This window comes from Picosynechococcus sp. NKBG042902 (genome assembly GCF_963864045.1).
Taxonomy (GTDB): Bacteria; Cyanobacteriota; Cyanobacteriia; order Cyanobacteriales; family MRBY01; genus MRBY01.
On record NZ_CAWLTV010000066.1, the window covers coordinates 1 to 107,018 of the forward strand.

Annotated in this window: 99 protein-coding genes, 2 tRNA genes, 1 pseudogene and 1 other annotated feature; of the genes and pseudogenes, 51 read left to right on the forward strand and 51 right to left on the reverse strand. The window is 49.7% G+C overall.

All coding sequences use genetic code 11. The features are described 5' to 3' along the window. Positions 1-129: 129 nt before the first annotated feature. From AACR41_RS06525 to rplL, 9 genes are all read left to right on the forward strand, one after another. Positions 130-1,956: an iron uptake porin gene (locus AACR41_RS06525; protein ID WP_030007217.1), complete on the forward strand. Its 1,827-nt coding sequence runs from the start codon at positions 130-132 to the stop codon at positions 1,954-1,956. A gap of 186 nt (positions 1,957-2,142) precedes the next feature. Beyond that, positions 2,143-2,505 carry a 50S ribosomal protein L19 gene (gene rplS / locus AACR41_RS06530; RefSeq protein ID WP_012306659.1) on the forward strand — a complete coding sequence of 121 codons (363 nt, stop codon included), beginning with the start codon at positions 2,143-2,145 and terminating at the stop codon, positions 2,503-2,505. 95 nt (positions 2,506-2,600) lie between these two features. Beyond that, positions 2,601-2,673 (forward strand) — tRNA-Trp (locus tag AACR41_RS06535). A 61-nt stretch (positions 2,674-2,734) separates the two neighbouring features. Further along, entirely contained in the window at positions 2,735-2,962 is a 228-nt protein-coding gene (gene secE, locus AACR41_RS06540) for a preprotein translocase subunit SecE (protein ID WP_030007218.1), read from the forward strand. A gap of 18 nt (positions 2,963-2,980) precedes the next feature. Next, on the forward strand, positions 2,981-3,583 hold the full coding sequence (gene nusG / locus AACR41_RS06545; protein ID WP_012306657.1) for a transcription termination/antitermination protein NusG: 603 nt from the start codon (positions 2,981-2,983) through the stop codon (positions 3,581-3,583). 2 nt (positions 3,584-3,585) lie between these two features. Continuing rightward, positions 3,586-4,011 (forward strand): 50S ribosomal protein L11, encoded by a 426-nt coding sequence (rplK, locus tag AACR41_RS06550; RefSeq protein ID WP_012306656.1) that lies wholly within the window; start codon positions 3,586-3,588, stop codon positions 4,009-4,011. A 91-nt stretch (positions 4,012-4,102) separates the two neighbouring features. Next, positions 4,103-4,819, forward strand: a complete 717-nt coding sequence (rplA, locus tag AACR41_RS06555) for a 50S ribosomal protein L1 (RefSeq protein ID WP_030007219.1) — start codon at positions 4,103-4,105, stop codon at positions 4,817-4,819. Between the two features lie 22 nt (positions 4,820-4,841). Next, positions 4,842-4,994, forward strand: a sequence feature (ribosomal protein L10 leader region). Between the two features lie 39 nt (positions 4,995-5,033). Further along, positions 5,034-5,561 (forward strand): 50S ribosomal protein L10, encoded by a 528-nt coding sequence (gene rplJ / locus AACR41_RS06560; protein WP_012306654.1) that lies wholly within the window; start codon positions 5,034-5,036, stop codon positions 5,559-5,561. Positions 5,562-5,648: 87 nt separating this feature from the next. Continuing rightward, positions 5,649-6,035: a 50S ribosomal protein L7/L12 gene (rplL, locus tag AACR41_RS06565; RefSeq protein WP_030007220.1), complete on the forward strand. Its 387-nt coding sequence runs from the start codon at positions 5,649-5,651 to the stop codon at positions 6,033-6,035. A 207-nt stretch (positions 6,036-6,242) separates the two neighbouring features. Here rplL and gatA read toward each other — a convergent pair whose 3' ends face one another. Next, positions 6,243-7,700: an Asp-tRNA(Asn)/Glu-tRNA(Gln) amidotransferase subunit GatA gene (gene gatA, locus AACR41_RS06570; protein ID WP_030007221.1), complete on the reverse strand. Its 1,458-nt coding sequence runs from the start codon at positions 7,698-7,700 to the stop codon at positions 6,243-6,245. Positions 7,701-7,948: 248 nt separating this feature from the next. Here gatA and acpP point away from each other — a divergent pair, with 248 nt between their 5' ends. The 3 genes from acpP (at position 7,949) to tkt (ending at position 11,776) form a co-directional block, all read left to right on the forward strand. Then, entirely contained in the window at positions 7,949-8,194 is a 246-nt protein-coding gene (gene acpP, locus AACR41_RS06575) for an acyl carrier protein (RefSeq protein ID WP_012306651.1), read from the forward strand. 149 nt (positions 8,195-8,343) lie between these two features. Beyond that, positions 8,344-9,600 carry a beta-ketoacyl-ACP synthase II gene (fabF, locus tag AACR41_RS06580; protein ID WP_030007222.1) on the forward strand — a complete coding sequence of 419 codons (1,257 nt, stop codon included), beginning with the start codon at positions 8,344-8,346 and terminating at the stop codon, positions 9,598-9,600. 169 nt (positions 9,601-9,769) lie between these two features. Next, positions 9,770-11,776 carry a transketolase gene (gene tkt, locus AACR41_RS06585; RefSeq protein ID WP_030007223.1) on the forward strand — a complete coding sequence of 669 codons (2,007 nt, stop codon included), beginning with the start codon at positions 9,770-9,772 and terminating at the stop codon, positions 11,774-11,776. A 93-nt stretch (positions 11,777-11,869) separates the two neighbouring features. Here tkt and AACR41_RS06590 read toward each other — a convergent pair whose 3' ends face one another. Further along, positions 11,870-12,961, reverse strand: coding sequence for an LptF/LptG family permease (locus tag AACR41_RS06590; RefSeq protein WP_229364885.1), 1,092 nt, complete (start codon positions 12,959-12,961; stop codon positions 11,870-11,872). Between the two features lie 256 nt (positions 12,962-13,217). On the opposite strand from AACR41_RS06590, the gene AACR41_RS06595 reads away from it, so the two are divergent. After that, entirely contained in the window at positions 13,218-14,693 is a 1,476-nt protein-coding gene (locus AACR41_RS06595; RefSeq protein ID WP_030007225.1) for a DUF3370 domain-containing protein, read from the forward strand. A 40-nt stretch (positions 14,694-14,733) separates the two neighbouring features. Here AACR41_RS06595 and AACR41_RS06600 read toward each other — a convergent pair whose 3' ends face one another. After that, positions 14,734-15,318, reverse strand: a complete 585-nt coding sequence (locus tag AACR41_RS06600) for a low-complexity tail membrane protein (RefSeq protein WP_012306646.1) — start codon at positions 15,316-15,318, stop codon at positions 14,734-14,736. 358 nt (positions 15,319-15,676) lie between these two features. On the opposite strand from AACR41_RS06600, the gene AACR41_RS06605 reads away from it, so the two are divergent. The 6 genes from AACR41_RS06605 (at position 15,677) to AACR41_RS06630 (ending at position 24,274) form a co-directional block, all read left to right on the forward strand. Beyond that, the gene (locus AACR41_RS06605; protein WP_030007226.1) at positions 15,677-19,669 is read left to right on the forward strand and encodes a magnesium chelatase subunit H; all 3,993 of its coding nucleotides are present in this window, start codon (positions 15,677-15,679) and stop codon (positions 19,667-19,669) included. 94 nt (positions 19,670-19,763) lie between these two features. Beyond that, entirely contained in the window at positions 19,764-20,084 is a 321-nt protein-coding gene (locus AACR41_RS06610) for a hypothetical protein (RefSeq protein ID WP_152550999.1), read from the forward strand. Further along, on the forward strand, positions 20,048-22,030 hold the full coding sequence (locus AACR41_RS06615; protein WP_030007227.1) for an argonaute PAZ domain-containing protein: 1,983 nt from the start codon (positions 20,048-20,050) through the stop codon (positions 22,028-22,030). Before AACR41_RS06610 ends, AACR41_RS06615 begins: the two co-directional genes overlap by 37 nt. Positions 22,031-22,161: 131 nt before the next feature. Beyond that, positions 22,162-22,485, forward strand: a complete 324-nt coding sequence (locus tag AACR41_RS06620; protein ID WP_030007228.1) for a nucleotidyltransferase domain-containing protein — start codon at positions 22,162-22,164, stop codon at positions 22,483-22,485. Further along, entirely contained in the window at positions 22,482-22,865 is a 384-nt protein-coding gene (locus tag AACR41_RS06625; protein WP_030007229.1) for a HEPN domain-containing protein, read from the forward strand. Before AACR41_RS06620 ends, AACR41_RS06625 begins: the two co-directional genes overlap by 4 nt. Before the next feature lie 110 nt (positions 22,866-22,975). Continuing rightward, positions 22,976-24,274: an FHA domain-containing protein gene (locus tag AACR41_RS06630; RefSeq protein ID WP_045442042.1), complete on the forward strand. Its 1,299-nt coding sequence runs from the start codon at positions 22,976-22,978 to the stop codon at positions 24,272-24,274. A gap of 12 nt (positions 24,275-24,286) precedes the next feature. On the opposite strand, the gene AACR41_RS06635 is transcribed toward AACR41_RS06630, so the two are convergent. After that, complete coding sequence (locus AACR41_RS06635; RefSeq protein ID WP_045442045.1) at positions 24,287-24,922, reverse strand: GerMN domain-containing protein; 636 nt, start codon at positions 24,920-24,922, stop codon at positions 24,287-24,289. Between the two features lie 22 nt (positions 24,923-24,944). Beyond that, positions 24,945-28,085 (reverse strand): efflux RND transporter permease subunit, encoded by a 3,141-nt coding sequence (locus AACR41_RS06640; protein ID WP_030007232.1) that lies wholly within the window; start codon positions 28,083-28,085, stop codon positions 24,945-24,947. 181 nt (positions 28,086-28,266) lie between these two features. On the opposite strand from AACR41_RS06640, the gene AACR41_RS06645 reads away from it, so the two are divergent. The 3 genes from AACR41_RS06645 to plsY all read left to right on the forward strand — a co-directional run bounded on the left by AACR41_RS06645 (position 28,267) and on the right by plsY (position 30,543). Continuing rightward, entirely contained in the window at positions 28,267-28,671 is a 405-nt protein-coding gene (locus AACR41_RS06645; RefSeq protein ID WP_030007233.1) for a DUF3119 family protein, read from the forward strand. A gap of 62 nt (positions 28,672-28,733) precedes the next feature. Continuing rightward, positions 28,734-29,858, forward strand: coding sequence for a DUF3086 domain-containing protein (locus AACR41_RS06650; protein WP_030007234.1), 1,125 nt, complete (start codon positions 28,734-28,736; stop codon positions 29,856-29,858). A gap of 37 nt (positions 29,859-29,895) precedes the next feature. Continuing rightward, positions 29,896-30,543: a glycerol-3-phosphate 1-O-acyltransferase PlsY gene (gene plsY / locus AACR41_RS06655; protein ID WP_030007235.1), complete on the forward strand. Its 648-nt coding sequence runs from the start codon at positions 29,896-29,898 to the stop codon at positions 30,541-30,543. A gap of 360 nt (positions 30,544-30,903) precedes the next feature. Here plsY and psaJ read toward each other — a convergent pair whose 3' ends face one another. Next, positions 30,904-31,017 carry a photosystem I reaction center subunit IX gene (gene psaJ / locus AACR41_RS06660; protein WP_012306636.1) on the reverse strand — a complete coding sequence of 38 codons (114 nt, stop codon included), beginning with the start codon at positions 31,015-31,017 and terminating at the stop codon, positions 30,904-30,906. 43 nt (positions 31,018-31,060) lie between these two features. After that, positions 31,061-31,570: a photosystem I reaction center subunit III gene (locus AACR41_RS06665; RefSeq protein WP_030007236.1), complete on the reverse strand. Its 510-nt coding sequence runs from the start codon at positions 31,568-31,570 to the stop codon at positions 31,061-31,063. A 155-nt stretch (positions 31,571-31,725) separates the two neighbouring features. Here AACR41_RS06665 and tsaD point away from each other — a divergent pair, with 155 nt between their 5' ends. Next, positions 31,726-32,793: a tRNA (adenosine(37)-N6)-threonylcarbamoyltransferase complex transferase subunit TsaD gene (gene tsaD, locus AACR41_RS06670; protein WP_030007237.1), complete on the forward strand. Its 1,068-nt coding sequence runs from the start codon at positions 31,726-31,728 to the stop codon at positions 32,791-32,793. Positions 32,794-32,897: 104 nt separating this feature from the next. On the opposite strand, the gene purU is transcribed toward tsaD, so the two are convergent. Further along, positions 32,898-33,746 carry a formyltetrahydrofolate deformylase gene (gene purU / locus AACR41_RS06675; RefSeq protein WP_030007238.1) on the reverse strand — a complete coding sequence of 283 codons (849 nt, stop codon included), beginning with the start codon at positions 33,744-33,746 and terminating at the stop codon, positions 32,898-32,900. A gap of 92 nt (positions 33,747-33,838) precedes the next feature. On the opposite strand from purU, the gene AACR41_RS06680 reads away from it, so the two are divergent. Then, the gene (locus AACR41_RS06680; RefSeq protein WP_030007239.1) at positions 33,839-35,284 is read left to right on the forward strand and encodes a RecQ family ATP-dependent DNA helicase; all 1,446 of its coding nucleotides are present in this window, start codon (positions 33,839-33,841) and stop codon (positions 35,282-35,284) included. Positions 35,285-35,333: 49 nt separating this feature from the next. Then, positions 35,334-36,014, forward strand: coding sequence for a potassium channel family protein (locus AACR41_RS06685; RefSeq protein ID WP_030007240.1), 681 nt, complete (start codon positions 35,334-35,336; stop codon positions 36,012-36,014). Here AACR41_RS06685 and AACR41_RS06690 read toward each other — a convergent pair. Then, positions 36,011-37,609, reverse strand: a complete 1,599-nt coding sequence (locus tag AACR41_RS06690; protein WP_223209930.1) for a cation:proton antiporter — start codon at positions 37,607-37,609, stop codon at positions 36,011-36,013. The genes AACR41_RS06685 and AACR41_RS06690 overlap by 4 nt on opposite strands. A gap of 141 nt (positions 37,610-37,750) precedes the next feature. On the opposite strand from AACR41_RS06690, the gene AACR41_RS06695 reads away from it, so the two are divergent. Continuing rightward, positions 37,751-38,896 (forward strand): beta-ketoacyl-ACP synthase, encoded by a 1,146-nt coding sequence (locus tag AACR41_RS06695; RefSeq protein ID WP_315862032.1) that lies wholly within the window; start codon positions 37,751-37,753, stop codon positions 38,894-38,896. A 276-nt stretch (positions 38,897-39,172) separates the two neighbouring features. Beyond that, entirely contained in the window at positions 39,173-39,835 is a 663-nt protein-coding gene (locus AACR41_RS06700) for a hypothetical protein (protein ID WP_052349669.1), read from the forward strand. 45 nt (positions 39,836-39,880) lie between these two features. Here the strand turns inward: AACR41_RS06700 and AACR41_RS06705 are convergent, their stop codons facing one another. The 16 genes from AACR41_RS06705 to AACR41_RS06780 all read right to left on the reverse strand — a co-directional run bounded on the left by AACR41_RS06705 (position 39,881) and on the right by AACR41_RS06780 (position 58,606). Continuing rightward, positions 39,881-40,741: a restriction endonuclease gene (locus AACR41_RS06705; protein WP_030007244.1), complete on the reverse strand. Its 861-nt coding sequence runs from the start codon at positions 40,739-40,741 to the stop codon at positions 39,881-39,883. Positions 40,742-40,831: 90 nt separating this feature from the next. Further along, positions 40,832-44,548 (reverse strand): magnesium chelatase subunit H, encoded by a 3,717-nt coding sequence (gene bchH / locus AACR41_RS06710; RefSeq protein WP_030007245.1) that lies wholly within the window; start codon positions 44,546-44,548, stop codon positions 40,832-40,834. Positions 44,549-44,607: 59 nt separating this feature from the next. Beyond that, on the reverse strand, positions 44,608-46,047 hold the full coding sequence (locus AACR41_RS06715; RefSeq protein ID WP_030007246.1) for an isochorismate synthase: 1,440 nt from the start codon (positions 46,045-46,047) through the stop codon (positions 44,608-44,610). A 388-nt stretch (positions 46,048-46,435) separates the two neighbouring features. After that, entirely contained in the window at positions 46,436-47,527 is a 1,092-nt protein-coding gene (locus tag AACR41_RS06720) for a Get3/ArsA fold putative tail anchor-mediating ATPase NosAFP (protein WP_030007247.1), read from the reverse strand. Positions 47,528-47,623: 96 nt separating this feature from the next. After that, positions 47,624-47,989, reverse strand: a complete 366-nt coding sequence (locus AACR41_RS06725; RefSeq protein WP_030007248.1) for an Hpt domain-containing protein — start codon at positions 47,987-47,989, stop codon at positions 47,624-47,626. A gap of 5 nt (positions 47,990-47,994) precedes the next feature. Next, positions 47,995-51,837 (reverse strand): response regulator, encoded by a 3,843-nt coding sequence (locus AACR41_RS06730; RefSeq protein WP_052349670.1) that lies wholly within the window; start codon positions 51,835-51,837, stop codon positions 47,995-47,997. A gap of 223 nt (positions 51,838-52,060) precedes the next feature. After that, the gene (locus AACR41_RS06735) at positions 52,061-52,564 is read right to left on the reverse strand and encodes an SH3 domain-containing protein (RefSeq protein ID WP_030007250.1); all 504 of its coding nucleotides are present in this window, start codon (positions 52,562-52,564) and stop codon (positions 52,061-52,063) included. Between the two features lie 82 nt (positions 52,565-52,646). Next, complete coding sequence (locus AACR41_RS06740; protein ID WP_030007251.1) at positions 52,647-54,143, reverse strand: AAA family ATPase; 1,497 nt, start codon at positions 54,141-54,143, stop codon at positions 52,647-52,649. 103 nt (positions 54,144-54,246) lie between these two features. Further along, positions 54,247-54,747, reverse strand: coding sequence for a YceD family protein (locus tag AACR41_RS06745; protein WP_030007252.1), 501 nt, complete (start codon positions 54,745-54,747; stop codon positions 54,247-54,249). 112 nt (positions 54,748-54,859) lie between these two features. Further along, the gene (locus AACR41_RS06750; protein ID WP_030007253.1) at positions 54,860-55,351 is read right to left on the reverse strand and encodes a Jag family protein; all 492 of its coding nucleotides are present in this window, start codon (positions 55,349-55,351) and stop codon (positions 54,860-54,862) included. A 6-nt stretch (positions 55,352-55,357) separates the two neighbouring features. Continuing rightward, positions 55,358-56,524: a membrane protein insertase YidC gene (gene yidC, locus AACR41_RS06755; protein ID WP_012306618.1), complete on the reverse strand. Its 1,167-nt coding sequence runs from the start codon at positions 56,522-56,524 to the stop codon at positions 55,358-55,360. Between the two features lie 179 nt (positions 56,525-56,703). Further along, positions 56,704-57,096 (reverse strand): PH domain-containing protein, encoded by a 393-nt coding sequence (locus AACR41_RS06760; protein ID WP_030007254.1) that lies wholly within the window; start codon positions 57,094-57,096, stop codon positions 56,704-56,706. Further along, complete coding sequence (rnpA, locus tag AACR41_RS06765; protein WP_012306616.1) at positions 57,086-57,436, reverse strand: ribonuclease P protein component; 351 nt, start codon at positions 57,434-57,436, stop codon at positions 57,086-57,088. Before rnpA ends, AACR41_RS06760 begins: the two co-directional genes overlap by 11 nt. Before the next feature lie 63 nt (positions 57,437-57,499). Beyond that, positions 57,500-57,637, reverse strand: coding sequence for a 50S ribosomal protein L34 (gene rpmH / locus AACR41_RS06770; protein WP_012306615.1), 138 nt, complete (start codon positions 57,635-57,637; stop codon positions 57,500-57,502). 184 nt (positions 57,638-57,821) lie between these two features. After that, on the reverse strand, positions 57,822-58,124 hold the full coding sequence (locus AACR41_RS06775) for a DUF2808 domain-containing protein (RefSeq protein ID WP_223209926.1): 303 nt from the start codon (positions 58,122-58,124) through the stop codon (positions 57,822-57,824). A gap of 218 nt (positions 58,125-58,342) precedes the next feature. Beyond that, positions 58,343-58,606 carry a hypothetical protein gene (locus tag AACR41_RS06780; protein ID WP_223209927.1) on the reverse strand — a complete coding sequence of 88 codons (264 nt, stop codon included), beginning with the start codon at positions 58,604-58,606 and terminating at the stop codon, positions 58,343-58,345. A gap of 284 nt (positions 58,607-58,890) precedes the next feature. On the opposite strand from AACR41_RS06780, the gene AACR41_RS06785 reads away from it, so the two are divergent. The 4 genes from AACR41_RS06785 (at position 58,891) to AACR41_RS06800 (ending at position 62,276) form a co-directional block, all read left to right on the forward strand. Continuing rightward, positions 58,891-60,036, forward strand: a complete 1,146-nt coding sequence (locus AACR41_RS06785; protein WP_030007255.1) for a Re/Si-specific NAD(P)(+) transhydrogenase subunit alpha — start codon at positions 58,891-58,893, stop codon at positions 60,034-60,036. 67 nt (positions 60,037-60,103) lie between these two features. Next, positions 60,104-60,394, forward strand: coding sequence for an NAD(P) transhydrogenase subunit alpha (locus tag AACR41_RS06790; RefSeq protein WP_012306612.1), 291 nt, complete (start codon positions 60,104-60,106; stop codon positions 60,392-60,394). Between the two features lie 3 nt (positions 60,395-60,397). After that, positions 60,398-61,798 (forward strand): NAD(P)(+) transhydrogenase (Re/Si-specific) subunit beta, encoded by a 1,401-nt coding sequence (locus tag AACR41_RS06795; RefSeq protein WP_030007256.1) that lies wholly within the window; start codon positions 60,398-60,400, stop codon positions 61,796-61,798. A gap of 337 nt (positions 61,799-62,135) precedes the next feature. Further along, a complete protein-coding gene (locus AACR41_RS06800; RefSeq protein ID WP_168191139.1) occupies positions 62,136-62,276 on the forward strand; it encodes a hypothetical protein in 141 nt (46 codons plus the stop codon). Positions 62,277-62,450: 174 nt separating this feature from the next. On the opposite strand, the gene AACR41_RS06805 is transcribed toward AACR41_RS06800, so the two are convergent. Next, positions 62,451-62,810, reverse strand: coding sequence for a YkgJ family cysteine cluster protein (locus AACR41_RS06805; RefSeq protein ID WP_012306609.1), 360 nt, complete (start codon positions 62,808-62,810; stop codon positions 62,451-62,453). Between the two features lie 149 nt (positions 62,811-62,959). Here AACR41_RS06805 and psb30 point away from each other — a divergent pair, with 149 nt between their 5' ends. Beyond that, positions 62,960-63,091 (forward strand): photosystem II reaction center protein Ycf12/Psb30, encoded by a 132-nt coding sequence (gene psb30 / locus AACR41_RS06810; RefSeq protein WP_012306608.1) that lies wholly within the window; start codon positions 62,960-62,962, stop codon positions 63,089-63,091. Positions 63,092-63,161: 70 nt separating this feature from the next. Here the strand turns inward: psb30 and recJ are convergent, their stop codons facing one another. Both recJ and rpaB read right to left on the reverse strand, forming a co-directional pair. Next, complete coding sequence (gene recJ / locus AACR41_RS06815; RefSeq protein WP_030007257.1) at positions 63,162-65,162, reverse strand: single-stranded-DNA-specific exonuclease RecJ; 2,001 nt, start codon at positions 65,160-65,162, stop codon at positions 63,162-63,164. A 163-nt stretch (positions 65,163-65,325) separates the two neighbouring features. Continuing rightward, complete coding sequence (gene rpaB, locus AACR41_RS06820) at positions 65,326-66,054, reverse strand: response regulator transcription factor RpaB (RefSeq protein ID WP_012306606.1); 729 nt, start codon at positions 66,052-66,054, stop codon at positions 65,326-65,328. Positions 66,055-66,275: 221 nt separating this feature from the next. On the opposite strand from rpaB, the pseudogene radA reads away from it, so the two are divergent. Continuing rightward, positions 66,276-67,691, forward strand: a pseudogene (radA, locus tag AACR41_RS06825) (DNA repair protein RadA); the annotation flags it as partial. Between the two features lie 193 nt (positions 67,692-67,884). On the opposite strand, the gene AACR41_RS06830 reads toward radA, so the two are convergent. Continuing rightward, the gene (locus AACR41_RS06830; RefSeq protein WP_030007259.1) at positions 67,885-68,862 is read right to left on the reverse strand and encodes a cysteine synthase A; all 978 of its coding nucleotides are present in this window, start codon (positions 68,860-68,862) and stop codon (positions 67,885-67,887) included. A gap of 237 nt (positions 68,863-69,099) precedes the next feature. Here AACR41_RS06830 and btpA point away from each other — a divergent pair, with 237 nt between their 5' ends. After that, entirely contained in the window at positions 69,100-69,933 is an 834-nt protein-coding gene (gene btpA / locus AACR41_RS06835; protein ID WP_012306602.1) for a photosystem I biogenesis protein BtpA, read from the forward strand. 119 nt (positions 69,934-70,052) lie between these two features. On the opposite strand, the gene AACR41_RS06840 is transcribed toward btpA, so the two are convergent. After that, complete coding sequence (locus AACR41_RS06840) at positions 70,053-71,015, reverse strand: CAP domain-containing protein (RefSeq protein WP_084150015.1); 963 nt, start codon at positions 71,013-71,015, stop codon at positions 70,053-70,055. Positions 71,016-71,047: 32 nt separating this feature from the next. Next, the gene (locus AACR41_RS06845; RefSeq protein WP_030007261.1) at positions 71,048-71,521 is read right to left on the reverse strand and encodes a low molecular weight protein-tyrosine-phosphatase; all 474 of its coding nucleotides are present in this window, start codon (positions 71,519-71,521) and stop codon (positions 71,048-71,050) included. A gap of 141 nt (positions 71,522-71,662) precedes the next feature. Here AACR41_RS06845 and AACR41_RS06850 point away from each other — a divergent pair, with 141 nt between their 5' ends. Then, entirely contained in the window at positions 71,663-73,036 is a 1,374-nt protein-coding gene (locus AACR41_RS06850; protein WP_030007262.1) for an SGNH/GDSL hydrolase family protein, read from the forward strand. Here the strand turns inward: AACR41_RS06850 and AACR41_RS06855 are convergent. Then, a complete protein-coding gene (locus AACR41_RS06855) occupies positions 73,033-74,022 on the reverse strand; it encodes an NAD-dependent epimerase/dehydratase family protein (protein WP_030007263.1) in 990 nt (329 codons plus the stop codon). The two genes, AACR41_RS06850 and AACR41_RS06855, sit on opposite strands and share 4 nt — an antisense overlap. Before the next feature lie 141 nt (positions 74,023-74,163). On the opposite strand from AACR41_RS06855, the gene AACR41_RS06860 reads away from it, so the two are divergent. Both AACR41_RS06860 and AACR41_RS06865 read left to right on the forward strand, forming a co-directional pair. Next, positions 74,164-74,628: a glutathione peroxidase gene (locus AACR41_RS06860; protein WP_012306597.1), complete on the forward strand. Its 465-nt coding sequence runs from the start codon at positions 74,164-74,166 to the stop codon at positions 74,626-74,628. A 195-nt stretch (positions 74,629-74,823) separates the two neighbouring features. Continuing rightward, positions 74,824-75,834, forward strand: a complete 1,011-nt coding sequence (locus tag AACR41_RS06865; RefSeq protein ID WP_045442053.1) for a M42 family metallopeptidase — start codon at positions 74,824-74,826, stop codon at positions 75,832-75,834. On the opposite strand, the gene AACR41_RS06870 is transcribed toward AACR41_RS06865, so the two are convergent. Beyond that, positions 75,831-76,394 (reverse strand): Uma2 family endonuclease, encoded by a 564-nt coding sequence (locus AACR41_RS06870; protein ID WP_030007265.1) that lies wholly within the window; start codon positions 76,392-76,394, stop codon positions 75,831-75,833. The genes AACR41_RS06865 and AACR41_RS06870 overlap by 4 nt on opposite strands. Before the next feature lie 225 nt (positions 76,395-76,619). On the opposite strand from AACR41_RS06870, the gene AACR41_RS06875 reads away from it, so the two are divergent. Continuing rightward, positions 76,620-77,171 (forward strand): DUF4334 domain-containing protein, encoded by a 552-nt coding sequence (locus tag AACR41_RS06875; RefSeq protein WP_030007266.1) that lies wholly within the window; start codon positions 76,620-76,622, stop codon positions 77,169-77,171. A gap of 23 nt (positions 77,172-77,194) precedes the next feature. Here the strand turns inward: AACR41_RS06875 and AACR41_RS06880 are convergent, their stop codons facing one another. Then, positions 77,195-78,781 (reverse strand): glucose-6-phosphate isomerase, encoded by a 1,587-nt coding sequence (locus tag AACR41_RS06880; RefSeq protein WP_030007267.1) that lies wholly within the window; start codon positions 78,779-78,781, stop codon positions 77,195-77,197. A 119-nt stretch (positions 78,782-78,900) separates the two neighbouring features. On the opposite strand from AACR41_RS06880, the gene AACR41_RS06885 reads away from it, so the two are divergent. Beyond that, entirely contained in the window at positions 78,901-80,514 is a 1,614-nt protein-coding gene (locus tag AACR41_RS06885) for a S8 family serine peptidase (protein ID WP_030007268.1), read from the forward strand. Between the two features lie 88 nt (positions 80,515-80,602). On the opposite strand, the gene AACR41_RS16535 is transcribed toward AACR41_RS06885, so the two are convergent. The 3 genes from AACR41_RS16535 to AACR41_RS06895 form a co-directional block, all read right to left on the reverse strand. Further along, on the reverse strand, positions 80,603-80,869 hold the full coding sequence (locus AACR41_RS16535; protein ID WP_030007269.1) for a type II toxin-antitoxin system RelE/ParE family toxin: 267 nt from the start codon (positions 80,867-80,869) through the stop codon (positions 80,603-80,605). Between the two features lie 15 nt (positions 80,870-80,884). Then, positions 80,885-81,103 carry a TA system antitoxin ParD family protein gene (locus AACR41_RS06890; RefSeq protein ID WP_030007270.1) on the reverse strand — a complete coding sequence of 73 codons (219 nt, stop codon included), beginning with the start codon at positions 81,101-81,103 and terminating at the stop codon, positions 80,885-80,887. Between the two features lie 168 nt (positions 81,104-81,271). Further along, positions 81,272-81,673 (reverse strand): GFA family protein, encoded by a 402-nt coding sequence (locus AACR41_RS06895; RefSeq protein WP_071925400.1) that lies wholly within the window; start codon positions 81,671-81,673, stop codon positions 81,272-81,274. 258 nt (positions 81,674-81,931) lie between these two features. Between AACR41_RS06895 and AACR41_RS06900 the strand changes: the two genes are divergently transcribed. Beyond that, positions 81,932-83,344, forward strand: coding sequence for a hypothetical protein (locus tag AACR41_RS06900; RefSeq protein WP_030007271.1), 1,413 nt, complete (start codon positions 81,932-81,934; stop codon positions 83,342-83,344). Here AACR41_RS06900 and AACR41_RS06905 read toward each other — a convergent pair. After that, a complete protein-coding gene (locus AACR41_RS06905) occupies positions 83,341-84,264 on the reverse strand; it encodes an RluA family pseudouridine synthase (protein WP_030007272.1) in 924 nt (307 codons plus the stop codon). The genes AACR41_RS06900 and AACR41_RS06905 overlap by 4 nt on opposite strands. Before the next feature lie 191 nt (positions 84,265-84,455). Between AACR41_RS06905 and AACR41_RS06910 the strand changes: the two genes are divergently transcribed. The 3 genes from AACR41_RS06910 to AACR41_RS06920 all read left to right on the forward strand — a co-directional run bounded on the left by AACR41_RS06910 (position 84,456) and on the right by AACR41_RS06920 (position 86,693). Beyond that, positions 84,456-84,551 carry a photosystem II reaction center protein T gene (locus tag AACR41_RS06910; protein ID WP_012306584.1) on the forward strand — a complete coding sequence of 32 codons (96 nt, stop codon included), beginning with the start codon at positions 84,456-84,458 and terminating at the stop codon, positions 84,549-84,551. 182 nt (positions 84,552-84,733) lie between these two features. Next, positions 84,734-85,279 (forward strand): transcriptional regulator NrdR, encoded by a 546-nt coding sequence (nrdR, locus tag AACR41_RS06915; RefSeq protein ID WP_012306583.1) that lies wholly within the window; start codon positions 84,734-84,736, stop codon positions 85,277-85,279. 433 nt (positions 85,280-85,712) lie between these two features. Continuing rightward, a complete protein-coding gene (locus AACR41_RS06920) occupies positions 85,713-86,693 on the forward strand; it encodes a 30S ribosomal protein S1 (protein WP_012306582.1) in 981 nt (326 codons plus the stop codon). A 141-nt stretch (positions 86,694-86,834) separates the two neighbouring features. On the opposite strand, the gene pgeF is transcribed toward AACR41_RS06920, so the two are convergent. Then, complete coding sequence (gene pgeF / locus AACR41_RS06925; protein ID WP_030007273.1) at positions 86,835-87,623, reverse strand: peptidoglycan editing factor PgeF; 789 nt, start codon at positions 87,621-87,623, stop codon at positions 86,835-86,837. 173 nt (positions 87,624-87,796) lie between these two features. On the opposite strand from pgeF, the gene pyrH reads away from it, so the two are divergent. From pyrH to AACR41_RS06940, 3 genes are all read left to right on the forward strand, one after another. Beyond that, positions 87,797-88,519, forward strand: coding sequence for a UMP kinase (gene pyrH / locus AACR41_RS06930; protein WP_012306580.1), 723 nt, complete (start codon positions 87,797-87,799; stop codon positions 88,517-88,519). Beyond that, the gene (frr, locus tag AACR41_RS06935; RefSeq protein ID WP_012306579.1) at positions 88,506-89,054 is read left to right on the forward strand and encodes a ribosome recycling factor; all 549 of its coding nucleotides are present in this window, start codon (positions 88,506-88,508) and stop codon (positions 89,052-89,054) included. The genes pyrH and frr overlap by 14 nt, the downstream gene beginning before the upstream one ends. Before the next feature lie 74 nt (positions 89,055-89,128). Then, complete coding sequence (locus AACR41_RS06940) at positions 89,129-89,401, forward strand: DUF6439 family protein (RefSeq protein WP_012306578.1); 273 nt, start codon at positions 89,129-89,131, stop codon at positions 89,399-89,401. On the opposite strand, the gene AACR41_RS06945 is transcribed toward AACR41_RS06940, so the two are convergent. Together AACR41_RS06945 and AACR41_RS06950 are read right to left on the reverse strand one after the other, a co-directional pair. After that, positions 89,398-91,926, reverse strand: coding sequence for a mannose-1-phosphate guanyltransferase (locus tag AACR41_RS06945; protein WP_012306577.1), 2,529 nt, complete (start codon positions 91,924-91,926; stop codon positions 89,398-89,400). The genes AACR41_RS06940 and AACR41_RS06945 overlap by 4 nt on opposite strands. Positions 91,927-92,178: 252 nt before the next feature. Then, positions 92,179-92,255 (reverse strand) — tRNA-Met (locus AACR41_RS06950). A 201-nt stretch (positions 92,256-92,456) separates the two neighbouring features. Here AACR41_RS06950 and AACR41_RS06955 point away from each other — a divergent pair. The 3 genes from AACR41_RS06955 (at position 92,457) to ruvX (ending at position 95,026) form a co-directional block, all read left to right on the forward strand. Beyond that, positions 92,457-93,311 (forward strand): hypothetical protein, encoded by an 855-nt coding sequence (locus AACR41_RS06955; protein ID WP_052349671.1) that lies wholly within the window; start codon positions 92,457-92,459, stop codon positions 93,309-93,311. An 83-nt stretch (positions 93,312-93,394) separates the two neighbouring features. Next, positions 93,395-94,582, forward strand: a complete 1,188-nt coding sequence (locus AACR41_RS06960; RefSeq protein WP_012306575.1) for a GNAT family N-acetyltransferase — start codon at positions 93,395-93,397, stop codon at positions 94,580-94,582. A gap of 9 nt (positions 94,583-94,591) precedes the next feature. Beyond that, positions 94,592-95,026, forward strand: a complete 435-nt coding sequence (gene ruvX / locus AACR41_RS06965; RefSeq protein WP_030007276.1) for a Holliday junction resolvase RuvX — start codon at positions 94,592-94,594, stop codon at positions 95,024-95,026. A 130-nt stretch (positions 95,027-95,156) separates the two neighbouring features. Here ruvX and AACR41_RS06970 read toward each other — a convergent pair whose 3' ends face one another. Both AACR41_RS06970 and AACR41_RS06975 read right to left on the reverse strand, forming a co-directional pair. Continuing rightward, positions 95,157-95,597, reverse strand: coding sequence for a hypothetical protein (locus tag AACR41_RS06970; protein WP_012306573.1), 441 nt, complete (start codon positions 95,595-95,597; stop codon positions 95,157-95,159). Positions 95,598-95,806: 209 nt separating this feature from the next. Beyond that, a complete protein-coding gene (locus AACR41_RS06975) occupies positions 95,807-96,586 on the reverse strand; it encodes an SPFH domain-containing protein (RefSeq protein ID WP_030007277.1) in 780 nt (259 codons plus the stop codon). Positions 96,587-96,732: 146 nt separating this feature from the next. On the opposite strand from AACR41_RS06975, the gene AACR41_RS06980 reads away from it, so the two are divergent. Beyond that, positions 96,733-96,954 (forward strand): pilin, encoded by a 222-nt coding sequence (locus tag AACR41_RS06980; protein ID WP_256378154.1) that lies wholly within the window; start codon positions 96,733-96,735, stop codon positions 96,952-96,954. A 53-nt stretch (positions 96,955-97,007) separates the two neighbouring features. Here AACR41_RS06980 and AACR41_RS06985 read toward each other — a convergent pair whose 3' ends face one another. The 4 genes from AACR41_RS06985 to AACR41_RS07000 all read right to left on the reverse strand — a co-directional run bounded on the left by AACR41_RS06985 (position 97,008) and on the right by AACR41_RS07000 (position 100,743). Further along, positions 97,008-97,676 (reverse strand): hypothetical protein, encoded by a 669-nt coding sequence (locus AACR41_RS06985; protein WP_030007279.1) that lies wholly within the window; start codon positions 97,674-97,676, stop codon positions 97,008-97,010. Positions 97,677-97,822: 146 nt separating this feature from the next. Beyond that, complete coding sequence (gene hflX / locus AACR41_RS06990; RefSeq protein WP_030007280.1) at positions 97,823-99,508, reverse strand: GTPase HflX; 1,686 nt, start codon at positions 99,506-99,508, stop codon at positions 97,823-97,825. A 57-nt stretch (positions 99,509-99,565) separates the two neighbouring features. Further along, on the reverse strand, positions 99,566-100,033 hold the full coding sequence (locus AACR41_RS06995; RefSeq protein WP_030007281.1) for a surface-adhesin E family protein: 468 nt from the start codon (positions 100,031-100,033) through the stop codon (positions 99,566-99,568). Between the two features lie 134 nt (positions 100,034-100,167). Further along, positions 100,168-100,743: a TerD family protein gene (locus AACR41_RS07000; protein ID WP_012306570.1), complete on the reverse strand. Its 576-nt coding sequence runs from the start codon at positions 100,741-100,743 to the stop codon at positions 100,168-100,170. A gap of 18 nt (positions 100,744-100,761) precedes the next feature. Here AACR41_RS07000 and lpxD point away from each other — a divergent pair, with 18 nt between their 5' ends. Further along, entirely contained in the window at positions 100,762-101,787 is a 1,026-nt protein-coding gene (gene lpxD / locus AACR41_RS07005) for a UDP-3-O-(3-hydroxymyristoyl)glucosamine N-acyltransferase (protein WP_030007282.1), read from the forward strand. On the opposite strand, the gene dusB is transcribed toward lpxD, so the two are convergent. From dusB to AACR41_RS07025, 4 genes are all read right to left on the reverse strand, one after another. After that, entirely contained in the window at positions 101,784-102,884 is a 1,101-nt protein-coding gene (gene dusB / locus AACR41_RS07010; protein WP_339367630.1) for a tRNA dihydrouridine synthase DusB, read from the reverse strand. The two genes, lpxD and dusB, sit on opposite strands and share 4 nt — an antisense overlap. Then, complete coding sequence (locus tag AACR41_RS07015) at positions 102,868-104,625, reverse strand: EAL domain-containing response regulator (protein ID WP_045442060.1); 1,758 nt, start codon at positions 104,623-104,625, stop codon at positions 102,868-102,870. The genes dusB and AACR41_RS07015 overlap by 17 nt, the downstream gene beginning before the upstream one ends. Before the next feature lie 33 nt (positions 104,626-104,658). After that, a complete protein-coding gene (locus tag AACR41_RS07020) occupies positions 104,659-105,666 on the reverse strand; it encodes a PhoH family protein (protein WP_012306566.1) in 1,008 nt (335 codons plus the stop codon). Positions 105,667-105,797: 131 nt separating this feature from the next. After that, positions 105,798-106,517, reverse strand: coding sequence for a response regulator transcription factor (locus AACR41_RS07025; RefSeq protein WP_030007285.1), 720 nt, complete (start codon positions 106,515-106,517; stop codon positions 105,798-105,800). Between the last annotated feature and the right edge of the window lie 501 nt (positions 106,518-107,018).

The window sequence follows — 107,018 nt, forward strand, 5'->3', positions numbered from 1 at the left end:
CCCATTTCTGGTGCTATACTGCTAAGCGGCGTTTTGAAAATGATTTGCAGTAATAAAGCATGCTTATCAATAACATAAATGCCCAAGCTCAAAGTCAAAAAATATCTCAGGTGTGAGGTTCAATCGAATATGTCTAAAACAGTGAGAACTTTTCTCAGTGGCGCTTCCGTTGCCCTAGGTGCAACCGTAGCTTTTTCTGGCACTGCCCAAGCCAACACTGAACTTCTCGATCAAATCAACAGCTATAGCCAAGACGACATCGCTCAGGTTAATAGCGTTTTCCAACTCAGCGATGTTTCTCCTTCTGACTGGGCCTTTGACGCACTGCGCAACCTAGTCGAAAACTACAACTGTATCGTTGGTTATCCCGATGGCACTTTCCGTGGTAGCCGTCCCCTCAGCCGTTATGAATTTGCTGCTGGTCTAAATGCTTGTTTACAGCAAATCGAGCGGATGATCCAAAGTGGTACTGGCGAAGTCACCGCTGAAGATTTGGCTGCTCTCCGTCGTCTCGTAAACGAATTTGAGGCAGAACTTGCGACCCTCGGTGCTCGCGTTGATGACCTCGAAGGCCGCGTTGAATTCCTCGAAGACAACCAATTCTCCACTACCACTAAACTCGGTGGAGAAGTAATCTTCAACCTCGGCGGTGCTTTTGGTGAAGAGAAAGCTTCGCCTTTAGCACTTGATTCTATTGAATTTCCTGGTGGAGACTTCAATCCTGAGACTGTTACCTTTGAAGAGTTATTTGATGTAGCTGATTATCAAGATATTTCTTCTGAAGAGAGAGAGCTTCTCAAAGAATTTTTCGTAGGTCTTGGCATCGACGAAGATGATCTAGGGTTTTCCTTTGGTCTTGGAGACGACGGAGACTTACAAGATTTCTTCACTGGACTTGCTGATAATGATGATATTGATGATGAATTCACTTTCAGCAATCGTGTTCGTCTAAACCTTGACACTAGCTTTACTGGCCGCGATCGCCTCCGCACTCGCCTTGAAGCTGGTAATATCACTGCCTTTGATGATGCCACTGGTGTAGATTCTGCTCGCCTTGGCTTTGACACTGACAACGGCAATGATGTCGAAATCGGTAAATTGTTCTACCGCTTCCCCGTTGGTGATAACGTCACAGCTTATGTTGGTGCAGTCGGCATGGGCATCGACGATATCTTTGACGCGACTAGCCCCTACTTTGAGAGCAGTGGTTCCGGCGCACTATCCCGTTTTGGTCGCTTTAACCCCATCTACCGTGGCCCCGATGGCGCTGGTGCTGGTTTCAACTTTGACCTCGGCGAAAAATTCACTTTCTCTGCAGCTTACCTAGCAGATGATGGCGATGTGAACAATCCTGCTGAAAAGAATGGTCTTTTTAACGGCAACTACACCGCAGGTGCTCAGCTTGACTTCAAACCGGCTGATGACATTATGTTCTCCGCCTTCTATGCCAACCGCTACCAAAAAGCGGGCGATGTTAACTTGAGCGGTAGCACTGGCAGCGTCATTGCTAACGACCCCACCTTTAACTCCCTGGCTGTTTCTTCTAACAACTTTGGTTTACAAGGTAGCTGGCTAATTGGTGACAAATTCAACCTTGGCGGTTGGGTTGGTTACACTACCGCAGACATCGAAGATCCTAATGTCACTGGTAACTTTGATGTTTGGAACTGGGCTGTCAACGCAGCTTTACTTGATGTCGGTGGCGAAGGTAATGTCCTTGGTTTGATCTTCGGTCAAACACCTAAGCTCACTAGCGGGAACATTGACTTCGGTCAAATTGAAGTGAACTACAACGATGACAGCGACAGCAGCTATCTCGCTGAACTTCAGTACCGTTACAAGCTCAACGACAACATCACCATTACTCCTGGTGCTTATGTCGTATTCAACCCCAACCAAAATGACGATAATGACACCGTTGTCGTGGGTTCTGTACGTACTACCTTTAGCTTCTAAGACTGAAAGAAACCAAGTCTAATTCCTCACACATATTGCTTCTGAGAGCAAAAAATTAGTATTGAAAGTGGGTCAATTTTGGCTCACTTTTTTCTTTGAAGCTAGCAAGTTTTAGAAATTAGGTTTTACTTTGACTTTAAGTTGTATTGTACATATACTGATAAATTGTGAGTTTTTTGAAAAACCATGAACGCTGAAGCAATCATTCGCTCCATCGAAGCGGAACAGCTCAAGGATGATCTCCCGACCATCCACGTGGGCGACACCGTTCGAGTCGGAGTCAAAATCAAGGAAGGTACCAAAGAACGGGTTCAGCCCTACGAAGGTACCGTTATTGCCATGCGCAATGGTGGGATTAACGAAACCATCACTGTGCGTAAAATCTTCCAAGGGATTGGTGTTGAACGGGTCTTCCTGTTGCACTCTCCCCTCGTTGATAACATCAAAGTTATCCGTCGTGGTAAAGTCCGCCGGGCTAAACTGTATTACTTGCGCGATCGCGTTGGTAAGGCAACTCGGATCAAGCAACGTTTCGATCGCCCGATCTAGGCTTTTTGTAATCCATTTGATTCGCTCAAAATGTTTTGCACAAAGCCTGCCACCTGTGCTAAGATTGCTAAGGCTTGTTAAGAGCAAGTACCCAAGCGTCCTTAGTTCAGTTGGTAGAACGCAGGTCTCCAAAACCTGATGTCGGGGGTTCGAGTCCTCCAGGGCGCGTTTCAATTTACATTAAACTTTAGTTGAAGTATTGCAGTGGCTCTGGGAGGAGTTTCTGATTGTGGCCAAAACAAAGAAGACCGTCGAGACTGAAGCCAATAAGCCCGAAGGTTTCGATGTTACGAAATACGCCAATGAAACAAAAGAAGAACTAGCTAAGGTTGTTTGGCCCTCTCGCCAGCAGCTCATTAGTGAATCTGCCGCTGTCATTTTGATGGTGATTCTTGTTGCGACTGTTGTCTACGTCGTGGACAATCTCTTCATTTTCGTTTCAGGTGCTGTATTTTAAAAGACTCTTTAACTTTCTATGGAACATTCAGAAGAATACACAGGAACGCAAGCTGGACCCAAACCGCGTTGGTATGCCGTCCAAGTTGCATCTGGGTGCGAACAAAGAGTCAAAGCAAACCTTGAACAACGGATTCATACTCTCGATGTGGCGGATCGGATCTTTCAGGTTCAGATTCCCCAAACCCCAACCGTCAAAATCCGTAAGGATGGCAGTCGGCAACATGGAGAAGAAAAAGTTTTTCCTGGTTATGTCTTGATTCAGATGACCCTAGATGATGAAGCTTGGCAGGTTATCAAAAATACGCCCCATGTGATTAATTTTGTTGGGGCTGAACAAAAGCGTAGCTACGGTCGGGGACGGGGCCATGTTAAACCCGTGCCTCTCAGTAAGTCTGAAGTAGAGCGCATCTTTAAACAAGCTCAGGTTGTTGAACCGACTGTCAAAGTCGATATGGCCATTGGCGACAAAATTCTTGTGCTTTCTGGTCCTTTTAAGGATTTTGAAGGCGAGATCATTGAAGTCAGCCCTGAGCGCAGCAAACTGAAAGCTCTATTGTCGATCTTTGGTCGAGATACGCCAGTAGAACTTGAATTTACTCAAGTGGAAAAACAGAGCTAGCGATGGCAAAAAAAGTTGTTACGGTAATTAAATTAGCCTTGCCTGCGGGTAAGGCCAACCCTGCACCTCCTGTTGGGCCAGCCCTGGGTCAGCATGGGGTCAACATCATGGCCTTCTGTAAGGAGTACAACGCAAAGACTTCTGACCAGGCAGGCATGATTATTCCGGTAGAAATTTCGGTATATGAAGACCGGAGTTTCACCTTTATCCTGAAAACGCCCCCCGCTTCTGTCTTGATTCGTAAGGCAGCCGGGGTTGAGAAAGGTTCTGCCCAGCCTAATAAGCAGAAGGCGGGTTCTATCTCCCGGGCACAACTCCAGGAAATCGCCCAAACTAAAATGCCTGATTTGAATGCGAACGATATCGAAGCAGCAATGAACATTGTTGCCGGTACAGCGCGGAATATGGGCATTACAGTTACGGATTAGTAACTGCTTGGAAACTGGATACAACAGTTAAGTTTTTAATCTTTATGTTTGGGGAGAGGCGTGTGTCTCGTTATGTACCCAAGGAGTAAGTATGGCAAAAAAATTATCTCGTCGGCTTCGTGAGGCGCTTGAGAAGGTTGAAGATAGAGCCTATGAGCCTCTAGAAGCTTTGACCCTTTTGAAAGAAACTGCCACAGCTAAGTTTGATGAAACGGCTGAGGCCCACATCCGTTTAGGGATTGATCCAAAATACACGGATCAGCAGTTGAGAACGACTGTTGCTTTTCCGAAAGGTACTGGCCAGTCTGTGCGGGTCGCCGTCATTACTAGCGGTGAACAGGTAAAGGTTGCAGAGGAGTCCGGTGCAGACCTCGTTGGTTCTGAGGAACTCATCGAAGATATCCAGAAGGGCATGATGGACTTTGAAGTCTTGATCGCAACGCCGGATATGATGCCGAAGGTGGCTCGTTTGGGTCGTCAGCTTGGCCCCCGTGGTTTGATGCCTTCGCCCAAAGGTGGCACTGTGACTACGGATGTCGCCACGGCGATCGCCGCCTTTAAAGCAGGAAAACAAGAGTTCCGGGCTGACCGTGCAGGGATTGTCCACGTGCTTTTTGGCAAATCCTCTTTCGCTGCGGAAGATCTTCTGGTAAACTTAAAGGCTCTTCAGGAAACCATCGACCGGAATCGTCCTTCTGGGGCCAAAGGTCGTTACTGGCGGAGCATTTATGTCTCTGCTTCCATGGGACCTTCGATCCAGGTGGATATCAACGCCCTCCGGGATCTTTCCATTGAAGAAAAAGCCTAGGCCCTCTTAGGTAAAACAATTAAATAGATTTGTATTCATGCCAGAGACAGCAGGGGCGATCGCTTAATATCCTGCCGAGGTAAAACGCTACAAGACTAAACAAGTTTTTTTCCAAGTTTGCTTGGAAGAAGAGCGTGACCCTGGCATTGTCGCTGGGGTCTATTTTTTTGTCCCTACTTTAATAACCTTTCCCCAAAAAGGAGGTGAGAACAGAATGGGAAAATCGCTAGCAGATAAGCAAGAATTGGTTGCTGAGATCAAGGATCTGCTCAAGGATGCACAACTTACTTTTGTGATTGATTACAAGGGTTTAACCGTTGCGGAAATCACTGATTTACGTAACCGTCTTCGTCCTGCCGGGGCATATTGCAAAATTGCGAAAAACACGCTGATGCATATTGCCGTTGATGGTGACGAAACGTGGCAACCCGTGCAATCTCTTTTAAAAGATTCCTCCGCATTTTTAATTGCTGGAGAAGATGTTGCTTCCGCCGTTAAAGCTTACAAAGAATTCCGCAAAGCAACGAAGAAAACCGAACTTCGTGGCGGCGTTATGGAAGGTCAAGCTTTAACCAGTGACCAAATCGAAGCCCTCGGTGATCTGCCCACCAAAGACCAACTTTACGGTCAGATTGCAGGTGCGATCAATGCAGTTACTGCAAAAATCGCCATCGGCATCAACGAAGTACCGGGTTCTTTGGCCAGAGCCATCAAAGCTGTTTCCGAAAAAGAAGCAGCCTAACCCTCAACGTCGCATGATTTATATCGTTGCGGCCTAATTTTCTCGTTGTTCTAAACGTAATTTTTATTCACTAAGGAGATAGATTAAATGTCTGCTACTACCGATGAAATTTTGGAGAAGTTGCAATCTCTAACCCTGCTTGAAGCAGCTGAATTAGTTAAGCAAATCGAAGAAACCTTTGGCGTTAGCGCTGCTGCTCCCGTTGGTGGCATGGTAATGGCTGCCCCTGGTGCTGCTGCTGCTGAGGAAGTTGAAGAGAAGACTGAATTTGACGTTATTCTCGACGAAGTTCCCGCTGACAAGAAAATCGCTGTTCTTAAGGTTGTTCGTGGCATCACTGGCCTCGGTCTTAAGGAAGCCAAAGAAATGGTTGAATCTGCGCCCAAGCCCATCAAAGAAGGTACTGGCAAAGAAGATGCTGAAGCCATCAAGAAGCAGCTTGAAGATGCCGGTGCAAAAGCAAGCGTTAAGTAATTTATATCAACTTGCCTATTGCTAGATAGGTATAGCTTCAACTGATATTTGATTAATTGATTAGCGAACAGGTCATCTGTTCGCTTTTTTTCGATCTGGATGATTAGGGCTTTGCTATGTCACTTACGGCATAAAAAAATCCCCCTGCAGTGATTGAGGGGGACTGAATAAGTTGAATTTGTTAAATTTGTTTTGTGTAAAGGCTTTTTAGAGTTGGGGTTCTTTCTGGTGCCAAGCCGTTGCCTGTTCATAGACATGGGCCACCTGAAGTAAGAGATCCTCTCGAAGAACATTGCCGATCAGTTGCATCCCGATGGGGAGTCCTTGGGCATCAAAACCACAGGGCAGACTCAGGGCGGGCAGACCGGCCAAATTGACGGGAATGGTCATCAAGTCAGAAAGATACATGCTGAGGGGATCGTCGGTTTTTGCGCCAGCTTTGAAAGCGGTGCTGGGGGAAGTGGGACAAATGAGCACATCCACTTTGGCAAAGGCTTGATCGAAATCTTCTTTAATTAAAGTGCGTACTTTCTGGGCCTTGAGATAGTAGGCATCGTAGTAACCAGCGGAGAGGGTATAGGTGCCGAGCATAATCCGGCGCTTTACCTCGGGGCCAAAACCAGCGGCCCGGGTTTGGGTGTACATATCAACAAGGTTGTCAGCTGCAGCATTACGGGTGCCATATTTGACGGCATCGTAACGGGCCAAATTTGCAGAGGCTTCGGATGGGGCAATGATGTAGTAGGCGGGTAAGCCGTAACGGAAGCGGGGACAGGAAATGGTTTCGACTTCGGCACCGAGTTCCTGAAGTTGGGCGATCGCCTTTTGAACCGCTTCAGCCACTTCTGGATCGAGCCCTTCCCCAAAAGTTTCTTGGATGATGCCAATCTTGAGGGGCTTATCCTTGGGGAGTTCTGGCTGGAGTAACTGACTATATTGGGGAATATCCACATCTAAACTGGTGGAATCTTTGGGATCATGGCCGGCGATCGCCTCTAAAAGAATTGCTGTATCTTCCACCGTCCGCGCAAAGGGGCCAATTTGATCCAGAGAAGACGCATAGGCCACCAAGCCAAAACGAGACACCAGGCCATAGGTCGGTTTAAGGCCCACAACCCCACAGAGGGCAGCAGGTTGTCGAATTGAGCCGCCAGTATCTGAACCCAGGGCGATCGGCGCTTCTCCCGCTGCCACTGCCGCCGCTGACCCCCCGGAGGATCCCCCCGGTACCCGCGTCACATCCCAAGGGTTGCCCGTCACTTGATAGCCAGAATTTTCCGTCGAACTCCCCATGGCAAACTCATCCAAATTGGTTTTGCCCACCATGATCGCCCCAGCTTCCTGCAACTTCTGGGTGACTGTCGATTCATAGGTCGGCACAAAGCCTTCGAGGATGCGCGAAGCACAGGTCGTCTGAATGCCTTTCGTACAGAGATTATCCTTAATCGCAATGGGAATGCCTTCTAGGAGGCCAATGGTTTCCCCCGCGGCAATTTTTGCATCCACTTGTGCCGCCTGGGCCAAGGCCTGTTTCTTAGTCAGGGTCAAAAACGCTTTAACCTTGGGTTCCACCGCTTCGATATGGGCAAACGTTTCCGTCAAAATTTCGACAGCAGAACGTTCCTTTGAAATGAGTTGTTGGTGTAGCGTGCGGATGGCTGACATGCTTTATATATTCTCTGAAATACCCCAATCAGTTTATCCACTTGCCTTCCTCCCTGACAATCATCTCTAAAAAATTATTTTTGCGGCGATCGCCTCGGAAGGGAACCAGCATCCGATACAATAAACTCCAGCTTATGTTAATTTAATAAGTCTATTTTTAGTCAGCACAACAAAATGCTAAATTTATGAGCGCTCATATTCTTTAACAAAGTATGGGAACCGCTCAGGTAGATTTTTAGGAATCATCAATGAACCAGGAAATTTTTGACAAAATTAAAAATATTATCGTTGATCAGCTGGATGTCGATGCTGACTCCGTAAGCCCCGAATCAAACTTCATCAGTGACCTTGATGCAGACTCCCTCGACACAGTCGAGCTGGTCATGGCCTTCGAAGAAGAATTTGATATCGATATTCCCGACGATGTTGCTGAAAAAATCACTACGGTGGGAGAAGCAGTTAACATCATCGCTGAAAAAACTGGCGCCAACTAAGCCATTTAGTCTAGTCAGTTTAACCTCAACTTCCAGAGCTGCGAACTTCCAAAAGTTATCGCGGCTTTCTCGCTAGTTTTTATGATTGATTGTCGCTTCCTTTGGATGCACAAGCCTTTTTTCCCACTGCAAAACCACTCAAATCAGCCATGGCACACTCATCTCCGTATCGCGTTGTAATCACCGGTTTAGGTGCGATCACCCCGATTGGTAATACCCTAGAGGAGTATTGGGAAGGACTCATGACCGGTCGTAATGGGATTGGCCCCGTCACCGCATTTGACGCCTCCCAACACGCCTGTCGCATTGCCGGCGAGGTAAAAGGCTTTGATCCCCTCGATTTCATCCCCAAGAAAGAAGCGAAACGCATGGATCGGTTCTCCCAGTTCGCCGTGGCTGCCAGTAAACAAGCCCTCGCCGATGCTGGCCTAGAGATCAATGCTGACAATGCCCCCGATATCGGCGTCATGATCGGCACTGGCGTCGGCGGGATTAAGGTGATGGAAGACCAGCAGGAAATTTACCTGGAGAAAGGCCCCAGCCGCTGTAGCCCCTTCATGATTCCGATGATGATTGCTAATATGGCGGCGGGATTGACGGCGATCCATACCGGTGCCCAAGGCCCCAATAGCTGTACTGTGACGGCCTGTGCCGCAGGTTCCAATGCGGTTGGGGAAGCTTTCCGACTCGTCCAACAGGGTTACGCGAAAGCGATGATTTCTGGGGGCACCGAAGCTGCCGTAACCCCCCTCAGTTTTGCGGGATTTGCCTCGGCCCGGGCGTTATCGACCCGTAATGATGATCCGAAACACGCTTGTCGTCCTTTTGATCAAGATCGCGATGGCTTTGTGATGGGTGAAGGGGCGGGCATTTTAATCCTGGAAGAGCTAGAGCATGCCCTGGCACGGGGGGCAAAAATCTACGGGGAAATCGTTGGTTATGGCATGACCTGCGATGCTTACCACATGACGGCACCAACCCCCGACGGCGCTGGGGCAACCCGGGCGATTGAATTGGCGCTCAAGGATGGCGGCTTGGCTCCGAACCAAGTGAACTACGTGAATGCCCACGGCACCAGCACTCCAGCCAATGACATCACAGAAACGAAAGCCATTAAAAAAGCCCTCGGTGACCAGGCTTACAAAATTTTAGTGAGTTCGACAAAATCTATGACCGGCCACCTTTTGGGTGGCTCTGGGGGCATTGAGGCGGTGGCCACAGTGATGGCGATCGCCAATGATCGCGTTCCGCCGACGATCAACCTCGAAAATCCCCAGGAAGGTTGTGATTTAGATTACGTTCCCAACGAAAGCCGCGAACACCCAGTTGAAGTTGCCCTTTCTAACTCTTTTGGATTTGGCGGCCATAACGTTACCCTTGCGTTTAAGAAATATCGCCCGGAATAAAAATTTAGTCCGAGTAAATGTTAGCGATTTGACAGAATCATTCTTGCCCAGTGATCCTAACAGTGGGATGATGGGGGGGATTTTGAGGAGGGCAATTTGCGCTTCTTGATGGTCTAACAACTCCCTATAGTTTTTCTTTATTTGTCGTTTACTGTCAGAAATTTTCACTATGACCGTTGCAACCCAATCTATAGATCAGCTTTGTATTAATGCAATTCGCTTTCTAGCAATTGATGGCGTCGAGAAGGCAAAATCTGGTCACCCCGGTTTACCGATGGGCGCCGCTCCCATGGCCTACACCCTCTGGGACAAATTTATGCGGTTCAACCCCAAAAATCCAAAATGGGTTAACCGCGATCGCTTTGTTTTGTCAGCGGGTCACGGTTCGATGCTGCAGTATGCCTTGATGTACTTGGCTGGCTATGACAGTGTTTCCCTCGAAGACATCAAGCAATTTCGTCAATGGAAATCGAAGACCCCTGGTCACCCTGAAAACTTCGAGACCCCTGGTGTAGAAGTTACGACTGGCCCCCTCGGCCAAGGGATCGCCAATGCCGTCGGCCTCGCCCTCGCGGAAGCACACCTCGCAGCCCGCTACAACAAGCCCGATGCCAAAATTTTTGACCATTGCACCTATGTGATTATGGGTGATGGTTGCAACATGGAAGGAATCTCCGGGGAAGCGGCATCCATTGCGGGTCACTGGGGTCTGGGCAAATTAATTGCCCTCTACGACGATAACCATATTTCCATCGACGGCTCCACGGACATTGCTTTCACTGAAGATGTGTGTAAGCGCTATGAGTCCTACGGTTGGCACGTGCTCCATGTCGAAGATGGCAACAATGACATTGAGGCGATCGCCAAAGCCATTGAAGCGGCTAAGGCAGTGACTGACAAGCCCTCTTTGATCAAAATCACAACGACCATTGGTTACGGTTCCCCCAACAAAGCAGATACCGCTGGTGTACACGGGGCAGCCCTCGGTGCCGACGAAATTGAACTGACCCGTAAATCCCTCGAATGGAACTATGGGCCTTTTGAAGTGCCTGAAGATGCCCTCAACCATTTCCGGAAAGCCGTTGAACGGGGTGCCAGCGCCGAAGCAGAGTGGAACCAAGTATGGGCCACCTACAAAACAAAATATGCCGAGGAGGCTGCAGAATTAGAGCGGATTCTTTCTGGGAAGCCCCCCGCAAACTGGGCTGACGCTTTACCCACCGCAACGCCCGCCGATAAAGGTCTTGCGACCCGTAAGCACTCCGAAGTAACCCTGAATGCGATCGCCCCGGTATTACCAGAATTGATCGGTGGTTCTGCGGACTTGACTCACTCCAACCTGACAGAAATCCACGTTTCTGGCGATTTCCAAAAAGGTGCCTACGAAAACCGCAACGTCCACTTCGGCGTCCGGGAACACGCCATGGGCGCGATCTGTAATGGCATCGCCCTCCACGGTACAGGTTTAATCCCCTACGGAGCCACTTTCCTTGTGTTCTCCGACTACATGCGGAATTCCATCCGTTTATCGGCCCTGTCCGAAGCACGGGTCATTTGGGTGATGACCCACGACTCCATTGCCCTTGGAGAAGACGGCCCTACCCACCAACCGATCGAGCATGTTGCTTCTCTGCGGGCGATGCCGAACCTCTATGTTTATCGTCCGGCAGATACCAACGAAACCTCCGGTGCCTATAAAGTTGCTGTGGAAAGTGCGACAACGCCGACCCTCTTAGCCCTCACCCGCCAAGGTCTCCCCAACCTCGAAGGCAGTTCCATCGAAAATGCTGAAAAAGGTGGCTACATCCTTTCCGATAGCGAAGGCACCCCTGATCTGATTTTGATTGGTACAGGGAGTGAAGTGCAGCTTTGTGTCGAAGCAGCAAAAGCACTCCGGGCAAACGGCAAAAATGTCCGTGTTGTTTCCATGCCCTGTGTGGAACGCTTTGAAGAGCAAGATGCCGCTTACCAAGAGTCCGTCCTGCCGAAAGCTGTAACCAAACGGGTTGCCGTGGAGGCTGGTGCCACCATGAGCTGGTACAAGTACGTTGGCTTTGAAGGCGCTGTCATCGGTATTGATACTTACGGTGCTTCCGCTCCTGGTGGTTTGGTCATGGAGAAATTTGGTTTCACCGTGGACAACGTTGTTAAAACCGCTGAGACAGTACTAGGTTAAAACCCTGGGTCTGGTCATAGACTGATTCTTTTCAGTAAAACGTTTTGGAGGTAGGTTCATCCCCTACCTCTTTTTTGTTTGCGACAATATTGCCTAGCCTGTCCGCCAGAGAATTGTCCCTGCGGCCACTAACCCCAGGAGATTGGGAAACCACGTCCCCATAAACGGCGTAATCGTTCCCCAGACTCCCATGGAGCTGGAAATCACAGAAATGAGATAGTAGGCAAAAACGATGGCCACCGATAGGCCAACACTGGTCGCTCGACTGGAGTTTTGCGGGCGCAGGCCAATGGCCGAGCCGACCATCGCAAAAACAATACAGACGAAGGGGACGGAAAATTTTTCTTGTTTTCTCACCTGGAGCGTCCGGATCCGCCTTTCATTGCGACTTAACTTGAGGCTTTCTAAACAAACATCAATCACCTGGAGGGTCATTTCACTGGGACGTTGACAGCGGGTGGCGAGGATCAAAGGGGCATCAGACAGATTTAAAAAGTTGGTTTCAAACTGCTCGATGTCACTGAAGGAACCATTGGCCCCAATTTGATAAATACTGCCATCCTGCACCAGCCAACCCTGTTCATTGGCATTCCACTGGGCAGCGGCAGCCGTGATAATTCTTTGGGTATCGACGGCGGCTCGATCGAGGATGGTGAGATTGTTCATTTGGGTGCCATCGAAGGTCTCGGCATAAAAGAGGGTTTTGAGGATTTCGCGGCTACCAGTGGCCGTTTTTACCCGTTGATATTCGGGGTAGATAATATTTTTTTCTTGGTAGTCAATGGTTGCTTCGCCCTGAGCAATGTTGGCAATGGTGCTGGCTTGTTTGGTGGTTTGGGGGACAATCCAATCGTTGAGGCCAAAGGTGATGCCCGTGATCAGTAACCCCAAAAGCAGACCGGGCAACATCAGCCGTAAAGGGGGCAAACCAACGCTCCGTAAGGCGATAATTTCACTAAAGGAAGACAAACTACTGTAGGCGGTGAGGGTGCCTAGTAGGGTCGCCATGGGGAGACCGAGGACAAGAAATTCTGGGAGACGGAGGGCGAGGATTTGGAAGGCGATCGCCCAGGTGATTTCATTGGCGACCACGTTGCGCATTACCTCAAAGAGAACGCCGATGGTGAGGCCCAAACTCGTGAAAATTCCTAACCCAAACAGGAAAGGCCCCACAAGTTGCGCCATAATGTAGCGATCTAATAGTGAAAATACCCTTAAAATTCTCAACATTGTGGTCTAGTCTGATTAGAGTGGAGAGTTTTAGCAACTGTTTAGCAATTAAAATCCCTAGCCCATCATGCCAAAGAAGTTACAGTTTTGTCTGAAATTGTGCCCCTTGACCACTGATTGATCACCGCGCGTCGGGAACTTAGAGCCGCGATAATGATTCAGTGCCACTGCACTTTGGTTTATTCTAAAATTTACTTTTTTGATAGAGTCCATGTTTGACCTGTTTGCTTCTTTGCTCATTGCCCAGGAATCTGCCCCTTTATTGGTGGCCCAAGAGAACAGGTCGAAGGAAGAGTTACTCCCCCACCAAGTACCACAACCAGGGGAGGATCAGGGGTCTTCTGTGGGGCGATCGCCGGCGGCCATCGTGACGGAACCCCAAGAGGTGCGCCCTTTGCCGGGGAGTCTCAATGAAATTCCCGTCTTTAACAGCAACAGCCCTGAAGTCATTGCCCAGGAAGGCATTTTATTATCGACCTTCCCAAAGGCAGGAAAAAGCCAGGCGATCGCCCACCTCGAAACCCCCCTCGAAGGACGCTTTGATATTTTTACCCACCACATTTCCCGTCCCGCCACGGAGCAGCGCACCCTGTACCAAGGCTTGTTGGTTAACAATCCGACTGGAAGCCCCCGCACCCTCAAAATTCTCCAAGGCATTAGTTACCTCAATAGTAAAGATGCCCCCTTCCGCGAACTATTGCCCTTCGTTGAAGATCCCCAGGGTCATGTCTATTCCGGCCCAGGCTCCCGACTGGTGAGCGATACCCTCCGGGGCAAAAGCCAAACGCAATTCCCAGAGATTCTACGCATTCCCCCCTACAGCACCGTGGTTTTGGCGAATCTCCCGATCCCGGTTAGCGGTGCTCGCTCTACCTACTTACAAGTGGAAACGGATGGTAGCGTTTACTTGGCAAATTTAGCGAAATATGAAGTCCGCGAAGAAATTGCCACCAGCAGTATTAGCAATAGTGGCAGTATTGTCGAAGGAAAAGCTGTCCGCTCCCGTCCCCCCAGCCTCAATGAATGGCGATCGCTCCTCACCCAAGGCCAACTCGTCGAACCCCGGGATCTGCCCCCAGTTCCCAGTAAAGATCCTGGTCGCATCATTTATGGCCGGGTTGCAGGTATTTCTGTCGGTAGTCAGTGGGAAGCCACCGTCACCGATCCAGACGCAGAGAGTTTAGCAATCCCCGCCCCCGGCGAAGCGATTTCTTTCCCCATTAGCACCACCAGCACTGGCACCTTTGGCACCGACCAAGTCCAAAGCGCCCCCATGCTCACCCGTTATCCTGATACCGCGCTCCAGGGCCATGGTAACTATTTAGTCCACTACAAACTGACTTTCCCCCTTGAAAATACGAGCGATGAATATCAGTGGACGTCGCTAACGTTTCAAACGCCGATTAAAGATGATCTCCATAGCGATCGCCTTTCCTTTTTTGAATCGCCCCCCAACCGTGTTTTCTATCGAGGCACTGTCCGCATCAACTATCCCAACGAATATCGACGGCAAATCACCCGCTATGTCCACCTAGTACAACATCGGGGCCAACGCTCAGAACCCCTTGCCACCCTGGAAATTCCCCCTGGCACAAGTCGCACCGCCGAAATTGACTTTTTTTATCCCCCCGACGCAACGCCTCCCCAGGTGATTACCGTGAGAACTCTCGCCCCAGAGGAACGTTAAATATTGTTGAATATATTCTCAAAAGAATGTAGCGATCGCCCTAGGCGCGTTTCGGGGGAAACAGTTGCCCCAACGGTAAGCCCCAACAGGCAAAATCGCGCCGGATACTCACGGTGGGATGGGGATCAATGGCCTGGGCCGTTGTTTCAGAAATAAAGAGTGTCGGCAACAGGGTCAAGGGAATTTGTAACAGAATATTCCCCAAGAAGAACAGCAGGATCGCGGCGAATAAGCCCAAAATATGCCATTGGGGGAGACCCGCTGTCAGTCCCACCGCAAGGGGCGCATAGTGGGCTACTTGCCACAACAAAATCACCATGGCGATCGCCCCCAGGACATTTAAAATCGGCTGCCGAGTTCCCTGCACGAGCCGTAAAATTTGCCGTTGCCGTTCATCAAGGCGTTCTGGCGGAATTTGAAACACAAAGAGACTGAAGGGTTGCCAAGGCCGCAGGATTTGCAGGAGCCACACCGGGACTCCCCCCAGGAGCACAATTAAGCCCAATTCAATATTGGCCACGGGAAACGGGATGCCAATCGCCAAGGCGATCGCCAACAAAGACCAGATCAAAGGCAGCAAAGCCAAGCCCGCAACATGCAACCAAAAATAAGGCTCAAACAACATTTTTCCGTCGCTCCAAGACTTAAACAAACAACAGCACAATGCCCTGAATATCCCACGGTGCCCCCTGAAAGTAAAGTGGCCCGAAGCGCCAGGTAAACGACAAATCAGCTTTTCTCCAATGGGCACTACAAATGTCAAGGAATATGACAAAAAATTAAGTTTGGTTTATCAAATTGTGTCAGAATGGTCAGCCTTTCCTAGGCCAACCAGCATTTTTTGCTAAAACTCTTTAAGTGCCTTCAGCTTGCTCACTATCAGAACAGCAGCTTCTGCTCCATATAATGTGATGATGAGCAGGGGAATAGTTATAAATTTTTAATATCCATCTACTTGTCCAAGTAAAGGAGACTCACCATTTATGTTCACTAACGTCAAGTCCGCCATTCGCCACATCAAACCAGATGACATCAATAATCGCACGTTAGTGAAGGTGGTCTATGTCGTGTTGGAGTCCCAGTACCAGAGTGCCCTCTCTGCTGCGGTAAAAGCGATTAACGCGAACCACCCAAAGATTGCGGTTGAAATTAGTGGTTATCTGATTGAAGAACTGCGTGACCCCGATAACTACGAAGAGTTCAAACGGGAAGTCGCCCAAGCCAACTTATTCATTGCCTCCTTGATCTTCATTGAAGACCTCGCCCAAAAGGTGGTTGAAGCTGTGACGCCCCACCGGGATAACCTTGATGCGGCGATTGTTTTCCCTTCCATGCCGGAAGTGATGCGCCTCAACAAAATGGGCACTTTTTCCATGGCACAGTTGGGACAATCCAAGAGTGCTATTGGCGAGTTTATGAAAAAGCGGAAGGAAAAATCCGGTGCTTCCTTCCAAGATGCCATGCTCAAGCTGCTCCGGACATTGCCGAAGGTTTTAAAATATTTGCCCGTTGAAAAAGCCCAGGATGCCCGCAACTTCATGTTGTCTTTCCAATACTGGTTGGGTGGTTCCCCCGATAACTTGGAAAACTTCCTGTTGATGATGACCGACAAGTACATCCTCAAGGGGGCTGAGAAGCTCGATAAGGCCGATTATGCCGAGCCGGTAGTCTATCCCGATATGGGCATTTGGCATCCCCTCGCCCCGAAAATGTTTGAAGACACCAAGGAATATCTCCAGTGGTACAACGGCCGCGACGATATTAGTGACGAACTGAAGGATCCCCTCGCCCCTTGCATTGGCCTCGTGCTGCAACGGACACACCTCGTCACCGGAGATGATGCCCACTATGTCGCCATGCTCCAGGAGTTGGAATATCGCGGCGCAAAGGTGATCCCCATCTTTGCCGGGGGTCTCGATTTCTCGAAGCCTGTGGATGAATTTTTCTGGGATAACACGGTCGCCGGGGTCGAAAAATTACCTCTGGTGGATACGGTGGTTTCCCTAACTGGTTTTGCCCTCGTGGGTGGCCCGGCACGTCAGGATCATCCCAAAGCCATTGATTCTCTCAAGCGGTTGAACCGTCCCTATATGGTGGCGCTGCCATTGGTCTTCCAAACCACAGAGGAGTGGGAAGAGAGTGATCTCGGTCTGCACCCGATCCAAGTGGCGCTCCAAATTGCGATTCCAGAACTCGATGGAGCAATTGAACCAATTATTCTTTCTGGTCGTGACGGGGCCACGGGTCGGGCGATTACGCTACAAGATCGCGTCGAGGCGATCGCCACCCGTGCTTTGAAATGGACGAATCTCCGGAAGAAGCCCAAGCTAGAGAAAAAACTCGCCATTACAATCTTTAGCTTCCCCCCCGACAAAGGCAATATCGGCACCGCTGCTTACCTCGATGTCTTTGGCTCGATCCATGAAGTAATGAAGGGTCTCCGGGACAACGGCTACGACATTCAAGATATCCCTGAAACCCCCAAAGAGCTGTTAGAGCTAATCATCCATGATGCCCAGGCGCAATATGCTTCCCCTGAGCTAAACATCGCCTATCGCATGGGTGTGCCGGAATATGAAGAACTGACCCCCTATTCCAAACGCCTGGAAGAAAATTGGGGCACCCCTCCCGGTGAACTCAACAGCGACGGTCAAAACCTGCTGATCTATGGGAAGCATTTCGGCAATCTGTTTATTGGTGTCCAGCCGACCTTTGGTTATGAAGGCGACCCGATGCGCTTGCTGTTCTCCCGTTCCGCTAGTCCTCACCATGGCTTTGCTGCCTACTACACTTACCTTGAGCGAGTTTGGGGCGCAGATGCGGTGCTGCACTTCGGTACCCATGGCTCCCTCGAATTTATGCCTGGTAAGCAAATGGGGATGTCTGGCGACTGTTACCCCGATAATCTGATCGGTAATATTCCCAACATCTATTACTACGCCGCCAATAACCCTTCGGAAGCGACGATCGCCAAACGCCGCAGTTATGCGAATACCATTTCCTACCTGACTCCCCCGGCAGAAAATGCGGGTTTATATAAGGGTCTCAAGGAACTTAGCGAGTTGATCGGCTCCTACCAAACCCTGAAGGATGGGGCGCGGGGCGTGCAAATTGTGAATACGATCATGGATCAAGCGCGGATCTGCAACCTTGATAAGGATATTGAGATCCCTGAAACAGATGCCGCCCAAATGTCTCAGGATGAACGAGACAACATGGTGGGCATTGTCTATCGAAAGCTGATGGAGATTGAATCCCGCCTGTTACCCTGTGGCCTTCATGTCATCGGTAAACCTCCCACCGCTGAAGAGGCGATCGCCACCCTGGTGAACATTGCCAGCCTCGACCGCGAAGAAGAAGGTATTTGGAGCCTCCCCACGATCATCGCCAAGAGTATCGGGCGCAATATGGAGGAAATCTACCGCAACAGCGATCAGGGTATCCTCGAAGATGTGAACCTGCTTCAAGACATCACCGAAGCCACCCGTGCTGCCGTCCGTGCCCTCGTGATGGAACAAGTCAACGCCGAAGGTCGTGTGTCTCTGGTTTCTAAGCTCAACTTCTTCAACATGGGTAAAAAAGCCCCTTGGGTTGAAGCTCTCCACGAAGCAGGTTATAAAAATGTCGATCAGGAACTCCTAAAACCCCTCTTCGATTACCTTGAATTCTGTCTCGAACAGGTTTGTGCCGACAAAGAACTTGGCGGTTTACTCAAAGCCCTCGAAGGTGAGTATGTCCTTCCCGGCCCCGGTGGCGACCCGATCCGCAACCCCAATGTCCTCCCCACGGGCAAAAATATTCACGCCCTCGATCCCCAATCAATCCCGACCCTTGCGGCAGTCCAATCCGCAAAAGTTGTGGTGGATCGCCTGATTGAGCGACAAAAGCTCGATAATGGTGGCGAATATCCCGAAACGATCGCCTGCGTCCTCTGGGGAACCGACAACATCAAAACCTACGGCGAATCCTTGGCGCAAATCATGTGGATGGTCGGTGCGAGACCCGTCCCCGATGCCCTTGGTCGTGTTAACAAGTTGGAATTAATTCCCCTCGAAGAACTCGGTCGTCCCCGCATCGATGTCGTGGTCAACTGTTCCGGCGTCTTCCGTGACCTGTTCATCAACCAAATGAACCTCTTGGATCAAGCCGTGAAAATGGCCGCCGAAGCCAATGAACCCCTCGAAATGAACTACGTGCGCAAACACGCCCTAGAACAAGCCGAGGAAATGGGCATTAACATTCGCCAAGCCGCGACCCGGATTTTCTCCAACGCATCTGGTTCCTATTCTTCTAACGTGAACCTCGCCGTTGAAAATAGCTCTTGGGAAGAGGAAAAAGAGCTCCAGGATATGTACCTGAACCGGAAATCCTTCGCCTTCAACTCCGATAATCCGGGGGTAATGGACGAAAACCGTAAGGTGTTTGAATCTTCCCTGAAGAAAGCGGATGTCACTTTCCAAAACCTGGATTCTTCGGAAATCAGTTTGACGGACGTTTCCCACTATTTCGACTCTGATCCGACCAAGGTTGTTGCTTCTCTGCGGGATGATGGCAAGAAACCCTCTGCTTATATTGCTGATACCACCACTGCCAACGCTCAGGTACGGACTCTCTCTGAAACCGTGCGTTTAGATGCGCGGACAAAACTGCTTAATCCCAAGTGGTACGAGGGCATGCTCTCCCACGGTTATGAAGGGGTGCGGGAATTGTCTAAGCGTCTGGTGAATACGATGGGTTGGTCGGCAACGGCGGATGCGGTAGATAACTGGGTCTATGAAGATACCAACGAAACCTTCATCAAAGATGAGGAAATGTGTAAGCGTTTGATGGATTTGAACCCTAATTCTTTCCGTCGGATGGTCAGCACGTTACTGGAAGTGAATGGACGTGGGTACTGGGAAACCAGCGATGAAAACCTTGAGCGTTTACAACAGCTTTATCAGGAAGTTGAAGACCGTATTGAAGGAATTGAATAATACTATTTAGTCCAAAAAGATTCCAATAATAAATTTTGAGTATAATTCAAAGAGTAAGCCGTCAAGCTTACTCTTTTTTATCTGCACTTATTCTATGATGAACATCCAAAATGTTTTTTTAAATAGCTTTAAAATCAAAACTCTAGACCATACAGAAAAAGTAGTTAAGGCTTATAATTGTAATTTTAAACGATCTCCAAAAGAATCGGAGTTAAGTTCGCAATTAAATGCAATAGCATATCATGTTGGATGTTCTGCTACTAGATATAAAGATAAAATTATTACCTACTCATCTATTTGGCAAAATAAACTTGAAACAGAAGAATATAAATTGTCTTTTGAGAAAAATATTGCTCTAGATCCTCGCCAAGGGACAGATTGTTTGGCTCTAGAACGGTTGCAAAGAAAAAATTAAGGTATGAAGTTAAACAGTTAGATTCAAGGTATGAAGTCGATTCTTCAATGAATGGCGGATTTATTTGGTGGAATAAAGAAAATGCGGCATTACAAAATACAGAATTTGGCTGGGAGCTACATGAAGGATTCAATATTGATATAAAAATCACAGGACAAGGCACTTTATATCTAGATATTGATTCTTATTATCGTCTTTATAGTCCTTGGAATTTGACTGAGTGGTTTACAAAACATCCTGATCTGTCACTTTCTTGTTTTCCTTATGTGCGCAATATTTATGATGCCATGACATGGAAAAAGCTTTGTTTTGATCCTCGTAGACCAGAAGAAGTTACTTTTGCAGAGAATGGTCAAACCCTAGCTGATTTTCATCTGCGGCATAAAAAGGCTCCTGCTACACCTAAAGAAATTCAATCCTCATTTGTGATTCAAGTGCAAGGCACGACTAAACAGCTCAAAAATAAACTAGTTTTTCACTTATCTTCACGTGTGCGACCTTGTGTTTCCCTAGATTTACTAGCAACCCTTGCAGATAATGGAGATCAAACAGTTAATCAAGTCTTCAATACAATCAAACCTACTGTTCAAGAGCGGTTCTCACAGTCGAAGCACATTGCCCAGTTGATAGGACATCAGATTTACCAGCTTGCCAAAGATGATGCTTATCAAATTAGTCCTTTTTCTCTAGAAGGAGAGACAGTACAAATTCATAATACTTCTTTGATTAGCTATAATCACGAACCTATCAACAAGGTGTATCAAAGTTTATCTCAGGGCTTTTTCAAATCTGGAGAAACACGTTTAGGGTATCTAAACTATGAGAACAATTCTGCCAATCTAGGTTGGTCAAAATTTATTTTGCGACAGATTGAAAATTTAGCGAGAGTTCATCAGGTAGAGATTGATACGAGTTCAATACGTCATAAAGAACAAATACCGAATAGTTCGATACAAAGATTTCAATTTTGGAAATCATGGCGTGATGAAGGTATTCAGACTATTTTAGTCGTTTGCAATTGGCTAGAAAACGAAGAAAAGCTAACCTTAACAAAAGAAGCGTTAGAGCATGGAATAGCGCTACAGTTTATGCTACCTGTAAAGGAGAAAGTTGTGAAAATACAACAAAAAAATGGAACATATAAAGAAGATATTCGCCTCAACAATCCTAATGATAGATATCGAATACAAAATATTCTATTAGGATTATTTGCTAAAGCAGGTTGGCAAGCTGTTGGCTTAAATTCAGAATTAATCTCTAATTTCGCTGATTTAGTTATTGGCTTTGATGCAGGGAGAAATGACACTTTATCTTATGGCACAAGTTCATTTGCTGTTTTAGCGAGTGGTCAAACATTAGGTTGGGAATTACCAGAAGCTCAAAAGGCGGAAAAACTGAATCATGAACATGTAAAGTTATCTGTCAGAAAAATCATTGGTCAGTTTCAAAATTTGATGAATGGAGAATTACCCAAGCGTATTCTTTTAATGAGAGATGGTTTAATTCAAGCAAATGAATTTGATTCTTTATTAAGTGAGCTAAAAGAAGAGAGGATTGCATACGATCTCATCAGTGTGAGAAAAAGTGGTGCTGGTCGAATGGCTCAGTTACAACTAAGAGATGAAAATCAACCAACTTATATTGATGTCCCAAGAGGTACAGTTGTTTTTTCCGGAGAGCATAAACTCAAGATTGTAACATCAGAAGCTAAGGCCGGAGGCAGTGCAAGACCACTATCAATCATTAGGGAAGCAGGTAGTACTCCAATCAAAGACATTGCAGAACAAGTATTTGTATTAACGCTGCTTCATCCTACAAGTGCGGCATTTCCAAGTCGCTTACCTATGCCATTACATTACGCAGATAAATTAGCCAAAAAAGTTCAGTCTCTAGGGTCAGTTGGTATTCTTCAAAGTTTATCTCGACAAAAATTGTTCTTCGTTTAAATTAAATTGGCTTGGGAGATACATGAATTCTAATTAAATAGATTATAAACTTCGGTGGTCGCCAAAATATCATTACTGAAATGAGGGGCTACTATTATTTGATTTTTAACAAGATTATTTGAGGATTCAAAATGCCTAATTTTCAGATCAAAAATATTCTCAAAAACATAAAGCAGGACTTGAAATTTTTGTATCAAGAAAATCTGGAAAGTATTATTTTATATGGTTCTCAAGCACGAGGCGATGCAAATAGATTTTCCGATATTGATATTCTCGCTATTTTAAGGTCTAATATTGATCCGTATCAAGAAATCAATAGAACAGGTGAAATTATTGCTAAACATAGTCTAGATAATAATGTTGCTATCTCCTGTCACTTTATTTCCTCTGAAAGGTTTCATCAACAAAATACGCCTTTCTTAGCCAATGTCAAAAGAGAAGGAATTGTTATATGAAACCAGAAACTCCGAAATTTATTACGAAAGCAAAAGAGAGCCTAAAAGCATCAGAAATTTTAGCAAAACAAAAACTTTGTAATTTTGCTGCTTCGAGAGCTTATTACACGATGTTTTATATTGCTGAGGCGTTCCTTTGGGAAAAAGATCTCAGCTTTTCTAGTCATTCTGCTGTGATTGCTGCGTTCGGACGGGATATCGTCAAAGTAGGAATTGTTCCCACAGAGTTTCATCGCTATCTCATCACTGCTCAACGTAAAAGAACCCAAGCAGATTATGGCATTGAAGATGATGTTCAAATCAGTTTAGAAGATACTCAAATCCTGATTGAGCAAAGCAGGAATTTCATTGCGATCGCCGAAAAATTATTACTGGAATGAGAGACGGGCGATCGCCTTAATAATCTTTTATTCACGACTGTGAACCGTCGCCAAATAGGGTGCTACGATGGGCAACAAAACCCTCTGCCATCCTGGAGAAGCTGAGCGTCATGGCCAAATCCATTGTCACCCTTGTTGATAATCTGCCGGAAAACAACATCACCACAAAAGTTTTGACGGCTCTCGATACCCTATTTCCAGGGGAATGGATAAATTTTCGGGGATTTGACGACGCGATCCGCCAAATTACCCAAGAGACCAATCCAGAGGTGTTGCAACGAATTCGGGACAAGGCGATCGCCCTCTATGATGACCCAAAAAACGGTTACCAGAGTGCGGTTTTTCTATACCAAACCGTCGATCGAGCTGACACGGCCCTGGGGACTGCCGCCCTCGCCGACAAAATTGGCGAAAAAATTGGTCTTTTGGGCTTTCTCAGTAAATTGACTCCCAAGGCCGACACCAGCCAAACCATCGATCTCGTACTGAAAATTTCCGTTGAGGCGATCGCCTACTGCAAACTGAACGGTCTCCCCCAGGCAAACCCCCAGGTTCTCGCCCAGGCCCTCCAAGAAAACTATCGGGGTGCCGCCCTGGTGCGCATGGGAACCCTCGTTTGTGTTGATGGCCTTTTACCCCTGGGGCCGGATTTCCTCGAAAAAGTCCATAGCATCATTGGCCAAGTCGATCAAACCGAAGTCCAAAATAATAGCGGTTATACGGTACTTGGTTCAGCTCTACCTGGGGAAGATACCGCTTCCAAGCTGGGCTTTTTAAGCGAAAATTTCGAGGCTGTGCGGGGCTGGATGCAAAACTGGATCGCGAAAACCGGTGTGTCCCGTAGCTCTGTATTTAGTCAGTTGGGGCGATTTATTGAATTTGCCGACGACAATCTTGATTTAGTGGCTGCTTTTTTGGATCAAACCACCAATTACTTTACCCATACCGGCATTCAAACGGTGGCGACCCACCTGATTAAACGGGCTTACCAGGACGTACAGACAGAGATGGGGTTACTCCCTGGGACGGTCGCACCACCAGAGCCAGTGCCCACCGATGCCGGGGCGACGACCCTACAGCTACCCCAACCCCAATTTCGCCATGTGCAAACGGATACGGTGCTGGCGATTCCGAAGGTTTCCATTGTTCATATTGGCAAACCGAATCCCCAATATCCCCCGGAAGTTGATTTATCGCCGTTGCCCAATAGCGATGTTGTCTCCCGGCTCCACGCAAATTTGTGGAGTGATAATGGTTTTGAGTATTACATCCTGGATGTGGGGAGTTCCAACGGCACTTACCTCAATGGCGTTTTGTTGGAACCCAAGGAAAAACATCTGCTGCAAAACGGCGATCGCCTCGATTTTGGCCGGGGCGAAAAGGTCAGCCTCATCTTTGAAATGGGCTAATTTAGAGGCTAATTAAAGATCAAAGTCCGTTGTGAAACTGTCGCGGGTCATGGGCTGGGCAATCTCTAGCCCCTCGCCCCCCAACACTTCCAAAGGTTCCCCTTCGATTTGGAACCACACCCCGGCGGTGGGATCAAGGCTAGTGGCCGTGTAGAGCACCTGGGCAACGCGACCAATCATCGAGGCACTGCCGCCGCCAAACTGAAACTCTTCGGACAGATTCACCACGATACCATCCCCTTGGATAATCAGGCTCAACAGTTCGGTCCCGGGGGGAATTGTGCTACTGAGGCCATCCTCTGGGGTTTCTGTGAGCAATTGGGTAAACAGATTTTCCAGTTGGCCTGTGGGGGTTTCTGCGGTGGGGGCCACTTCGACGGGGGCTAAGGCCAGGCGATCGCCTTCATCTTTAAGCCAATAAACCGTCGGCTGGGGCGTCGTTTCCCCAGGATTTGAATCTGGATTATTGTCGGTGGGATCTTCGCCGCCTGGGGGCTGATTATTCTCAGCGGGAGGCTGTTCATTCACCACCGGGGGCTGATTATCTCCATTGGGAACCTCGGTGCAAGCGGTCATGAAGGCGATCGCCAAGGCCACTGTACCCAACCCTTGCCAAACGCGTCGTGTCCAGATCATTTGTTTTACCATTGCAAACTTACAGAGCAAAATCCTATACCTCATCCTTTGACAGTCGGTGACCCAATAAAGATTCACTCAGGTAAGTCACCAAAATATACAAAATCGGCACCACAAACAAACTCAACAAAGTCGCCACTAGCATTCCCCCAAAGACCGTCGTCCCCAAAGACTGACGACTGGCGGCCCCGGCCCCCGTTGCCAATGTTAAGGGAAAGATCCCCGATAAGGTCGAAATTGCTGTCATCAAAATTGGTCGGAGTCGTTCCCGGGCGGCCTCAATGGCGGCTTTGGTAATCGATAGCCCTTCGCCACGTAAATGGTTTGCAAATTCCACAATCAAGATCGCATTTTTACTCGCCAAACCAATCAACATCACCAGCCCCACCTGGCAATACACATCATTGGGGAAGCCCCTAAGTACCAATGCCGTCAAAGCACCACAGATCGCTAAAGGTACCGAAAGCAAAATAATCGCCGGATCCAAGAAATTTTCGTATTGCGCAGCTAGAACCAAAAAGACAAAGACCAGCCCCAAACCAAAGATAATCGGTGCTTGGCCACCAGACTCAATTTCCTCTAAGGCTGTACCCGCCCACTCATAACCAAAACTGCGGGGTAACGTTTGCTGGGCGATGCGTTCCATCGTTTGTAAGGCTTCACCAGAACTGACCCCCGGAGCCGCAGAACCATTAATTTCAATGGAACGCAACAGATTGTAGTGGTTAATGGTTTGTGCCCCAGAGCCGGGTGTGACGGTGAATAACTGCCCCAGGGAAACCATTTCGCCTGTGTCGGAGCGGGTATAAACTTGACCAATATCCGCTGGATTATCCCGAAATAGGCCATCCATCTGAACATAGACCCGATAATTATCCTGACCCAAATCAAAGTCATTGACATAGGTAGACCCAAAGGCCGTTTGTAATGTGCCATAGACCTGGGCAATATTGATATTTTTCGCCTTTGCAAAATCCCGTTTAATCTCAAGGTCATATTTGGGATTATTGGCGGCATAGGTACTAAACACCCCTTGGAGGGCAGGATCTTGGTTCGCAGCACCTAGCAGTTGTCCCATGGCTCCCACCAAATCCTGGATGGCAGCGCGTCCACTGCGGTCTTGGAGTTGGAACTGGAAACCACCAAAGTTACTGAGGCCCTGAATCGGCGGCGGATTCACAGGAAAGACGCGAGCTTCAGTAATTTGCGCAAAGGTCGGAAATAGGCGACCGATGATCCCTTGGGCTGTTTGTTCGGGTCGAGTCCGCTCTGACCAGGGTTTCAGGGGACAAAAAATAACACCAGAATTGGCTTGACTACCGCCCCCAAAACTAAAGCCACTAATGGCAAAGGTGCCATCAATTTCGGGGATTTTGAGGAGTTCTGCTTCGACCTGCGCCATCACAGCATCGGTGAACTGCATTGAAACCCCCTGGGGGGCCTGGACAAGGGTGATGATGTAACCCTGGTCTTCTTCGGGGACAAAGGCACCGGGGACAATTTGGTAAAGCCAGGCGGTTATCACCAGCAGGACAGTAAAAAGACTCACCACGGCATATTTCATGCGGGTCAGTTGGAAAAGAATTTTTTGGTAGCGGCGACGGAGCCAATTTTGAAAGCGATTGAATTGGTTAAAGACTTTTCCCAAAGCATTGGTGGGTTCGGGGCGATCGCGCAACAAAACCCCAGCGAGGGAAGGCGTTAGGCTCAGGGCAATAAAGGTCGAAATCGCGATAGAGAAGGCAATGGTGAGGGCAAACTGCTGATACAAAGCTCCCGTCGTCCCTGGGAAAAAAGCCACCGGAATAAATACAGCCATCAGCACTAAGGAGGTGGCAATAACGGCTCCGGTCAACTCTTGCATCGCGGCGATCGCCGCCTGTTTTGGGGCCATGCCTTTCTCGTGGATGAGCCGGGCAATGTCTTCGACGACCACAATCGCATCATCGACCACTAGACCCGTCGCGAGGGTCAAACCAAAGAGGGTCAGACTGTTAATCGAAAAATTGAAGAGTTTAATGAAAATAAACGTCCCAATCAAGGCAATGGGAATCGTCAAGGTCGGCACGAGGGTTGTGCGCCAATCTTGGAGAAAAAGGAAAATCACAAAAATCACTAAGGCGATCGCCGTGATGAGGGTGATCACCACTTCCCGCATCGATGCCGCCACATAATCGGTCGTATTAAAAGCAATCCGATAATCCAACCCAGGCGGAAACTGTTCCGAAAGGACTTCCATCTCCGCAATGACGCGATTTGCCACATCCAGGGCATTACTCCCCGGCCGCTGGAAGATCCCAATCCCGACGGCCTGGTTGCCCCGGTAGCGGACAGTGGTGTTGTAGCTCTCCGCTCCCAGCTCAACGCGGCCCACATCCCGCAGTTTAATAATCTGACCCTGCTCATCAACCTTGAGAACCAGTTCTTCAAACTCTGGTACTGTTCCCAGGCGTCCCCCTTGAATTTCTAAGTCAAACTGATACTGTTGTCCGGCGGGGGCAGGGGATTGGCCCAACTGTCCAGCCCCCACCAGGCGATTTTGTTCTTGGATTGCGGCGACTACGTCCTGGGGGATGAGGCGACGGGCCGCCAGACGATTGGGATCAAGCCAGACCCGCATCGCATAGCGACGTTCCCCAAAAATTTGGACATTACCGACCCCCTCTAATTTGCGGAGGGCATCGAGTAGATAATTATCGGCATAGTTACTGAGAAAGACATCGTCATATTCGCCCGCCTCGGAGTACAAACCGACCCCAAGGACAATGTTATTGCTGCTTTTCGCCACCCTGACTCCGTTTCGCTGGACTTCTGCGGGCAGTTGTGAGGTGACGGCGGCAAGTCGGTTTTGGATATCAACGGCGGCCAGGTCTTCATTACGGCTCGCATCAAAGGTGGCCACAATGGTGCTCAGACCGTCGTTACTACTGGTGGAGGAAAGATATCTGAGACCTTCGATCCCGTTGAGTTCTGCTTCAAGGATATTGGTAACGGTTTGCTCTACCACTTCAGCACTGGCCCCGGTGTAGCTAGCGGTGATGCTGATTTGGGTGGGACTAATTTGGGGAAACTGGGCAACTGGGAGGCTGGGAATCGTAATGAGACCGACCAGTAAAATGATCACACCACAAACCAGGGCAAAAATAGGCTTCTTGATGAAGAGCTTAGAAAACATTGGGAGAATCTGAGAAAAGCATCTCCCTATCGTAAGAGTTTTTTTCCAGAAAGGCCGGTAATTTTCTGGGTTTCGCGTCAAATTCTTTGTTTTTGTGCTTCAAATCAGAAAATCTTTAATGGGGAAAGGCTTGGCGTTAAAATTGGAATTCCCCCCTGCTCACCCTAAAGCCCCCACAGCAATGACTTCTGCTTCTCCGTCACCTCAGCTCAGCGATCAACTGCCGCCAACGGTGGAATTACGGCCTAGCTATAACATTCCCCTGGTGCTGATTATTAGTGGGATTCCCCTGGCCCTCTGGCAAATTTGGGTGGGGGCGATCGCCTCTTTATTTGGTCTATTTTTACTTTTTCAAGCAGTAACCCTGCGACTAGAATTCACCGCCACGGATTTAGATGTTTATCGCAGCGGCGATCGCATTCGGCGTTTCCCCTATCGCGAATGGCAAAATTGGCGCATCTTTTGGACAAGGGTTCCCATCCTGTTTTACTTTAAAGAAATCAATAGCATTCATTTTTTACCGATTATTTTTGACCCCCGCACTCTCCAGCAGGTTCTCGAAGCGCGCTGCCCCCGCCAAGACTAACACCCTTCATTAATGACGCTTTCCCCTGCGTTGTCACCCGTTGCCCCTAAGGACAAACTTTTATGAGTTCAGACCCCCAACAAGACCGACCCAAATTAGATCTGCAACCCACTCCCAAAGAACCATTAAATTTGCCCTCTGAAGCGAGTGGTACCGAGACTGATGCCAGTGCTTCAACTCCTGCGCCAGACCAGACCCCAGAGACCACGACAGACAACACCGACTTAGAAAAATTACAGGCAGAAAAAGAGACTCTTCTGGCAGAGATTGCCGCACTGAAGGCAGAAAAAGCGGCCCTCTTACAAACGGAAACGGGAGATCTCCAAGCTCAACTAGAACGGTTGATGGCCACAGGACTCCAAACCCTCGAAGACAGACAGGCAAGTCTGCAAAAATCTGTTGCCCAATTGGAACGACGCCGGGACAAAATCCGTGAGGAAATGCGCACCACCTTTGCGGGTACGTCCCAAGAAATTGCCGTGCGGGTACAAGGGTTTAAGGACTATCTCATCGGGAGCTTGCAGGATTTGGCGATCGCCGCCGAGCAGTTAGATTTACCCAGCTTTGATCAAGATTGGTCTGCGGCACCGTCACCAGTACCGACCCCGGAGCCTCCTCCTCAAAAATTAACCCCGCCCCAGTTTTCGGAGCAAAGTTTTGCCGCCAAGGCGCGTCGAATCCAGGAAATGCTGGATCAATACCAGATGTCGCCGGACTACTATGGCCCCCCTTGGCAACTGCGCCGCACCTTCGAGCCGATCCATAGCGAACGGGTAAAGAAATGGTTCTTTGACCAAGGTGGACGGGGCGCGATCCGGAGTATGGGTAGCCGTCTGCAAAATATTCTTGTGGCTTCGGCCAGTTTATCGGTGCTCTACAGTCTCTATGGCGATCGCCTCCGGGCCTTGATTTTGGCGAATACCCCAGAACGACTCGGCGAATGGCGGCGGGGCTTACAGGACTGTTTAGGCATCTCCCGCAGTGACTTTGGGCCAAACTCTGGGGTCATTTTATTTGAAAGTCCCGATGCCCTCGTCCAAAAGGCAGATCGACTCGTAGAAGATGATAGACTACCGCTAATCATTATTGATGAGGCTGAGGACAATATTAATCTGTCGTTGCTGCAATACCCGTTGTGGCTTGCATTTGCGCCGGAACCCCAGTCCGATTCTTCTTACTTTTTCTAAGTTTTCGCACGTGTTTTCTGCATCGGAGTAATGGGTTATGAATCTTTCGTTGGCGATCGCCCCCTTTTGCATCGGCGTGGCCTATTTATTGGGCGCTATTCCCACGGGCTACCTAGCTGGCAAGTGGCTCAAGGGAATTGATATCCGCGATTATGGTTCCCGTTCCACAGGGGCGACCAACGTCCTCAGAACCCTCGGTAAAAAAGCGGGGATCACGGTGTTGCTCTTCGATGCGCTCAAGGGCGTTGCGGCGATTTTATTTTTCAAGCTGCTTTATACCCACCCTGAATGGATTGATTTTCCTGCCAACTATGACCAATATTGGCTCACCATGGCCGTGGCGATCGCCGCTGTCTTGGGCCACAGCAAATCTATTTTCATCGGCTTTAACGGCGGCAAATCCGTTGCTACCAGCATCGGTGTCCTTTTGATCATGGCTCCTTGGGTTGCTCTGGGCACTATCGTTACCTTTGCAGCGGCAATTACTTTAACCCAAATCGTTTCCCTGAGTTCGATCAGTGGGGCGATCGCCGTGATGCTTTTGATGATTGTTTTACAGCAGCCCCTCCCCTATATCCTCTTTGGGGCGATCGCTGGTATTTATGTCATTGTGCGCCATCGCAGTAATATCCAAAGAATCATCGCTGGTACCGAACCTAAAATCGGGGCTAAAGCGACAAACTAAATTTTGAAATTAATGCCCAAAAAATCAAACTCTGTTTGCGGAGATCGGGAAAAGGTTGTCTGCGTTTTTGATTAACTTTTTCGGTCTAATTTGTGAAGGTGTTGCTTTATTGAAAAGGCAAAATATTTGATGATTTCAAGGTTTTGTAGTCTTTGTTTATGGGCATGATCTTTTCACAAAAGAGTCAAAATGACGGCTTTCTTCTAATTCGATTCGGGTCAATTTCCTTGATTGCCTTTCTGCCGCTACAAAGTCAAAAAAAATCAAGTCGAACCAATTAAAAAAGCACTGAGACTATTCCCAGTGCTGTTGTTTTATTAGATTATTAAAACCAAAATCCCAGTGATGTTTTATTTAAACCTACGGGTGGAATAAAAGATCAGGGAAGAAACGGTTGAACTCAATTAGTAGTCCGGCCGTAAAAACCATCATTGCGGTCAACAACACCGGCGCAGAAGATAAGAACTTATCCATTTATTTACTCCAAAAAGAATGATAAATACTTAAAAATGAAAACCTAGCGAGGAGAGATGGGGACATCCGCATCCTTCACGACTAGCTCACCGGAAGTAAATTCTTTCAGAGCAGCCAAAGGCCAAGCAAAACCAGCCAACATCAAGCTAAACGCCCGGGGGACATTGATGATGACTTCTTGCATTGCCGCATCTTTTTCATCACGGACTGCGATCAGATAAGCGCGACCAGCCCAGCCGATCCAACCAGCAATGTAGAGAAAGAGAATACTTGGAATTAAAAATTCACCGGCATGATCAAGACGGCCGTCCACGATGAGGTGGGGCAAACCTTCGGGGCCACAGAGGGCTTCAGAGTAAGCAGCGGCACGGTTTTGACCGGAGTTCGGGTCTGCGGTGGTGTTGCGGAAGTTCTTTGCTCTTTGTTTATAAGCGGCGGACTCACTACAGGGGGTTAAGTGAGACAAAGAATCTGCTTTCACGGGGGAAGCAAAACCCAGCCACAAAGTTAAAGAGAGAGCAAAGGCGCAAACAACAGCTACGAAACGTTGCATAAGTTTGTTTCCTTTTGTTACAAAATAATTAAGTTTTTTGTACAAAAGATACGCCAATCCATTTGTACTTTGGAAGCAATATTACTGTGACCAGCGTATCGAGTAAAGGCAAAAAAGGTTAAAGTTGTTAACTTAAATCTAAGTTATACCGATATATGAGCATTGTTTTAGCAATCGAAACAAGTTGTGATGAAACTGCCGTTGCAATTGTTAATAATCGTAAAGTTCTTGGCAATGTGGTTGCTTCACAAATCGACATTCATCGGGAATTTGGCGGCGTTGTGCCAGAAGTAGCATCACGGCACCATTTAGAAAGTATCAATGCTTGTATTGACACGGCCTTTGAGCAGTCGGGGTTGAGCTGGTCTGAAATTGAGGCGATCGCCACGACCTGTGCGCCGGGCTTAGTGGGGGCTTTGTTGGTGGGGGCCGCCGCCGGAAAAACGTTAGCGATGGTGCATAACAAGCCTTTTATTGGCGTTCATCACCTAGAGGGACACATTTATGCCAGCTACCTCAGTCAACCGGAGTTAGAACCGCCTTTTCTCTGTCTCTTGGTTTCTGGGGGGCACACGAGCTTTATTGAGGTGCGCGGTTGTGGGGAATATGAACTGTTGGGGGAAACCCGCGATGATGCTGCCGGAGAAGCCTTTGATAAGGTGGCGCGGTTGCTGAAGGTGGGTTATCCAGGGGGGCCAGTGATTGATCGTCTGGCCAAAACAGGTGATCCCCAGGCCTTTAAGTTGCCAGAGGGGAGAATTTCCTTACCGGGCGGGGGTTACCATCCCTACGATTGCAGTTTTAGTGGTCTAAAAACGGCGGTGCTGCGTTTGGTGCAGCAATTTGAAACCGAAGGGAAAGCCGTGCCTGCAACAGATATTGCGGCCAGTTTTCAATACACTGTTGCCCAGGCTTTAACGAAACGAGCTGTGCGGTGTGCAGGCGATCGCCAACTGCAAACCATTGTGGTCGGTGGTGGTGTGGCTGCCAACAGTGGTTTACGAGAAATTTTGACGGCGGCGGCGGCGGAAGCAGGGATTCAGGTTTATTTCCCGCCCCTCAAATTCTGTACGGACAATGCGGCGATGATCGCCTGTGCGGCGGCGGAACATTTCCAGAAAGGTGATCGCTCCCGGCTAGATTTGCCCGTGGCCTCCCGGTTGCCGATTACCCAGGTGCAAACCCTATACACCCCTCTAGTTCCCCTCAAGGGGAAATCTTAAGCTGCGCCACCTCTCTCAAGGGACATACACCCTCCGTTCTATCGACCACCTCCCTTAAGGGACATACACCCTCCGCCTTCGGCACCTCCCTCAAGGGAGGATTTTTAGGCGAAGACGGCGGTGCGGTTACCGTAAACTAAAACGCGATTTTGCAGATGGAGGCGGACGGCGCGAGATAAAACAATACGTTCTAAATCTTTGCCTTTGCGAATTAGATCTTTCACGTCATCCCGGTGACTGACCCGCACCACATCTTGCTCAATAATTGGCCCTTCGTCGAGATCCTGGGTGACGTAGTGGGCCGTAGCACCAATGATTTTTACGCCTCGGTCGTAGGCGCGGTGGTAGGGTTTCGCCCCAGCAAAGGCTGGTAAAAAGGAATGGTGGATATTGATCACCTGGTTAAACTGGCCGAGAAAATCAGGACTGAGTACCTGCATATATTTGGCGAGGATCACCAGATCGATGTTGTATTCCTGTAATAGGGCCAATTGTTTCGCTTCTTGCTCCGCCTTGGTAGCTTTGGTGATCGGGATATGGTGAAAATCAATCTTAAATTGTTGGGCGATCGCCGCTAGTTCCTGGTGATTGCTAATAATGAGGGGAATTTCTGCCTTGAGTTCTTTAGCTTGTTGTCGCCAGAGCAGATCCAGCAAACAGTGATCCTGTTTTGTGACCCAAATGGCCAACCGGGGAACCTGATCAGAAAAATGTAGGCTGTAGGTCGCCCCCAACGGTTTGGCGATCGCCCCGAAAGCAGGTTCAATGACCTCCCGTGGCAGGTTGAATCCGTCTAGCTCCCACTCGATGCGCGTCAGAAATAAACCAACGCTAAGATCCGTATGTTGATCGGCGTGGATAATATTGCCGCCGTTGGCGTAGATAAAGTTGGCAATTTTCGCAACCAGACCTTGTTGATCCGGACAGGACACTAGCAGAGTAGCAGTGGGCATTGCTTTTGTAGATTCTTAAAGGTTCGCAAAACTCCATTATTGTACGGGTTTCGCCTTGAAAATGAACGGTGTAGCAAGAAACTCACGAAAAAATGACACAGACTTGGGCGCAGGTACAGCACACCTTCCAACAAATTTGGGGCTATGACGATTTTCGGCCACCCCAGGATCAGATTATCCGCAGTTTACTCGCCGGACAGGATGCTTTGATTATCATGCCCACCGGTGGCGGCAAATCCATTTGTTTTCAACTACCGGCTATTTTACAAACGGGTCTCACTCTGGTGGTTTCTCCCCTGATCGCTCTCATGGAAAATCAGGTGCAAACTCTCCAGGCAAAACGCCTCCCGGCCCGACTCCTCCACAGTCAGTTATCAAAATTAGAGCGGCGGCAAACCCTGCAAGCGGTGGCGAAAAATCAGTTGCGCTTGCTCTATCTATCGCCAGAAACCCTTTTAAGTCCCCCGGTTTGGGAAATTTTGATTCAACCCCAGCTAAAGGTGAATGGTTTAATCCTCGATGAAGCCCATTGTCTGGTGCAGTGGGGGGATACCTTTCGTCCGGCCTATCGCCGCTTAGGGGTTGTGCGTCCCGCCTTACTGCGCCACAAACCCAAGGGCACAAAAATGGCGATCGCCGCCTTTACGGCCACCGCTGATCCCCAAGCCCAGAAGAGCATCAGCCAAACCCTCCAGCTCAAGAGTCCCAAAAAATTTGTCGAGAGTCCCTATCGCCCCAATTTACAGTTAGCGAGCCGCACCGTTTGGAGTCCCAAGGGCAAACGAGACCAGTTGCACCGATTGCTACAAACCAATGCCAAGGCGTCGGGGTTGATTTACGTCCGGTCGCGGCGGGAGGCGGAAACCCTAGCCATGACCCTGGGGCAACAAAATTATCAGACAGCGGCCTACCATGCGGGTCTTAGTCCAGGCGATCGCCGCCAACAGGAAAAAGATTGGCAAACGGGGCGCTTACAATTTGTCGTTTGTACTAATGCCTTTGGGATGGGCATTGATAAAGCTGATGTACGCTGGATTCTTCACTACCATCCCCCTAGTCTGCTGGCGGAGTATCTCCAGGAAATTGGTCGCGCCGGTCGTGATGGCAAAAAAAGCACAGCCCTGAGTTTGGTCAGCGAACCCACGGGCCTTTTAAACCCGGAGGATAAAAATCGCACGCGCTTTTTTCAACAAAATCTCCAAAAGCAGATCCGCCACGCCGCAAAATTGGCCCAGACCCTTCCTCTCCAGGGCAGCCTTTTAGAACTCGATCACCAGGCAGAATTAAGCCTAGGGATTTTACACAGCACCGGGCAACTCTGCTGGCGGGATCCGTTTACCTACGAACGTCAGCCAACCTTAGATCCGAAAGCCTTCACGATTCTGAGACAGCAACAAATCCACGCTGTTCGCCAGCTACAAACCTTTTGGCAACAAAAAACCTGCCGCTGGCAATTTTTAATCGACAGTTTTGGTTTCCATGACCAGGCCAAAGACTTCCGCTGTGGCCATTGCGATCGCTGTCAGAACTCTTCATGATCAAAGCGAAAGGCGATCGCCTTTTTTCCAGTTACCAAGGAGAAACCCCATGTACGTTTTAATCGGTGGTGCCGGGATGATGGGACGAGATCTCGCCAAAACCCTCCAACGAATGAACCACACCGTGGCGATCATTGATACCGATGCCGCCGCTTGTCAGGATGCCCGCGAAAAAATTGGTGTCATGGCCTTTGAAGGAAGTGCCGTTAAAACCAGTGTCCTCATCGAAGCTGGCATCCGCAAAGCCAACGCCGTCATTGCCACGCTCCGGGACGATGCCCTGAATCTGGCCTTGGTGACTCTCTGCAAACACTATGGTGTCCCGCAAATCATTGTCCGGATGCGCGATCGCGACTTTATCGAGCCCTATAAACTGGCCGGAGCCACCCACATTATCAGCACCACAGAACTGGCCCTCAATCGCGTGGTCAATGCCATCGAATATCCCGAAGTCGATGCGATGATGCACTTTGAACAGGGACAAATCGAAGTTTTAAAGCTCTCGATTCCTGAAAATTGCGCCATTGTTGGCCGGAGCGTCGCGGAATTAGCCCAGGATCATCGGTTTCCTGCCGGGACATTAGTAATCGGCTACCAAGCGCACCCCCACGAAGAATTACAAATCCCCAATGGCAGCACCCTCCTAGAGAGCGGTTCGACAATCCTCGCTGTCACCAAACCAGAACTGGTACACCAGTTGGTGGACTTTATGGGGTTGTGTGTTGTTTAGGGATCCCGGAGCGCCAGAATTTTTTGGTTCAACTCTTGTAGATAGGGCCGAGCCGTCTCATCACTGATTAAGCCCTTGAGAATCGCTTCGTTAATGGCACTTTTTTCCGCGAGAAAGAGGCGATGGCGCAAGCCTTCTAAATAAGCTTGGTTTTCAAACTGGCTCAGTTTTTGGGTGAGGCGCTGATTATAAAGCCCCCGTAACTCTTCCTCGGCGTTGGCAATGCGGGCCTGGTAGCTGGCAAAGAGTTCTTCGTAGAGGAATTTTGGCAAACTGCCGCTCTGTAACAGTTCCTTCAGTTCCTCTTGGGCGGATTTGGCGGCGATTAGATTGAGTTGCAAATTTTCGAGGTGTTGGCGGACAGGGGAAGGCTTGGCAAGTTGCAGCTTTTTCACGAACCAAGGCAAGCTCAAACCTTGACCAATCAGGGAAACCAAGACGGTACTAAACACGAGGGTAATCACTTGCGATCGCCCCTGGAGGGTTAAAGGCAAACCGAGGGCGAGGGCCATGGACAAAGAGCCTTTCACATTACCGAAAATGAGTACATGCTGCCAGCGGAGAGGCAAGGGGCGGTCGAAAAACTTCAGCACCGACAGCAGAGGATAAATCGAACAAATTCGCCCCACTTGATAGGCCACCACCGCCAGTAAAGCCGCTGGAATTGTCTGTAATAACGATAAAGGGGCGACCTCAATCCCCACAAACAGAAAAATGAAAGTATTCACTCCAAATCCCGCATATTCCCAGAAATTCAGGAGCGTAATCGTTACGGAACCGGAGCATTCCCGTAGGGCGACATTGCCGATCAAAAGTCCCGCGATCAACACGGCGATCGCACTAGAAACTCCCAAGGCCTGACCAATTTGAAACGTACCCAGGGAGACCGCCACCGTCAACAAAATATTACTGAGGGGATCATCCAATTGCCGGAACAGGCCAATGCACAAATAACCCAGACCCAGGCCCAGCAAGCCACCCCCCACAAAGGCAATTAAAATTTGTTCAACCCCTTCCCCGACGCTAAACGAACCTTGCAGATGAATGGTCGTCACGATATTTAGTAGAACAAGGGCAATCCCATCGTTAAACAAACTTTCCCCTTCCACAATGGTCGCCAGTCGCCCCGGTACTGGCACCGTCCGAAACGCCGCAATCACCGACACCGTATCTGTAATCGTGAGAATAACGCCCACCGCACAGGCCGTTAGCCAAGCTAAATCTAAGCTGACCTTCAGGAAAAAAGCGGTGATCGTCGCCGCCAAAAGCACCCCAGGCCCCGCTAAAAGGGCAATCGGTTTAATGGTGCTCCGCAAACGACTAATGTCGGTATTGATCGCTGCCTCAAAAATTAGAATCGGCAAGAATAAATTGAGAATGACCTCAGGATTCAAGCCGATGGCATCGGAGAGAATTTGTTTTGGGATCAACAACCCTGCCAGCACCAGACCAATCACGTAGGGAATCCTCAGCCAGCGGGTCACCAGTGCCACGACCGTCGCCACCAACAGCAACAAAATTAAAGTATTCACCAATCCGGTAAAGGCATTGGCCGGCAAAGAAACCGCTTGTCCGAACAGGAAGATGTGGCGCACAATGATCAGGGGAGGATTGGGCACGGTGGTAAGTTTCCTTGGTGAGAATAATCGGTTGCAACATCCTACGGTAACGGCGATCGCCAGAAATCGACAGGCTGACGCAAAATTTTTGATGCTTAGTGACGGGATATTGATATGGTGCGGGTAGTGATAACGGGCCTGGGTTTACGCTGTGCCTTGGGCGATCGCCACCAGGCTTGGCAAAAATTACAACGGGGAGAAAGCGCGATCCAATTGCGGCAACCGTTTCGGGATTTACCCGTTATTCCGGTGGCGATGTTGGGGAAAGCGCCTGTGGATTTAGAAATTCTGCGGCGATCGCTCGTTGAGGCAACCCTCGTAGATGCTGGCTTAGAACCGCCTTTAGAACATTGCGGGATTGTGATCGGCTCTAGTCGGGGCTTTCAGGGGCAGTGGGAAAAGCTGCGGTACGACGACCAACAAGGACATCAGAGAGGATTAGAGAATTGGTTAACTTATTTACCCAACCAATTGGCGATCGCCACGGCCCAGCAAGTTGGCTCCCAAGGGCCAGTTTTAGCACCGATGGGCGCTTGTACCACCGGATTATGGGCGATCGCCCAGGGCTTTGAACTTTTGCAACGGGGCGATCGCCCACAGGTGTTAGCCGGAGCAGTGGAATCTCCCGTCACACCTTTAAGCATTACGGGGTTCCAGAAAATGGGGGCTTTAGCGACGACGGGCTGTTTTCCCTTTGACCAGCGGCGGGAAGGCTTGGTTTTAGGGGAAGGGGGGGCGATCTTTCTGCTCGAAACCCTAGAATCGGCCCAGCAACGAAACGCCAAAATTTACGGGGAAATCCTCGGCTGGAGCTTTACCTGTGATGCCCACCACATGAGCGCGCCCCAAGGTAATTATCAGGTCGCAATGAAGGCGATCGCCCAATGTTTAGAGCGTTCCGGCTTGGAACCCGAAGATATAGATCACATTCACCCCCACGGCACTAGCACTCGCTTAAATGATCAAGCCGAAGCAACGATGATCGAAATGTTTCCCCAGCGTCCCTTTGTCAGTGGCAGTAAAGGGGCAACGGGGCATACTCTCGGCGCATCGGGAGCTTTGGGGGTTGCATTCTCGCTGTTAATGTTGCGGGAGCAACGGCTATTTCCCTGTGTGGGCCTAGAACAGCCGGAATTTGATCTCAATTTCGTCCCAAAAGCCCAGCACCATCTCCTCCGCAATGCCCTTTGTTTCAGCTTTGGGTTTGGTGGCCAAAATGGGGCGATCGCCCTACAACGCTTCCATGAATTAAAACACAGCTAAAAGCCACTAAAAACCACTGTATTCAAACTCAATAATTTCTCATTTTAGACAGTTTACAATCAGAAAAAGAATAAGCATAATCACTTGATTCATCCTCAAGATTTTTTGCTGTAGGAATAAGTTTTAAAAATAAAGCGCTAATCTATGGAAGAGGACACTCAAAATCTGAAACGAGATTTTTTTTCGCGCGGCAAGAATAAAATTTAGACCAACTATAATTCACCTCTCATTTCGCTAACTGAAACAAAGTTTTCATCTTTTTAGGAGACAATCAACATGTCAGCAAAACCTAACAAACCACAAAGCGAAACGCCTAGTAGCATTAAGAAACAAAACCGGATTCCAAAGTACGGAGACAACTATAATCGAGGGTACATTGGTTTTACCTACAACGACTCAAACTTCGTTTCCAGAGGCATTGCCTACTTTACAGGCTTTGGCAGGATGAGTGATATTATCACGACCCATACCTTGATTGTGACAGGAGCCGATGAGTGCATTGAAGCCCATGCACAATCAGGAGTACAAAGATCGAATTTAAGTAAATATTTTGACGATGAACAGTGCGACATTTTCTTCAGAAAACCAAGGGGTCTCAGTGAAGATATTGCAACGAACTTGATTAACCGTGCGGAACAAGAACTCAACAGTGAATATGATCTGCGTTTAATTGCGGCCCATGCGGCGGCTGGCACAATGCTCGGTCATTTTCTCAATCGATTATCTCAGGGTCAGTTGGAAAAGCAAATTGCTCAACTTTTAAATAAAGCAGATGCTTGGATTTGTAGTGAATTAATTGCCTATTGTTTAGATCAAGATCCCTACAAAGATCAGGGTATTTTAAAAGAGCCTTGGGAAACAATTTCTCCCCAGGAACTGTTTGAAGATTCTTTAGGGCAGATTTTCGAACCATGGCGTGATTTCCAGCAGCAGAATTAAATAAAATTAGTGAACTAAAACATGGATGAATTTCTAGCTCTTGAACTAGATTTTAGTAAACCATTCAGCATCAACATCGACTGACTCAATCAAATTTATTTTGACCCCTAGGCCAAGTTCTTTAAGTCGTTGAACTAACTGCTCACCATCTATTAAATCAATGGGCGGTGCACCATCACGAGTTGCTTCTTTGATTGCATCTCGCGTAAAAGTTCCTGTTGTGATCATCAAGCCTTTATCAGTTCTCCCTTGCATTGCGCCTCGGAAATCTCGAATTTGACTTGCCGTCACTGAGCCTTGATAGCGCTTGCATTGAAAGAGTACATGAAAACTCAGAAATCCATTAATTCTTGCAATGCCGACCCCATCAATTCCCCCATCTCCTGATTTACCTGTAACTTGTACCTGAATAAAACCAGACTCACGCAGCAACCGTTGAGCTAATCGCTCGAAGGCGGCGGGGTCTAATGACAAAAGAATTTCGTGAAGCTGTTGATGCCAAGTGCTTTCATCTAAATTTTCAGTAGTTTCAGTTGATTGGTTGGGTAAATCTATCGAGGCTTTATTCTTCTTGTCTACCTCTCGAACAAACCTAACAACTTCCCTAGGATCGAGATCGTCGGGGTTGATCGTCGTTGAGGTTAAAGACCAAACGCCCCGTGCTGAATTTTCTAAAAGACCATATTTTTTTAGATAAGTTCGACTCCATGCCAGTCTATATTCGACTTCACTCTGGGATGTGTTTCCATGAATAATTTCAAGAATCTGATCTGGCAGATTTAATAACTGGATGACCTGTTCATAAATTTCTTCAATGGTGCCAGAGCCTCCTAATGTTTGCAGAGCTTGAACAGTAGGAACCAGCAAAGCATCAAAAGTAGGTACTAGGGGAGCTGAATGATTCATAAAAAGCGTGTGCTAATTTCTATGTCCATGATCAACACCCTAAATCTTAAGGGATTAAGCTTCTTACAAATCTTTGGAATCTTGTCTCAATTAAGTTGTAATTCCTTCTAAAACATCGTCCGTAAGGTCATAAAGATCACTTAGTTTTTGTAATTTTTCATCGGAAGCTTCCCAGAAACCGCGCCCATGGGCTTCCAACATCCGCCCGACAATATTCCGAAAAGCTTCGGGGTTCGCATCTCGCAATTTTTGCGCCATGGCTGCATCGAGGGCATAGGTCTCTGCGGCTTGGTCATAGACCCATTGATCCTGGAAATCGACTGTACCGCCCCAACCGATTAAAGCTGTCATTCGCTGGGAAATTTCATAGGCTCCCCCAGACCCCTGATCGGCCATTGCCTCAGCCCACTTGGGGTTGAGCAGCTTAGAGCGATATTCCATGCGCAGCACCGATTCTAATTTTCGAGGCGTTGTGTCCTTCGAGAAACTTTCCACAAAGCTAGCCGTAACGGTTTTACCGCTGGCATTTTCCGCCGCTTTTTTTAGGCCCCCAGTGTTGGCGTAGTATTCCTGGATATCTGTCAGGCCATATTCCACCGAGTCAATTTCCTGCACGAGGCGATCGCCTGTTTGGAGTAATTTTTTCAAGACCTCTGGGCGTGCCTGACCCTTATCATTGCGACCATAACTGTATTGATTGCGGCCTTCCCAGGTTTTCGCCAGTTCATCGCTGTTGTCCCAGTTGCCTTCGACGATTTGATCATTAACTAGAGAGCCAAAATCCCCAGCAGGATTGGAGAAGAGGCGGGCGGTGGTATTTTCGACTCCTTCGGCCTGGAGTTCGAGACTGTGCTTGCGGATAAAATTTTGCGCAGGATCTTCGTCTACGGTGGCGGCCCGGTGGAATAGATCGTCCAGTAGTTCAATGATGTTGACAAAGCTATCCCGGAAAATGCCCGACAGATTCGCCAAAATATCGATGCGGGGATGGCCGACGACTGCCAGGGGCAATAATTCATAGCGGACGATGCGCCCCGTCCCTTCCTTGATGGGTTTTGCCCCCACCAATTCCAGCAGAATCCCCAAGGATTCTCCCTTTGTTTTAATGGCATCCAAACCCCAGAGCATCACCGCCACCGTTTCTGGATAATTGCCCGTTTCCTCAAGGTGTTGCTGGATGATTTTTTTGCCAATTTCCCGACCGCGAGCATAGGCTGCCGGGGAAGGCATCCGGTAGGGATCGAGGGCATGGATATTGCGTCCGGTGGGTAAAACTCCCAGGCCATCCCGCAGCAGATCGCCCCCAGGGGCCGGGGGAATATATTCGCCGTTCAAACCCTTGAGCAGGTTCGTAATTTCGTCGTCCGTTTGCAAAAGGCGATCGCCAATTTCCCGCGCTTCTGCCAGGAGTTCCGGTTGGTCGCAGGTAATTTCAGGCTCTCCCTGGGCGACCTTGGTAAGAATATTTGCCGAAAGGCGATCGCCAAAATAGGCCGTAAGATAACTTTGGATAATTTCGGGGCTGGGTTTTTCCCCCAGGACATGGAGACCAGAGGAAAAGAGCCGTTGCTCTAGGGCTTGTAGGTATTCATAAATTTGGACGAAATAATTTTGGAGGGCGGTTTTGCTGAATAAGGGGGCATTTGCAACAGTAAATTCGATCCCCTGCTCCTGGCCTACTGTAAATGGACAATCTTCCGGCAAACCCAGATCAATAATTTTTTGAATAATATCCGGGCGGAGAGCGTCATTTTTCTCTGGATCTTCGCGATATTCTCCAATCAAATCCCGCAGCACCAACAGTTCTTTGTATAAACCGGCCCGACCATAGGGAGGTACATTGTGAGAAATCAGAGTGCCATAGCCGCGCCGCTTCGCCAAAATCGACTCTGAAGGATTATTCGCCGCGTAAATATATAAATTTGGCAGATTTCCCAACAAAATATCCGACCAAGAATAACTGGTATTCCCCAAGGGCGAACCGGGCAGCCATTCCACTGTGCCATGCATGCCGAAGTGAATCAGGGCATCGGCGCGGAACTCATTTTGGAGCCATTTATAAAAAGCAGCGTATTGGGGATGGGGCGTTAAATCTTTCTCGAACATCAACCGCATCGGGTCACCAGAAATGCCTAGGGGCGGCTGCACGCCGATCCACACCTTCCCGAACTGGACGCCTCCCACCTGACATTTGCCCCCAAAGGTTTTCAGACCCGTATTCGTTAAACTTTGCCACTGCTTTTCAATTTTCTGGGTCAGAAGATAACCCAACCAACGATCCATGATTTTGAGATCGATATTTTCCAGGGTCTGCTGGGGCGCCAAGGCGAGATCAAGGCGGTAGGCTTCATCAGCCGCTTTCACCAAACGAATAATTTCTTCCCCATCTTCCGGAAAATCTCCCACATCGTAACCCTGAGCCTGGAGCGTTTTGAGAAGATTGACCAAACTTTTGGGGACGTTTAATAATGCCGCCGTTCCGGTCGCTCCATAACCCGGCGGAAACCCATAAAGCAAAATGGCCAATTGGCGATCGCCTGGGGCGGTATTTTTCAGGCGAATCCAATTTTTTAGTCGTCCCGTGAGTCGTTTTATCCGTTCGGGGATCAAGTAAATATCTTCCCCGACGAGACCACCGAGGGGAATCGTATCAATTGCCCCATCCAGTTCTGGCAGAGCATAGAGCACCACACTTTGGAGGCCACCGATCCCTTGCTTCGTCCAGGAATGGAGGTCTTGGATTAACAGAGGGGCCGCAACGAGATAGGGAATATTTTTCGCGCTCAAGATACTTTTCGCCACTTCCACTTGCCGCCCTGCTTCCATAGAACCGGCCGGGCCACCCACCAGGGGAAACCCAATCGTCGAAACGATGCCTTCAACCTTTACCGCATCGGCTTTGAGAGATTTAATCTCCACCTGGCCATGGAGCCTTTGGTGCTGTTCGTAGTCGGTAGTGAGCCAATCCCGGACGATTACATGGGCTTCGACACCATTGATAAAAATCGGCAGGGGCACCAACCCATCGGCTTCAAATTTGCGGATCAGTTGGGGAATGTAGGGCTGCTTGGTGACAACGTGTTTGCGGTAGAGGAGGACGGCAACGACGGGGTTTAATTTTTGCTCTGGAAAGGTGTGGCGATGCCAATCGAGGTAAGCCTGGGGACTGAGGAAATAGCCATCATGGTCGGGATGGAGCAGGCCCAAATTCGGTGTTTCCACCACAGCGGGCAATTCCCCAATATTTAAACCCAAGTAATTTTCGGCGATCGCCCAACACATGGCCGCCACATTATCCGTCCCGCCCGCATTCCAATAGCCGTAGATAATTAGCCAATTGCGCAGATCCTGAACCTTTTTGGCGGGAATATATTTCAGCAGCTTCGGCCCGGTCTTGAGGAAACTCAGATAGCCAGCGAGCTTATCTTCTTCCTTGCTGTTGGTAAATTTGCTGAGGATAAATTTAATCGGTTTCGGCATCCCCCTGGGCTGTTCCCCAATCACAAACTTGCCCAACCGAGTCAGGGCCATCAGCTCCAGGGCCGACTCAAAAACTAAGCGTACCGGAATATTTTCGACCCGTTCCCGCAGCCAAATCACCTGGTCATAGTCAAAAATCAGACTGGCGAAAAAAACATCGGCCCCCTGTAAAGCTTGGGCCACAGCCTCCGGTTGACTGACCAAATCCCGGTCGTTAAAGGTCAACACCTCCAGGTCGGGACAACGGGCGATCGCCTTTTGGGCAGCCTCCCGATACAAGCTGGCATTAAACGCTTCAAACCCGGTGATGATCACAATGCGCTTCATGGGAGCGGCCTTTACTTTCCGTTACACTGCGATCTTAGCAACTTTTTCTGGGGGAAAGTTCAGGTCAGGGCTTCCAAAAGGGAGGTCAATTTTAACTGGACTTCGGCATATTCCCGTTCCGGCTGGGAACCCGCGACAATCCCGGCCCCACCATAGAGCCGCGCATGGTTTCCCCGAATTAGAGCCGACCGAATTGCCACGATAAATTCACTATTGCCCTGATTATCCAGCCAACCGATGGGGGCGGCATATAGGGTACGGTCGAAGGTTTCTGCTTGGCGAATTTCCGCACAGGCGATCGCCCTGGGGACGCCGGCCACCGCTGGTGTTGGATGTAAGTGGGCCACTACCTCTAGGGGATGAATTTGCGGCGGTAGGATTGCATGAATCGGTGTCCAGAGGTGCTGAATATTAGAAAGTTTAAGGAGCTTACGGGGAGCTGCCTGGGGATCGAGACCAAGGCTCTGGAGTTGTCCTAGTAGAAAATCTGCCACGGCCTGGTGTTCCCGTTGTTCCTTTTCACTGTGGAGTAGGCTTTTGGCGAGACGCTGATCTGTGAGCAAAGATTCCCCCCGGGGGGCAGATCCGGCGAGGGCATCGGTCACCAATTGTCCCTGTTGTACCGCTAGCAACCGTTCTGGACTTGCGCCGATAAATGTGTCACCCCGCTGATTACGGAGGGAAAAAACACAACAGTCCGGGTGGCGATCGCGCAGATTATCCAGGGCATGCACCACATCAAAGGCTTGATTGGCCGTGACATCGAGGGCATGGGCCAGAACGATTTTACTGAGTTTACCTTGGTCAATGAGTCGAAGTGCCCGCCGGACAGCCTGGGTAAATCCCGTTGAGGCGGTGCAGACAGTGCCCCGAATCCCTAGGGAGGGGACAAGTTCCTGGGGTAGAGTCGCGAGAAACTGGCGCAATTGTTGGGCGATTTGGCGTAAGAGGGTGCGCTGTTGGCGATCGCCATTGAGCACTAAAAAATAATCCCGTTGGTCTTGTACCAGTTGCAGTCTAGGAATGGTGACCAAGCCAGCCGGAAAAGGCGCTTCGGGGGTTTGGGCACTAAAAAACGTGAACCCACAGGAAAAGTAAGGAATCGGAATGTTGATATTGCGCTGAATTCTCGGTTGCCAATGGGTGATAAATTGCTGGGCTTGGCGAAAACGATCCTTTCCCTGGGGAACTAATTCGCTTAGGGTGCCAAAATTGAGGATCGCCCGTTGCTGTTGGCGATTTTCCCAATAGAAGTGATTGAGGGGACTGGGCAGAATTTGTTCAATGGCCCGGAGCACCACCAGACTATCCACCGCTGGAATTTTAGTGATTTCGCTGACAATTTCCCCAGATGGTGCGGGGGTTCTTTGGGTAAGCCATTGTTGCCAGGTTGATGGGGACAGTTGACGCCGTTGGCAGGAAGTTCCCATTCCCTCCCCCAATGCCGAACCATGACTTTGATCCGGCTCTAGGCGATCGCGCCAAAGCGTTTTTCCCACAATTCAGATCCCTCTAGGACGATGGACAACGAAAAACAAAGATGTGCAATCAGTCGATGGTGCAGTCACTCAGGCCAGCAATGATGTCTTCCCAGTGACCATTCGGCTGTAGCGGGCTACCACTCCAGAATTTTACAATCAAGACCTCAAGCTTATTTTATGTATGGTAACGAAACGCAGACTAACTTCATAGGTTCCGGGCTTGATTTGGTCGTGCTTTCCGGAAAAAGTCCCCTATTTTAGACATTTTTTACTTTTTCTTAAGTTTTTTCTTGATTTATTGGGCATTCTTTCATTTTATGCTTCCCAAAAGATTGCTCCAGTATGGTTTCTAGAGCGGTTGTTTTCGCCATCAGCAATTTCTTGCAAGGGACTCTCTCCCAAGCAGTTACAGAGAAATAATTAGATATTGATTTTGGAATTTTGCCCCCTTTACAGGAGCACCTTTGAGGGGAGGCGGCAGCAGAATATTACGCCGTTGATCCCCTGCTTCGATGGTGATTTCGGGGCCATATTGGGTGAGCTTAACCTGTTTTTTGTCAAAGGTGGGGAGGAATACTTTCACCTGACGGGCAGCGGTATCGATGATCAGGGGCCGAGGAGCCTGGGCCGCTTGGCTAAAGTCAGGCAGATGGGAAATGAGGTCTTCCCAATGATCAGCCTCTACTGTGGGTAGGGCGGTATTCGTCAGGGGTTTAAATTCAGGGCCAACATCTGCATCGCTACGATTAATAATTACGCCACCGACAGTCACATTCACCTGCTGGGCACTGCCCCAGAGATATTTCGCTTTGGCGATCGCCCCAGCACTGGCATCGGTGACGAGGTATGCGGCGAAACGGTTGGGGTCAGCCATCGCTTTTTTCCCTTCATCGAGGACTTGGTTTGCCTCTTGGGTGGGTTCAGCGGCAAAGTTATCAAACGTCCAGGACACATTTAAAATGGCGCTGGTCACGGGCTGAATAAAGGGGGAAATGGCACGACCCAGGTCAGAGGCTTGGAACACTTCCCGGAAGCGGCGGATGTACCAGCTTAAAATTTCGGGAGTGCCTAACAGTCGTAGGGTATTGAGGTCGCCATCACCGTCAAAGATAATCACATCGTACTGGCCGCTTTTGTCGTAGTCCCAAATTTCCTTGAGGATTACAGCGCTATCCATCCCCGGCAAAATTCCTAATTCCTGGCCATAAACGTTCTTCAGGGTTGGCGATCGCAGATATTTTGCTTCTAATGCTTTGACCTGCTCCCAGCCGGATTCGAGGGCAGCAGTGGCCATGATCTGCACGGCATCGAGGTTATTTTCGAGGTTAACAGGACTAAAACTCGGTGACATCCCCAGGGCGATCCCCCAGGCAGGACTTGGATCTTGGCCGATGAGTAAAACCCGCTTACCTGCTTGGGCATATTTTTTCGCGGCGGCGATCGCCACAGTGGAACGACCGACCCCACCTTTACCAAGGAATGTCAAAATAAAAGCCATAGTTCTCCATTGCACAAAACGATGATCTAACAGAAATTGTAGCGATTCTGCTGGATTATCTTGCGAGGCTATTTTGAATTAGTGCTAGGACTCCACCTAAGCCATTAATTGGGTCAGTTTAAGGGTTAGGGCAGCGGCGATCGCCTGATAGTCTTGCCCTAGCTGCTGTAAGAGAGTTGCCACGCGAGGCCAATCTTCGGCATGGGCTGCCCCCTCTAGGGCCTGGCATTGGCGAGCAAATTGCTCCATCTGAAATAGCCGACTACTGGATTTGAGGGTGTGGGCATTGCGCACAAGCTCCGCCTGATTATGTTGTTCGTAACCCGTCTGCATCGCCGCAATCAGTAGGGGCGTATCTCCTAAAAAAGTTTCAACGAGGTCTTGTAATGTTGCTAAGTCATAGCTGACCATCTCAGCTAGTTGCTCTAAATTGACTTCGTCGGCAGCAGATGAAGAGGCCATAGACTTTAATCAGAAGAAGACTGGGTAGTGGAGAGGGACTGGTGGTAATGGTAGGCGACCTTTAGGGCATGGAGGAGCTTTTTTACTTGAATCGGTTTACTCAGGTAATCGTCCATCCCCGCATCTAGACAAACTTGGCGATCGCCCTGCATCGCATTGGCGGTCATAGCAATAATCCAGGGACGCTTCCCCTGGGACTGGGGCGACCGGGCATCACGCTGGCGAATTTGTCTGGTGGCTTCGAGGCCATCCATCGCAGGCATTTGTACATCCATCAAAATGACATCATAGTTATCGCTTTGTAAACGGCTCAAGACTTCGAGGCCATTGGTCGCCACCTCTACACCATAGCCGAGGCGGGCCAAAATATTGAGGGCAACTTTTTGGTTCACAATATTATCTTCCGCCAACAGAATTTTGAGGGGGTAGGCTTGCCCCAAGGTTGCATCAAAGGGAGAGGCAGGCTCCATGGCCGTTGTGGGTAGGGCCTCGGCGATCGCCAGGGACAAGCAATGGTAAAGGGCCTCTTGCTTGATGGGCTGACGTAATTGGAGCTGCTGGGAAATGGCTGGATAATGAGTCGATTCGGCAGTACTTAGGGGCGGGGCGATCGCCACAATTGCCAGGTCAGGATTTTGACTAGATTGCTTAATTTGTCGAAAAAAATCTGCGGAAACAAGATCCGTTTTCATCTCCATCATCAATAGATCAATGGGACGTTGATGCAAGATATCCAAAGCACCGGAGGCCATGGTTGTATGGGAAACCGCTGCTCCAGTTGCTGTCAATAAATGGGAGATACTTCGGGCAAATAAAGGACTTGGATGCAGGATCAGGAAGTTTTTCTCCTGGAGTTGGGGCGGGAGTTCATGGAGGGTGATTTCTTTTGCGGAAATCGGGGCAATGGTAAAGGGAATTTGCGCATAAAATACCGTTTGCCGCGCCACGGATTGGAAGATTTTCGGCGGATCGGGGGACATTTCCTGGGGAAATTGACCAGCCATGATTCCACCACTTTCGACCCAAAGTTGCCCCCCCATCAACTCCACCAGTCGTTTGCTAATCACGAGACCCAACCCCGTCCCACCATAGCGGCGCGAAGTGGAAGCATCCCCCTGGCTAAAGGGTTGGAACAATCGGGTCATCTGCTGCGCCGGAATGCCGATGCCTGTATCTAGGATCGCAAATCGCAGGCAGACTTGATCCCCGGCACCCGTCGCTGTGGGGACTTTTTGTACCCAGAGGGAAACATCACCGCGATTGGTAAATTTGACGGCATTGCCCAAGAGATTGAGCATAATCTGTTGAAAGCGCGTCACGTCTCCCATTAAGTAGTGGGGCACATCGGGATCAAGGATATAGCTCAGGTAAATGGGCTTGGCGATCGCCCGGGTCGACATCAAATCTAAACAGTTTTCTAAACAGGTTTGCAGGTTAAAGGGCTGCAACTCTAACTCAAATTTTCCCGATTCAATTTTCGAAAAATCCAGAATATCGTTAATGATCGCGAGGAGGTTACTGCCACTATTACGAATAATGTCGATAAATTCCTGTTGTTGGGCCGTGAGGTTTGTATCCCTGAGAAGTTCCGCCATCCCAATCACAGCATTCATCGGCGTCCGGATCTCGTGGCTCATGGTCGCCAGAAACTCGCTTTTGGCACGGTTGGCTTGTTCTGCGTCTTCCTTGGCAAGCTTCAGTTGGATTTCGGCCTCTACTTTGTCTGTAATGTCGGTGATTGTGCCGACGATGCGGTAAGGGTTGTCCTGTTCATCTTTGAGGCACTTCGCTTTACTCAAAATCCATCGGTATTGGCCATCACAATGGCGTAGACGATGGACGTTTTGATAACTTGCGGTCAGTCCCTGGAGATGGTTTGTCATGGCGGCCTGGGCTTGAGCTAGATCATCGGGATGAACGAGATCGGCCCACATTTGGCGACCTGTAATCTGAGGCCGTAGGTTGGATTCTTTGTAGCCCAAAAGACGAAACCAAGACCGGGAGCGATAAACCTGATCTGAACGGAGATCCCAATCCCAGATACCGTCATTGGTAGCGGCGATCGCCAACTCGTAGCGTTCTTCACTCTGCCGTAATTGCTGTTCAATCAGTTCTCGCTGTCGTACTTCTTCTGAGAGGGCTTTGGTTCTTGTTTCTACCTGTTCTTCGAGGTTGAGGGTTGTCGCCTGAATCGCCTGGAATTGTTGTCGTAGGGTATTGAGCATCACCTCAAAGTTTTGGCTCAGACGATTAAATTCACTGATATAGCTCTTGAGAGGAAGAATCGGTTCCTGCTGCTGCAGCTCCTCTTGAATATCGGCGGTCATCGCACTCAGTTGATTCAGCGGTGCTGTCAGCCAACGACTCATTTTTTCCGCCGTCACCACTGCCAACAACAGCAAAATCAGGACGATCGCCAGACTGCGAATGTAGTAACGTTCTAAGGCATCCATGTCCTCCGCCAGTCCCATGGTCAGCCATAACTGAGCCGGAAATCGCGTTCCTTCTAGGGGTTGAACAATAACTCCAAAGGCTTCTTGCCAGCGGGCGATCGCCGATTTACCAATGACAGTCTCCGGTAAGGAAATAGACGTTTCACTAAGTAAGGGTTGGTTGTCCCGTTCGTCGTACCAAACCCAGGGCTCCCCCGCAGCGATCTGTTTGGCAGAATCTGCAATCACTAAATCGTTTGCTTGGGTTGTGGCGATCGCCCGGAGCGGATATTGTCGTACCGCTTGTAGTTTTCGTTGCAAAAAATCCGCTAAAAAATCAACATCAACATCAAGATAAAATGAACCCAAATCACCCGGAATTTGCAAGAGGTAATCGATATGTAAATGTTCTTGGTCTTTGTGAATTGTCGCAACAATGCCGTTTTGTAAAAACTGGCTACTTTGGCGATAAGTTTGAATCGACTGGGTTATTTCTCCATTCACTTCCTGGAACACAAAATCAGAACGATCATTAAGGGCAAGCACTGAATTATTCGCCGCATCAAACACTTCGATATAAGCTAATTCCGGATAAACTCTTTGGAGACCTCTGAGAACATTGTCAAGTCTCTCTACTGGCAAACCATCCTTGGCAATACTATTAATGGCATATCGGCTTGCTTCTAGATAAGAGGCTTCCCAAAGTTTTAATTCTGTTGTTAGGGATTGACTAGACGTAACTAAAACATCATGAATTTCCTGTTTGATCGCTTCAAATCTTTCTTGAGCATTTAAAATCATCAACGTCAAAATGGGAAACACCACAAAGGCCAGGAGGACATCAAAGGCAATCTTTTGGAGTGAATTGTCACGTCGGTAGCGTTGGGGAATTACCCGCTGTAAAAAAGGTAGATAGTTAACAATTAAACTAGCAATTTCAGCATTAAAAATTCCATTCACAAATTGCTTTAGGGCAACTGTTGTTACGGCTTGGACATCCATTTTTAAAACTAAAAAATAAATGCTAAAAATTAGAATGCTACCAATCGTCAACCAGTAAATCGCGTCATAGAAAGGAATATTGATATTGCGGCGTTTTTTTTGCCAAAAAAAGCTCACAAAAAGCACTTCACTGACAAAAATCACCACGGCATAGGGATGGTGCCAGATAAAAAATGTATGCAGACTGGCGATCGCCCCAGCGATAATCGCCCAAAAAGGCCCATAGAAAAATAAAATTATCCAAACTGCAATAGAACCAAATAAAAAGTCAATACCAAAAAATAAGCTTAATTTAAAGTAATTACCCAGGTAGCTAACGACGATCAAAGTTAACAATAACCAAGGGTACTCCACCTTTAAATTAAGGAGCTTGGATACAACTTTATTGAGTGTTTTTTGGAACTGAAACAGCATCACACTCAGGAAATTTTGTTAAAAACTCTATACTCATTAATCGTAATAACACTTGCCATCTAATATCAATCAAACGATATGATTCTTGACTAAGACAACGAAGGCATCCGGATTCTTTTTTACTTTTTGACTAATTTGTCCGGCGATCGCCCTATCTACCTTAAAGGCCGTTTCTCCTAAACTGGCGACTAAGGGAGGCTTGTCAGATATCCTGTTTGCCTAATTAATTAACCTTTTGGAGATTGCCCGCTTTTACCCAAGCTTCTGTACCGTTCGCTAGGCGAATTTGCTGCCACACTTGATCGTCACTCATGCCGAGCACCGTTACCTCGGCGTTATAGTCAACACCCCCCAAGCGAGCGGAGTCCTGGGAAGGTTCTGCCCGTAAACTTAAGCCACTCGACCAAGTAACCGTCGCTTTATAGCTATCCGTCGATGTTTCAGCCACCTCTGGTTCTGGGGCTTCCTCTTCCTCTGCTTCGGCCTCGGTTGCCTCTGGATCATTATTGGCAGCGGTGGCAGTGGGTTCAGGCTCAGTCTCCTGGGATTGAGGTGATGTCGGGGTGGTTTCTGGGGGATCAGCAACGGTCTCAGAAAACACCGGTTTAGGCGGGGCAGCGGCCATGCGGTTAAAGAAATAATAAGCGGCCCCAACACTGCCTACCGCCAACAAAAATACCCCAAGGATAAAACCAAGAATAAATTGAAAAAGATTAGAAATATTCATAAAATCTGCTCTCTGACCGGGACACCAACAACATCAAAGGAACGGCCCATAGAAAGCATTATAGTTGACCGCTCCCTGGGTCTTAGGGGTTCAAAAAATTTTGTTGTCGCGAGGCGAGGCGGGCCTTTCCAGAGGTCGCCCAATGTTGCAAAAACTCGATTTGCTCTTTCGCGGTGCGCGCCAGGGGAATGATTTGGCTCGCGGCTTCTAAAATGTCGTCAGTGGTGAAGTCTCGATTTTGGCTAAAGCCCAGGTGCATGGCCTCGATCAAGGTTTGTTCAATTTCAGCCCCAGAAAAATCAGGCGTTTCGTAGGCCAAACGCTTTACATCGTAGTTTTTGAGGTTATGGGGCCGCAGGCGGGAAAGATGGACATTGAAAATTGCTTCCCGTTCGGCCTGGCTGGGTAAACCTACAAAAAAGATTTCATCAAAACGACCCTTCCGCAGCATTTCAGGGGGCAAAGTATGGATTTTGTTAGCCGTAGCGACCACAAAAACGGGGCTTTGTTTTTCCGCCAACCAGGTGATGAAAGTGCCAAAGACACGGCTGGTTGTCCCCCCATCGCCTCCCCCATCAGCCCCAGCAAAAGCCTTATCAATTTCATCAATCCAGAGGATGCAAGGGGCAAGGGCTTCTGCGAGCTGGATCATCTGCCGGGTGCGGGATTCGGATTCACCCACTAAGCCCGCAAAGAGACGTCCTACATCAAGGCGCAGCAGGGGTAAATGCCAATGGTGGGCGATCGCCTTAGCGGTGAGGGATTTACCTGTGCCTTGAATGCCGACGAGCAACAGTCCCCGTGGGTGGGGCAGACCATATTCCCGTGCTTTTTCACTGAAAGCTCCCCCCCGACGCAGGAGCCATTCTTTTAATCGGTCGAGGCCGCCAATGTCAGAAATTTGCTCCGTGGCCGGATAGAAGTCCAAAATTTGAGTCTGACGAATAGACTGGCGCTTTTCAGCGAGGATAAGTTCTACGTCTTCTGCTTGGATTTGGCCATGGTTTGCCAGGCTCAGGGTCAGCACACGGCGAATCCGTTCTAGGGAAAGTCCCTGGGCGGCCCGGACTAATTCATTCAGGAGTTGGGCTTCGGGGGTTTGGCCGACGCCCTGGAGAAGGCGTTCAATTTCGGTGCGGATTTCATTCGCGGTGGGCAGGGGAAATTTCACGATGGTGAGTACCTCCGCCAGATCCGCCGGAATTTTTATCTCTGGGGCCACAATCACAATATTTTTCGGTTCTGCCTTGAGACGACGGGCAAGGTTACGCAATTTCCGGGCGATCGCAATGTCTTCGAGGAATCGCTGAAAATCTCGCAGGATAAAAATGCCACCGATATTGGGGGGGAGTTTTTCGATAAATTCGAGGGCTTGGAGTGGATTCCGTTTACCAAAGCCGGTGTTATTGGGGTTGTCCTGGTAGCCATCGACGAAATCCCAGGTGTAGACCGTCCGCTGTCCTAGGTTCGCGGCACATTGGGCGATCGCCCCTTCAACCCGCTCTTCTTCGAGGGTGGGGATATACAGCAGCGGATAACAGGCACGGAGAAGGAGGCTAAATTCTTCGCGGAAGGTCATAGGTAAAGCGCTTTCAGCACAGGGCAACTCAATTAATGTTTAAGCTTAGGGGGAAATTTCCCCAAAACCAAGGGTCATCATCCTTGTGCGACTGCCTCTTTTGCTAGGAAGAGAGCTGTTGTTTGAGGTCAGCCAGCTTGGCCCAACGGGCATCGATTTGGGGCGTCGCATCGTCTGGGTTCGTTTCTGCCCCAGGACAACGTTGGGGATCGCAGACTTTCCGCAGGGGCATTTCTAAACAAAATTGTTCATAGAGCCAAATTTCTGGTTCAAAGTAGCCATGGGGATCTAAAGATTCATCCAAATCTTCCAGGCTGACTTCCTGTTCTGCGGGGAGATCTTCGCCAAGGTTACTCTGGAGCCAAATCAGTTCGGTGCGGTCTATGGTGAGGCGGGTATTGTAATGCTGGAGGCAGCGATCGCAAGTGAGGGTCACAATCGTTTCGGCCTGGGCCGTGACTTCGAGGTAAGTTTGACGGTGGGCGATCGCCATTTCACCGCGCACCGGGGTCAAGGTCTCCAAATCCGCAAGGGTTTCCGCAAAAGCAAATTGCTCCTGTTGCTGGGGGGCCTTTAATAGTCGGGGAATAAAAATCCGATCCATCACCTCAAACCTCCGATGACGCGGCATTTATCAGCCCCATCCTACCGTAAAACTCCCACAAAAAAGACGGGACAAAGCCCGCCTCTTGGGAAATATTCAGGGTGAAGCCCCGTTATTGAGCCAATTGCACAATGAGTTGGCGGTGGGGTTCTTGACCTTGGCTTTCGGTTTTTAGGAGCGGAAATTCCTTAAAAAAGCCGTGCATTTGCCGCCGTTCCGCCGAGGATAAATCGTCAATTGCTTCTGCCTCCCCCGTGGCTTGTACCCGGAGGGCAATTTCAGTGGCGATCGCCTTGAGTTCATTGAGGCGGTTTTCGCGGTAGCCCCCTAGATCCACCGTGAGGGGATATTGCTCCTCCTTCGGCAGATCATGGTTCAGGGTGATGTTGGCTAAATATTGCATCGCATCGATTAAGTGACCGCGATCGCCAATTAATTTTTCCCGCTGGGCCTCAGATAGTACTTGGTGATCAATGGTCAACCAGAGAGAATCTTCCCCATCAAGGCCTTGTTTCACTGCCGCAGTGACCGGAGCCGGAAGCGCCATCAACTCAAGCAGTGTCGCCAGCCAGGTTTCACCCCGTTGGATTTTGGTCTCGTTCATCTGCTCTTAACCTGAAGTTTTCTCTTTTTTCTTGCTACCTTTGCGCTCAAAGGGAAGCTTGTCGCGCCCTTTCTCCGACTTCTCCTGTTCATCCACCAGTTTCTGGAGATTTTCCGGTAAAGGTTCCTTCGTGAGGATGAACGTCTGTACCGTTTGGAACGCGTTGGCGATCGTCATGTACATCAACACCCCAGCCGGTAACGGGAAAAACAAGAACATCCCTGAGAAAATCAACGGCGTAATTTTGTTCACCGTTTGTTGGGCCTGCTGCTGTTGATCGCCGCCGCTGTTGTTATTGCTGCTGGGAGCGCCCCCAGAAATAGTCTGGTTAATGTAAAGGCTCACCCCAAAGAACAGCACCATACCGAGAATATCCCAGTGGATACCATCGTCACCATTTACGCCAATGCGGCCTAGGGCTTCAATGAAGAGAAATCCTTTGTCAGCGGCGATCCCCGGCACAGTTACCTGGATACTGACATCCCCCGGCGCAAGGGCCACGAGGGAACCATCGGGTTGAATCTCTACCCGTTCTTGACCTTTGGTAACTTCAAAGCTGGGCTTGATGTTACTGTCTGGATATTCGGCAGCCAGGGCCGCAAAGTCCTTCCCGGAGTCACTCTGGAGAACAAATTGGGTAGTTTCCCCGACACCGACTTTATTCCCAGCGGGTAAAGACAATGTGATCGGGTAATGGATGCCGCTATCAAAATAAACATTTTGGGTTTTAACATCGACCGCCTGGGGCTGTACCTGCTCCATTTTCTCGCTGGGGAGAATTTGCAGATTAGCGGTGTAGTTGATGTTGGCAAATGGCGATCCCCGCAGGGTAGCAAAGAGGGCAAAGAGGATGGGCATCTGCAACAGAATCGGTAAACAACCGGCGAGGGGATTCCCAAATTCTTTGTAGACCTCTGACATCGCAGCTTGTTGCTTTGCCGGGTCATTTTTGTAGCGCTCTTGGATTTCCTTGACCCGTTTTTGCATTAGGGGCTGGGTAATCTTTGTGCGTCTCATGCTGCGGATCGATTTGGCGCTTAGGGGATAAACGGCAAATCGAATCACAAGGGTCAGGGCGATGATTGCAAAGCCGTAGCTCGGCACAATGCCATAGAAAAAATCTAGGATTGGCAACATCACGTTGTTTGATAAAAATCCGATCCCAAAATCCATGCGTCTGAAGTTCGTCTAGCTATGAGTTGTTTAAGGGTTAGTTTATCGGGTTTAGTTCTTATTTTTAATGGTTTCTTTTAAAAAAGCGATGGGAGAAATGGGATTAGGGGTCGCGTTTCTCCCGACTAACCACTGGGATTTCACCCAGAAAATAATCGATAAATATTTTTTATTGGCGCTTAGGCGGCGATCGCCTCTAGGGGAACCCCGGTGCGGTCGGCTGCCTTTTCGGCAATGTGACTGTAGATTTCACGAAAGTTGGGCATGGAGCGCAACTCTAGGCGACTACCATCCTGGAGGGTCACAACTAGATCGCCCCAAAGGCCAAATCCCCGGGGAATCTTGACGATTTTTCTAACTTCGCTGTAAATAATATCGGTGCGATCGCGCCCCTGCCAGCCCCCAGTAATCGAGATACGCCGACTGGTAATGCGATAGCGGAGCCACAATGCTCGGACAATCGCCCCGACGGTCAGCGGCAGACAGATCACCGTGAACCCCAGCAAGATATTGAGGATCAGATCCCCAATGTGGGGGCCGCCCTCATAAATCACGTCTTCTTTAATGCCCATGGAATACCTCGGCTTGTATGAGTAATCTTTTTAATTCTTGCAAAAAATGCTCATATTCGCATTCTCTGGCGTTGTACCGCACAGCAATGACGATGTGCCAACCGGGTTGAATCTGGGGCAGTAGCGTGCGACAGGCGTGGCGAATACGGCGTTTGATTAAATTCCGAACCACTGCTTTTTTACTGACTTTGCGGCTGATGCTGATGCCAATTTTGGTTGGAGCCGCTGGCTGGGGTAAGAGAATGATTGCTAGGGCATCTCCCCGGAAGCGTTTCCCTTGACTGTAGATCGTTTTAAAATCGCGCCAGTGTTTTAGACGGTGTTCTTTTGGCAGTCCCACAAAGAAAATGAGAGTGAGGTAGACGGCAAGTCCCCTCACCAAAATAATGGTTTGCGCGCTGGATTAGACAGTAAGGCGATGACGGCCTTTTTTTCTGCGGGCGCGGATAACATTCTGGCCAGTGTGGCTGCGCATACGAGCCCGAAAACCAGAAGTACGTTTTTGCTTGCGGACGGTGCCGCCTAGGGTCCGTTTAGTCATGGAAGTCCTCCTTATATTCCTTTGAAAATAGGTGCTCTCTCCGGAGGCGATCGCCGCCTTGCCGGGAAAATCAGAAAATGACAGTCTCTAATTATACCGTGTCCGTCAAGTTAACCAAGGGCTCCGGCGAAATTGATCGCATTTGCACCGGTCAACATCTAAGGAATCGGGAAACTGGCAATCCCTAAAAATCCACATCCAATAACCAAGAGCCCAAACGGCTGGGGAGAGGCGCCCCTTGGCTACGGGCAAAGGCCGTTATCAAGTACATGCCCCCACGGGATGGATTGTTGACACTATCGAGAATAATCTCGACGTCGCTTTCGGGACTGAGGGGTTCAGCGAGGGTAATCACTAGGGAACGACTACGGGGGCCTTCATCTTCTGGTTCTTCGACAACCTCTGGTTCCGGAGCAGGACTATTGTTGTTGGTGTTGTTACTTTGGTTGGCCTGTTGGGCGGCGAGGGTTTCTGAATCGAGGAACACCAATTCGCCGTTGACCAGGACTAATTCGCCCCCACGATCCGGTGTGGTTGTACTGGCGGCAATGTTACCGAGGATGGTTTGGCTCTGTTGGGCTGGATCGGTGGGTAAGCTATCGGGATCCCAGGCGGTAGCGGCTTCGTTGAGGGCAACTTCTCGGCCATTGACTCGGACCCGAATTTTTGCGTCATCGACCCGACCGTCAAAGTCTTCCGGGAAGCTCAGTTCAAAGGTTTGGAAGCGGTCAACAATTTTACTTTTTTGATTTCTAAGTAGTAGCGATCGCGGCGACGGGCACCGGAATTATATTCAACGGCACACTTGAGAATGTCCCCTTGGGGAATCGTTCCTCCCCAGTTGATCGTAAAAGACCCACAGGGTTGGCGGGCTTCAGCCATTTGGGGCATGAAAGTCAGGCTACTGCTTAACAGGGTGGTGGCGATCGCCAAACGGGAAAGGGGAGAACGGAAGAGTTGCATATTCACAGGCGCCTTCAAAGTCTGTAACCGATTGTGACTAAAGTTTGCGTTTTCAGCAACTCCCCTGACGAAATCCTGACGAAGAAGTGCCAACGCAACAGAGATTTACAAAAACTGATAAGACACATTACAGAGGGTGTCCGCCAAGGAAAAGATAGCACTACACTGCGAAAAGACGCCGTAACAGCCTTATGGGGATGGCCGACGGCCCTGGGTTCTCAAGGTTTTGCCACTGAATTGCTCTACATCTACCGTTCAGTCTGTTGCTATTGTTTCGTTAAGGAGTTTCTATGAAAATTGCTGTTGCTCGGGAAACCGTTGCCGGAGAACGTCGGGTAGCCCTGACACCGGATCAGGTTTCTCGTCTTGTTAAAAAAGGCTGGGAAATCCATGTGGAGGCCGGGGCTGGTGAGGCATCTCTCCTTCCCGATGCTGCCTACGAGGAAGCTGGGGCAAAAGTCGTTGGCGATCGCCAATCCCTCTGGAAAGAAGCTGATCTCCTCGTCAAGGTGGCTGTACCCACAGAAGAAGAGGTTGCCCTCCTGCCGGAAGGGTCAATGGTGGCGAGTTTGCTGAATCCCCTGGGACAACCAGAGATTATTCAAAAATTAGCAGATAAAAAGATCACCGCCTTGGGCATGGAGTTGATCCCCCGCACCAGTCGCGCCCAAAGTATGGATGTGCTGTCTTCCCAGGCTGGGGTGGCTGGTTACAAAGCGGTTTTACTTGCCGCCGCTGCCCTACCCAAGTTTTTCCCAATGTTAACCACAGCCGCTGGCACCATTCGTCCGGCTAAGGTGTTTGTGATTGGGGCTGGGGTAGCGGGTCTCCAGGCGATCGCCACCGCCAGAAGACTCGGCGCAGTGGTTGAGGCCTTTGACATCCGGCCCGCCGTCAAAGAAGAAGTCCAAAGTCTCGGCGCTAAATTTGTCGAAGTGCAACTAGAAGAAGAAACTGCCACGGCCGGTGGGTATGCCAAGGAAGTTTCCGAAGACTCGAAAAAGAAAAGCCAAGCCCTCATTTCAGACCATGTGGCCACCGCCGATGTGGTGATCACCACCGCCCAAGTTCCTGGTCGCCGTGCGCCCGTGCTTGTAACCGATGACATGATTGCCCGGATGCAAACCGGATCGGTTTTGATCGATCTTGCCGGCGAACAAGGGGGTAACTGTGAAGGCTGTGAGGCAGGCCGCGAAGTCCAAGTCCACGGGGCCACGATCATTGCTCCCATTAATCTTCCTTCCACGGTGCCTGTCCATGCGAGCCAAATGTTTGCCAAGAATATGGCGACATTGCTACAACTGCTCATTCCCGAAGGCGCAATTAATCTCGATTTTGCCGACGACATCCTGGATTCTGTTTGTGTGACCCACCAAGGGGAAATTCGCAATCAACGGGTCAAAGACGCCCTGCAACAAATGGCTGTCACTGCCTAAGAAACAGACATTTTCTCAGTTTTGAACCTAAATTTATTCATCTTATCTAAAGGAGTTTTGACTGTTCATGACAACAGCAACACTGCTCAGTAGCCTATTCGTATTTGTATTGGCTTCCTTTGTGGGCTTTGAAGTAATTAATAAAGTCCCACCCACGCTACACACACCGCTCATGTCCGGTGCCAACGCCATCTCTGGTATTGCCTTAATTGGTGCCCTTTTGGTTTCTGGCGAAGAACACTGGAATTTAACAGTAATCCTCGGTCTCATCGCGGTGGTCTGCGCCACGATCAATGTTGTCGGCGGTTTTTTGGTCACAGACCGGATGCTGCAAATGTTTAAGAAGAAGGAGGCCTAAGTGATGGATAGCTTACTTACCAATGGCATCGAACTGAGTTATCTCGTGGCAGCCTGTCTGTTTATTCTGGGCTTAAAGAAATTGGGTTCCCCTGCAACAGCCCGTCAAGGCAACTCCATTGCCGCGGTGGGCATGTTACTGGCAGTGGTGGCGACCCTGCTCAATCAACAGGTTTTAAACTATGGTCTGATCGCTGGGGGGATCGTCATCGGCAGTATCATCGGTGTGATCACGGCGAAAAAAGTCGAAATGACCGATATGCCCCAATTGGTCGGCCTCTTTAATGGTCTGGGGGGGGCTGCTTCGGCCCTGGTGGCGATCGCCGAATTTTGGCGACTCCTATCCCTCGGAGAAACCCTCTCTATCACCACTAGCCTCACGATTATTTTGGGGGTACTCATTGGCGGCGTCACCCTAACAGGAAGCCTCATTGCCTTTGGCAAATTACAAGGGATCATGCCCGGTCGTCCGGTAATTTTCCCGGCCCAACAGATCATTAATTTCGCCATTCTGGCAGGATTCCTCAGCGGCAGTATCTATCTGTTCGTGAATCCTGATCCGAATATTTTTCTCGGCTTAGTGGGGATCTCCCTTGTGCTGGGCGTTCTCTTTGTGATCCCCATCGGTGGCGGCGATATGCCCGTGGTGATCTCTCTTCTCAATTCCTACTCTGGTCTAGCTGCCAGTGCCGCCGGGTTCGTGGTGGGCAACAACATGCTCATTATTGCCGGGGCTTTGGTGGGCGCATCGGGGATTATCCTCACCCAGATCATGTGTAAAGCCATGAACCGCTCCATTACTAACGTCTTGTTTGCGGGCTTTGGCAGTGATGGCGGTGCCCCAGAAGGAGACAGTGGTGCGGCCATTGATGGCGCCATTAAAAGCGTAGATCCTGAAGAAAGCGCCATGATGCTTGGCTATGCCCGCAGTGTTGTCATTATTCCGGGTTATGGGATGGCTGTAGCCCAGGCGCAACATTCCGTCAAAGAGTTGGCCGATATGCTGGAGAAAAAAGGCGTAGAAGTCAAATACGCGATTCACCCTGTGGCTGGTCGGATGCCGGGGCATATGAATGTGCTCCTCGCGGAGGCCAATGTCCCTTACACCCAGCTTTATGACATGGACGATATCAATCCCCAGTTTGATAATACGGATGTGGCCCTAGTGATTGGTGCCAACGATGTGGTTAATCCGGCGGCGCGCCACGACAAGGGTAGCCCCATTTATGGAATGCCGATTTTGGAAGTAGATAAAGCCAAAACCACCATTGTGATTAAACGGAGTATGAGTACAGGCTTTTCTGGGGTACAAAATGAGCTGTTCTTCAAAGACAAAACAATGATGCTGTTTGGTAGTGCCAAAGACATGGTGGAAAAAATTTCTTCTGAAGTAAAAGAGCTTTAGGAAACTAACAGTATTTTTTGAAGTTGTTAGTGAATTAAAGATTGTATTTATAATTAGGCCCTAATTGTTAAGCGATTAGGGCTTTTGATTGATTTGGCTTTGTCTTTTTTTACATATACAGGAGTATTTACTTTTTTCGACTTTCAGAACCCTAACGCAATTTCAAGAATCGCAACTAAGCGATCCCCCAAGGGGACTGACCCCTAATAATAGTCATATAGAGCTGAATGACAAATCTCAGCGATAGACAAGCTTAAAGTGCAGTGGCAAACCCGGTTTGTTTCGTGGTTCTAACCATTGTATTTCGAGTGATTAGACGTGACGAGGCATAGCAACCATGAAAACGTTAGAAAAGCTTTTTCAGTATGTTTTACAGGGCATCAATCGGATTTTTTCACCGAATGAAGAACCTGTGCCAGAGGTAGGGGTACAACCCTTTGATGGGGATCCCTACGATGGATCATCAGATTTAGATTAGTTAGTTGGCAACTTGGTTTTAGGTTGTGGGCATCAACAACTAAACGGTATTGCAAGTATCGATGGGTACCAGAGTCCTTGGGCTGGTACTCTTTCTTTTTGGGCAAGTTTTTGTTTCGCCCTTTAGAAACTTGCTCCAAGGATGGGGATCAACAATCTTTTTCGGGAAAACCGTTTACAGTCCGACGTTGACGACTTTGGCAACATAGCGCTCCATTTCTGGGCTTTCGTCACCATAGATGCTATCGATGTGCTCGAGGCAGCAATCAATGGCAAATTGTTGTAACTCTTCGGTGGGCACATCGAACATTTCGGTAAACGTTTCTGGGAGAACACGGCAAAAGCGGGGACGTTCGGTGTAGATCTTGCATTTGCGATGGGCTTGGTCATAGTTGATGCACCAGCCGTCGGGGCCAACCATAGCAAGATATTGCTCCAGTTGAGCGGGGGTGAGGTAGTCCTCAAGGTCGGGGCGATCGCCGGGTTCGAGGTGGCAGCAGGCACCACAATTTTCAATACATTGCCAAGTGGGCATCGGGATCCGTCTCCGGGGCGTTACAAAACTTCATTGATTTTTGCCTATTCTCAGCAAAGCAAGGCAGGCCTGACGGGGTATGATAGACATTGATTTTTAGGAAAAAAAATTTACCCTGTTTTTTGCATTAACTCAGGAATAGGAGAAATATGGATTTTATCACAGGTTTTTTTGGTAGCCTCAACTTTGAAGTGATTTTTCAGTTGACTTTTGTCTCTTTGATCCTCATTTCGGGGCCTGTTGTTATCTTTTTGTTGGCCATTCGTGGCGGCGATATGTAATTTTTTCTCAAAAACAAATTGTGTGCAGGGGCAACAAACCGACGGGGGAGTTGTCCTTTTTTGTGCTGATTTAGTTGGCTTGTTCGAGAGTGGCGATCGCCGTTTTGATCATCTGAAAAAAAGGGGGTTGGGTAACATCAACGGTTTGCTCACCGAGTTTGCCCTGCCGTTGGCCTTTTTTAATCGCCAATAACTTACCTTGATCATTGCGAATTCTGAGGGTCAATCCCTGATCCGCGAGGGTACAGAAATAGGTCCGGTCATTAAACAGAAAAGTCTTTTCTGAGTGCTGAGGTTGAGCTTGGGGAGACATTTCTCGGTCTGGAACCGCAGGACGCGGGGTTTCTCTGGGACGCGCCCCGACCAATTCTAGCTCTAGGTTCACCTCACCATTCCAACGGTTTTCTTTGAGTTTGTAGGCAATGTCCAGGGTTGGGGGAAGTGGTAGATAGTCTCCCCATTGCCAGGCGATCGCCTTAATGGTGAATGTTTGACCGGCGATGGTTTGGCCGAGGCTGAATTTTAGGTGATTTTTGCCAATGGTACGTTGCTCTAGAACTTGTACATTTTTTGTCCAGAAAATCGGTTCTGGATTGCCGATGCCCCAGGGATGGAGTTGATCAATCTGTTGGTAAAACTCTGGGGTTAAATCCGTGAAATTTACCGCTCCGTCAATTTTCACCAAGGGTTTCAGGTGCTCTGGTTTGAGCAATTGGTGGGCAAATTCACTAAGCTTTTCGGTAAACGCAGCTAGGTTATCTCTGGCGAGGGAAAATCCCCCGGCAGCTTTGTGGCCCCCAAATTTACCCAGGAGATCTTGGCAATAGTTCAGCGCCTCAAACACATTAAATTCTTCGATGCCCCGGGCTGAACCGCGAATTTTGCCATCTTCCTCAGCGGTACAGATAAAAACGGGCACGCCATAGCGTTCGACCAACCGGGAAGCGACAATGCCAATCACGCCATGGTGCCATTCTTCTTTGCAAACCACCAACACCCGCTGTCCTTGGTAATCGATGGGGGTTTCTTCTACTAGGGCGATCGCCTCTGCTTCGATCTGGGTGCACATTTCCTGGCGCTGCTTATTGATCTGCTCACATTGCATCGCCCGCTCTAGGGCCAAACCCGGTTCGTCGGTGGTTAGTAGCTCAATTACTTTTTGGGGATCATCAATGCGACCAACGGCGTTAATGCGGGGGCCAAGGCGAAAGCCAATATCATCGGGTTTGAGTTGTTTCTTTTGGTCATCGACCCCAGCAATTTGCATGAGGGCCTGCACCCCTGCCAACTCCGACTGGGGTAAAAGCTTGAGGCCGCGCTTTAACCAGCGACGATTCACCCCGGTCAAGGGAGCGAGATCGGCGATGGTCCCCAGGGTAAATAATTCTAAAATTTGACTGGTGAGTCCTTCTAGCTTGTCTACAGCCTGGGCGAGGGACACCGCCAGAACATAGGCCACCCCCACTCCGGCTAAACCAGCATAAGGAGACATGGTCGGCAATAACTTTGGATTCAAAATCGCATTGGCGGGCGGCAATTGATCCGGCAAGTCATGGTGATCAGTGATAATCACATCCAGGCCCAGATCCCGTGCCAAATTGATCGGCTCGTAGGCGGAAATGCCGTTGTCTACCGTGAGAATTAAGCCCACCCCTTCCTCGGCGAGCTCGGTGACGATGCGCTCATTGATTCCGTAGCCATCCTTCATGCGACTGGGGATCGCGTAGGTTACCTTGGCTCCCACATGGCCCAAGGCCCGTAACAACAACGCGGTACTGGTCATGCCATCGGCGTCATAATCGCCACAAATGGCAATGAGAGTTTCTTCGGCGATCGCCTCCTGGAGAAGTTCCACACTGAGGGCCAGATCCTCAAATTCTACTAGGGGTGCAGGTAATCGCTGGGATTCCGGCTGGATGTAGATCTTCGCCTGCTCTGGCGTGCGAATATTGCGATTCACTAAAACCTGGGCCACAAGCGGATTAAGGCCCATCGCTTCAACCAATGATTGGGTGATGTCCGGTTGGCGATCGGCAATGTGCCAGCGCTGTTGGGGGAGGCGAAGAGTCATGGCAAAGGAGATAGTTTGCAGCAAAAAAGTTAGTGGGTACAGAAGACGGTTCGTCGTTTAGAGACCTTGCGTCAGATCTAGCATCCCCAGTCAAAATTTAAGACCACGGTCAAACATTCATCCCAACCATGATCTTAAAAGTTTATCCGTACAATTCTTGGGGTTATTCATCACCCGGTTCGAGGATCCGCTGAAACAGATAACCTGTACCTCTGGCTGTCAAAATAAGTTCGGGATTGCTGGGATCATCTTCTAGTTTGGCGCGCAGCCGGGAAATATGCACATCCACAACGCGGGTATCCACATGGCGCTCTGGGGTGTAGCCCCAAACTTCTTGGAGGATTTCTGAGCGAGAAAAGGGTTCCCCAGAACGGCTCACTAGCAGTTCCAACAGGCTAAACTCCATCCCCGTGAGTCGAATGCGTTCATCGCCTTTGTAGACCTGGCGCTTATTGGTATCAATGCGGATCGAACCCACATGGATAACCCCAGAGCTAGGAATGCCCGTACCACCATTTTTTTCAACACGCCGCAGGACAGAACGGATGCGCGCTTCTAGTTCTTTGGGGGAGAATGGTTTTACGACGTAATCATCGGCCCCAAGCTCCAAACCTGTGATGCGGTCCGCCACATCCCCAAGGGCTGTGAGCATAATAATCGGCACATCGGATTCTTTGCGGAGTTCTTGGCAAACGCCATAGCCATCGAGCTTGGGCATCATCACATCAAGAACCACAAGATCGGGGTCTGCTTCATCAAATGTGGCGAGGGCTTCTTCACCATCAGCGGCGGTCACAACCTCGTAACCAATCATGGAAAGGCGGGTTTCGAGGATGCGGCGGATGCTGGCTTCGTCGTCAACGACAAGAATTCTTTCTTTATGATTTTCCAAGTTCCTTCACGCTCCTGTTGACTTTCGGTAAGTGTTGTTGAAGTTTATTAAGTAGGGTTATCTAGATATAAGAATATCGCTTTCCTGAAATCTGATGGGAGTCTGAGGTCGGGTTTTCGGGAAAATGAGAAGTTTTTTAAGATTTATTTTGGAAAGTGTGCGGTTTTTCGGGGTGATGCTGTCACCGAGGGAAATTCATTGTGATGGGGAGATGACAAGTCATGGCTAAGGCAAAAACGGTTTATGTGTGTCGTGAATGTGGGGCAGAGGCGCGGCAATGGCTCGGTAAATGCCCAGATTGTGGGGTCTATGGGTCGCTGCAAGAAGAGATCCGCGAAAAGGAAAGCAGTACTGGTGTGAGTCGTACCTGGCACCATAAGCCGAAAACAACCAGAAAAGCCGCCAGCCCAGTCTCTCGCACTGCGGTGAAATTTACAGATATTGATACCCGCCAACGGATGCGCTTTGGGTCTGGGTTTGGGGAGTTAGACCGGGTGCTTGGCGGAGGGTTAGTCCCAGGCTCTTTGGTGCTGATTGGGGGCGATCCGGGCATTGGGAAATCAACTTTGTTACTCCAGGTAGCCTATCAACTCAGCACAAGTTTACCAAGAATTTTGTATGTGTCGGCGGAGGAATCGGGCCAGCAAATCAAACTCCGGGGCGATCGCCTCCGGGATGCAGCCCACCCCCCAGAAGAAAATTTATATGTACTAACGGAAACGGGCCTCGAAACGATTTTGGCCGAACTAGAAACTCTCCAGCCCCAGGTGGCAGTGATTGATAGTATTCAGACCTTGTACTATTCCGCCTTGGGTTCGGCCCCCGGTTCGGTGTCCCAGGTGCGGGAATGTACCTCGGCTTTGATGCAAGTGGCGAAGCGGGAAAACATTACGCTGTTTATCGTTGGTCATGTCACCAAGGAAGGGGCGATCGCCGGGCCACGGGTTTTGGAACACCTCGTTGATACGGTGCTGTATTTCGAGGGAGATAGATATGCCTCCCATCGGTTATTGCGGTCGGTGAAAAATCGCTTTGGGGCCACCCATGAAGTCGGCATTTTTGAAATGGGTGAACAGGGTTTAGAGGAAGTGCTTAACCCATCAGAACTTTTTCTCGGTAACCGCGAAGAGGCCACCCCCGGCACTGCCACCGTTGTCGCCTGCGAAGGCACCCGGCCCCTTTTAGTAGAATTGCAAGCCCTAGTTAGTCCCACCAGTTATTCTTCCCCTCGGCGTTCCACCACGGGCGTTGATTATTCCCGTCTCCAGCAAATTTTGGCGGTGCTCGAAAAGCGGGTCGGCATTCCCCTCTCAAAGCTCGATGCCTATGTGGCTTCGGCGGGCGGTCTGACAGTTTCGGAACCCGCCGTTGATCTGGGGATGGCCATTGCTTTGGTCGCCAGTTTCCGCGATCGCCTTGTTTCGCCCCAGACTGTGCTAATCGGGGAAGTGGGCTTGGGGGGACAAATTCGGCCTGTTTCCCACCTGGAAACTCGCCTGAAGGAAGCAATGAAATTAGGCTTTACCCGTGCCATTGTGCCCAAAGGCCAAAAGTTACCAGACGACTTGGATCTTGATATTATTCCTGTGGCTCGCGTGCTGGATGCGATCGTCGCCGCCTTACCCGCAGATCAAAAGGAATAGACCGAAATTAATGTAGTCAGAGTTTGAGTAATGTAATAGGTTTACTCTTTATCGTTCATCGCTGTGGTGCCTTTGATCAGCATAAATAGACCACTGGCGACGATCAAAAATGCCAAGACGCCCATCACAATATCTAAAGTTTGGGTTTCCATAATTCAAGGTAGGCGATCGCCTTCAAAATTTATCGCTAATCTGGCACTGACAAGCCCTTACTGGCAAGCCATTCTGGGTTAAAGAGGCGAGATTGATAACGGGCGCCACTGTCACACAACACCGTCACAATCGTATGACCCGGTCCCATTTCCTTCGCGAGGGCATAGGCCGCACCGACATTAATTCCTACGGAGCCTCCCATAAACAGGCCGTCTTTTTTTAGAAGCTGATACACGACCCGCACCGCTTCCTGGTCATCCACCCGAATGGCGTCGTCCATGGGCACCCCTTCCATATTGGCGGTAATGCGTCCTTGACCAATGCCTTCTGTAATTGAGCCGCCTTCCCGGTCGAGTTTGCCCGTTTTCACATAGCTGTAGAGCACACTGCCCATGGGATCGGCCACGACACATTTGATGTTAGGATTTTTTTCCTTGAGGTAGAGGGCAGTGCCAGCATAGGTGCCCCCAGTGCCCGTAGCAGCCGTCCAAGCATCAATTTTGCCGTCGGTTTGGGCCCAAATTTCCGGGCCAGTGGTTTCGTAGTGGGCGCGGCGGTTGGCCAGATTATCAAACTGATTGGCCCAGATCGCATTTTCTGTCTCTGCGGCGAGCCGTTGGGAATATTTCACGTAATTGTTGGGGTCGGCATAGGGCACCGCCGGAACCGTAATCACTTCGGCCCCCAGAGTGCGGAGCAAATCGATTTTTTCCTGGGATTGAGTTTCGGGGATCACAATGATGCATTTGTAACCCTTGGCATTGCAGATATGAACCAGACCAATGCCTGTGTTGCCAGCAGTGCCTTCAACAACGGTGCCACCAGGTTTGAGCAGGCCCCGTTCTTCGGCGTCTTTGATGATGTAGAGGGCGGCCCGGTCTTTGACGGAACCACCGGGATTGAGAAATTCTACTTTGCCTAAAATTTCACAGCCCGTTGCTTCACTAAAACTGTTTAGGCGAATGAGGGGGGTGTTGCCAACTGCACCAACAAAACCGTCTTTGATATCCATAGGTTGATTCTGTTTCTTCTGTCTTTTGCACTGTGGGTCGCAATCCCCCTATTGTGACATGGGCTGGTTCGATTCCTGTGGTGAATTATGGAGGTGATCGCCTTTTCTTCGGGGAAACAAAATTTTGGGGAGGCCTGCCCCTGATATACTAATTTACGCCCTATCCCAAGCCTGCAAAGGTGACGAGGCATCGCTCCTGTGGGAGTGACCCTGTACAAACGAACGTAAAGAAAATCAGTGGATCTCAAACATCTTTTCCAGACCGAAAATCCCATCCTTGGCGTTGTTCACCTGTTGCCTTTGCCCACCTCTGCCCGTTGGGGAGGTGACTTTCGTCAGGTGATGGACCGCGCGGAACAGGAAGCAACGGCCCTCGCTGCGGGGGGGATTGACGGCATTATTATCGAAAACTTCTTTGATGCCCCCTTCACAAAAGACCGGGTTGATCCTGCCACGATTAGTGCCATGACCCTGATCATGGATCGTCTTGCGGGGTTGGTGACTGTCCCCCTGGGGCTTAATGTCCTCCGCAATGATGCTAAAAGTGCGATGGCGATCGCCGCCTGTACTGGCGCCCAGTTTATTCGTGTGAATGTACTCACCGGGGTAATGGCCACCGATCAAGGCTTAATTGAAGGCAATGCCTACGAACTACTGAAATACCGCCGCGAACTCGATGCAGACGTAGCAATCTTGGCAGATGTCTTAGTAAAACACGCCCACCCCATCAGTACGCCCAATCTCACCGCCGCCATCCACGACACCGTAGAGCGGGGTTTAGCCGATGCGGTAATTCTCTCTGGTTGGGCGACGGGTCAAGTGCCGAAAATGGACGACTTGAAAGATGCCCGTGCCAATGCAGGGGATACGCCGATTTTGATTGGTAGTGGTGCAACCTGGGAGAATATCGGCAACCTCCTCCAGGTGGCAGACGGGGCCATTGTCGCCAGTTCCCTCAAACGTCACGGCAAGCTCAGTGAACCCATTGATCCATTGCGGGTGTCGCAGTTTATGGAATCGGCTCAACAGGGGATTAAAATTCGCCAGATGCGCCAGAAACAATTTGCCTAATCCTGTGTGCGGGCACGGGTGCTGTATTTTTTAAAAGTTATGGCTTGATGCTGATGCTTTGCGGACAGTGCGGTGCTTGCTGTTTTTGACCTGAAAAAATATTGTCTAATCCCCAGGGCTTAGTAGGGTCGCTGACCCCGGTAATTACCGGGGGGATCATAGTTACAGACCCAAACTTCCCAACCATTATCCTTACGCACCATGCCACAGCCGACTTTCTCTGTATCACGCCACACGATTTGGGTATAGTGGCCACAGACCTTTCCTGCCCGACAGCGGTTGCTGCCATAGTCATAGTCCTGGATTTCGTTGCCCCAGAGATTGATCACCGCCGTCGGCGAGAGCACTAAATTATTAGACTTTGCGATATTTTCACCGTAGTCATCGCTGGTATTGTGTTCTACCCTTTCCTGGGCGGCTAAACGTTCGGCCCAAGTTTGGGCATGGTTGGCGAGGGTTTCTGACCAAACGAGATCCGGTAAATTGTGGGGCGATCGCCACTCATTATGGGCCGCTAACATCTGTTCAATGCCAGCCTGGGTGGAGAGATCAAATTCACTCACTTCAATCCCGGCGGCTTTTGCCTCTGCCACCGAGCGCACCCGTTGGGCCACAACATCTGTTTCAAGGCGGCCATTGTCGCGATATTGCACCGTAAAGCGATTTCCCGTGCGGGAGCTATAGCTGTAAGTACGAATACTGGCTTCGACCCAAACGCCATCCCGTTCGACATAAATGGGTTCACTGACGCTATTGATTTGGGGTAAGCGGCCCGCTACAGGTTGAGTAGCGACGGTTGGCCGTAATCTTTCTGGGCTGACATTGTCCTCCACGAATCCCACGTCCAAATACCGCACTTGATAACGCACGGCTGCTTCGGGAGCACTTTGGATAGCAAGGATTTCACCGGGCCGCCAACTCCCTTGCCGCTCGATGTCAACTTTATCACCCACTTCAAAGGTCGTTGCCTGGGCCAGGAGAATTAGGGTTGGCCCCTGGGGAACTGGATGACTGTGACTAGCTGCCCCCTGGAACCAAAAGAGGCCCAATAAGGCGATCGCCGTTGCATTGCGAATAAACATGGTGTGACCGAGGAAATAAACTGCCTACACCATCACATTTCCTGTTTAATTTCTGTGAGGAGTCCTTGGCAGGCATCGAGGAGCAAATCAATCACATAGTCAAAACCCGATTGGCCGCCGTAGTAGGGATCTGGCACTTCGCTATCGGGAAAATTCGTGGCGTAGTCACACATCATTTTAACTTTTTCGCCATAGATATCCGCCCGGTCTAGGGACAAAATGTCACGATAATTAGCGCGATCCATTGCCAGGATCAGGTCAAATGCTTCAAAATCAGCGCGGGAAAATTGCCGGGCGCTACCCACCAGACGAATATCGCGCTTTTGGGCCGCTGCCTGCATCCGTCGGTCTGGGGCGGCTCCTATGTGATAGCTAGAAGTCCCGGCCGAGTCGCAGAGAATTTTATGGCTTAAACCTTCTTGTTCCAGGAGATGCCGCATAATATTTTCGGCGGAGGGGGAACGGCAGATGTTACCGAGGCAAACGAATAATAATTTATAGGCCATCTCAATTTTTTTCAGCTAAGGGGCGATCGCAATTTTGCAGTGTACCCCAAATTCCTCCCCGGAAAAGCACAAATTCCCCATGACAAATGGGCCATCTCCCTTGAAAATAGTTGGAAATTCTCTCGTAAAAGGAAAGCGTACATGTTTAGTCGCGGTCGCCGTCGTTACTCGTCCCTCGGTCGAAGAAAAAAGAAAAAATCCGTTTCTCCCTGGACGATCCTGGTGGCTGTACCGGTGGTACTGCTCGGCCTCGAAGTGGTGGCTCGGCTTGGGTCTGGCTATTTTGAAGGGCAGGATGATCAGCTCTCCCAGGAGGCGATCGCCTACAGCCTAAAATTTGTCGATGACGATCAAAACGTCTACCAAGGGTTAGACAATCGCGGCGAACTTCTCGCCCAGAAAGCCATTGCCACGGGCTACGAACTGGTCGGCAGCCAAGAGAGTGAATTTTTTAGCCTCAATGAACAAGGTTTCCGGGACGAGGAACCGTTACCCGTTGCCAAACCCCAAGATGAAATTCGTGTGTTTATCCTTGGCAATTCCACCGCCTTTGGTCGGGGTGCCCAGACGAACCAAGAGACGATCGCCGCTTTCCTCGAACAACGTCTCCAAAACCGTGTCCAAGACCAACGACAATCCCCCGGCACCTATCGCCCGGACGTTTTTCCTTTCTTTCCGCCAACCCGCAATCGTCTGGCCCAACTGCCCGCCAAAATTCGAGAGGGAAACTACCGTGTGGTGAATGTGGCCGTACCTGGCTATAGCTCTGGCAATGAGTTGGCCCAGCTTGCCCTGAAGATTTTGCCCTACCAGCCGGATTTGATTGTTCTTCTCAACGGCTATGAAGATCTCCTCCTCCCCAGTGACCAAGCGGCGACGGAGATTCCGAAATTAGCAGAATTTGCCAAAAATCCCGATGCCTACTTCCACCAATACCTCAAGGAATCCTTCCGAAACAAGGCCGAACAAAGTGCTTTAATGCGGGCCGTTTTTGCCTTGACTTCCCCCCGCAAAGCAAACCAGGGGGGCGAAGTGTTTAGCATTCGTGAACGCAACACAACGGGCTTGGCGCAACAACTCCCTAACTCCGATGCAGAATTTCAGGAACGCCTAGGGCGCTACCAGGACAATCTGGCGCAGATGGTAGGGCTGTGTGGTGCGGCTCAAATTCCGTTGTTGGTGGCCCTCCAACCAGAAATCACTGGACGCCCTGAAGCTCAACTTGATCCGGCGGAAGCAGCGATTCGCCAGCAGCTTGGGGATAACTACACGGAAAAAATGACCACCTATTACCCCCAGTTTGCTGAAACACTGCAACAACTGGCCCAGGACTTTCCGAATAATCTGGAGTTTATTGATTTTTATCGCCTCGATAATCAGTTCCCCACACCGACTTTTATCGACCCGATCCACATTAATGCTGCTGCAAATGAGGTGATGGCCGAGCAACTCTACGGGGCGATCGCCAATTTACCAAAGATGCAGATTATCCCGGAAAATTTCTTCCTCGATTAAGGACGACGTCGGGGAGGAATGCCAGCCCTGGTGAGGACATCGGTTAACCTCGGACAGGCAGATTCTAAACCGAAGCTGCGAGGATTGTAGGTTTTGCCGTAGGTGAAATGGCGGTAGTCGATGCAAAAGCGATCCCAGGCCGCCAACTGAATCCGAAAAACTTTAATAATGAAATTCGCCAACCACAGGGACAGAGGAATTTTAAAGTAAATTTTTTGGCCCATGTACTCACACAATTCGGCGATCGCCGCGTCGGCAGTTAACGGTTCATTGCCCAGTACAAATTGGCGATCGGGGTCTAATTCTCCGGGGGGCAGATCAAAGCGGATGGTTGGTGGATTTTCTGCCAGATGGCGTACCACCCGCGCAATATCTTCACCATGGATAAAGTGAAAACTGCCGTCAGCACTGAGAAACTTGGCGATGGATAGCCATTTAATGTGATCCCGCAGGCCCCCCGACAGGTGGGAAAAGGGTTTATTTTCACCGCCCCCCGCCACCAGGGTGGGGAAAACCACGGAAATTTTCGGCGCTAATTTCAACGTGCCCAGTTTTTGGTAACACTCGTATTTCGTGCGGATGTAGTCGGTGCCAAAGTCCCGGGCCTCCGTGAGCACTTCATTGTTGCGCCCCAGAATACTCGCCGTGGAAAAATAAATCACCTGTTCGCAAATTTCTGGATCGAGCAGATCAATAAGCTGGGCCGTCTTTACCACGTTGGTTTCAAAGGATTCTTGGGCACCACCCCAGGCTGTGGCCGCCAAGATCGCCACGTTGATCGTTTTCAGGAGGTCTGCCTGCTGCTCAATATCTAATAAATCCCCCTGCACCACATGAATGCCGCCCCGGGCTTCGGTGTTGAAGCGTAATTTTTCGGGCGATCGCACCAACAGATAAAGCTCGTAATCGGTGTGGTAAATAAACGTTTCAGCAAGGTAATGGCCAATGCAGCCACTAGCGCCAGTGATAAAGACCTTTTTCGTCATGGGTGGGCGGGATGCGCGATGGAAAGTTGCCCCTTAGTTTAGTATGTGGGGGCCTGTCCCGAAAAATTTTGACCGAGCCTACCCCTGCTCCCCGTCGATCCCCGATAATGGGAACTGTCGTAATAATTCGTAATCATCACCATGGCTTTACCCACAGCGTTAAAAACCCTAGACGGCGCGCCCCTCAGCCCGGAAACCCTCGAAAATAAAGTCGTTTTATTCGTGAATGTAGCGAGCAAATGCGGCCTGACGCCCCAGTACAGTGGCCTGGTTGCCCTCGATCAAGAATATGGCGATCGCGGTTTGGTGATTGTCGGCGTTCCTTGTAATCAGTTCGGCGCCCAGGAACCCGGCACCCCTGACGAAATCAAAGATTTCACCAAGACCAAATATGACGTAGATTTTACGCTCCTCGAAAAGCAGGATGTCAACGGCGCCAACCGCAGCCCTCTGTACCAGTTCCTCGTGGGAAATGGCCCCGACATCGCCTGGAACTTCGGCAAATTTCTCGTCGGCCGTGACGGTGAAGTCATCGAACGCTTTGAGCCCCAGACAGCCCCCGATGATGCAAACCTGAAAGCGGCCATTGAAAAAGCTTTGGGTTAGAACATCCCCCTCTGTCCCCCTTCAGAAGGGGGATTTAAAGGCGATCGCCCCTTCCCGCGCTTTTGTTTTTCTTTAGATAAAGTTGCGAAAACACTGGGGGCGATTTTGTTTATTTCTCCTCCCCCATCTCTCCCATTTTTTCAACCATGAGCCACGACTTTGACCTGCTTTTTTGAGCAAATTTCTACCTTAGTCATGCACCATTCTCCCAGTGGCCAAGAAACAGAAATTGACCATTATCTCCTCGCTCTATTCGCCAAACTTGGGGTGAACCATTGGCAAGACCGCGCTGGCAATATCATCGTGAAAATTCCTGGTCAGAATCCGGAAGCAGGGGCGATCGCCATTACCGCCCACAAAGATGAAATCGGGGCGATCGTTAAACAGGTGGATGAACGCACGGGTCGCGTGGAAATTCGAGCTTTAGGTGGGGCTTATCCCTGGATCTACGGCGAAGGGGTGATGGATATCCTCGGTGATAACACAACGATTTCCGGGATTTTGAGCTTTGGGTCGCGCCACGTTTCCCACGAATCTCCCCAGAAACTACTGCAAACGGAAAAACCCGTCCAGTGGCACCAGGCTTGGCTGGAAACGAAGTGTCATAGTAGTGAACTGCTTGCCGCTGGGGTGCGTCCGGGGAGTCGGGTCGTAGTCGGGAAACACCGCAAAAAACCGTTCCGCCTGAAAAATTACATCGCCAGCTACACCCTCGATAACAAAGCCTCCCTCGTCATTCTGATTGAACTGGCCCAACGACTCAAAAATCCCCCCCAAGATGTTTATCTGGTCGCCTCAGCAAAGGAGGAAGTGGGGGCTGTGGGAGCGCTCTACTTCAGTCAAAATACTCAACTCGATGCCTTAGTTGCCCTGGAAATTTGTCCCCTGGCGCGGGAATATGCGATCGCCGCTGGGGATCGGCCCGTGTTACTGTCCCAGGATGGTTACGGGATTTACGATGAAGGTTTGAATCAAGAAATTATCACTGCCGCCGCTGGCATTCACCGACCGCTCCAACAGGCAATTATCCAAGGATTCGGTAGTGATGCCTCCATTGCGATGAAATTTGGCCATGTGTGCCGGGGCGCTTGCCTCAGTTTCCCCACGGAAAATACCCATGGTTACGAGATTGCTCACCTTGGGGCGATCGCCCACTGCATTGATATTTTGTTCGCCTATTGTCAGCATCCGAAAAGTCGAGCTTAACGAAAGACCTGATCAATGGCGATCGTAAAATCGGGTAATAAAGGTGAAGTGAGGGCATCATCACCCAGTAAAGTGCAGACCAACTCCAACTGCGCCTGATTTCGCCGATAGACCTCAATGGTTTTCAGTCGCCAATCCACCACCCAATATTCCTGCACCCCATAGAGCGAATATAATTTACGCTTTGCCTCTTTATCCCGCTGCTCATTTAATTTGCCCGCCGAGAGAATTTCGATCATCAGTTCCGGCGCAACGGTAAAATGCCCCGACTCATCCACACCCGTTTCGAGACGCGCATTACTCACCCACACCACATCTGGAATCACCCCATCATTCGGAGAGAAGACCACCCCTGGAGCCTCAAAAACACGACCAAGACCTGATTGGTCTGACCAATTACCTAGGGCGATGTGAAGCCGACTCGCAGCACTTTGATGAAAAATATGGGGCGCACGGGTCACGATTAATTCTCCATCAATAATTTCATAGCGTTTCCAGCCGCCATCGTCGGGCATGGCTTCGAGATCCTGTACTGTCCAGCGAACTGCATTGGCAACCATGGTTTTCCTGGGAGTATTGATATTTTTAGTGTAGTCGATGTCTTCTGGAGCGATCGCCCATTGCCAGCCCCCCAAAACGCAATAGGGCCAATAATCTCTAAATCAAGATTTGCGATGTCGCCAGCCTCCCATCTAAAAAACTCGCTTTTCTCAAGATCTATCACTGCCTGAATTTCTTGTTAGCCTATGGAAATGACCCCAAACATTGATGGAAAGCGATCGCCGATGACGACCACAGCTGAGTTACCAAGCATTTTGCAAACAGGCCAAGGTACGACCCAGGAAGCCCTTGAACTCTTTGACCGCCTCGAAACCGTTGATCTGGACTTTATGTGGGGACTGTGGCGAGGCCGGGGAATTTATACAGGGCACCCGATGGATGGTCTGTTGGAGTTAGGTAACTGGTACGGCAAAGAATTTATCGACCCGGAAACCGTACATCCCCTACTTTTTTCTGGTCGTCAGGGAGAAATTTTTAAAGTAGCCCCCAACCTCAAAACCATGGAGATGGTCTTGAAATTGCCCATGCCCCAAAACCCGGCCTTTAAACCGTTTCTAAGGTTGCTCAATGGCCTATTTAAAACCGAAAAAAGTCAAGCCAGACTCCGAATGATGGAATATCGCGGCAAAGTCAGCGCCACCATGATCTATGACTGCCTGCCCATCAACGATTCCTTTAGGAAAATCGACGAAAATCAGGTGTTTGGTGTGATGGATTTCAAGCAATCTACCCAGCCATTTTTCTTTATCCTGGAGCGCGTGACAGGTCAGCCATAGCTTGAATGTGAGACATTCTGAGCTTAGAGACGACTAATCTTTAGCGCACTGGGTTGAGCCGGATTGCCCTCTAATTTCAAGGCGCGACCATTGGCAGCCAGATGACGAACAATTTTGTAAATCACCTCAATTTGTTCAACCGCCCCGACTTTAATCGCTAGACTATCGAGGGTCAGAGGGGACTCACTCGTCGTTACTGCATCCACCACTTTTTTCTGGAGATCGAGCACTGATGCTGCTGCTTTTTTCCCAGCTTCGACGCCAGGTTGGTGGTAAGCGTTGATATTGACCAAAGACGCATAGATCGTGACAGCCCGTTCATAGAGGGCAATCAGGGCACCGACAGTACGGGCATCAACATCGGGAACGGTAATGGTAATCGAGTCCCTGCCATTGTCATAGAGAGCTTCGCGAGTGCCGAGCAAAAAGCCGGAGAGAAAATCACCGCTAGTTGCGCCATTTTCGATATCGATAGAGTCACCTTGGCGATCGCCTAACACTTCGATAAAGGTCGCGAAGAAATTGGGAACTCCTTCCCGCAGTTGTTGCACATAGGCGTGCTGGTCAGTGGAACCTTTATTCCCGTAGACGGCGATCCCTTGGTAGACCTTATTGCCATCGAGATCTTCTTCCTTGCCGAGGGATTCCATGATCAGTTGTTGCAAATAGCGGCTAAAGAGCAACAAACGGTCTTTATAGGGCAAAATTACCATATCCTTCTCACCCCTGCCATTGCCGGAGTAATACCAAGCCAGAGCCAATAATGCCGCCGGATTTTGTTTCAGTTCAGGAATGCGGGTGGCATCGTCCATTATTTTTGCGCCGTCGAGCATTGCCCGAATATTAATCCCTTGTAACGCGGCGGCAACTAAACCCACGGCTGACAATTCGGAAGTCCGGCCGCCCACCCAGTCATGCATCGGGAAGGTGGTGAGCCAATGCTCGGATTTCGCGACATTTTCGAGTTTGGAGCCAATTCCGGTAATCGCTACTGCATGGGAAGAGAAATCAATTTTGTGGGCTTTGTAGAAATTTTTCACCTCAACCATGCCGTTCCGGGTTTCGGGCGTGCCGCCGGATTTGGAAATAACGATCGCCAAGGTGGTATTCAGTCGATCTTTGACCTGGGCGAGGGTGCGGTCAATGCCGTCGGGATCGGTGTTATCGATGAAATGGATCTTTAACGGCGCATCCACATCGGCGAGAGCTTCGGCGACAAATTGGGGGCCGAGGGCAGACCCGCCAATGCCAATGGAGAGAATATCTGTAAACGGCACACCACCGGGAGCTGTAATTTCTCCCACATGAACTGCCTTGGCAAATTTTTCGACTTTTTCGAGGGTGTCAACAATATCTGCTTTTAGTTCCGCATTGGGGGCGAGATCAGGGTTACGTAACCAATAGTGACCCACCATTCTGCCTTCATCGGGGTTGGCGATCGCCCCGGCTTCGATCGCTTTTAAATCTTGAAATGCCTTTGCAAACTTCGGTTGTAAACCTTGTACAAACGCCTCATCAAAGCCCATCCGACTGATATCGACGTAAAATTCGAGTTCCGGATGGTAGTAGAGCCAAGCTTGGTAACGTTGCCAGAGTGCGGCGGTATCCATATATAAACTTCTCAACCTGTTTTTTGATGATTTACGTTAAGTTTAACTAGAGGCTGGCGCCGATTTATGTAGCAATTCACATTGTTTAGTATTCAGTTTTGGGTTAAGAGCGGGAGATCATGGGGAGATTTAGGCAAAAACGGTCACTTTTTGGGATATTCACCCTCGGTTTGACGGTTTTTGGGGGATTTGAAGGGGCGATCGCCCAGGACTTTAATACCTCTATCGGCGACAACGGGATCCAAGCCACCACCCTCCACAGTGAACCCTATGATCTACTAGGTCGCAAAATCGCCATTGGTCAGGTAGAAATTGGCCGTCCTGGTAAATTTGGCCTCGATAAACGGGCCGTCTGGCAACCGCAACTGGGACTTTCTCAACTGTTTTTCCTCAACGAAAAGGCAACCCCCGACGATCATGTCGATGACCACGCGGGCATGGTAGCGGGAATTATGGTCGGACAAGACAAACGTCAACTGGGAGTCGCCCCGGAAGCCCGTCTGTTTTCCTCGGCGATCGGTTCCACTGACGATTCGGCCCAACCAGAGGAATGTCTCGCGACCCAACACATTGCCCGACAAAATGGCGGCGACGTGCGAGCGATCAATTTCAGTTTTGGAGAATCCCTCAGTCGCGATCCCCGGCCGAATCCAGCCTTAGATGGCAATGCCCTTTTGACCCAATGTTTAGACTGGACAGCGCGGGTTTATGATGTCCTCCATGTGGTAGCCGGAAACCAAGGCACTGGTGGCATCCCGATTCCGACGGATCATTACAACGGCATCACTACCGCCTACACTACCCGGTTTCAAGGGGATGCGTTTAATAAAATTGATTTTGCTAATCTCAGTTCCCTGCCTGTGGGCAGTGGCAGTCGTTTGATTCGCCAGGAAATTAATACGGGTTCCCGCCGGGCCATTAGCCTCAGTGCCCCCGGTAGCCAGCTCAATCTGATCACCACCTTTAATAAAATCGACCGAGTGAGCGGTACGAGTTTCGCGGCCCCCCACATCACTGGCACCGTTGCCTTGTTACAAGAATTTAGCGATCGCCAACTGAAAACCCAGGCCGACCAATGGAGCCTCGCGGCCCGTCGCCATGAAGTGATGAAAGCGGTATTGCTCAACAGTGCCGATAAAATTGCCGATACTGGGGACGGGAAGTCTCTGGAAATGACCCGCACGATTCTCAGTAAACAAAATCGCACCTGGCTCGAAGGAGACGCTTACAAAAATCCCGATATTCCTCTGGATATTGAAATGGGCACGGGGCAACTCAACGCCCAACGCGCTTACCAACAATTGGCCGCCGGACAGTGGTCAACAACAGCGCCTGTGCCAAGTCGGGGCTGGGATTATGACAAAATTAGCGCCCAAGAGTTTCAGGACTATCATTTCGCCATGCCCCTACAACAGGATTCTTTTGTAGCCCTGACCCTCACTTGGGATCGTTGGGTGGACTTGAATGACCAGAACAATAATGGTCTATATGATGTGGGAGAAAGTTTTACGGATCGCGGCCTGAATGATCTCAATCTTTATCTCTTGCCAGCGGATGCTGACAACTTAGGCGAGGCGGTATGTCGCTCTACCAGCCCCGTTGATAGCGTTGAACATATTTTTTGCCCCATACCACAAACGGGAAAGTATAAAGTGCGGGTTGTCTATGCCGAGCAAGCCAATCAAGCAACCCAGGATTATGCGATCGCCTGGTGGACAGCGACAACGCCCTAATTTTTTCTCATGTGGCGATCGCCCAATCAAATTTTCAACATCGACGTTAAGCAGAGAGAGCTTTGGGGTTTTATACTCGAACTCGTTGTTAGAAGTTTGATTTTTTCAGATCACGATAAAAATTTTCGTGGACGCCAAGTGCAATAAGAATTCTTTTTTCCGCATCCCACTTATAAGCAAGCAGATTTTCTTGTTTTGCCATTTTAAATTTGTAGACCCACACATCAGCTAAATCGCCTTTTTTTTGAACACCAATTTCTGGATTTTCAATAATCGCTTTAACAGCATTATCTAGGTCTGCAATTTCATTTTTACGAAGCTTCTTTTTTTCTTGGTAAAGGAGGGAGTTTGATATACTTCGATTTTCTTTTTATTGGAACTCATAAGGTGTTAACTCAGAGTTCTCAGCCTCTTCTTTACTGATGAGGATTTCTTGTACAAAAGCAAAAGATAAATCAGGGTTATCTTCGAGAATTTCACCCATTTTCGCCCAATACTCGATTTGACCAGCAACTGAACGATGCATGGCTTTTGAACGAATTTTAGCTTTTGTCGCCAAAGAGTTAGAGATACGAACGGCAACAGACATACTATTTTCCTAAGTAGATAATTGCATTATGCGCCATAAAGTCGCGTTTTGCAACAAAAATTCCAATAAGCGCCTGGTGGACAGCGACAACACCCTAATTTTTCTTGTCAAATACTGTATTTCAGGATGGTGAAGTTAGCGTGCTTTGAATTGTTATGTGATGGTCGCTCAACTTGGCAACCCTTTGAATTTTGGCAGTTCCCCTAACGCCCTGTCCCAAGCAGCTTTGCTCGATGTAAAGATGTGGGCAGTTGGCGACATAGAAACTTCTGTATCCAAACACCCTGCGGGAATGACGAGAAAATCAGCAATCTGAGTGCTTGGCAACGCTGAACCACAGAATTTACAAAAGCTTTTGTTGTGGCGAGTACCTGGAAGCGTAAATGTAGTCACTGCATCCACACCAGCCAGCCAAATCAATTTAGCAGACCGCGAAAATAAATTTGCCGAGTGAGCCGACCCTGTATCTTTTTGGCAATGCTGACAATGACACAGGTAAAAGCTGTCGAACTCCCCTTGTACTTGAAATTTCGCGGTTCCACACAGACAAGAACCAAAGTAATCAGTCATCTTTCTTTTTTCTATGACCTCTAGGTGATGCACACATAGACTATGTATGATGCGAATGATTTCTGTATGGTGCCCTCTCTGTTATTTTTACATAGAAACTTTTTCCTCCGCCAAATATGGGGTGTTATGCAAAAAAAATCTGTCCAAAATTAGGCGATCGCCTTTTGACTGGTGGACTGCTGGGTACACTAGAAACTAGAGAGGTTTCTAGCCCGTCACGGAGTAATATCCGGGCGGATAAATCAGGGGTCAAACGCGATGAAGTGGCACCATTGGGTGGGAATTGGCAGCGTTGTGGTCGGGGTAATTATGGTCGGGGCGATCGCCCCTGGGGTTTCCCAGCATTATCCCTATTACAACAACTCCTTCTCGTGGGGACAGACGGGTCGCGATGGTCGTCCTGGCCGCGATGGTCGCTCCGGCAGCAATGCCCAAGATCAAACAATCATTATCGATGGCACCGCCCGCACGTTTGACCTAAAAGGTGGCGACGGCGAACCAGGCACCGACGGCGAATATGGTGAAGCAGCCCGCTGTTCTAGCTATTGGCGACGACCAGAACACAATATTCGGGGCGCCGATGGGGGCGATGGCGGTCGAGGCGGCAACGGTGGTAATGGGGGCGATGGCGCGGATGTGACAATTTTCTATCGACAGCCCCAAGACCTCAGCCTAATTTTTATTGACAATCGCGGTGGCGAAGGTGGACTAGAGGGGCGAGGCGGTTATGGGGGGCGCGGTTGTGGTTGTCCCTATTCTTCTTGGGTCGTCGAAACTTGCCATCTGGAAGAAGTGGCCAGCAACAATCCCGAAGAAAAACCTAGAAAAGAAGAGCGATGTACTCAACAACGCTATTACTGCACCCCCGGTCGCAATGGTCGTAACGCTCCCGATGGTAACCCTGGCAGAAATGGAACTCCTGGCACCGTGACCCTCATTCAAAATTTAACCGCTATCCCCACCGACAATCCCAACACCACCATTTCTCTCGCCGCATTGGAACGATCGGGGACGACCCTCAGCAAAAATATTTGGCGATCGCCTACAGGATTACGCAGCAAATTAGCCAGCGGTTCCCAGGTTCCTGATACCTATCGCGAATATGTCGAACTTTTCACTGCGCCGATTCAACTGGTTTGGGCCGCTGATCAACCCCAAACTGCTTTTAACCAAGCACAATTTAGCCTCAGCCTGGGAGACAGTCGGCAGTTAGCAGTACAACAATCGGGGGAAGCTTGGTTAGATTACACCGTTCAACCCCAGGGTAACGGTTTCCAAATCCAAGTTAACCGGGCAATGCAGGCAGATGAGGCTACCCAATTGATCCGCCAGGGTTTGCGGGGAACTGACCGCGATCTAACTTTTAGCATCCTCGATCTAGGGCCTCGGAGCGATTGGTTAGACACGCAATTTATGGTCACCTACCGCACCCGTAATCCCACACCCCAATTTCGAGAGGGCTACACCTACGAAACCCGTTATAGCGGACGCCTCTCCCCAGAAGCAGTGCAGCAAATTGGTTCAGAATATCAACTACGCCTGGGAGATCTCCCCTTGGCTCAAGAGTATTTCCAGAGCGGAATGGTGGTGGATTTAGAAATTACAGCCGAGCGGCGTTTCGGAGAACATCAGACCCAACAGGTGATCCAATGGCGGGGGGCGCTGCCCTAGGCCCGCTGCCGCAAAAATCGCAGTAACTTTTCAAATTCTGTAGGTAAAGGGGCGATCGCCTCGATCGTTTCTCCGGTCACTGGATGTTCGACCATGAGCTTGCGAGCGTGGAGTGCTTGGCCCGTGAGTTTGACCTTATCGAATTTATTGCTGGTATAGAGGGGATCTCCGATGATCGGATTGCCCATGTGGGCACTGTGAACGCGGATTTGGTGGGTGCGCCCTGTTTCTAGTTTGTAATAGAGCAAGGAATAATTACCCAGGCGTTCCATGATCTCCCAGTGGGTCACCGCCGGACGCCCCGTTTCATCGACGGCCATTTTTTTGCGATCGCCTTTGTGCCGCGCAATCGGTGCCTCAATTGTCCCAGTATCGTTCCGGGGGCAACCGTAGACAATCCCCATGTATTCCCGTCTCGCTGTTTTGGCCTTGATTTGCGCCTGTAGATGTTGGTGGGCCTGGTCTGTTTTCGCAATGGCGATCGCCCCGGTCGTGTCCTTATCCAAGCGGTGCACAATGCCGGGCCGCTGTACCCCACCAATGCCTGCTAAATTTTCGCCGCAGTGGGCCAACAAACCATGGACAAGGGTGCCGGTATAGTTTCCCGGTGCCGGATGTACCACCATTCCAGCGGGTTTATTAACGATTAAAAAATGCTCATCTTCAAACAAAATATCCAGATCCATTGCCTCCGGTGCGAGGGCCATAGTTGCTGGGGCGGGAATCTTGAGTATTAGGCGATCGCCCACTTTTAATTTTGTCTTTTTCGATTGGCAAGGGGCTTCATTGAGCTGCACTTGACCCTGCTCAATCAACCGTTGCAAACGAGACCGTGATAATTCTGGGAGCTGCTGGGCCAACCATTGATCCAGGCGTTCCCCTGCTCCTTCAACTTTTAATTCTAAAATTTGTTCCGTCATCCCCTAGCTATGCCTCGAATAGTCCGCAAAAATCTTTTCCCCAAGCCCCCAAGACCTCATATTTTTCCCAAACGGGGCAGAAAACGTTAAAAACTTAAAATCTCAATTATCAACAAAACCCCAACTGAGGATCCGAACAAAAAAATGTTAAAGTGAAGCAAAAGTTCAAAACCCAAGGATTTTTTAAAAACATGGATAGTGTTGCTTACATTATTGTGCTAGCGATGGCGTTATCGGTTCTCTTTTTCGCGATCGCCTTCCGCGAACCCCCCCGTATCGAAAAATAAACTTTGATTTTCTCATACCAACCTTTGAAGATCATCCCTGAACTAAAGCGAAAAGTTTGTCTTTTGGGGCAGATTTTTTCTTGGTTCAGGCTTTCTCCATTTTCCCCCAATCATTAGGATGCACCGATCAGCGGCTGCCAAATTTCGCTCAGATCGGCCAACTTTTTTCTGTTCCAATCGTTATGCAATGCCCCTATTGTCAACATACTGATAGTCGCGTTTTAGAGTCAAGATCCACCGGCGCTGGACGGAGTATTCGTCGTCGTCGCGAATGCCTCAGTTGCAAACACCGTTTCACCACCTACGAGCGGATCGAATTTGTGCCCATCTCTGTGATCAAGCGCAATGGTCAAAGTGAAGCCTTTGATCGCTCTAAAATTTTGCGGGGTATGGTGCGGGCCTGCGAAAAAACAACCGTTTTACCCTCGACCCTAGAGGCGATCGCCGAAGAAATCGAAGCCCAACTCCAACAGAAGCCCAAGCGCAGCATTACCACAGCCCAAATTGGGGATTTGGTATTGCATCGGCTCCGCCAAGAAAGTGAAGTCGCCTACGTGCGTTTTGCTTCCGTGTACCGTCAGTTCCAAGGAGTCGATGACTTTATCGAAACCCTCAGTCATCTCCAGGACAACGCCGAGCAAGCCAACCTCTGGATTCAAACCCTCAATGAAGACGAAGAATCAGAAGATCTGACTTCTCCCTCAGTCCTAACGCCCTCTGCAAACTAGATTAAACGAGATTTATTTTGTTGATCCCGTTCCCCTGCAGTGACAGCCGAAAAAATAAGCCTGGGAACTTATGGATCTGCGCCATTTTTTGAGATACTATTGATATCCTGTATCTTAATATATTTAACTTTTACATTTTAAGATATGTACCCTGCCATACTGCGTTGATCGTAGTACGGTTTTTCTTGCTGCTGTAAATTACTTATCAAGATGTCATCAAGCATTCAAATTTGAAGACATCCAAGGCTCCCGTAATTTACCCAAAGCTAGTCGAGGCGATGCTTTCCCATCCCTAGACTATTTCTCCCACCAAACATATGTTATGAAAAAGCCATTTTGGGTTGTGCCTTAAATCCCAAAGGTCGGTCGCATATCGAGGTTGGAGGTCAGCAACAAAAGTTCAGGAGATTAAACACTAGGAATAGAAACACACATGGTCAGTCAGAACACAGCTACAGTAGATATTGGTTTTACCCATGACGATTTTGCCGCTCTCTTAGACAAATACGATTATCACTTCAGCCCTGGAGATATCGTTCCCGGCACCGTATTTAGTATGGAGCCAAGAGGTGCATTGATCGACATCGGCGCGAAAACCGCAGCATATATTCCCATCCAGGAGATGTCCATTAACCGTGTGGATACTCCCGATGAGGTTCTTCAATCTGACGAAACCCGTGAGTTTTTCATTCTCACCGATGAGAACGAAGATGGTCAGCTTACCCTCTCCATCCGCCGCATTGAATACATGAGAGCGTGGGAACGTGTCCGTCAACTCCAAGCAGAAGATGCGACGGTTCGCTCTTTGGTATTTGCCACCAACCGTGGTGGTGCTTTGGTGCGTATTGAAGGGTTGCGCGGTTTTATTCCCGGTTCTCACATCAGCACTCGCCAAGCGAAAGAAGATCTCGTCGGCCAGGAACTGCCTCTCAAATTCCTCGAAGTCGATGAAGACCGCAATCGCCTCGTCCTCAGCCACCGTCGGGCACTGGTTGAGCGGAAGATGAATGGCCTAGAAGTCGGCGAAGTCGTTGTGGGTTCTGTCCGTGGGATCAAGCCCTATGGTGCGTTTATTGATATCGGCGGTGTCAGCGGCCTGCTCCACATTTCTGAAATCTCCCATGACCACATTGATACGCCCCACAGCGTCTTCCAGGTGAACGACGAACTGAAGGTAATGATCATTGATCTCGATGCGGAACGGGGTCGGATCTCCTTGTCGACGAAGCAGCTTGAACCCGAACCGGGCGATATGCTCAAGAACCGTGACCTTGTGTTTGAAAAGGCCGAGGAAATGGCAGAGAAGTACCGCGAAAAGCTCCGGGCTGAAGCGGCTGGTCTGACCGTTGAAGATCAAGTGGACGAGAGCGAAGATCTCGATACTGATGATGAATACATGAGTGCAACAGAGTAGGGTGAAGTAGTTGCGGAAACCAGGTATTTTCCTCTGGGTTCCACAAGCTTTTTCTATAAACTGCACAACTGATTGCAAATTTTAGCGATGAAGGGAGGTACTGCAAAGGCCTCTCTTTTTTATCGAAACTTTCGCCTGGGGTTAGCGGGAGACAATTCCTGACCATTGCACGTTTTTTTGGTTGCTGCGGCGATAGGAAAAGAAATGTTCAGGCTGTTGGTAGGTGCAGTGGGGGGCGATCGCCATTTGCCCAAGATCTAGACCCAACTGCTCAAGCTGTAATTGATTGACGCGACGAACATCAAGGCGCACTTTTTCATGTTCATCATCGGGCAGGATCGGCGAATCCAGGAGATTTTCCAGGGCGAGGAGCATCCCATCGAGATCATCTGCAAGATCCTGCAAGCCTAAGCTGACTCCCATCTCGACGGCAACATCGGTGGAGACTTGGTAAACTTCGCCACTGATGGCCGGGCCAAGGGCAACTAGCAAATCTTTTATTTCAGAACCCGCATCGAGAAACTTTTGAATCGCTTCGGGGATAATTCGTTTGGCAGTGCCCCGCCAGCCTGCATGGACAGCAGCGACTTTTCCGGTGCGGCGATCGCCAATGAGTGCTGGCGTACAATCTGCTGTGGCGACAAAAACCGCCTGTTGGGAAGCCGTTGAAACAATCCCATCCGCTGGCGAAAAATGCTCCCCTTCCCAATTAATTTCGTGGGGCGTGAGGACGGTATTCCCATGAACCTGTTTGACACGGTAGGCCGGGATTTCCGGATGGAAAATTCTCACAAGATTTTCTGGCAGTTCCGGGGCAAAAGCTTGGGTGAAAAAGCCATGGTGCCAAGGCTCTAGCAGCTCACAGGTCAAATAGGGTCGCCCTTCCCATTTTTGCCAATGCCATTGATCTGCGACGGTGACTGCGCCCATTGCCGTTGCTCCAGTGATAATTTTTGATTTAGATTCACTTTAATAATCTAAATGGTAATAAAAAATAAAATACTTTTTCAGGGCGCAAAGTTTTCTTGGGTCGGGCCGCAATTTCCGAAAAGCTGCTATTTTAATGGAGGCAAAACGCGAGTTAGATAGGAACGGGACAACCGATGGCGTACCAACGTGTTCTTTTAAAGCTGAGTGGTGAGGCTCTGATGGGGGATCTCGGTTACGGGATTGACCCGCAAATCGTATCAGACATCGCCAAAGAAATTGCGGAAGTTGTCTCCAGCGGTGTGCAAATTGTGATCGTGGTTGGCGGTGGCAATATTTTCCGTGGGGTACAGGCTTCGGCTAAAGGGATGGATCGGGCCACGGCAGATTATATTGGCATGATCGCGACGGTGATGAATGCGATGACCCTCCAGGATGCCCTCGAACAAATCGATATTCCGACCCGAGTCCAAACGGCGATCGCCATGCAAGAGGTCGCAGAACCCTATATCCGGCGACGGGCTATCCGGCATTTAGAAAAAGGCCGGGTGGTGATTTTTGGCGCAGGCTCCGGGAATCCCTTCTTTACCACCGATACCACCGCTGCCCTGAGGGCCGCCGAAATTGACGCCGAAGTGATCTTCAAAGCCACCAAAGTTGATGGGGTTTACGACAGCGATCCAGCGAAAAATCCCGCAGCAAAACGCTATGAAAGCTTGACCTATGCCCACGTTCTCGCCAATGATTTAAGGGTAATGGATGGGACGGCGATCGCCCTTTGCAAAGAAAACGACATCCCAATTATGGTGTTTAATCTATTTGAGAAAGGCAACATTGTCCGTGCCGTTAAAGGTGAACCAGTTGGAACAATCGTGGGAGGTTCCTGTGCAGTTAAGTGAACTTAGAGAAAATATGCAAAAGACCATTGAGGCAACCCAGCGGTCTTTTAATACCCTCCGGACAGGGAGAGCCAGCGCCTCTCTCCTCGACCGGATTACGGTGGAATATTACGGTGCAGAAACTCCCCTAAAATCGTTGGCGAGTATTTCGACACCCGACTCCAGCACTATCATGATCCAACCCTTTGATCGGGGTAGTTTGAGTGATGTGGAGCGGGCCATTTCCATGTCTGATTTGGGTCTGACCCCCAACAATGATGGGACAAATATCCGCTTAAATATTCCGCCGTTAACGAAGGAGCGCCGTCAAGAATTGGTCAAAACGGCTGGAAAATTAGCTGAAGAAGGAAAAGTTGCCCTCCGCAATATTCGCCGTGATGCCATTGATGATGTGCGCAAACAGGAGAAAAATAGCGACATTTCCGAGGATGAATCCCGTAGCTTACAGGACGATATCCAGAAGGTGACGGACGAGTTTACGACAAAAATCGATGACCTGCTCAAGATCAAAGAAAAAGACATTATGACGGTCTAGGGTCGCACTCGGTAGACTAGAGGGAGGCCCTAGGGCCTTCTTTTTTGTTGAATATCCTAGAAATTGGTATTGTGATGCATAGTTTAACGTCTGATTTAACAGCCATTGATGCGCTAGAACTGGCCCAAGCCCTCGCTGCAAAGTTGGCGATCGCCCCCAATGATTGGCACAGATTAAAAGGCAATCGTAAAGTCCAAGCCCAACAACATTTATCTGCGGCTCTGGTTTTTTTGTTGAATGACAATCCCGCCGCCGCCCTGCAACATCTAGAACAGGCCCAAGGATGGTTAGACCGGACAATCTCCGCGCCCCCTTGTCCCGACCATGGTCGTAAAACCGCGTCCTAAAATTCTGGCATATCGCCGTTTTGTTCCCGTTCGATGAAGCTCTGCACCTTGTGGCGATAATCCCGCAAGGATTCTTCGACCCATTCCCGACTTTCACTGTTGACGTAAATATGTACTAATGGTTCCCCAGCGTCGGGCAGCACCAGCACCCAGTTATCCGAAACCGGATCAATAATTTTGACGCCATCGATCAACACCAGGCGATCGCTCTCATGGATTTCGACCAAGTGCCGCATCAAAGCTCCCTTCACCCGCCAGGGACAACGCATCGTGTAAGACTTGTGGAAAACGATTGGTAATTCTGCCCGAATTTGACCGAGCGATCGCTCTTGGATGGTCAACATTTCAATTAATTTGGCGATCGTAAACATCGCATCAAAGCCAGGGTGCAGCTCCGGGAAAATAAAACCCATGTCTCCACTTCCCCCTAACACCACATGGGGATTATTCCGGCAGGCTTCCATCAGAGCCGTGGGGTTAGCTTTGGTGCGGATCACATGGCCATCATGGCGGCGGGCAATTTGTTCTACGGCACTCGACGCATAGATGGGCACCACGACGGAGCTGCGCGGACTGGCCGTGAAGAGAATGCTCGTCAGCAAGGCCGTGAGGCGTTCCCCATAGATAGATAGTCCCGATTCATCGACGAGGGTGAGTTGTTCTCCGTTGGCGGCAACCTGTACTCCCATGCTGGCGCGTAGGGCTTCTACCACATGGCCCAACTGCAACAGTAGGGATTCTTTCTCTTGGCCCACAGGGGAATTTTGCTTAAGGCTAGCGTTTAGGACAACGGCATCACAGCTAAATTTATTCAAAATAGTCGGCAAAACAGCACCAGATACGGCATAGGCGTAGTCAATGACCACCTTTGAGCCACTATTCATCAAGGCACCAATATTGAGGTGATCTTCAAAGCGCTGACTATATTGCTCAATAATTTGCGCCGGACAGGACATTTCGCCAATTTCGGCGATCGCCACCCGTCTTAAATCCTCTTTAAAATAAACCCCCTCGATTTTCTTTTCCTTCGCCTTAGAAATATTGATCCCTTGGCTGTCGAGAAATTCAATTAGCAGATGATCCGACCGTTCCGGATGAAGCCGCACATGAATTCCCCCTTCCACATCTAGAATATTCGCCATGGTCCGGGCGATGGGAATTGCTGTGGCCTGGAGATTTTGCACGCCAATCCCCGCCGACATTAACCCCGCAATCAAGGAACGACTCACCATCCGCGAGACACTGCGCTGATCCCGTGAAACTAGCACCATCGAGCCAATTTTTAAGGTCGAACCGTAGGCCGCCCCCAGCTTGACGGCAAATTCGGGGGTGATATCAATATTGGCGAGGCCAGAAACCCCCCGCTGACCAAACAGATTCCGCTGGGCCGTGCTGCCCCAGATGAGGTTGATATTCACAATTGCCCCCGCCTCAATCCGTTTATTGGGCCAGATCCGCACGCCAGTACCAATGTGGGCTTCTTCTTCCACGGTGGATAATGCCCCCACCACGGCCCCTTCTAAAATATGGGCGCGGCGATCAACCCGGCTTCCCCGCACCACCGTACAGGCCCGCAACTGCACTTCATCGCCCAAGACCACGCCGTTCCAGAGAATAGGACGCTTGAGGTCAGAATCAGCACCGACGGTCACGTTATCGCCAATGACCGTACCGGGTTCAATGTGAACTCTAGCCCCAATGCGGCAGTTATCACCAATCATCGCCGGGGGGGAAATCGTCGCACTGTCGTCAATAAAGGTATTGTGGCCAATCCAAATCCCAGGCGATCGCTCTTCATAGGAATATTCCACATGGACTTTCCGGGCGAGGGCATCGTACTGGGCTTTACGGTAGGCATCAAGGTGTCCGACATCACACCAGTAGCCATCGGCAATGTAGCCATACATCGGTTCTCCCCGGTCGAGGAGCAGGGGAAAGAGATCCTTCGAGAAGTCGCATTCTTCGTTTTCCGGGAGATATTTCAGCACCTCCGGTTCAAGGATGTAAGTGCCTGTGTTGACGGTATCGGAAAAAATTTCACTGGTGGAGGGTTTTTCGAGGAAGCGACTAATTTGTCCGTTTTCTTCGGTGATGACGACACCAAACTCAACGGGATTGGGAACACGGGTAAGAACCAGGGTCGCCTTGGAACCTTTTTCACGGTGGAAGGCGATCGCCGCCGCGAGATCAAAATCCGTAATGCTATCCCCACTAATCACCACAAAGGTTTCGGTAAGCAGTTCTTCGACATTTTTGACGCAGCCCGCCGTCCCTAAAGGTTGCTCTTCTTCTACGGCATAATGCATTTTGACACCAAACTCGTGGCCATCCTGAAAATAGTCCCGCATGATGTCCGGCACATAGTGGAGCGTGGCAATCACTTCGGTAATGCGGTGGCGTTTGAGTAGATTAATAATATGCTCGGCAATGGGGCGATTGAGCACTGGCACCATCGGCTTCGGTAAATCACAAGTCAGGGGACGCAACCTTGTCCCAGCACCACCTGCCATTAAAACTGCACGCATAAAAAATCTCCGCTGTACCGCAATATCAAAATACGCGGCGGACTCAGCCAAAAAATTCCCTGGGCGATGTCGCGATCAAAGAAGTTCTCTGGTTGTCCCGCTGCCTCTCTTACTTTGGCATTGTATTGTGGAGTTCTCGGTTTGACGGCAATGGTTCGCTAACAAGAGACAATCTTTAAAATTAGAATGCTCAATACTGCCTAAAACAACAAAACCCCACCTGGAGGTGAGGCATTGCTTTCTGATTCGATTTGGTGGCGGGAGGCGGATTTGAACCACCGACCTTCGGGTTATGAGCCCGACGAGCTACCAGACTGCTCTATCCCGCGGCGCTTTTACTAGCATAAACCCCCTCAAGAAAAATGGCAACCCCCCAGGAAAGATTCTTGGGGATCTGAAGAAATCTTCACCAGTGAAACGAGCAAGAACCAGCTTTTGGCAAAACAATCAACGGGGGAAGGCGATCGCCTAAAATGGGGACGCAGATTTTCTGCTGCTGTGTGATGTTTTGTAATTTTTGGGCGTAACCCATGAGCCAAGCTGATCCCCGAGCTTCCCTGAGCCGTCTCAAACAAACCCTAGCCCAATTGCAACAGGTGGTCGCCGACCTGGAAACAGGGACTAGCCAAATTCCAACGGCGGCCCTCGATACCCTGAGCACCGACACAGAAAATTTGATTCGGCAACTACAGCAGCAACCGGAAGCGGCGATTAATCCTGTGGTGGAAGTGCCTGCGAATACTCCTGGGGTTGAAGTACCGACCGCCCCAGTGCCCAAGGTTAAACCCCGGCGTGTTGAACCGGTTCCCCAACGTCCCCGACGCAAGCCCTGGTGGCAACAACAGAAACTTTGGCTGGGTGCCGCAACGGCGGCGATCGCCTTTATTTTTCTCTGGAAATTCACGACCCAAACGCCCCAACTCAGCGAAGATATTGCCCAAACACCCTCCACTGAACCCACCGAGGAAGTAGCCCCAGAGACCCCCCAACCGGAAACACCAACCCAAGCGCCCAAAGTTTCAGAGCCAGCCCCAGCCGCCAGCGCAGAACCCCCCAAACCCCTGACCCCAGAACAGCGCCTGATCGCGGCAATCCAGGCCCAGTTAGATGAAGTTACCCAACCCTATGGGGACAACATTGTGCGCACGATCCAGGCGGATTTTGACACCAATACCCTGCGGATTACGGTGGGTGATGCTTGGTATCTCTTGCGAGAAGGACTTCAGGATCGCCTCGGTATGGAGGTTTTAGACCTAGCCCAGTTGCTCGATTTTAAAAAGATGGTTGTGGAAGATTTAGCCGGAAATTTCGTGGCGCGGAATCCGGTCGTGGGCGATCGCCTTGTGATTGTGCGGCGCTATCAAGATTTCCAGGGGGCAAGCTGAAGCTAGGTCTGAGTCGGTGCATTCAACCCATAAACCCGTTAAGATAGGGGCAACAGCGGACTGAATTGGGGACAATACTGACCATGACAGCGGGAATGAGCAAACAAGGCAAAGTATCCATCCGGCCAGTACAGTATCGAGATCTCACGGCGATCGCCAATTTTGCCAGCGAAGCGGATCTAGATGGGCCTTCTCCCCTCGATATGCCCCTTGAGGATCACCTCGAAAATACCAAGAATTTTTACGGCCTCGTTAAGTTACTGAGTTTCTTTCCAAATCCTAATCAGTACAGTTTCCACGGCTATGTGATTGAAGTCGATGGCCAGCTTGTGGGCTTTGTGAAGATTTCCCCCTTCAATTCCTCCCAAAGCACCTGGCGCGTTGAACAGGTAATCATTGATCCCCATTTTCCCAAATTGCAATACCACGGCTCCGCCAGAGACCCAGGTTCAGCCCTGCTCCGTTATTGCTTTGACCATGTCGTGGAAGCCCGCAACTGGGTCTTAGAGGTGAATGTTAACGCCCAACAGACCCTCAGCCTTTACCGTCAAAATGGGTTCCAGCCCCTCGCAAAACTGACCTACTGGGCGATCGCCCCGGAAATTCTCAGTGAATTGGCCCTCCAGGAACCCGCCCTACCCAATTTGATGCCCGTGGGTAATGCTGATGCTCGCTTGCTCTACCAACTCGATACCGCTTCCATGCCGCCAATGCTCAGGCAGGTCTTTGATCGCCACGTTCAAGACTTTAAGAGTGCGCCCCTCAGCAATTTAATCTGCCGCGTTAAAAATTGGACGCAGCACGTGGATGTGGTCGAAGGATACGTTTTCGAGCCCCAACGGAAAGCCGCCATCGGTTATTTCGCTGTGCAATTAGCCCACCAAGACCACAAACCCCACCATGGCCGCCTCACGGTACACCCGGCCTACACCTGGCTCTATCCGGAATTGATGATCAAAATGGCCCAGATCGCCCAGATCCGACCAGAACAACCGCTTTTGACTACCTCTACGGATTACCAGCCGGAACGGGAAGAATTTTTTGAAACGGTGGGCGCAACCCCCAGGGAGCATACACTCCTCATGTCTCGCTCGGTGTGGCACAAAGTGCGGGAATCCCAGCCCCTCGAAGCGTTGCAATTATCAGGAGTCCTCCAGGGTTTGCAGCCGATGCGATCGCCAATCCCCAGCCGCATCCATTGGTTTAAAAATCATCCCAGCCTAAAATTGCCAAAGGAATCACCGCAGCGGGATTTCTTCCCGGAAAATTAGGCACAGCAGATGAAACCAGTGGCAGCATTGGGCCTGGATATTGGCCGTAAACGTATTGGGGTGGCTGGCTGTGATGGTCTGGGGCTGTTGGCGACGGCTTTGACCACCATTCAACGCACCACTTTAGAGGCAGATTTAGCGGCGATCGCCCATTGGATCGAACAGCGCCACATTCAAGTTTTGGTGGTGGGTCTGCCCTATGCCATGGACGGCAGCCTAGGGAAACAGGCGAAACAAACCCAAAAATTTGCCCGCAAATTGGCAGAAGCCTTTGGACTCCCCATCGAGTATGTGGACGAACGCTTAACTTCCGTCGAAGCCGAAAACCAACTCAAGGCTGAAAAGCAATATGACCGTCAACAAAAGGGCCTCGTCGATCAGCGAGCAGCCCAAATTATTCTGCAACAGTGGCTAGAAACAAGACAGTGTACCCCGACTTCCTAGGTGACCGTTTATCAAGCCCCCCGGCCCCCAGTTTGGGGGAGATTTTCAGGCAAATCAGTGGGCCAAAGTCCCCCAATTTGGGGGATTTAGGGGGCCGATCTAGGGATTTATTAATTTTATAAATGATTTCTTAGGTGACAGCATCAGAATTCCCTGAAGCGAACAATTCAAAGGCTTTTTGGGAAAATCGTTGGAGGCGATCGCAGACATCTTTAGCGGGTTGATAGTCGCCGACCAGTTGCCACTGGGCAATGGTTGAGAGCCGCCAAGCTTCCCCCTGGTGATTAAAACCTGCCGTTTCAATGCCGATAAAGGTTTGCACTTGATCCAGGGGGTCTGTAAAAAAGCGAATTTGCACCAGCATACTCCGACTTTGGAAACGGGGACTCCAGCCCGGCAGGTGAAAGCCAATGTCAATGGAATCTGGGTCCATCCATTCACGGGTTTCGGGGTCATTGCGCCAGGGTTTGAGGTCGGCCCTTGCATCGGGGAATTCGGCCCGGAATAAATTCACCACCGAGGCAATTTTCGTCGCCAGCTCAACGCCTAAGGCCCGTTCTGATGCATTCACGTTTAACCTCCTCGGAATCTAGTAGACATATCTCAAGCTTAACGAGTTGTGTTCTACGCTAAGGGAGAATTTCGCAGTTTTTTGACAATTGGTTTACAATCCCGCGAAAATTTGCCCCTTTACAATTGTTTTAGCATCTGGGTGAGCCGTTGTCGGATGCTTCTGGGCGTCAGAAATCAAGGGATCTCGTATTTTTTGCGCCTAATATTTTAGCCACGTTTACCAATTTCGAGGAGTTTTGCGGACAGCATATCTGAAATGATCACCCCAGACATATCTGTACCTTCGAGGGTTGCTAAGGTTTGCAGTTGTAGATAAAGACGTTGAGCTTGCATTTGCGGAATATCCAATTCAACCATGAGGGTTCGGATGGCTTGGCTTTCACCTTTGGCATAGATAGATTTAGCTGCCACTTTTTTCAATTCGACGTAACGTAGGCGGCGAGCATTCTCGGCGACTTCATCAAGAAGGATACTTGTGACACGAATAGGTTCAAGGCCAACCAGGGTTAAACCTTTCGCCTCGAAATCGGCTTCGATTTTCAGACGCAATTCTAGGGCCAAGCTACCGTCTTCTTCGTTTTCACAAATTGATTCAATGGGGAGACGCTTGAGAACATCGCGGGCAGCCGCAAGGAACCAAGTCTGGATATATTGTTCCAGTTCTAAGGTTTGGGATTGGTCATTCGTTCGGACACAATCATAAAGACGTTGAGAATTGGCAACTTTGTATTCAATTGAGGCATAAAATTCTTGAATGGTGCCATCGGGGATATTGATCCGTTGTCCGAAAACATTGGTGAGGCTGGGTTGAACCGGAATAATACAAACTTTTTTTTCTAAACCCAAGGGCAGTTGGAAATCAAGCCCCCCCGATGCAAAACGGCGTTTCCCAAGACGCTCCATTACCCATACTTCGCGATCAGGAACAATATGCAAGTTTGTGGCAACGAGAAAAACAATCCCGGCAAGCAGAAAAGCCCAAATCATAGATACAACCTAAGAAACCATCGCTTTTTTTAGGTATCCTATCACTACTTTTGTGACACTACCGGAATAGCTCTGGTAACTCAGGGAGTTCGAGGTCGCCCAGTCCCCAGACCATTAGCTTCCAAAACCCGATTAGTGCCAGTTCTATTCCTGAGTTGATCTCCGATGTGATTAACGCTGCTCTGGGGATTCTGGCTGCTATTACGGTAGTGGTGCTCGTAATCTCTGGCTTTCGCTATATGATCAGCTCTAATCTAGGAGAGATAGCCCAAGCTACCCAAGGAATTACCAATGCTATTGTAGGGTTGATTATTATTGTGGGAGCCTTCCTGATTACTGATTATGTCATTTCCGCTTTAGTAAGTTAAAAAGGAGAATTTAAATAGAATTCTCCTTATGTGAATTGGACAACAATCCGATATCAATGAATGTTTACAACAACTTGTCCGTTATATAGAGTTTGCTCTGAAGGTAGTACATTCAGTACTACTGTTCCTGAGGTTACAGACTCACTTGTGAAAGGTAATTGTCTACAGGTCCCAGAATTATCTATCAAGGTCACTACACCAACCGGAAGATTCTGGCAAAACGCTTGGTAAGAATCATTTGGCATAACTGGAGCTTTAGGAGCCCCTTCGTAAGTCTGTGATCCGTTACTAATGTCAATCATATTGGACTTACTATTGGCATAGGTGATACTAACTTCACCTTCGGCAGAAATAGTCTGTCTTGGCTCTAGAGTCACCTCCAGAGGTTGTCCAGGAATGAACTCGTAGGTTTTTGTCGGTGTTCCAGTAGGAGCTTCGGCCTGCTGGGGAACCTGACCAACTGACGGATCAGCCGTCGCTCGATCTGAAGGCCCGATATTAATCGGATTCGAGACAGCCTTGTTATCGGCCGCGATCTCTTGAGGCGAGCGAGTGTCAATCGCACCAATGAAAGCAAGATGAGAGCGCGTACTGATCGCCAACCCAATCACAGAGATGACCAGCAGAGCCAGCGACACCTTTCGCTGAAAAGACTTCATCCAGAGCGAACCACCCAGAGAAAACAGAGCCAAGGCCCCAAACAATTGCATGAGAAAACTCATGAAACAATCTCCTTAGTATTACAAAAGACCTGCATACTTCGTATTTACGAGAAAAGCCTCAAAATATCGTGAGAATTTGCTCAGGCAACCCCAAGAATTACCAATACCATCATCAACTGAATGACTATGTAATTTCGACATTGTTGTCATAATACCAACATTTGAGCAAGCCGTTGCCGCAGGGTTTCAAAACCCAGGCGATCACTGGCAGAAATATAAACAGCGTGTGGATGGCGCAACTTCGCCTCCTGGAGCGCTTCACTAGAAACTTGATCCAGCTTATTAAAAACCAACAGGGCTTGGGCTGGCATAATCGGCATTTCCCCCAGGATTTTTTCGACGGATTCTAACTGATGTAGCCAGGCAGGATGGGACAGATCCACCACATGGATCAACGCGTCGGCTTCGGTGACTTCTTCGAGGGTCGCCCGAAACGCATCCACCAAGGCCGGAGGCAACTCATGGATAAAACCAACGGTATCCGTTAGTAGGATTGTCTGGGTTTGAAAGGCTTCATCGGTGAGGGTCAAGCGCCGAGTCGTGGGATCGAGGGTCGCAAATAGTTGATCCGCCGCATACACTTCAGCATTGGTGAGGGCATTAATCAAGGTTGATTTACCCGCATTGGTATAACCGACGATCGCAAAGGTGGGCACATCCTGCCGTTGCCGCTGACTGCGCATCCGGGAACGGTGGGCTTGGAGTTGATCGACTTCCTTTTGCAAGCGACTGAGGCGACTTTGGATCGTGCGCCGCTCTGTTTCTAATTTCGTTTCTCCAGGGCCACGGGTGCCAATACCACCCCCCAAACGGGACATGGCTTGACCCCGACCCACGAGGCGCGGCAACAAATATTCCAATTGCGCCAATTCCACCTGGAGTTTTCCGGCGCGAGACTGGGCCCGCTGGGCAAAAATATCGAGGATTACTTCCGTGCGATCGCAAACTTTTACCCCCAGTTGTCGTTCGAGGTTGCGGCCCTGGGCGGGGGACAGATCCCGGTCAAAGACCACAAGATTCGCGCCGAGGGTTTGTACCTGGAGGGCAATTTCTTCTACTTTCCCGGTGCCGACAACGGTTTGGGGATGGGGCGTACTGCGTTTTTGTTCCAGGGTGAGCAGCACTTCCCCCCCGGCGGTATCCACCAAGCGGGCCAGTTCCGTCAAACGATCCTGGAAAGGGCGATCACCAATATCTGATGTTTGTAGACCCACAAGAATCACCCGGTCATGGCTTTGATCGACTTGTTGGGCGGTAAATTCCCGGCGAAACTCCGCCTCTAGTCCTTCAACGAAATCCAGAAAATCCTGTTGGGAAACCTCTTCTAGGGCTTGGGACTCAGAAACAAGCCAATAGGCATGGCTCGGATGGGTCTGGGGCAAGAGGTGAGCCACATAGACATTTTTCACATAGCCAGCGGCCCCTCGACCCCGTTTGGTCGTCCCCGTCCCCGTTAACGTAAAGCTCACGAGGGCGTCTAATCGTTGCAGTACCATCGCCGTTAAGCTCGATTCCTTGGGCGGTTCATCCTTCGGGCTGGCGGTCAAGCAGCGGATACCCGATAAACGCTCGGCACCATAACGGGGCAATTCTAAAGGGGGAATTTGGGTTTGTCGGGGCGAACCAACTCCCACTCGGATCACCTTGCCCCGGCGATTGAGATAAACACAAACCGCTTGGTTTAGCTCTGTGCTTAGGGCCGCGATCCGTTGGGCTAATTCTGGAGTCGTGAGGCGATCGCCAGGCACAGCCTGTTGATACAGTCGTTGCAACTGCTTGAGTTGACTACTTTTAAGACCTTTGAGATTACCGTGAATAGTATCGATGGGCAGCTTCCTAGAACGAAATGAATGCTAAATAATCATTAGAATATCGTGTCGAAATGTTTTCTATTCGTCAAGGCGAGGGGCCGCCGCCGTATCGGTGCGACCATTGCCACAGACAAAGTCTAGGAGGCTAGCTCCCGTCGAACCGGGGGAAACCGTATTCACTTCCCCTTGATCGCCGTAGTTTTTGTAAAAATCAGTGTTTTCGCCGTTGAGGATAAATACCGAAATTTCCCGTAGACGGGTGACCCGCCGGGAGCAGTCCCCAGAATAATAGGCCCGGGCATGGTAGCGCAATTCCTTCGAGGTGCTATCTCGGTTGACCGCTTCTACTTCCCACCAAGCAAACGGCCCCTGCCGTCTGATGGTTGTGGGGTTAACGTATAGCTCTTTTTCCATGTACTGGCCGTAGTCTTCGTCGTAGCTGCGACTGGCTACCACCTGTACCAGTTCTGCCTGAGCGACCAGGGGAATCGCTAAAATCCCCGTGGCGATCGCCAACGTGCGCCAAAATTTTGAAAAATTACCCATTGCCCGTCCTCCGCAAGGCATCAGCATCAAAAATTGGGGAAGGGTTTTGAGGCGATGTTTTAAAAAATATGCGATCGCCCTCTGTTCTACTGGCTGGGAACTTCCCCAAATTCCTCAACCAGCAAGCCAAAACCCTATTGATAACGGTCGAGCAGCGTTTGTAAGCCCCCTTGGTAACCATCACCAACTGCGTTGAGACGCCATTCGCCCCCTTCATTAACGACCTCTGCCATAATCAGAGCCGTCTCAGTGGAAAAATGCTCCTGGAGGGAATAACGCAGTACCTCCGCTTTCGTTTCCACGTTCACTAACCGGACATAGGCATTTTGCACTTGGCCAAAGTTCTGGCGACGCGCTTCCCCGTCATAGATCGAAATCGCAACCACAATTGTGGCGACATTTTCCGGCACTTTCCGAAAATCAATGATCATCACTTCATCGTCACCTTCACCAGCCCCCGTGCGATTATCCCCCATTAATTTGACGGCTTGTTCAGGATCGGGACTCGTCAAGTTATTGTAAAAAATGAAGTGCTGGTCTGAAATGAGCTTGCCATTATTCCCTAGCATAAAAATGGAAGCATCAAGGTCAAAGTCTGCCCCTGTGCCCTGTTGCTTTATATCCCAACCTAAACCAATAAAAGCGGCGGTGAGGCTTGGTGCAGCTTTCTTGAGGGAAATGCCTTGGCCCTTGTTTAGATTAATCGTCATTTTCTATAGCTAAATTCGATGAACGTTTCTGAATTAATTCAAGTTTTAAAGTCTGATCTCATTATCGATCATTCCCTCGGAAGTGACCCGGAGATTACGGGGGTCGCCGCTATTGATGCCGCAAAGTCCCAGGAAATCAGCTACATCGAAGGGGGGAAATTTGCCGCAAGGGTCGATACAACGGCAGCTTCGGCGTTAATCTTGCCAGCGGATGAAGATTTGCAACAACGGGCGACGGCTCGCGGTTTGGCTTGGCTTAGTACCAAGGAACCGCGTTTATTGTTCGCGGCGGCGATCAAGGTCTTTTATCAACCGTTTCGTCCAGCACCGGGGATTCATCCCACCGCTGTTATTGATCCGTCGGTGCAGTTGGGTGAAGATGTCTCGGTGGGGGCCCATGTGGTGCTTTATCCGGGGGTAAAAATCGGCGATCGCACTTGCATTATGGCCAATGCGGTCGTGTATCCCGATGTGGAAATTGGTGCGGATACCTTACTCCATGCCAATTGCACAATCCACGAGCGGGCCAAGATTGGCAATCATTGTGTGATCCACAGCGGCGCAGTGATTGGGGCAGAAGGATTCGGCTTTGTGCCCACGGCCCAGGGCTGGTTCAAGATGGAACAGTCGGGGATTGTTGTCCTCGAAGATGGCGTTGAAATTGGCTGCAACAGTGCGGTGGATCGGCCCGCCGTCGGGGAAACGCGCATTAAAACCCAAACCAAACTGGATAATCTCGTCCATGTGGCCCATGGGGGAACCATCGGCGCGAACTGTGCCCTCGCGGCCCAGGTGGGTCTAGCGGGAGGAGTGACCGTCGGGAATAATGTGCTCCTTGGGGGTCAGGTGGGCGTTGCGAACCAAGCAGTGATCGGTGATGGGGCGATCGCCACGGCCCAAACCGGGATTAATAATCGGGTCGCCCCTGGGGAAATCGTTTCTGGTAGTCCGGCAGTCCCAAATGCGGTTTACCGGAAAGTTTCGGCCATCTACAAGCGTTTACCGGAAATGTACGAGGTGTTCCGTAAGCTCAAGAGGGGTTAAATCACCGCCAATTGGGGTGTTTTGACGGCGGGAATACTGGCTTGGTTTTGTACCTGCTCAATGGCTTCATCGAGGAGGGCCTGACCTTCGGCGACGGTGTTGATTTTGTTAAGGCGATCGCGAAAATCTGCGGCCCCCGGAAAATCGCGGCAATACCAGGTCAGGTGCTTGCGGGATTGGTAAATGCCCTTTTGTCCTTTGTAGGCCCAGAGCCCGTCCAAATGTTCCTTGGCGCACTGGAGCAATTCCACCACGGTTGGTTGGGGCCGCCGTTGTCCCGTTTTGAGGAAATGGTCAATTTCGCCGACTAAAAACGGATAACCCAAGGTGCCCCGGGAACACATCACCCCATCGGCCCCGGTTTCTTCCAGGCAGGCGATCGCCGCATCCACGGAAAAAATATCGCCGTTGGCAATTACCGGAATCGAGAGGACTTCTTTGACTTTTTTAATCCACTGCCACTGGGCTTTCCCGGTGTAACCCTGGGCCCGGGTGCGACCGTGCACCGTCAGCATTTGCGCTCCGGCATCTTCTAACCGGCGGGCAAAGTCAACAATCACGATTTCGGCATCCGCCCAACCAATGCGGGTTTTAACGGTCACAGGCACATCGACGGCTTCCACCACTGCTTTAACGATCGCCACCGCCACCTCTGGTTGCCGCAGGAGAGAACTACCGCCTCCCTTGCGGGTAATTTTATTCACCGGACAACCCATGTTGATGTCGATGGTTTGGGCGCCCTCGGCCACAGCTTTTTTCGCTGCTTCCCCCATAAAATCAGGGCGACAGTCAAACAGTTGAATGCTGATCGGCTGCTCCCCTGGGTCAATCTCCATGAGCCTCGGTAAGGTCTGGAGGTGGTGGACTTCCTGGGCGCGCACCATTTCGGTGTACATCATTGAACTGGGGGCGTAGCGACGTACCAGGCGACGAAATACTAGATCCGTGACCCCCGATAGGGGCGCTTGGAGGACACGGCTCTGGAGGGCAACGTTACCGATTTTTAAGGGGCTATCCGGCAGGGAGATTGGCGGCGATCGCCTTGGGTCAGAATTCACTGAATTCACTGGGGCCATGGTGTTAGGGGTCAGGGGCATCAAAGATTACCGAATCATGGGGAAATATTGTCTTGGACAAGAGTAGCTGTTCTAGTTCTGGGGCGCTCATCGGATAGCCCAATAAAAAACCCTGGGCGCGATCGCAGTTGAGTTGCTGCAAACACTCTAATTCTGTCTCGTTTTCAACCCCCTCCGCAATCACTAAGCGTTTCTGTTGGTGGGCCGTGTTAATTAGCGATCGCACTACTGTCTGTTGTGCCGATTTTTGGTGGATGTTGCGGATTAAGCTGGGGTCTAGTTTGAGGAAATCAAAGGGAAATTTTTTGAGGTAAGCCAAAGAGCTATAACCCAGACCAAAATCATCCAGAACAATTTTGACACCGAGGGTTTTAATCGCCTTGAGGCGGCGAATGGTTAACGGGGCATTGTCTAAGAGGGTTGACTCCGTGAGTTCTAACACGAGGTTTGCTGGGTTTAAGCCATTTTCAATCAGTAAGTGGCTCAGATCTTGGTGGAAGTGGGGTTGATTAAATTGAGTCGCCGAGAGGTTGACCGCCATTTGGAACGTTTGATGGTCTTGGTTTGCCCAGCGGCGGAGCTGACGACAGGCTTGGGTCAGCACAAATTGATCGAGAAGTTCGAGTAAACCGATGGGTTTGGCGATCGCCAAAATTTCCTCAGTCAGAATAGAAGCCCTCAGGGGATGTTCCCACCGCAGCAGGGCCTCCGCCCCCACCATCTCTTTTCCTGGCAGTTGGCATTGGGGCTGATAATGAACCGTTAACTGATGCTGGTGATAGGCGTCCCGCAGATCATCGGCTAGATCAAGGCCCTTGGGGTAACTTTGCGGCGTCATTGCGTTGGCAAATTGATAGCGCGGCTCCCCTAAATTTTGGGCCTGGCGCTGGGCGGCCTGGGCCTGGGCGACCAAATCCCTGAGATTGTCGGCATCCTGAGGATACTCAGCAATCCCTAGGCTCACGGACAGGAAAAACTCCTCGGTGGCAGTGGTTAAAAATTGCTCGAAAGCAGCAAGGATTTTCTGGGCGATCGCCCCGGTATCGGCCTGGACATAGGCGCGATTTAAAACGAGGCAAAATTCCCCCATCGCCAAACAAATGACGCGTCCCCGTCCTTGAATGACCTGATTTAAACGATTGATAATGGCCTGGTTGAGATGATCTATTTCTTGGGGTTCGAGGTCATCACAGATTCGGTCAAATCGTTCAAAACCAACGATAAATAGCGGTAACGCTGTCGTCTCATTCCTCCGGAGGGTCAAGGCGATCGCCTCAAAAGTTTCCTGGAGGCTAAAGCGATCGCCACAATCATGCTTTAGGTCGGGGGGCATTGTCTGGGGCGCTGCCTTTGCAGAAGAAGAGTCTGGGTGGCTATAGTGCTGTTGCAGGGAAGATAACTTACTCAAACGGATGGCGATCGCCGACAATAATTCTTCTTTTGTAAATGGTTTTGTTAAATAATCATCCGCTCCCAAACGCATTCCCTGGCGAATGTCCTGTTTTTCCGCCCGGGCCGTTAAAAACACAAAGGGAATCATCGCCGTTGCCGCTTCGGCCTGGAGCTTTTGCAAGACCCCATAACCATCTATCCCCGGCATCATCACATCACAAACAATCAAATCCGGTTGGTGCGCCAGGGCTAACTGCACACCCTGATGTCCCCCGGCGGCTTCTAGGACTGCATATTGCTGCTGCGTTAGGATTTTGCGGATTAGCTTCCGCACAATATCATCATCTTCAATGACTAGAATTGTCGTCATAACAAAATAGGTGATTAGGGTATGGCCCCCTTGCTACCCTCCTTTCGTTTGTCCCAAAGGCCGCCGTTTTTGGCTGGTCGTACCATGGCTCTCAAATCGATCATAGGCGCTAACGATTCTCTGGACGAGGGGGTGACGCACAACATCAGCATCTGTCAGATAACAAAAGCCAATCCCTTCTACAGACTGGAGAATCTTACTCGCCATAATCAATCCCGAAGACTGATGACTCGGCAAATCCGTTTGGGTGATGTCCCCGGTGATCACCATCTTAGAACCGAAACCCAACCGTGTCAGCACCATTTTGAGCTGGGCTGGGGTCGTATTTTGGGCCTCATCGACGATCACAAAGGAATTGCTGAGGGTGCGTCCCCGCATATAGGCTAATGGTGCGATTTCAATGCGCCCTTTCTCCATTAGTTCAGGCAGTTTCAGCGGATCGATAAATTGGTAGAGGGCGTCATATAAAGGACGCAGGAAAGGATCAACTTTTTGTTGCAAGTCCCCCGGCAGAAAGCCTAGTTTTTCCCCAGCTTCCACCGCTGGCCGGGTTAGAATCAAACGCTCAACCTCATCCCGGAGCAGGGCTTGGACGGCTAAGACTGAAGCGAGAAAGGTTTTCCCGGTACCCGCCGGCCCAATGCCAAAGGTGATGTCATGTTTTTGAATGAGTTGGATGTATTGGCGCTGTCGAAATGTTTTGGCGCGGATATATTCGCCACGCCTGGTTTTTCCTAGGGTCTGCTTTTGGAGGTCTTGGTATTCTTCGACTTGATGGGTATCGATGGCATGGAAGGCCGTCAGGAGATCTGGTTGGGAGATGTGTTGGGCTGTTTCCCAAAAAGGTTGCAGAAAATAGAGCGCTTTAATGCAACGATTAACGGCCTTTTCGCGACCTCGCACCAGTAGCTCTTGTCCCCGTAAGACCACAGTTGTGCCGGTGTGCTGGGATAGAAATTTGAGGTTTTCTTCCTTGACGCCAGAGAGGGCGATCGCACTTTCTAGGCTGGGGAGTTGAATGGTTTGCGAGGTTTCACTCATGGGCAAAGCAAAAAAATAGACCAGCCTTAATTATAGGCAGCAGAGGGAAGAGAAAAGACCAAGATAGGGTTTCGGCCCCTCACTTTTGGGGGGTCTTTTCCTGTCAGATGACGCTACAGACTGGGCACTGATCAGCGGGTTTCGCTAAAGGAGTTTAATGTTGTTTCAAACATATAGCCCACACCCCGCACAGTTTTGATGGGGTTTTCTTGCTGCATGAGGTTGTCAAGTTTGCGACGAATTTGTCCGATATGGACATCTACGACCCGTTGATCGCCTAGGTAATCGTAGCCCCACACTGCTTGAATCAGTTCTGAGCGCCGCCAAACTTTGTTCGCATTTTTCGCGAGGAAGTGGAGCAGGTTGAATTCTAGGGCCGTTAGGTTGACGGGTTCTCCCTTGACAGCGACCACATGGCGCATCGGGTCAATGTTTAAATCGGCAAAATCTAGGCTTTGGTCTTGGGCTGGGGGGGCAACGGGCGATCGCTGACGGCGGAGGATCGCATGGACACGATGTTCAAGCTCAATAATGTCAAAGGGTTTAGTCAGGTAATCATCTGCCCCTTGGGTAAAGCCTCGTACTTTATCGGTCGCATCGGTGCGACTGGTCAGAATCAACACGTAAGTATCCTTCGACTCCTGCATTTGCTCACAAAGGGCATAGCCGAGGGTATCTGGCAGATTAATGTCGAGGATTACCAGGTCAGGACTAAAGGATTGAAATGTTTCTTTAGCGGATTGTCCATCCGTCGCTGCTGCCACTGCATAACCTTTCTGCCCGAGAAATCGAACAATTAGTGTGCGAATTGCTGGATCATCATCAACAACTAAAATTTTGGCACCGGCCATAGACTCTTCAAGATACTTTCGGCGAATAGTAAATCAAGGCTTCAAACTAAAGCTTGTTTGATTAGTGTGCGATCATATTCCTCCCTAACACATTATTTTAGTGTAATTCTGCGAAAAGTCTATGGCGATCGCCCTGAGCCGCCCCAGAGTTTTTAAAAATTCAATTTGACCAGTGGGCAAGCCCTAAAAATGGCCTGAAGGGAGCCAGAACATAAAAAGCAACTTTTGCTGCTTTCCCAAACTCCACGACGGCTTTCCGAAGTAGAAAATTTTACCTTCTTCTTTTTTTGATAATTTTAGACAACCTTTGCCTGTTAAATTAATTGTGTTAGAAAAAAGATGCATCACCAAGCTTTCAAAATTGAGACTTCAATTTATCCCAAGAAGTTAGAGGTAGACTAGATTCAGACTACTAAACGAAGGTCATCAATACCCCTCTTGCTTATGTAATATTTGTTTACTATTTTTGAGCATCGAAACATATCTTGAATTTTTATTTAA

What these genes read in the sequence shown, in the direction of transcription:
- AACR41_RS06525 (WP_030007217.1), top strand. Translation starts at nt 130, where the DNA reads ATGTCTAAAACAGTGAGAACTTTTCTCAGTGGCGCTTCCGTTGCCCTA.
- rplS (WP_012306659.1), top strand. Translation starts at nt 2,143, where the DNA reads ATGAACGCTGAAGCAATCATTCGCTCCATCGAAGCGGAACAGCTCAAG.
- nusG (WP_012306657.1), top strand. Translation starts at nt 2,981, where the DNA reads ATGGAACATTCAGAAGAATACACAGGAACGCAAGCTGGACCCAAACCG.
- rplK (WP_012306656.1), top strand. Translation starts at nt 3,586, where the DNA reads ATGGCAAAAAAAGTTGTTACGGTAATTAAATTAGCCTTGCCTGCGGGT.
- rplA (WP_030007219.1), top strand. Translation starts at nt 4,103, where the DNA reads ATGGCAAAAAAATTATCTCGTCGGCTTCGTGAGGCGCTTGAGAAGGTT.
- rplJ (WP_012306654.1), top strand. Translation starts at nt 5,034, where the DNA reads ATGGGAAAATCGCTAGCAGATAAGCAAGAATTGGTTGCTGAGATCAAG.
- rplL (WP_030007220.1), top strand. Translation starts at nt 5,649, where the DNA reads ATGTCTGCTACTACCGATGAAATTTTGGAGAAGTTGCAATCTCTAACC.
- gatA (WP_030007221.1), bottom strand. Translation starts at nt 7,700, where the DNA reads ATGTCAGCCATCCGCACGCTACACCAACAACTCATTTCAAAGGAACGT.
- acpP (WP_012306651.1), top strand. Translation starts at nt 7,949, where the DNA reads ATGAACCAGGAAATTTTTGACAAAATTAAAAATATTATCGTTGATCAG.
- fabF (WP_030007222.1), top strand. Translation starts at nt 8,344, where the DNA reads ATGGCACACTCATCTCCGTATCGCGTTGTAATCACCGGTTTAGGTGCG.
- tkt (WP_030007223.1), top strand. Translation starts at nt 9,770, where the DNA reads ATGACCGTTGCAACCCAATCTATAGATCAGCTTTGTATTAATGCAATT.
- AACR41_RS06590 (WP_229364885.1), bottom strand. Translation starts at nt 12,961, where the DNA reads ATGGCGCAACTTGTGGGGCCTTTCCTGTTTGGGTTAGGAATTTTCACG.
- AACR41_RS06595 (WP_030007225.1), top strand. Translation starts at nt 13,218, where the DNA reads ATGTTTGACCTGTTTGCTTCTTTGCTCATTGCCCAGGAATCTGCCCCT.
- AACR41_RS06600 (WP_012306646.1), bottom strand. Translation starts at nt 15,318, where the DNA reads ATGTTGTTTGAGCCTTATTTTTGGTTGCATGTTGCGGGCTTGGCTTTG.
- AACR41_RS06605 (WP_030007226.1), top strand. Translation starts at nt 15,677, where the DNA reads ATGTTCACTAACGTCAAGTCCGCCATTCGCCACATCAAACCAGATGAC.
- AACR41_RS06610 (WP_152550999.1), top strand. Translation starts at nt 19,764, where the DNA reads ATGATGAACATCCAAAATGTTTTTTTAAATAGCTTTAAAATCAAAACT.
- AACR41_RS06620 (WP_030007228.1), top strand. Translation starts at nt 22,162, where the DNA reads ATGCCTAATTTTCAGATCAAAAATATTCTCAAAAACATAAAGCAGGAC.
- AACR41_RS06625 (WP_030007229.1), top strand. Translation starts at nt 22,482, where the DNA reads ATGAAACCAGAAACTCCGAAATTTATTACGAAAGCAAAAGAGAGCCTA.
- AACR41_RS06630 (WP_045442042.1), top strand. Translation starts at nt 22,976, where the DNA reads ATGGCCAAATCCATTGTCACCCTTGTTGATAATCTGCCGGAAAACAAC.
- AACR41_RS06635 (WP_045442045.1), bottom strand. Translation starts at nt 24,922, where the DNA reads ATGGTAAAACAAATGATCTGGACACGACGCGTTTGGCAAGGGTTGGGT.
- AACR41_RS06640 (WP_030007232.1), bottom strand. Translation starts at nt 28,085, where the DNA reads ATGTTTTCTAAGCTCTTCATCAAGAAGCCTATTTTTGCCCTGGTTTGT.
- AACR41_RS06645 (WP_030007233.1), top strand. Translation starts at nt 28,267, where the DNA reads ATGACTTCTGCTTCTCCGTCACCTCAGCTCAGCGATCAACTGCCGCCA.
- AACR41_RS06650 (WP_030007234.1), top strand. Translation starts at nt 28,734, where the DNA reads ATGAGTTCAGACCCCCAACAAGACCGACCCAAATTAGATCTGCAACCC.
- plsY (WP_030007235.1), top strand. Translation starts at nt 29,896, where the DNA reads ATGAATCTTTCGTTGGCGATCGCCCCCTTTTGCATCGGCGTGGCCTAT.
- psaJ (WP_012306636.1), bottom strand. Translation starts at nt 31,017, where the DNA reads ATGGATAAGTTCTTATCTTCTGCGCCGGTGTTGTTGACCGCAATGATG.
- AACR41_RS06665 (WP_030007236.1), bottom strand. Translation starts at nt 31,570, where the DNA reads ATGCAACGTTTCGTAGCTGTTGTTTGCGCCTTTGCTCTCTCTTTAACT.
- tsaD (WP_030007237.1), top strand. Translation starts at nt 31,726, where the DNA reads ATGAGCATTGTTTTAGCAATCGAAACAAGTTGTGATGAAACTGCCGTT.
- purU (WP_030007238.1), bottom strand. Translation starts at nt 33,746, where the DNA reads ATGCCCACTGCTACTCTGCTAGTGTCCTGTCCGGATCAACAAGGTCTG.
- AACR41_RS06680 (WP_030007239.1), top strand. Translation starts at nt 33,839, where the DNA reads ATGACACAGACTTGGGCGCAGGTACAGCACACCTTCCAACAAATTTGG.
- AACR41_RS06685 (WP_030007240.1), top strand. Translation starts at nt 35,334, where the DNA reads ATGTACGTTTTAATCGGTGGTGCCGGGATGATGGGACGAGATCTCGCC.
- AACR41_RS06700 (WP_052349669.1), top strand. Translation starts at nt 39,173, where the DNA reads ATGTCAGCAAAACCTAACAAACCACAAAGCGAAACGCCTAGTAGCATT.
- AACR41_RS06705 (WP_030007244.1), bottom strand. Translation starts at nt 40,741, where the DNA reads ATGAATCATTCAGCTCCCCTAGTACCTACTTTTGATGCTTTGCTGGTT.
- bchH (WP_030007245.1), bottom strand. Translation starts at nt 44,548, where the DNA reads ATGAAGCGCATTGTGATCATCACCGGGTTTGAAGCGTTTAATGCCAGC.
- AACR41_RS06720 (WP_030007247.1), bottom strand. Translation starts at nt 47,527, where the DNA reads ATGGCTTTTATTTTGACATTCCTTGGTAAAGGTGGGGTCGGTCGTTCC.
- AACR41_RS06725 (WP_030007248.1), bottom strand. Translation starts at nt 47,989, where the DNA reads ATGGCCTCTTCATCTGCTGCCGACGAAGTCAATTTAGAGCAACTAGCT.
- AACR41_RS06730 (WP_052349670.1), bottom strand. Translation starts at nt 51,837, where the DNA reads ATGCTGTTTCAGTTCCAAAAAACACTCAATAAAGTTGTATCCAAGCTC.
- AACR41_RS06735 (WP_030007250.1), bottom strand. Translation starts at nt 52,564, where the DNA reads ATGAATATTTCTAATCTTTTTCAATTTATTCTTGGTTTTATCCTTGGG.
- AACR41_RS06740 (WP_030007251.1), bottom strand. Translation starts at nt 54,143, where the DNA reads ATGACCTTCCGCGAAGAATTTAGCCTCCTTCTCCGTGCCTGTTATCCG.
- AACR41_RS06745 (WP_030007252.1), bottom strand. Translation starts at nt 54,747, where the DNA reads ATGGATCGGATTTTTATTCCCCGACTATTAAAGGCCCCCCAGCAACAG.
- AACR41_RS06750 (WP_030007253.1), bottom strand. Translation starts at nt 55,351, where the DNA reads ATGAACGAGACCAAAATCCAACGGGGTGAAACCTGGCTGGCGACACTG.
- yidC (WP_012306618.1), bottom strand. Translation starts at nt 56,524, where the DNA reads ATGGATTTTGGGATCGGATTTTTATCAAACAACGTGATGTTGCCAATC.
- AACR41_RS06760 (WP_030007254.1), bottom strand. Translation starts at nt 57,096, where the DNA reads ATGGGCATTAAAGAAGACGTGATTTATGAGGGCGGCCCCCACATTGGG.
- rpmH (WP_012306615.1), bottom strand. Translation starts at nt 57,637, where the DNA reads ATGACTAAACGGACCCTAGGCGGCACCGTCCGCAAGCAAAAACGTACT.
- AACR41_RS06785 (WP_030007255.1), top strand. Translation starts at nt 58,891, where the DNA reads ATGAAAATTGCTGTTGCTCGGGAAACCGTTGCCGGAGAACGTCGGGTA.
- AACR41_RS06790 (WP_012306612.1), top strand. Translation starts at nt 60,104, where the DNA reads ATGACAACAGCAACACTGCTCAGTAGCCTATTCGTATTTGTATTGGCT.
- AACR41_RS06795 (WP_030007256.1), top strand. Translation starts at nt 60,398, where the DNA reads ATGGATAGCTTACTTACCAATGGCATCGAACTGAGTTATCTCGTGGCA.
- AACR41_RS06800 (WP_168191139.1), top strand. Translation starts at nt 62,136, where the DNA reads ATGAAAACGTTAGAAAAGCTTTTTCAGTATGTTTTACAGGGCATCAAT.
- AACR41_RS06805 (WP_012306609.1), bottom strand. Translation starts at nt 62,810, where the DNA reads ATGCCCACTTGGCAATGTATTGAAAATTGTGGTGCCTGCTGCCACCTC.
- psb30 (WP_012306608.1), top strand. Translation starts at nt 62,960, where the DNA reads ATGGATTTTATCACAGGTTTTTTTGGTAGCCTCAACTTTGAAGTGATT.
- recJ (WP_030007257.1), bottom strand. Translation starts at nt 65,162, where the DNA reads ATGACTCTTCGCCTCCCCCAACAGCGCTGGCACATTGCCGATCGCCAA.
- AACR41_RS06830 (WP_030007259.1), bottom strand. Translation starts at nt 68,862, where the DNA reads ATGGATATCAAAGACGGTTTTGTTGGTGCAGTTGGCAACACCCCCCTC.
- AACR41_RS06840 (WP_084150015.1), bottom strand. Translation starts at nt 71,015, where the DNA reads ATGTTTATTCGCAATGCAACGGCGATCGCCTTATTGGGCCTCTTTTGG.
- AACR41_RS06845 (WP_030007261.1), bottom strand. Translation starts at nt 71,521, where the DNA reads ATGGCCTATAAATTATTATTCGTTTGCCTCGGTAACATCTGCCGTTCC.
- AACR41_RS06850 (WP_030007262.1), top strand. Translation starts at nt 71,663, where the DNA reads ATGTTTAGTCGCGGTCGCCGTCGTTACTCGTCCCTCGGTCGAAGAAAA.
- AACR41_RS06855 (WP_030007263.1), bottom strand. Translation starts at nt 74,022, where the DNA reads ATGACGAAAAAGGTCTTTATCACTGGCGCTAGTGGCTGCATTGGCCAT.
- AACR41_RS06860 (WP_012306597.1), top strand. Translation starts at nt 74,164, where the DNA reads ATGGCTTTACCCACAGCGTTAAAAACCCTAGACGGCGCGCCCCTCAGC.
- AACR41_RS06865 (WP_045442053.1), top strand. Translation starts at nt 74,824, where the DNA reads ATGCACCATTCTCCCAGTGGCCAAGAAACAGAAATTGACCATTATCTC.
- AACR41_RS06870 (WP_030007265.1), bottom strand. Translation starts at nt 76,394, where the DNA reads ATGGTTGCCAATGCAGTTCGCTGGACAGTACAGGATCTCGAAGCCATG.
- AACR41_RS06875 (WP_030007266.1), top strand. Translation starts at nt 76,620, where the DNA reads ATGACGACCACAGCTGAGTTACCAAGCATTTTGCAAACAGGCCAAGGT.
- AACR41_RS06880 (WP_030007267.1), bottom strand. Translation starts at nt 78,781, where the DNA reads ATGGATACCGCCGCACTCTGGCAACGTTACCAAGCTTGGCTCTACTAC.
- AACR41_RS06885 (WP_030007268.1), top strand. Translation starts at nt 78,901, where the DNA reads ATGGGGAGATTTAGGCAAAAACGGTCACTTTTTGGGATATTCACCCTC.
- AACR41_RS06890 (WP_030007270.1), bottom strand. Translation starts at nt 81,103, where the DNA reads ATGTCTGTTGCCGTTCGTATCTCTAACTCTTTGGCGACAAAAGCTAAA.
- AACR41_RS06895 (WP_071925400.1), bottom strand. Translation starts at nt 81,673, where the DNA reads ATGACTGATTACTTTGGTTCTTGTCTGTGTGGAACCGCGAAATTTCAA.
- AACR41_RS06900 (WP_030007271.1), top strand. Translation starts at nt 81,932, where the DNA reads ATGAAGTGGCACCATTGGGTGGGAATTGGCAGCGTTGTGGTCGGGGTA.
- AACR41_RS06905 (WP_030007272.1), bottom strand. Translation starts at nt 84,264, where the DNA reads ATGACGGAACAAATTTTAGAATTAAAAGTTGAAGGAGCAGGGGAACGC.
- AACR41_RS06910 (WP_012306584.1), top strand. Translation starts at nt 84,456, where the DNA reads ATGGATAGTGTTGCTTACATTATTGTGCTAGCGATGGCGTTATCGGTT.
- nrdR (WP_012306583.1), top strand. Translation starts at nt 84,734, where the DNA reads ATGCAATGCCCCTATTGTCAACATACTGATAGTCGCGTTTTAGAGTCA.
- AACR41_RS06920 (WP_012306582.1), top strand. Translation starts at nt 85,713, where the DNA reads ATGGTCAGTCAGAACACAGCTACAGTAGATATTGGTTTTACCCATGAC.
- pgeF (WP_030007273.1), bottom strand. Translation starts at nt 87,623, where the DNA reads ATGGGCGCAGTCACCGTCGCAGATCAATGGCATTGGCAAAAATGGGAA.
- pyrH (WP_012306580.1), top strand. Translation starts at nt 87,797, where the DNA reads ATGGCGTACCAACGTGTTCTTTTAAAGCTGAGTGGTGAGGCTCTGATG.
- AACR41_RS06940 (WP_012306578.1), top strand. Translation starts at nt 89,129, where the DNA reads ATGCATAGTTTAACGTCTGATTTAACAGCCATTGATGCGCTAGAACTG.
- AACR41_RS06945 (WP_012306577.1), bottom strand. Translation starts at nt 91,926, where the DNA reads ATGCGTGCAGTTTTAATGGCAGGTGGTGCTGGGACAAGGTTGCGTCCC.
- AACR41_RS06955 (WP_052349671.1), top strand. Translation starts at nt 92,457, where the DNA reads ATGAGCCAAGCTGATCCCCGAGCTTCCCTGAGCCGTCTCAAACAAACC.
- AACR41_RS06960 (WP_012306575.1), top strand. Translation starts at nt 93,395, where the DNA reads ATGACAGCGGGAATGAGCAAACAAGGCAAAGTATCCATCCGGCCAGTA.
- ruvX (WP_030007276.1), top strand. Translation starts at nt 94,592, where the DNA reads ATGAAACCAGTGGCAGCATTGGGCCTGGATATTGGCCGTAAACGTATT.
- AACR41_RS06975 (WP_030007277.1), bottom strand. Translation starts at nt 96,586, where the DNA reads ATGATTTGGGCTTTTCTGCTTGCCGGGATTGTTTTTCTCGTTGCCACA.
- AACR41_RS06985 (WP_030007279.1), bottom strand. Translation starts at nt 97,676, where the DNA reads ATGAGTTTTCTCATGCAATTGTTTGGGGCCTTGGCTCTGTTTTCTCTG.
- AACR41_RS06995 (WP_030007281.1), bottom strand. Translation starts at nt 100,033, where the DNA reads ATGGGTAATTTTTCAAAATTTTGGCGCACGTTGGCGATCGCCACGGGG.
- AACR41_RS07000 (WP_012306570.1), bottom strand. Translation starts at nt 100,743, where the DNA reads ATGACGATTAATCTAAACAAGGGCCAAGGCATTTCCCTCAAGAAAGCT.
- lpxD (WP_030007282.1), top strand. Translation starts at nt 100,762, where the DNA reads ATGAACGTTTCTGAATTAATTCAAGTTTTAAAGTCTGATCTCATTATC.
- dusB (WP_339367630.1), bottom strand. Translation starts at nt 102,884, where the DNA reads ATGCCCCTGACCCCTAACACCATGGCCCCAGTGAATTCAGTGAATTCT.
- AACR41_RS07015 (WP_045442060.1), bottom strand. Translation starts at nt 104,625, where the DNA reads ATGACGACAATTCTAGTCATTGAAGATGATGATATTGTGCGGAAGCTA.
- AACR41_RS07020 (WP_012306566.1), bottom strand. Translation starts at nt 105,666, where the DNA reads ATGAGTGAAACCTCGCAAACCATTCAACTCCCCAGCCTAGAAAGTGCG.
- AACR41_RS07025 (WP_030007285.1), bottom strand. Translation starts at nt 106,517, where the DNA reads ATGGCCGGTGCCAAAATTTTAGTTGTTGATGATGATCCAGCAATTCGC.